89 protein-coding genes and 2 tRNA genes (1 of these 91 running past the window's edge) are annotated in these 115,343 nt (G+C 34.1%); 59 read left to right on the top strand and 32 right to left on the bottom strand.

Annotated features, from left to right (window positions below):
• The 4 genes in view from ACWGOQ_RS04100 to ACWGOQ_RS04085 are tightly spaced (at most 28 nt apart) and all read left to right on the top strand, a layout consistent with a single transcriptional unit that may run on beyond the window.
• Positions 1 to 3,319, top strand: partial view of a VCBS repeat-containing protein gene (locus ACWGOQ_RS04100; RefSeq protein WP_452056389.1) — the 3' portion only. 2 nt of this gene lie to the left of the window's left edge; 3,319 of the gene's 3,321 nt are visible here — the last part of the coding sequence; the start codon is cut by the window's left edge — 1 of its three bases falls inside, at position 1; it ends in the stop codon at positions 3,317 to 3,319.
• On the top strand, positions 3,316 to 6,654 hold the full coding sequence (locus ACWGOQ_RS04095; protein WP_452056390.1) for a VCBS repeat-containing protein: 3,339 nt from the start codon (positions 3,316 to 3,318) through the stop codon (positions 6,652 to 6,654). The genes ACWGOQ_RS04100 and ACWGOQ_RS04095 overlap by 4 nt, the downstream gene beginning before the upstream one ends.
• A gap of 28 nt (positions 6,655 to 6,682) precedes the next feature.
• Positions 6,683 to 8,026, top strand: a complete 1,344-nt coding sequence (locus ACWGOQ_RS04090; protein WP_452056488.1) for a vanadium-dependent haloperoxidase — start codon at positions 6,683 to 6,685, stop codon at positions 8,024 to 8,026.
• 1 nt (position 8,027) lies between these two features.
• The gene (locus ACWGOQ_RS04085) at positions 8,028 to 8,930 is read left to right on the top strand and encodes a GyrI-like domain-containing protein (protein WP_452056391.1); all 903 of its coding nucleotides are present in this window, start codon (positions 8,028 to 8,030) and stop codon (positions 8,928 to 8,930) included.
• Positions 8,931 to 8,957: 27 nt separating this feature from the next.
• Here the strand turns inward: ACWGOQ_RS04085 and ACWGOQ_RS04080 are convergent, their stop codons facing one another.
• On the bottom strand, positions 8,958 to 9,875 hold the full coding sequence (locus tag ACWGOQ_RS04080; protein ID WP_452056392.1) for a phosphatase PAP2 family protein: 918 nt from the start codon (positions 9,873 to 9,875) through the stop codon (positions 8,958 to 8,960).
• A gap of 381 nt (positions 9,876 to 10,256) precedes the next feature.
• Between ACWGOQ_RS04080 and ACWGOQ_RS04075 the strand changes: the two genes are divergently transcribed.
• The 3 genes from ACWGOQ_RS04075 (at position 10,257) to ACWGOQ_RS04065 (ending at position 13,082) form a co-directional block, all read left to right on the top strand.
• Positions 10,257 to 10,733: an Hsp20/alpha crystallin family protein gene (locus tag ACWGOQ_RS04075; protein ID WP_452056393.1), complete on the top strand. Its 477-nt coding sequence runs from the start codon at positions 10,257 to 10,259 to the stop codon at positions 10,731 to 10,733.
• Positions 10,734 to 10,966: 233 nt separating this feature from the next.
• Complete coding sequence (locus ACWGOQ_RS04070; RefSeq protein WP_452056394.1) at positions 10,967 to 11,473, top strand: hypothetical protein; 507 nt, start codon at positions 10,967 to 10,969, stop codon at positions 11,471 to 11,473.
• Between the two features lie 511 nt (positions 11,474 to 11,984).
• Positions 11,985 to 13,082 (top strand): BamA/TamA family outer membrane protein, encoded by a 1,098-nt coding sequence (locus tag ACWGOQ_RS04065; protein ID WP_452056395.1) that lies wholly within the window; start codon positions 11,985 to 11,987, stop codon positions 13,080 to 13,082.
• A gap of 161 nt (positions 13,083 to 13,243) precedes the next feature.
• On the opposite strand, the gene ACWGOQ_RS04060 is transcribed toward ACWGOQ_RS04065, so the two are convergent.
• Both ACWGOQ_RS04060 and ACWGOQ_RS04055 read right to left on the bottom strand, forming a co-directional pair.
• The gene (locus tag ACWGOQ_RS04060; protein ID WP_452056396.1) at positions 13,244 to 14,890 is read right to left on the bottom strand and encodes a glycosyl hydrolase family 18 protein; all 1,647 of its coding nucleotides are present in this window, start codon (positions 14,888 to 14,890) and stop codon (positions 13,244 to 13,246) included.
• A 365-nt stretch (positions 14,891 to 15,255) separates the two neighbouring features.
• Positions 15,256 to 15,328 (bottom strand) — tRNA-Phe (locus ACWGOQ_RS04055).
• Between the two features lie 191 nt (positions 15,329 to 15,519).
• Between ACWGOQ_RS04055 and ACWGOQ_RS04050 the strand changes: the two genes are divergently transcribed.
• The 7 genes from ACWGOQ_RS04050 to ACWGOQ_RS04020 all read left to right on the top strand — a co-directional run bounded on the left by ACWGOQ_RS04050 (position 15,520) and on the right by ACWGOQ_RS04020 (position 23,383).
• Complete coding sequence (locus ACWGOQ_RS04050; RefSeq protein WP_452056397.1) at positions 15,520 to 16,251, top strand: type III pantothenate kinase; 732 nt, start codon at positions 15,520 to 15,522, stop codon at positions 16,249 to 16,251.
• Entirely contained in the window at positions 16,248 to 17,495 is a 1,248-nt protein-coding gene (gene bamG, locus ACWGOQ_RS04045; RefSeq protein ID WP_452056398.1) for a BamG family beta-barrel-assembly machinery protein, read from the top strand. The genes ACWGOQ_RS04050 and bamG overlap by 4 nt, the downstream gene beginning before the upstream one ends.
• Positions 17,496 to 17,511: 16 nt before the next feature.
• The gene (locus tag ACWGOQ_RS04040; RefSeq protein ID WP_452056399.1) at positions 17,512 to 18,885 is read left to right on the top strand and encodes a tetratricopeptide repeat protein; all 1,374 of its coding nucleotides are present in this window, start codon (positions 17,512 to 17,514) and stop codon (positions 18,883 to 18,885) included.
• Positions 18,885 to 19,442 (top strand): LPS export ABC transporter periplasmic protein LptC, encoded by a 558-nt coding sequence (gene lptC / locus ACWGOQ_RS04035; protein ID WP_452056400.1) that lies wholly within the window; start codon positions 18,885 to 18,887, stop codon positions 19,440 to 19,442. Before ACWGOQ_RS04040 ends, lptC begins: the two co-directional genes overlap by 1 nt.
• Positions 19,443 to 19,554: 112 nt before the next feature.
• On the top strand, positions 19,555 to 19,749 hold the full coding sequence (locus ACWGOQ_RS04030) for a hypothetical protein (protein ID WP_452056401.1): 195 nt from the start codon (positions 19,555 to 19,557) through the stop codon (positions 19,747 to 19,749).
• Positions 19,749 to 21,017, top strand: coding sequence for a hemolysin family protein (locus ACWGOQ_RS04025; RefSeq protein WP_452056402.1), 1,269 nt, complete (start codon positions 19,749 to 19,751; stop codon positions 21,015 to 21,017). Before ACWGOQ_RS04030 ends, ACWGOQ_RS04025 begins: the two co-directional genes overlap by 1 nt.
• A gap of 290 nt (positions 21,018 to 21,307) precedes the next feature.
• Positions 21,308 to 23,383 (top strand): peptidylprolyl isomerase, encoded by a 2,076-nt coding sequence (locus ACWGOQ_RS04020; RefSeq protein WP_452056403.1) that lies wholly within the window; start codon positions 21,308 to 21,310, stop codon positions 23,381 to 23,383.
• A 90-nt stretch (positions 23,384 to 23,473) separates the two neighbouring features.
• Here ACWGOQ_RS04020 and galE read toward each other — a convergent pair whose 3' ends face one another.
• The 3 genes from galE to ACWGOQ_RS04005 all read right to left on the bottom strand — a co-directional run bounded on the left by galE (position 23,474) and on the right by ACWGOQ_RS04005 (position 28,688).
• On the bottom strand, positions 23,474 to 24,493 hold the full coding sequence (gene galE / locus ACWGOQ_RS04015) for a UDP-glucose 4-epimerase GalE (protein WP_452056404.1): 1,020 nt from the start codon (positions 24,491 to 24,493) through the stop codon (positions 23,474 to 23,476).
• A gap of 126 nt (positions 24,494 to 24,619) precedes the next feature.
• The gene (glpK, locus tag ACWGOQ_RS04010) at positions 24,620 to 27,799 is read right to left on the bottom strand and encodes a glycerol kinase GlpK (RefSeq protein ID WP_452056405.1); all 3,180 of its coding nucleotides are present in this window, start codon (positions 27,797 to 27,799) and stop codon (positions 24,620 to 24,622) included.
• A 430-nt stretch (positions 27,800 to 28,229) separates the two neighbouring features.
• Entirely contained in the window at positions 28,230 to 28,688 is a 459-nt protein-coding gene (locus ACWGOQ_RS04005) for an XrtF-associated fRMsr-like GAF protein (RefSeq protein WP_452056406.1), read from the bottom strand.
• A 138-nt stretch (positions 28,689 to 28,826) separates the two neighbouring features.
• On the opposite strand from ACWGOQ_RS04005, the gene ACWGOQ_RS04000 reads away from it, so the two are divergent.
• The 7 genes from ACWGOQ_RS04000 to ACWGOQ_RS03970 all read left to right on the top strand — a co-directional run bounded on the left by ACWGOQ_RS04000 (position 28,827) and on the right by ACWGOQ_RS03970 (position 38,443).
• Positions 28,827 to 29,243 carry an HYC_CC_PP family protein gene (locus ACWGOQ_RS04000; protein ID WP_452056407.1) on the top strand — a complete coding sequence of 139 codons (417 nt, stop codon included), beginning with the start codon at positions 28,827 to 28,829 and terminating at the stop codon, positions 29,241 to 29,243.
• Between the two features lie 116 nt (positions 29,244 to 29,359).
• On the top strand, positions 29,360 to 33,040 hold the full coding sequence (locus tag ACWGOQ_RS03995; protein ID WP_452056408.1) for an efflux RND transporter permease subunit: 3,681 nt from the start codon (positions 29,360 to 29,362) through the stop codon (positions 33,038 to 33,040).
• Positions 33,041 to 33,060: 20 nt separating this feature from the next.
• Complete coding sequence (locus ACWGOQ_RS03990) at positions 33,061 to 34,329, top strand: TolC family protein (protein WP_452056409.1); 1,269 nt, start codon at positions 33,061 to 33,063, stop codon at positions 34,327 to 34,329.
• 38 nt (positions 34,330 to 34,367) lie between these two features.
• Positions 34,368 to 34,931: a DUF3347 domain-containing protein gene (locus tag ACWGOQ_RS03985; protein WP_452056410.1), complete on the top strand. Its 564-nt coding sequence runs from the start codon at positions 34,368 to 34,370 to the stop codon at positions 34,929 to 34,931.
• Complete coding sequence (locus ACWGOQ_RS03980) at positions 34,928 to 35,662, top strand: heavy-metal-associated domain-containing protein (protein WP_452056411.1); 735 nt, start codon at positions 34,928 to 34,930, stop codon at positions 35,660 to 35,662. Before ACWGOQ_RS03985 ends, ACWGOQ_RS03980 begins: the two co-directional genes overlap by 4 nt.
• 70 nt (positions 35,663 to 35,732) lie before the next feature.
• Positions 35,733 to 37,454 carry an efflux RND transporter periplasmic adaptor subunit gene (locus ACWGOQ_RS03975; protein WP_452056412.1) on the top strand — a complete coding sequence of 574 codons (1,722 nt, stop codon included), beginning with the start codon at positions 35,733 to 35,735 and terminating at the stop codon, positions 37,452 to 37,454.
• A gap of 230 nt (positions 37,455 to 37,684) precedes the next feature.
• On the top strand, positions 37,685 to 38,443 hold the full coding sequence (locus ACWGOQ_RS03970) for a M15 family metallopeptidase (protein ID WP_452056413.1): 759 nt from the start codon (positions 37,685 to 37,687) through the stop codon (positions 38,441 to 38,443).
• A 143-nt stretch (positions 38,444 to 38,586) separates the two neighbouring features.
• Here the strand turns inward: ACWGOQ_RS03970 and aceB are convergent, their stop codons facing one another.
• A complete protein-coding gene (gene aceB, locus ACWGOQ_RS03965; RefSeq protein ID WP_452056414.1) occupies positions 38,587 to 40,185 on the bottom strand; it encodes a malate synthase A in 1,599 nt (532 codons plus the stop codon).
• A 119-nt stretch (positions 40,186 to 40,304) separates the two neighbouring features.
• On the opposite strand from aceB, the gene ACWGOQ_RS03960 reads away from it, so the two are divergent.
• Positions 40,305 to 41,786, top strand: coding sequence for a helix-turn-helix domain-containing protein (locus tag ACWGOQ_RS03960; protein ID WP_452056489.1), 1,482 nt, complete (start codon positions 40,305 to 40,307; stop codon positions 41,784 to 41,786).
• Here ACWGOQ_RS03960 and ACWGOQ_RS03955 read toward each other — a convergent pair.
• Positions 41,783 to 44,185 carry a hypothetical protein gene (locus ACWGOQ_RS03955; RefSeq protein ID WP_452056415.1) on the bottom strand — a complete coding sequence of 801 codons (2,403 nt, stop codon included), beginning with the start codon at positions 44,183 to 44,185 and terminating at the stop codon, positions 41,783 to 41,785. The genes ACWGOQ_RS03960 and ACWGOQ_RS03955 overlap by 4 nt on opposite strands.
• Before the next feature lie 107 nt (positions 44,186 to 44,292).
• Here ACWGOQ_RS03955 and ACWGOQ_RS03950 point away from each other — a divergent pair, with 107 nt between their 5' ends.
• Positions 44,293 to 44,442: a hypothetical protein gene (locus ACWGOQ_RS03950; RefSeq protein WP_452056416.1), complete on the top strand. Its 150-nt coding sequence runs from the start codon at positions 44,293 to 44,295 to the stop codon at positions 44,440 to 44,442.
• A gap of 24 nt (positions 44,443 to 44,466) precedes the next feature.
• Here the strand turns inward: ACWGOQ_RS03950 and ACWGOQ_RS03945 are convergent, their stop codons facing one another.
• Positions 44,467 to 45,237 (bottom strand): hypothetical protein, encoded by a 771-nt coding sequence (locus ACWGOQ_RS03945; RefSeq protein ID WP_452056417.1) that lies wholly within the window; start codon positions 45,235 to 45,237, stop codon positions 44,467 to 44,469.
• Positions 45,238 to 45,424: 187 nt separating this feature from the next.
• Here ACWGOQ_RS03945 and ACWGOQ_RS03940 point away from each other — a divergent pair, with 187 nt between their 5' ends.
• Positions 45,425 to 45,592 carry a lmo0937 family membrane protein gene (locus tag ACWGOQ_RS03940; RefSeq protein ID WP_452056418.1) on the top strand — a complete coding sequence of 56 codons (168 nt, stop codon included), beginning with the start codon at positions 45,425 to 45,427 and terminating at the stop codon, positions 45,590 to 45,592.
• Between the two features lie 147 nt (positions 45,593 to 45,739).
• Here the strand turns inward: ACWGOQ_RS03940 and ACWGOQ_RS03935 are convergent, their stop codons facing one another.
• The 8 genes from ACWGOQ_RS03935 to miaB form a co-directional block, all read right to left on the bottom strand.
• Entirely contained in the window at positions 45,740 to 46,774 is a 1,035-nt protein-coding gene (locus ACWGOQ_RS03935) for an AraC family transcriptional regulator (RefSeq protein ID WP_452056419.1), read from the bottom strand.
• Between the two features lie 422 nt (positions 46,775 to 47,196).
• Complete coding sequence (gene groL, locus ACWGOQ_RS03930) at positions 47,197 to 48,834, bottom strand: chaperonin GroEL (protein ID WP_452056420.1); 1,638 nt, start codon at positions 48,832 to 48,834, stop codon at positions 47,197 to 47,199.
• 82 nt (positions 48,835 to 48,916) lie between these two features.
• Positions 48,917 to 49,192 carry a co-chaperone GroES gene (locus tag ACWGOQ_RS03925; protein WP_027395001.1) on the bottom strand — a complete coding sequence of 92 codons (276 nt, stop codon included), beginning with the start codon at positions 49,190 to 49,192 and terminating at the stop codon, positions 48,917 to 48,919.
• 149 nt (positions 49,193 to 49,341) lie between these two features.
• On the bottom strand, positions 49,342 to 49,677 hold the full coding sequence (gene secG / locus ACWGOQ_RS03920) for a preprotein translocase subunit SecG (RefSeq protein WP_452056421.1): 336 nt from the start codon (positions 49,675 to 49,677) through the stop codon (positions 49,342 to 49,344).
• Positions 49,678 to 49,686: 9 nt separating this feature from the next.
• Positions 49,687 to 50,643 (bottom strand): DUF8458 domain-containing protein, encoded by a 957-nt coding sequence (locus tag ACWGOQ_RS03915; RefSeq protein WP_458202351.1) that lies wholly within the window; start codon positions 50,641 to 50,643, stop codon positions 49,687 to 49,689.
• Positions 50,644 to 50,656: 13 nt separating this feature from the next.
• On the bottom strand, positions 50,657 to 51,160 hold the full coding sequence (locus tag ACWGOQ_RS03910) for an LptE family protein (protein WP_452056423.1): 504 nt from the start codon (positions 51,158 to 51,160) through the stop codon (positions 50,657 to 50,659).
• A 37-nt stretch (positions 51,161 to 51,197) separates the two neighbouring features.
• Entirely contained in the window at positions 51,198 to 52,463 is a 1,266-nt protein-coding gene (locus tag ACWGOQ_RS03905; protein WP_452056424.1) for a sigma-54 interaction domain-containing protein, read from the bottom strand.
• A 39-nt stretch (positions 52,464 to 52,502) separates the two neighbouring features.
• A complete protein-coding gene (gene miaB / locus ACWGOQ_RS03900; RefSeq protein WP_452056425.1) occupies positions 52,503 to 53,948 on the bottom strand; it encodes a tRNA (N6-isopentenyl adenosine(37)-C2)-methylthiotransferase MiaB in 1,446 nt (481 codons plus the stop codon).
• A gap of 137 nt (positions 53,949 to 54,085) precedes the next feature.
• Between miaB and ACWGOQ_RS03895 the strand changes: the two genes are divergently transcribed.
• From ACWGOQ_RS03895 to ACWGOQ_RS03860, 8 genes are all read left to right on the top strand, one after another.
• On the top strand, positions 54,086 to 54,871 hold the full coding sequence (locus ACWGOQ_RS03895) for a hypothetical protein (protein WP_452056426.1): 786 nt from the start codon (positions 54,086 to 54,088) through the stop codon (positions 54,869 to 54,871).
• A 197-nt stretch (positions 54,872 to 55,068) separates the two neighbouring features.
• Entirely contained in the window at positions 55,069 to 57,576 is a 2,508-nt protein-coding gene (gene topA / locus ACWGOQ_RS03890; RefSeq protein ID WP_452056427.1) for a type I DNA topoisomerase, read from the top strand.
• A 9-nt stretch (positions 57,577 to 57,585) separates the two neighbouring features.
• The gene (locus ACWGOQ_RS03885; RefSeq protein WP_452056428.1) at positions 57,586 to 58,749 is read left to right on the top strand and encodes a formimidoylglutamase; all 1,164 of its coding nucleotides are present in this window, start codon (positions 57,586 to 57,588) and stop codon (positions 58,747 to 58,749) included.
• A gap of 110 nt (positions 58,750 to 58,859) precedes the next feature.
• Complete coding sequence (gene porK / locus ACWGOQ_RS03880) at positions 58,860 to 60,227, top strand: T9SS ring complex lipoprotein PorK/GldK (RefSeq protein WP_452056429.1); 1,368 nt, start codon at positions 58,860 to 58,862, stop codon at positions 60,225 to 60,227.
• A gap of 98 nt (positions 60,228 to 60,325) precedes the next feature.
• Positions 60,326 to 60,952, top strand: a complete 627-nt coding sequence (gene porL / locus ACWGOQ_RS03875; protein ID WP_452056430.1) for a type IX secretion system motor protein PorL/GldL — start codon at positions 60,326 to 60,328, stop codon at positions 60,950 to 60,952.
• A 42-nt stretch (positions 60,953 to 60,994) separates the two neighbouring features.
• The gene (porM, locus tag ACWGOQ_RS03870; RefSeq protein WP_452056431.1) at positions 60,995 to 62,542 is read left to right on the top strand and encodes a type IX secretion system motor protein PorM/GldM; all 1,548 of its coding nucleotides are present in this window, start codon (positions 60,995 to 60,997) and stop codon (positions 62,540 to 62,542) included.
• 15 nt (positions 62,543 to 62,557) lie between these two features.
• Positions 62,558 to 63,448 carry a type IX secretion system ring subunit PorN/GldN gene (porN, locus tag ACWGOQ_RS03865; protein ID WP_452056432.1) on the top strand — a complete coding sequence of 297 codons (891 nt, stop codon included), beginning with the start codon at positions 62,558 to 62,560 and terminating at the stop codon, positions 63,446 to 63,448.
• Positions 63,449 to 63,516: 68 nt separating this feature from the next.
• Positions 63,517 to 64,563, top strand: coding sequence for an NAD(P)/FAD-dependent oxidoreductase (locus ACWGOQ_RS03860; RefSeq protein WP_452056433.1), 1,047 nt, complete (start codon positions 63,517 to 63,519; stop codon positions 64,561 to 64,563).
• A gap of 4 nt (positions 64,564 to 64,567) precedes the next feature.
• Here the strand turns inward: ACWGOQ_RS03860 and ACWGOQ_RS03855 are convergent, their stop codons facing one another.
• A complete protein-coding gene (locus ACWGOQ_RS03855; RefSeq protein WP_452056434.1) occupies positions 64,568 to 64,942 on the bottom strand; it encodes a DUF983 domain-containing protein in 375 nt (124 codons plus the stop codon).
• 56 nt (positions 64,943 to 64,998) lie between these two features.
• On the opposite strand from ACWGOQ_RS03855, the gene ACWGOQ_RS03850 reads away from it, so the two are divergent.
• The 15 genes from ACWGOQ_RS03850 (at position 64,999) to ACWGOQ_RS03780 (ending at position 83,690) form a co-directional block, all read left to right on the top strand.
• Positions 64,999 to 66,915, top strand: a complete 1,917-nt coding sequence (locus tag ACWGOQ_RS03850) for an ABC-F family ATP-binding cassette domain-containing protein (RefSeq protein ID WP_452056435.1) — start codon at positions 64,999 to 65,001, stop codon at positions 66,913 to 66,915.
• A 227-nt stretch (positions 66,916 to 67,142) separates the two neighbouring features.
• Positions 67,143 to 67,598, top strand: a complete 456-nt coding sequence (locus ACWGOQ_RS03845; RefSeq protein ID WP_452056436.1) for a MarR family winged helix-turn-helix transcriptional regulator — start codon at positions 67,143 to 67,145, stop codon at positions 67,596 to 67,598.
• Between the two features lie 159 nt (positions 67,599 to 67,757).
• Complete coding sequence (locus ACWGOQ_RS03840) at positions 67,758 to 68,924, top strand: efflux RND transporter periplasmic adaptor subunit (protein ID WP_452056437.1); 1,167 nt, start codon at positions 67,758 to 67,760, stop codon at positions 68,922 to 68,924.
• Positions 68,925 to 68,926: 2 nt separating this feature from the next.
• Positions 68,927 to 72,151 carry an efflux RND transporter permease subunit gene (locus ACWGOQ_RS03835; RefSeq protein ID WP_452056438.1) on the top strand — a complete coding sequence of 1,075 codons (3,225 nt, stop codon included), beginning with the start codon at positions 68,927 to 68,929 and terminating at the stop codon, positions 72,149 to 72,151.
• Entirely contained in the window at positions 72,123 to 73,493 is a 1,371-nt protein-coding gene (locus ACWGOQ_RS03830) for a TolC family protein (protein ID WP_452056439.1), read from the top strand. Before ACWGOQ_RS03835 ends, ACWGOQ_RS03830 begins: the two co-directional genes overlap by 29 nt.
• Positions 73,494 to 73,499: 6 nt before the next feature.
• Entirely contained in the window at positions 73,500 to 73,682 is a 183-nt protein-coding gene (locus ACWGOQ_RS03825) for a CPXCG motif-containing cysteine-rich protein (protein WP_452056440.1), read from the top strand.
• A 141-nt stretch (positions 73,683 to 73,823) separates the two neighbouring features.
• On the top strand, positions 73,824 to 75,074 hold the full coding sequence (locus ACWGOQ_RS03820) for a DoxX family protein (RefSeq protein ID WP_452056441.1): 1,251 nt from the start codon (positions 73,824 to 73,826) through the stop codon (positions 75,072 to 75,074).
• Positions 75,075 to 75,544: 470 nt separating this feature from the next.
• Positions 75,545 to 75,955, top strand: a complete 411-nt coding sequence (locus ACWGOQ_RS03815) for a response regulator (protein ID WP_452056442.1) — start codon at positions 75,545 to 75,547, stop codon at positions 75,953 to 75,955.
• A 129-nt stretch (positions 75,956 to 76,084) separates the two neighbouring features.
• Complete coding sequence (locus ACWGOQ_RS03810; protein WP_452056443.1) at positions 76,085 to 76,630, top strand: heme NO-binding domain-containing protein; 546 nt, start codon at positions 76,085 to 76,087, stop codon at positions 76,628 to 76,630.
• Complete coding sequence (locus tag ACWGOQ_RS03805) at positions 76,623 to 77,852, top strand: sensor histidine kinase (protein WP_452056444.1); 1,230 nt, start codon at positions 76,623 to 76,625, stop codon at positions 77,850 to 77,852. Before ACWGOQ_RS03810 ends, ACWGOQ_RS03805 begins: the two co-directional genes overlap by 8 nt.
• Before the next feature lie 4 nt (positions 77,853 to 77,856).
• On the top strand, positions 77,857 to 78,990 hold the full coding sequence (locus tag ACWGOQ_RS03800) for an FIST signal transduction protein (protein ID WP_452056445.1): 1,134 nt from the start codon (positions 77,857 to 77,859) through the stop codon (positions 78,988 to 78,990).
• The gene (locus ACWGOQ_RS03795; protein WP_452056446.1) at positions 78,990 to 80,048 is read left to right on the top strand and encodes a sensor histidine kinase; all 1,059 of its coding nucleotides are present in this window, start codon (positions 78,990 to 78,992) and stop codon (positions 80,046 to 80,048) included. The genes ACWGOQ_RS03800 and ACWGOQ_RS03795 overlap by 1 nt, the downstream gene beginning before the upstream one ends.
• Positions 80,048 to 80,368 carry an Hpt domain-containing protein gene (locus ACWGOQ_RS03790; protein ID WP_452056447.1) on the top strand — a complete coding sequence of 107 codons (321 nt, stop codon included), beginning with the start codon at positions 80,048 to 80,050 and terminating at the stop codon, positions 80,366 to 80,368. The genes ACWGOQ_RS03795 and ACWGOQ_RS03790 overlap by 1 nt, the downstream gene beginning before the upstream one ends.
• A gap of 12 nt (positions 80,369 to 80,380) precedes the next feature.
• Entirely contained in the window at positions 80,381 to 81,097 is a 717-nt protein-coding gene (locus tag ACWGOQ_RS03785; RefSeq protein WP_452056448.1) for a LytR/AlgR family response regulator transcription factor, read from the top strand.
• A gap of 151 nt (positions 81,098 to 81,248) precedes the next feature.
• On the top strand, positions 81,249 to 83,690 hold the full coding sequence (locus ACWGOQ_RS03780; RefSeq protein ID WP_452056449.1) for a DUF4114 domain-containing protein: 2,442 nt from the start codon (positions 81,249 to 81,251) through the stop codon (positions 83,688 to 83,690).
• 56 nt (positions 83,691 to 83,746) lie between these two features.
• Here the strand turns inward: ACWGOQ_RS03780 and ACWGOQ_RS03775 are convergent, their stop codons facing one another.
• Positions 83,747 to 85,840 carry a tetratricopeptide repeat protein gene (locus tag ACWGOQ_RS03775; protein ID WP_452056450.1) on the bottom strand — a complete coding sequence of 698 codons (2,094 nt, stop codon included), beginning with the start codon at positions 85,838 to 85,840 and terminating at the stop codon, positions 83,747 to 83,749.
• Positions 85,841 to 86,020: 180 nt separating this feature from the next.
• Between ACWGOQ_RS03775 and ACWGOQ_RS03770 the strand changes: the two genes are divergently transcribed.
• From ACWGOQ_RS03770 to ACWGOQ_RS03760, 3 genes are all read left to right on the top strand, one after another.
• The gene (locus ACWGOQ_RS03770; protein WP_452056451.1) at positions 86,021 to 86,317 is read left to right on the top strand and encodes an STAS domain-containing protein; all 297 of its coding nucleotides are present in this window, start codon (positions 86,021 to 86,023) and stop codon (positions 86,315 to 86,317) included.
• 48 nt (positions 86,318 to 86,365) lie between these two features.
• Positions 86,366 to 87,616 (top strand): MATE family efflux transporter, encoded by a 1,251-nt coding sequence (locus ACWGOQ_RS03765; RefSeq protein WP_452056452.1) that lies wholly within the window; start codon positions 86,366 to 86,368, stop codon positions 87,614 to 87,616.
• Between the two features lie 116 nt (positions 87,617 to 87,732).
• Positions 87,733 to 88,950 carry a glycosyltransferase gene (locus ACWGOQ_RS03760; RefSeq protein WP_452056453.1) on the top strand — a complete coding sequence of 406 codons (1,218 nt, stop codon included), beginning with the start codon at positions 87,733 to 87,735 and terminating at the stop codon, positions 88,948 to 88,950.
• Between the two features lie 86 nt (positions 88,951 to 89,036).
• Here the strand turns inward: ACWGOQ_RS03760 and ACWGOQ_RS03755 are convergent, their stop codons facing one another.
• Genes ACWGOQ_RS03755 through ACWGOQ_RS03745 form a run of 3 tightly spaced genes read right to left on the bottom strand, consistent with a single transcriptional unit; the run spans position 89,037 to position 94,899 of the window.
• Positions 89,037 to 90,578: a cellulase family glycosylhydrolase gene (locus ACWGOQ_RS03755; protein WP_452056454.1), complete on the bottom strand. Its 1,542-nt coding sequence runs from the start codon at positions 90,576 to 90,578 to the stop codon at positions 89,037 to 89,039.
• The gene (locus ACWGOQ_RS03750) at positions 90,575 to 91,807 is read right to left on the bottom strand and encodes a hypothetical protein (protein WP_452056455.1); all 1,233 of its coding nucleotides are present in this window, start codon (positions 91,805 to 91,807) and stop codon (positions 90,575 to 90,577) included. Before ACWGOQ_RS03750 ends, ACWGOQ_RS03755 begins: the two co-directional genes overlap by 4 nt.
• Complete coding sequence (locus ACWGOQ_RS03745; protein ID WP_452056456.1) at positions 91,807 to 94,899, bottom strand: putative glycosyltransferase family protein; 3,093 nt, start codon at positions 94,897 to 94,899, stop codon at positions 91,807 to 91,809. The genes ACWGOQ_RS03750 and ACWGOQ_RS03745 overlap by 1 nt, the downstream gene beginning before the upstream one ends.
• A gap of 202 nt (positions 94,900 to 95,101) precedes the next feature.
• Between ACWGOQ_RS03745 and ACWGOQ_RS03740 the strand changes: the two genes are divergently transcribed.
• A complete protein-coding gene (locus tag ACWGOQ_RS03740) occupies positions 95,102 to 95,923 on the top strand; it encodes a dolichyl-phosphate beta-glucosyltransferase (RefSeq protein ID WP_452056457.1) in 822 nt (273 codons plus the stop codon).
• Positions 95,924 to 95,962: 39 nt separating this feature from the next.
• Positions 95,963 to 96,934, top strand: coding sequence for a type I phosphomannose isomerase catalytic subunit (locus ACWGOQ_RS03735; RefSeq protein WP_452056458.1), 972 nt, complete (start codon positions 95,963 to 95,965; stop codon positions 96,932 to 96,934).
• 403 nt (positions 96,935 to 97,337) lie between these two features.
• Here the strand turns inward: ACWGOQ_RS03735 and ACWGOQ_RS03730 are convergent, their stop codons facing one another.
• The 7 genes from ACWGOQ_RS03730 to leuC all read right to left on the bottom strand — a co-directional run bounded on the left by ACWGOQ_RS03730 (position 97,338) and on the right by leuC (position 106,420).
• Positions 97,338 to 98,237, bottom strand: coding sequence for a succinylglutamate desuccinylase (locus tag ACWGOQ_RS03730; protein WP_452056459.1), 900 nt, complete (start codon positions 98,235 to 98,237; stop codon positions 97,338 to 97,340).
• A gap of 23 nt (positions 98,238 to 98,260) precedes the next feature.
• Positions 98,261 to 99,313, bottom strand: a complete 1,053-nt coding sequence (locus tag ACWGOQ_RS03725) for an ATP-grasp domain-containing protein (RefSeq protein WP_452056460.1) — start codon at positions 99,311 to 99,313, stop codon at positions 98,261 to 98,263.
• Between the two features lie 2 nt (positions 99,314 to 99,315).
• The gene (locus tag ACWGOQ_RS03720; protein WP_452056461.1) at positions 99,316 to 101,148 is read right to left on the bottom strand and encodes a peptidase MATCAP family protein; all 1,833 of its coding nucleotides are present in this window, start codon (positions 101,146 to 101,148) and stop codon (positions 99,316 to 99,318) included.
• Between the two features lie 190 nt (positions 101,149 to 101,338).
• Positions 101,339 to 102,400 (bottom strand): 3-isopropylmalate dehydrogenase, encoded by a 1,062-nt coding sequence (gene leuB / locus ACWGOQ_RS03715; protein WP_452056462.1) that lies wholly within the window; start codon positions 102,398 to 102,400, stop codon positions 101,339 to 101,341.
• 140 nt (positions 102,401 to 102,540) lie between these two features.
• Positions 102,541 to 104,064, bottom strand: a complete 1,524-nt coding sequence (locus ACWGOQ_RS03710) for a hydroxymethylglutaryl-CoA lyase-like TIM-barrel protein (protein ID WP_452056463.1) — start codon at positions 104,062 to 104,064, stop codon at positions 102,541 to 102,543.
• 247 nt (positions 104,065 to 104,311) lie between these two features.
• On the bottom strand, positions 104,312 to 104,908 hold the full coding sequence (gene leuD, locus ACWGOQ_RS03705) for a 3-isopropylmalate dehydratase small subunit (RefSeq protein ID WP_452056464.1): 597 nt from the start codon (positions 104,906 to 104,908) through the stop codon (positions 104,312 to 104,314).
• Between the two features lie 99 nt (positions 104,909 to 105,007).
• Complete coding sequence (gene leuC / locus ACWGOQ_RS03700; RefSeq protein ID WP_452056465.1) at positions 105,008 to 106,420, bottom strand: 3-isopropylmalate dehydratase large subunit; 1,413 nt, start codon at positions 106,418 to 106,420, stop codon at positions 105,008 to 105,010.
• Positions 106,421 to 106,812: 392 nt separating this feature from the next.
• Between leuC and ACWGOQ_RS03695 the strand changes: the two genes are divergently transcribed.
• The 7 genes from ACWGOQ_RS03695 to ACWGOQ_RS03665 all read left to right on the top strand — a co-directional run bounded on the left by ACWGOQ_RS03695 (position 106,813) and on the right by ACWGOQ_RS03665 (position 111,224).
• Positions 106,813 to 106,885 (top strand) — tRNA-Met (locus tag ACWGOQ_RS03695).
• Positions 106,886 to 107,490: 605 nt separating this feature from the next.
• A complete protein-coding gene (locus ACWGOQ_RS03690; protein WP_452056466.1) occupies positions 107,491 to 107,835 on the top strand; it encodes a hypothetical protein in 345 nt (114 codons plus the stop codon).
• Positions 107,836 to 108,001: 166 nt separating this feature from the next.
• Positions 108,002 to 108,541, top strand: coding sequence for a helix-turn-helix domain-containing protein (locus tag ACWGOQ_RS03685; RefSeq protein ID WP_452056490.1), 540 nt, complete (start codon positions 108,002 to 108,004; stop codon positions 108,539 to 108,541).
• 538 nt (positions 108,542 to 109,079) lie between these two features.
• Positions 109,080 to 109,430 carry a cupin domain-containing protein gene (locus ACWGOQ_RS03680; RefSeq protein WP_452056467.1) on the top strand — a complete coding sequence of 117 codons (351 nt, stop codon included), beginning with the start codon at positions 109,080 to 109,082 and terminating at the stop codon, positions 109,428 to 109,430.
• Positions 109,431 to 109,665: 235 nt separating this feature from the next.
• Complete coding sequence (locus ACWGOQ_RS03675; RefSeq protein ID WP_452056468.1) at positions 109,666 to 110,697, top strand: beta-1,6-N-acetylglucosaminyltransferase; 1,032 nt, start codon at positions 109,666 to 109,668, stop codon at positions 110,695 to 110,697.
• An 8-nt stretch (positions 110,698 to 110,705) separates the two neighbouring features.
• Positions 110,706 to 110,900: a hypothetical protein gene (locus ACWGOQ_RS03670; protein WP_452056469.1), complete on the top strand. Its 195-nt coding sequence runs from the start codon at positions 110,706 to 110,708 to the stop codon at positions 110,898 to 110,900.
• A gap of 21 nt (positions 110,901 to 110,921) precedes the next feature.
• Positions 110,922 to 111,224 carry a co-chaperone GroES gene (locus ACWGOQ_RS03665; protein ID WP_452056470.1) on the top strand — a complete coding sequence of 101 codons (303 nt, stop codon included), beginning with the start codon at positions 110,922 to 110,924 and terminating at the stop codon, positions 111,222 to 111,224.
• A 76-nt stretch (positions 111,225 to 111,300) separates the two neighbouring features.
• Here the strand turns inward: ACWGOQ_RS03665 and ACWGOQ_RS03660 are convergent, their stop codons facing one another.
• From ACWGOQ_RS03660 to ACWGOQ_RS03650, 3 genes are read right to left on the bottom strand one after another with little or no spacing between them, the layout of a single operon-like run.
• On the bottom strand, positions 111,301 to 113,094 hold the full coding sequence (locus tag ACWGOQ_RS03660) for an alanine racemase (RefSeq protein WP_452056471.1): 1,794 nt from the start codon (positions 113,092 to 113,094) through the stop codon (positions 111,301 to 111,303).
• A complete protein-coding gene (locus tag ACWGOQ_RS03655) occupies positions 113,076 to 114,167 on the bottom strand; it encodes an N-acetyltransferase DgcN family protein (RefSeq protein WP_452056472.1) in 1,092 nt (363 codons plus the stop codon). The genes ACWGOQ_RS03660 and ACWGOQ_RS03655 overlap by 19 nt, the downstream gene beginning before the upstream one ends.
• Positions 114,168 to 114,210: 43 nt before the next feature.
• A complete protein-coding gene (locus ACWGOQ_RS03650) occupies positions 114,211 to 114,393 on the bottom strand; it encodes a hypothetical protein (RefSeq protein ID WP_452056473.1) in 183 nt (60 codons plus the stop codon).
• Positions 114,394 to 115,343 lie beyond the last annotated feature (950 nt).

The raw sequence follows: 115,343 nt of genomic DNA, 5'->3' as shown, positions 1-115,343 counted from the left end.
GAATAAGTTCTTATATATCACTTTTATTATATTCGTGTCTTTTTCTTGCACAAAAGAGAAACGGGAAGAAAAAACTATAGAACAACAGCCTACATTATTTACCAAACAGTATCCTGAAAAAACAAATATCAACTTCGTTAATCAGGTCGATAACGAAAAAGACTTCAATATTTTCACCTACAGAAATTTCTATAATGGTGGTGGAGTAGCTATAGGTGATATAAATAATGATGGTCTGCCAGATATTTATTTGACTGCAAACAAGAAAAAAAATAAGCTGTATCTTAACAGAGGGGATTTTACTTTTGAAGATATTTCTAAAAGTTCCAATACGACCGGAAAAAACTCTTGGTCCACCGGTGTCGTAATGGTAGATATCAATGCAGACGGATTATTGGATATCTATGTTTGTAATGCGGGTAATGCAAAAGGAGACGATCAAAAAAACGAACTCTTCATCAATAACGGTCCTTCAGCAGACTCTGGAATAATAACGTTCACAGAAAAAGCTGCGGCATATAATCTAGCAGACAGCGGTTTCACAACGCACGCTGCGTTTTTTGATTATGATAACGATGGTGATTTAGACGTATATATTCTCAATAATAGTTTTATTCCGGTGAGTAGCTTGGGATACGTAAATAAACGTACACTAAGAGCAAAGGATTGGGATATTCCCGAGATCTTAAAAGGAGGAGGTGATAAATTGTTAAGAAATGATAACGGAGTTTTTACAGATGTTAGCGAAGCTGCGGGAATATTCGGCAGCTTGATTGGTTTTGGATTAGGAGTTACCATAGGAGATGTCAATAAGGATTTGCTACCCGATATATATGTGTCTAATGATTTTTATGAAAGAGATTACTTATATATTAATCAAGGCGATGGAACATTTAATGAAGAAATTAAAAATTGGGTAAAGCATTTAAGTATCTCCTCAATGGGAGCTGATATGGCAGATATTAATAATGATGGCTATCCAGAGATTTTTGTGACTGACATGTTACCAGAAGATGATCAACGACTTAAGGAAACTGGCTCTTTTGAAAGCTATGATGTTTATCAATTAAAGAAAAGCAGGGATTTTTATAATCAATATATGCAGAATTCACTTCAGCTCAATAATGGTGATCATACATTTTCAGAAATTGCCTTCTTTAGTGGTGTAGCCAAAACCGACTGGAGCTGGGGAGCATTGTTATTTGATATGGATAATGATGGTTACCGTGATATTTTTGTTAGCAACGGAATTTACCACGATCTTACCGATCAGGATTTCATGAACTTTTTTGCCAATGACATCATACAAAAGATGACATTAACCGGTAAAAAAGAAGAAGTAGATTCGATTATTAATAAAATGCCATCTACACCTATTGCAAACTATGCGTTTAAAAATAATGGTGATCTAAGCTTTTCGGACACAACAAAACATTGGGGATTTGATGAGCCTACATTTTCTAATGGATCGGCCTATGGAGATTTGGATAACGATGGCGATTTAGATTTGGTAGTCAATAACTTCAATATGCCAGTTGCTGTTTATAAAAATAATAGCGAAAATAAAGGGCATAACTATTTAAAAATTAAAATTAGAGGTGGCAACAAAAATACTTTCGGAATCGGAAGTGTTGTTGAAGTGTATTTTGATGATAAAATAATGAGGCAAGAGTTGATACCATCAAGAGGTTTTCAATCATCAATCGATTATATTATGACATTAGGCCTTGGCAATATAGATAAAGTAGACTCTCTGCGTGTTATACATCCAGGTGGGAGATCTCAATTGATTCAGGATGTAGCAATTAACAAGCAACTCGAACTCAGTTATAAAAATGCTAATTCGGATCATCAATATCTTAAAGAAAAAAGTAACAACTATTTTGAAGAAATCTCTCATACATTATTTGAACATAAAGAAGACCCTTATGTAGATTTTGATTATGAAGGATTGATCTATAAAATGCAATCCAGAGAAGGACCTGCTATGGCAATTGCTGATGTTAATGGTGATGGTAATGACGATGTTTTTATTGGCGGGGCCTACAAGCAAACAGGAAAACTATACACACAAGGTGATTCAGGAAAATTGAAACTCACTTCTTTTGAAACTGAGGATTTTTTCGAAGATGTTACAGCGGTTTTCGAAGATATTGACGGAGATAATGATCTGGATTTGGTAATAGGATCTGGAGGAAATTTTAGAGGAGCGAGAGCCGGTGTGAGAAGTTATCTAAATGATGGTAAAGGAAATTTTTCAAGAGGAAAAGTTATCAAACCAACAAATACGAATATTTCGGTATTGGCAGCCCATGATTATGATCAGGATGGAGATGTGGACATTTTTGCAGGAAGTCATAGTATTATAGGAACCTACGGAGTTTCTCCACAGAGCTATTTCCTAGAGAATGATGGTCGTGGTAACTTTACAGAAGTTACAGCAAAGAAAGCTGAGGGTGTTAAAACCATTGGGATGATTACTGATGCAACCTGGAGCGATATCAATGCTGATGGTAGAAAAGACCTTATTATTGTAGGCGAGTGGATGCCTCCAAGAGTATTTATCAATGATGGAAACAAATTAGAATTGATTTCAACTAATCTAGACAAAATTTCAGGTTGGTTTAATACGGTAGAAGCAAGAGATTTAGATAATGATGGCGATGTGGATTTGGTTCTGGGTAATAGGGGGTTGAACTCTGTATACCAATGTAGTGAAGAATCTCCTTCTAAATTGTATATAAACGATTTTGATAATAATGGCACAGTAGAACAGATCATTACTCAAACTATAAATGGTAAAGATGTTCCAGTACAACTAAAGAAAGAAATAACCGCACAAATTAGTGCGCTAAAGAAACAAAACCTTAAGTTTTCTGAATATGCTACAAAGTCCATTGACGAATTGTTTTCTAAGGAAGTATTGGATAATACAACTATTAAAACGGTTAATAACTTTGCAAACTTAGTAGCGTTTAATAATGGCGATACTACTTTTGAGATAAAAGAGCTTCCGACAGCGGCACAATTATCGTGTATCTGTGATATTGAAACAGAAGATGTAAATAACGATGGTCACCTAGATCTTATCGTAGCAGGTAATAATTATAATCTTAAGCCACAATTCTCTAGATTGGACGCCAGTCGTGGAAATATTTTGTTAGGAGATGGAAAAGGAAACTATAAAGACCAAAAATTTTCTGGATTTTTTGTAGAAGACGAAGTGAGAACAATGAAATGGATGAAAAATAAAACAGGAGAACAATATTTACTAGTAGGAATTAATAATGAAACTCCTAAGATTTTTAAGTTAAAATGATTAGTGCCAGTCCAAAGATACAAACGAGTCTTACAAATTTTCGAAATCGAACGGGTTTCTTTCTAGCGATAAAAATACTATGCGCCGTTATTTTATTCGGATTAACCTCCTGTTCTCAACAACAAATACAACAAGGAGAAGTATTCGATAAAATAACATCAGAGGTTACCAATGTTACCTTTCAAAATACGCTAAAACCCACTGAAGAATTAAATATTTTAGATTATCTATATTACTACAATGGCGCAGGAGTTGCGGTAGGAGATATTAATAAAGATGATTTAGTAGACGTATTTTTTACCTCTAATCAAGGCAAAAACAAACTATATCTTAATAAAGGAAATTTTCAATTCGAAGATATCACTGATAAAGCAGGATTAGCAGGAAATTCTGATTGGAATACCGGAACAGTAATGGCTGATGTTAATGGTGATGGGTATTTAGATATTTATGTTTGCGCTGTAGTCGGCCTGCAGGGGTTACAAGGAAAGAACGAACTATTCATTAATAATGGTGATAATACATTTACAGAAAAAGCGTCGGAGTATGGATTGGATTATAAAAACTATTCGACAGCCGCAGCATTCTTTGATTATGATAATGATGGAGATTTGGATATGTATTTATTGAACCACGCTATCCATACACAGCATTCTTTTGGTAGCGCATCACTTAGAAATAAAAGGAATCCCGAAAGTGGTGATAAACTGCTCCGAAATGATGATAATATATTTATAGACATCAGTGCTGAAGCTGGAATTTATGGTGGTGGTAATGGTTATGGTTTGGGATTGGCAACAGCAGATTTTAATAATGACGGGTATACGGATATTTATGTGAGTAATGATTTTCATGAAGATGACTATTATTATCTCAATAATGGAGACGGTACTTTTAGCGAATCGCTAAAACAACATTTTGGGCACACCAGTCGCTTTTCAATGGGTAATGATGTAGCAGATGTTAATCACGATGGATATCCAGATATTATGACCTTGGATATGACCCCAGAGGATGAAACTATTCTTAAAGCTTCGGCAGGAGATGAAACAGTAGACATGCTGCAAATGCGTATTAGCCGGTTAGGATATCATTATCAATACGCCAGAAATATGCTCCAAATCAATCAGGGAGATTATTTTACTGAAACCGCCTTGTTAAGTGGTGTCGCAGCAACAGATTGGAGTTGGTCTGCTTTATTTGCAGATTACGATCAAGACGGAGAACAAGATGTGTTTATATCTAACGGAATTCCAAAAAGACCTAATGATTTAGATTATATAAAATACATCTCTAACGAAAAAATTCAGGAAAAACTAAATAGTTCAAAGCTAGTTGATAATGAGGCATTAAATATAATGCCATCGGGCCAGGTACAGAATTGTATTTTTAAAGGAAATAAAGGAATAAGTTTTGTTGATAAATCTTCCAGTTGGCTTCCTATAGAAAACACCGCCTCAACAGGCAGCGCATATGCTGATTTTGACAACGATGGAGATTTAGATGTCGTAACCAATAATATCAATGCACCAGCCTCTTTTTATCACAATAAGACAAATCAGAAAACTAAATTTTTAAAACTTAAATTTGATTTTAAAGATAAAAACAAACTAGGAATAGGGACCAAAGTAATCTCTTATCATCAAGGAACTGTACAATACAGACAATTGTTTACTTCTAAAGGTTTTCAATCGTCTTCTGAACCTATAATTCATTTTGGATATGATACCATCAAAACGATAGATTCACTAAAAATTATCTGGCCGGATAACACCATTCAGATGGCAGAGAATATAGCAACCGATCAGACATTAACAATTAGATTGCTACATAAAAGGGGGGGCGTTAATTATGAAACATTATTTCCGAAAAAGAAAGGTTGGTTTAAAAAGGTAGATAGCATTCCCGGATTGCAGTACGTTCATAAAGAGAATAACTACACAGATTTTAATCGACAAAAGTTGATCCCTTACAAAATTTCTGATCGGGGACCAGCTACTGCAATTGGAGACTTAAACGGTGATGGGAAAGATGATGTTTTCTTTGGTAGCTCAAAGCTTGACACCTCTAAAATATACATTCAAACGGGTACTGGATTTGAAGAACTTCCGTCTGAAATTCTTTCATTGGATAAAAAGAAAGAAGATGTTGTAGCAGTTATTGAAGATTTAAATAATGATGGTAAAAACGATTTGCTGGTGTCTTCCTCTGGAGGAGAGTTCTATGGGGAATCAAGTGAATTGCTAGATAGATTATATGTAAATTCTGAAAAGGGTTTGGTAAAAAGTGATTTTCCTGAATTATACGAACACGAATCAGTAATCAAACCATTTGATATTGATAATGATGGAGATGTAGACCTTTTTATTGGTGGGTATACCGTTTCTAATGATTTTGGTAATATTCCGAATTCGTATCTCCTTCTCAATAATAAAGGAAATTTCAGTAAAAAAGAAAATTTGGATCTACAGCAAGTCGGAATGGTTACAGACGCTATTTGGAGTGATTTTAATAGTGATGGATTAAAAGATTTAATTGTGATAGGAGAATGGATGTCTCCCCGTTTTTTCGTAAATAAAAATGGTAATTTAGTGGATGTATCCAAAGAAGTTTCTACAGAAAAATTAAAAGGTCTTTGGCAATCCATCATAGATTTTGATATCGATAATGATGGCGATATAGATTATTTATTGGGTAATTTTGGATTAAACTCTAAGTTTTCAGCTTCATCGGATTTTCCGCTAAAATTATATTATGACGATTTTGATGGTAATAATAAAACGGAAACAATTTTAGCATTACCAAAAAATGAGAAATACTATACCGCCATGGGATTAGATGAACTTTCGGGGCAGTTAAATTTTCTAAAGAAAAATTTTACCACCTATAATGATTTTGCAGGTAAAACGGTAGAAGAAGTTTTTGGTCAAAAAACATTAGAAAATGCAACGTTGTTAGAGGTGCACCAATTGGCTTCAGGATATTTAAAAAATGAAAGTGGAAAATTTACATTTGTTCCTTTTAGCAACTCGCTTCAATTGGCTCCAATTCTGGCGATGTTAAAATATGACTTTAATAGAAACGGAAAGGAAGAAGTTTTGATGGCAGGTAATTATTTTGGAGTAGCTCCATATCATGGAAGATTCGATGGGTTTGGGGGAGCAATATTAGAAAGTAACAATTCTGTGATTGAAGCTCACGAGTTAGATATTAATCTAAGTCAGAAGTCGGTTAGAGGATTAAATATTATTAATTTTGTAAATAAGGATTATTTACTAATCACATTAAACAATGGAAAAGCAGAAATCTATGAAATGCTTCAATATATTAATTAAAACAACCTTTGCAGCACAGCATAAGCAAATGTTTTTATTTGCTTTGTTTTTAGTGCTTTTAAATGCCTGTCAAAAAGAAGTAAAAGAAATTGAAGTCTCTGCTGAGGATTACCATCAGGCAGTAGATAAAATAACAGAAGTAATGGTGCATGATATTTTTTCTCCACCTGTAGCAAGCAGAATATATAACTATGCTAATATTGCCGCATACGAAGTAATACGGCAAGAAGGAGAACATTACAAAACGTTATCAAGTCAATTGCGCGATCTAAGAGCTGTTGCTCCTGCGGATACTACCAAAAACATTAATTATAAACTTTCAGCACTGGTTGCATATTTAGAAGTAGGAAAATCATTACTTTTTTCCGAAGCTCGCGTAGAAACGTATCGGGATAGCCTATACAAATCATGGAAGTTGCAAAATGCAGAAACATTTAATGATTCTAAAGCATATGGGTTAGAAGTAGCAGAACATGTTAAAAATTGGTATGCTTCAGATAATTACGCACAAACCAGGACGATGCCTAAGTTTTCCGTAAACACCGAAGATCCTTCTAGGTGGCAACCGACTCCACCGGATTATATGGATGGTATAGAACCTCATTGGAAAGAAATAAGACCATCAATCATTGATTCTTCTTCACAGTTTAAACCAGTCAAATATCCTGATTTCTCCTTAGAAAAGGGTACGCCATTCTACAAAGAACTAATGGAAACTTATGAAGTGGGTCAGAAAATTAAAGAAGAAGGTGAAGATTCAGAAAAACTACAAATTGCACAATTTTGGGATTGTAATCCTTACGTATCAACACACAAAGGTCATTTAATGTTTGCAACTAAAAAAATCACACCTGGTGCCCATTGGATTGGAATATGCAAAATTGCCTGTAAAAAAACGAATGCAGATTTTGCAAAAACTGTTTTTGCGTATACTAAGACATCAATAGCTATTGCTGATGCATTTATTAGTTGTTGGGATGAAAAATATAGAAGTAATCTAATTCGTCCAGAAACTTTAATTAATCAACATATTGATGAAAATTGGACACCAGTGTTACAAACACCCCCATTTCCAGAATATACAAGCGGACACTCTGTAGTATCTGGTGCTGCGTCTACAGTTCTTACCGATATTTTTGGGGGTAAATTTGCCTTTGACGATGACACCGAATTACAGTTTGGATTACCTATTCGATCTTTTGAATCCTTTAATCAAGCTGCAGATGAAGCCGCTGTAAGCAGATTATATGGAGGTATTCATTACAGGGCTGCTATAGATCTGGGGTTAGATCAGGGACGTTCTTTAGGAAGTTTTGTAGTAAATAAATTAAAAATGAACACATCAAATTCTGGAGTAGTAAGTTCTAATTAAGATGAAGAGAATTATAATTTTGATCTTGATACTAGTATCAGGATTATCCATCTGGTATTTCTATATTAGAAAATATGATTATCAAGTAACCTTTACATCAAAAGGTTCTCGAGGAAGCGTTTATCATCAGGTATTGGGTTGGGAATCTTGGGGAGAGAATCCAAAAGTAAAAAATATTACCACGATGGATACGATTCTATTCGAAAGTGTAAAACAACAGGTAAAATTAAATGATACAATTCTTGATTTAGAATGGAGGTTAGAAAGTATAAACGATTCCGTAACGAAAGTTAAAGTTGGTGTGACTTCAGGAAAACACGCTATGGCGAATCGATTAGGGATTCTTACCGGTGAAACTCCATTTACTAGGTCGCTAAAAAAAGAATTAAAAGATTTCGGAAAAGGAGTTAATAATTTCGCAAAGAATTTTAGCATACAAATAGAAGGAATAGCTGAAATACCACCCTTAGAATATCTTTATGTTACATCCGCATCCAAAAGCTATAGAAAAGCAGCAACAATGATGCAGACAAATACACAATTATACCCAAAAATATTAGAAAATGGAGCAGAGGTGGATGGTCCACCTTTTGTAAAAATAAAGGAATGGAATATTGTAGATGATAACATTAAGTTTGATTTTGGTTTTCCAATTAGATACAACGATTCTTTACCGATAAACGCTAAAATAAAATATGATAAATTACCTAAGCAGAAGGCTCTAAAAGCCATTTTTTATGGTAATTATCGATATAGTCATCAAGCTTGGTTCGCGTTAATGGAGTACGCAGAAAAGAGAAACATTCCTGTAGAGAAAAACCCTCTAGAAATATTCTATAATAATCCTATGCAAGAAGGGAACGCTTCACAATGGAAAGCAGAAATCTTTATGCCTTTGAAATAGTGAATTTTCCAAGAAATTTTGATACTATCAAAAGCTACCCACAACCCCTAATTGACCCGCTCCAAGTTTTAAATCCCATTTGATTTTAAATTTTTTACTGTCATAAACATACCTTTCCTTTTTGTTGAGGTAGTTGTCAATACCATCTACGATAACAACGCTTAAAGCTACCCCAAGCACAACATCAGTTAACCAATGTGCTCCACTCCATAGACGAGAAATAGGACTTATTAACCCCACTGCATAAAGCCCTCCTTTTATATAAGGATTCTCAAATTGTTTAGATATAGCATAGGCTGTGGTAAAAGATAAAATGGAATGGCCGGATGGAAAAGAATGATACCCAGCTTTACTGGAGTTAAAACGGAAACTTAAACTACCTTCTCCAGTTGTAGGCCTTGCTCGACCCGCAAGTGTTTTGCTAACGGTCTGAAGAATTCCACCCGCCGTTGCAGAAGCAATTAATAAAACTCCTGTTTTTCTAATTTTTTTATTTTTTGTAATCAAACCCAACGCATAAACACCAGTTGTTAACCCATAATTAAAAAGAGGTTTTCCAAAACGGAAACCACTTTCCTTAATTAAATGAGGAACTCCTTCGCTCTGGTTCGTAAAATAATCATTGGCACGTTCATCGATTGCAAGCAAAATAGTACTTCCAGCAACAATACCGCCCAATGTTGCCCAATCTTTACCTTTCCATCTAAAAGGCTGCGTGTACGCGTTTTTCACGCCTCCAAATGCCGAAACACCATCATATTTTAGCATTTGCCATCGCGTCATTTTATTAGTTGATGTCTCTGCCTTATCTTCTACAATTTCTTCCTTGGTCTTATCCAGTAATTTTTCTTCTGGCTTACTATCGGATTTTTCTTGTGATTGAATGGGGTTCCAAAAAAAGAATAGTAATAATGAGAAAATTCGTAGTATGCTACAATGTTTCATAGGCGGTATTTGGAAGGCAAAAATAGTAACTTATTAGCAAATAATAGTTAAATTATAAAGACCATCAGATAGTAAATATCGTTAATGTTGAACTAAAAAAACCGAGTTACTGTTGGTATAGGGGTGTGGAGAATGTTTTTATAGACTATTAATTATGATCGTGGCTTTATACACGATTCCATATTAAACAGAAGGAAAAAATGTCATTGGTGTATTGTCAAGTTGACATTAAAACCTAAAGTTTTTAAAATTTAATTAAGGATAAATCTTAAGATTTATCTAAAATTTATTGTATCAAATATTAAAATTGTGACTGGCATTCGATTTGTAACTTGTTAACTGAATTTTTGAATTAATGTCTAACTTAAAAATTTTGTAGTTATGAATACTTTAGTAACAACAAACAACGGAAGTACGGCAAATAATAATTCGAACAGCCTTACTTTCAAAACTTGGCCCTCTTGGATTGATGAACTATTTAACAGAGACTTACCATCAGTATTTACTTCTAATTTTAATACGGGACTAACACTTCCTAAAGTGAATATTAGAGAAACTAAAAACGCCTATTTTGTGGATATGGCGGTACCAGGATTAAAAAAATCAGATTTTCATATAGATCTGGATAATCAAATACTTTCTATCTCCACTGAAACGAAAGATAGTGATGGATCTAATGGTGATCAATACACACGTAGAGAATTTGGATATGCTTCGTTTAAACGATCATTTTCGATACCGGAAACAATCATGGAGGATAAAATAGAAGCCGCATACTCTGATGGTGTGCTTAGTATTCATTTGCCAAAGAAGGAAGAAGCCATTCAAAAACCTCCAAGAAGTATTAAAATTTCTTAATGTGTTTAGAGAGGCCAGTTATACTGGCCTCTTTTTATACCATGGTCTATAAAAACGGTCTGAAAATCCAATACTATTACCATTAGTTAGTTTGAGCTTGTCGAAGACAGTATGAGGGTCAGGGTTTTAAAAAATTTGACAAGTTTAATTTGACACTTTCTTGGGCTTTTCAACCTTTAGAAGACATTGAAATCCGATTACGTAAGCATAAAATAAATCTAAAAGTAACAATTATGAAAAAGTATGCAATATGGATGCTTGCAGCTTTTTTAGGTGTGAGCTGCAATAGCCAGAAAAAAAATCAAGATAAAATAGGAAATAACGAAAAAATTCAAGGTGAATTTCCAAAAGGAAGCTGGGAAGTGAACAAGGAGTTCGACGAAGAAGGAAACTTGATACGCTATGATTCTGTTTACTCATGGTCTTCAACCAATGATCTAAAGGATTTAGCTTCTATGGATCGCGATAGTGTTCTAAAATCTTTGAAGTCTAGATTTTATCATAATTTTTCGGGATTCAATTTAGAAAATGAAGAATTCGGAAATTTATTTCAAAAAGATTCTCTTTTTACAAATCAATTTTTCAGGGATGATTTCTTTTCCAATGATTTTGGTAGGGATTTTATGGACCTAGACCATATGCGTGAGCGTATGGACGCTATGCAAAAACAGTTTATTGACAGATACAAACAACAAATGGATCCGTTGATAGAAAAAGAAAAGGATGATAATCGACAATAGACGATTTTATTGATAGTACTGATAATAAAAAATGCACAACGTAATGTCGGTATGGGCCTATTTTTATTTTGAAATACATGGTTGTCAAAACATTTTTGATAGTTTTGAAATGTACTTAGACTGAAGTTAATACTTTAGTTCTAAGTAGTTTCATTAGTATACGAATTGTAATGAAGTTATTAATTTTAAATATATCAAATAGCTAATTTTCAAAATACAATCCGTGACAAAGATTATTTGCTAACTCAGGTTCTTTGGAATTGATATACAAGCTCAAAATAAGATATTCTATGGTGAACGTTTACATAAGGTGTTCGGTTACTTTTTTAAGGTGTGTTATGGGTTGAAAATAGGATTATAAATTTTGATAGAGGTCAAAATATTCCTTTTAAGTTACGTATAGGATCTTTTTTGTTTTTAATATTGAAAAATTTTTCTTTTGGTTAAAAATCTCGTTAAAAGCAAACTGTACTTTATTCTTGTATTAGCTTTACTATTTCCTTGTTTTCATATGATATCTCAGGACTTTCAGGAAGTGAAAGAGTTTTTTACGTTTTATCCCAATAAAAAAGCGGTACAAAAAGATTCTGCATTGTATTTATCCAAATTTATTGCAGCACCAATAGTAAGTTTTTCCCCTGAAACGAATTTTGGTTTTGGAACTGGAGCCAAATATTTATTTAAATTTAAAGGAAGCGGATCAGAAACTAGAGTTTCGAATATGCCGTTAAGTTTGAGATATACATTAAACAATCAATTTATCATATTTTCAGGATTTGAAATTTTTACAAATCAAGAAAAATGGGTAATCGAAGGCAATCTCCTGTTTCAAAATTATCCAAGGTTATATTTTGGAACAGGGAGAAATGCTAGTAAGGATAATGAGGAAGAATACAGTTATTACCAAATACTTGTTGAGCCTATTTTTCTTAAACAATTATTTGCTAGATATTTATTTATCGGAGCGGGATTTAGATACAATCAAATTTTTGACACCGAAATGAAAGAAGGAGGGTTGCTGGATATCAACAGACCAGAAGGTTTTGATGGCTCAAAAGCGATTGGTGTAGAAGGAGCTGTACTTTATGATAGTCGTAATAATGTCCTTAATGCCAATAACGGCTGGTATCTAGAATTTACCTATGGGCAATATGATGAAGCCATTGGAAGTACTCAAGATTTTGAATTGACACGATTTGATTTACGACATTATTTCAAACCTTTTACTAATAATACTGATGTTTTTGCTTTTCAAGCTTTAGGATATTTTTCCAGAGGCAATGTGCCTTTTAATGAATTAGCATTATTTGGAAATGATCAAATACTAAGAGGATATAGAGAAGGACGTTATGTAGATCGTGATTTACTTGCTACTCAAATAGAGTATCGCAAGCAATTTGGTAAATCTCGATTCGGAGCTATTGCATTCGCAGGTACTGGAGATGTTTATCAAAACGTAAGAGAATTCCAATTCAAAACTTTAAAATATAATTTTGGTGCTGGTTTGCGATTTATGGTGGATCGAGCAGAAAATCTTAACATAAGGTTAGATTGGGGTTTCGGGAAATCCTCGAACTATATTTATCTCGGAATCGCAGAAGCTTTCTAATAAATTGTAAGAATTAAAATACTATAAACAAAACCCCTGCACTGAATATGCAGAGGTTTGATTAATTTTTAGATTTTTCGAAAGTTTTTTGAATCATCTACTAATCAATAATTATTAAAAGCCCATTACCTAACTATTGCTGGGATAAACCTCTCGAATATTTAATGAACGACTAGTGTTTCTTCAGTTACACCCTTAGTGGTAAAAATAGAAATGATATAAGTACCCTTATCTAAGTACAAATCGTTTACCTGAACCGAATCATCTCCTTTTTTTGAACCTTTTGGACGGAAAGATTGCACAATCCTACCTTTCATATCTATAATATTCACTTTAGTTAACGATACATCTACCGATATCATCTGAATGTTTAAGGAACCATTGGTAAATGGATTTGGTGTTAATAAGATTTTAGATCTTTTGAAGTTTTTAGTACTTCCAAAGTTAGCAGTTTTGCAACTCGCAGATGTCGGCTCCCAGAACCAGTGACTAATCACAGGGTCATATCCCGGATTGTTATGCTCACAAATATAATTTTGACCGTTATAAGTAACAATATCCCCAACATAATAGTTTGTACCTGCTACCCAAGATACACAAGAACTTCCGCCACTGTTACCACCACAAGATTGAGAAGTAGGATCCCAGAACCAGGTGCTAATCGTTGGATCATATCCTGGATTATTGTGTTCACATATATAATTCTGTCCATTATAAGTAACAATATCACCAACGTAATAGTTTGTGCCCGCAGACCAGGCACTACAAGATCCACCTCCATTGCCGCCTCCGCCACTTCCGCCTCCACCACTGTTTAGAGTAGCATCGATTACGTTAAGAAGAGAGTTTGAAGGATTTGGGTGATCTTGATCTATAGCCCAAACCATGACACCGCCTATATTTTCGTTTATGGCTAATTTTACTTTATCTCTTATAAGTCTTTTGGCATTATATCCATATCCATTAGATTGATCACAGGTATTGCCATTAGGATATACTTTATTTGGAGCACTAAGATCTGCATTAACAATATCTTTATAGGCAAGTGAACTACCACTAGAATTCCATCCATAAAAGGGAAGACCTAAATTTAACTTGGTATTTGAAACACCCCTTCCTTTCCAATAATTTATACCACTGACAGCAAAATTATAAGTAGAATGATTGATTCTTGGATCATTATCATATGCCATAATATTGACATCATTTAGATACTGAAAAGCGGAGTATGAAAAATGCTGACCCCTGAATGCTGAAGCAGGAACCGCAGAAGAAAGTTCAAGATTTTTAGTGGGATGACTATTCATCTTATTGCGTAGCGCTGATAACAAACTAACATATAGATTTTGGCTACTCCCACTGGGATATTCCCAATCTACATCAATACCATCCATGTTGTGCTTTACGACCATATTGTAAAGATTGTTGACAAAGTTAGTCAGAGTATTTCCTTGAGATACAGTATCGAATGCTTCTGGATTTGCATCAGCAGCACAAGGACCTGATTGATTGGCATAACTGCAAGGGAACCATCCACCAACAGCAAGGATAGCTTTTGCACCATTGGATTGTGCAATAGAAACCATATTGCTCAGATAGTTCTCATCAATAGAATTGAGCTTACCATCCAAGTCTGGATGAATAGTAACAAATGAATACACTACGTGCGTTAATTTTGATGCCTGATCTGGAGTAATTTGAGCTTTCCAACTTTGCAGGTAGCCCACTCTTCTCTTTTGCGATTGAACAGGAGAATAAAAGGCACAGAAACATAAAAAGAATAGAATACTTTTGTAAATTTTTGTCATGACGTTTTAATTTGTGTTAGGATTTGAGTTACATAAGAGTATTTTCAAGATGCTATCTAATATAGCATTTGATGGTTTAAACCAAATAACTTTTAGCTTAACCGCTTGATAATGATGCTGAACAACTTAATTTTACAAACGAACACAATACTATTAACAAAATGATCTCTTGTCTTCTGCTATGAATGAATAAACTTTTAACAAAATAGAGCCTTGAAAAAATATAAGTTAAATACCAAACTATGAAGGATTATCAATTAAGAATGAAAAGTGAAAATACCAATTTATAAAATCCACATGTTTTCAGAATCAGATTTCAAAACGAAAACAACAAAAAACCCGAACGAAAGTTCGGGTTTTTAAGGTGGTGCCTCCAGGAATCGAACCAGGGACACAAGGATTTTCAGTCCTTTGCTCTACCAACTGAGCTAAGGCACCTCGCTGTAAGCGGATGCAAATATAGAACGCTTTTTTTAATCATCAAAAGAAAAAATTAAAAAAATCGTTTCGTATTTTTGCTCCCTTGTAAAAAGTTATGTAAAATTAATTGTAATCTAACAAGTTACGATTGATTAAAATAATTCGTATAGAATCTTTTTAATTCGCTTAAAAGTAATAAATAAGAATAGATGAATCTAATTATTGATGTTGGTAACACTTCTATAAAGCTGGGAGTTTTTGAGGATAATGTGATTATCCATAAAGAAACACTGAGACCCGAAAGTTTTTTAAGCATCATTAAAAGAATTAAAAAAGAGTATCCTCTAATAAAAAGCGGAATTCTGTCTTCTGTTTCTAATATGGATGAAGAAAATGTTGTTTTAGTACAAGAATTGTTTACTATTCTTGTACTAGATCATACCCTAAAAATGCCGTTCAAAAACTTTTATACAACACCTACAACGCTTGGGGTTGATAGATTAGCGTTGGTAGCTGCTGCTGTCGATCAGTTTTTTGGTAAAGATGTTTTGATTATAGATACTGGTACTTGCATTACATATGATTTTAAGAATAAACAAGAACAATATCTAGGGGGAGCCATTGCACCAGGGCTTACATTAAGATATACCAGTTTAAATAACTTTACTTCAAAATTACCTTTACTAGATCCAGAGTTACCAAAAAATCATATCGGAGATTGTACAAATCAAGCGATACACTCTGGTGTTATTAATGGTGTTTTGTATGAAATTGAAGGTACAATTGCTGAATATTGCAACACTTATCCTGATTTAACAGTTATTTTAACCGGAGGAGATGCACATTTTTTGTCTAAAAGATTAAAAAATAGCATATTTGCCACCTCTAATTTTTTATTGGAGGGACTAAATTACATTTTAGCTTTTAATAATAGTCAATGATAAAGAAGATTTTAGTAGTCATTCTGGTAATAGTTACCAGCGTATCTTATGCTCAGGAAGGAACCTCTTCTCCCTACTCTTTTTACGGAGTAGGATTACAGAAGTTTAAAGGAACAGTAGAAAACAGATCGATGGGGGGATTGGGTATACTTACGGATAGTATTCACTTAAATCTTCAGAATCCAGCGTCGTATGGAGAATTGCGTTTAACGACTTATACCTTGGGAGCAAATTACAATGGTTTAAATTTGGATAATGCTGCAGGTGATGATTCATATAAAGATAATGCCTCTTTAGATTATCTTGCAATTGCTATTCCAGCTGGTAAATTTGGTTTTGGATTTGGAGTTATTCCAGTCAGTACTGTAGGGTATCAAACGAATTCTTTTAACGATGATGGCTCTGAGAATCAGTTCTTTGGAACAGGAGGTCTTAATAAAGTGTTTGTGGCAGCAGGGTTTAAAGTTAACGAGAATTTAAGTGTTGGTTTGGATATTAATTATAACTTTGGAAATATTGAAAATAAGGCTCTTTTAAGAAGAGCAGAATTGGAATTCGATACTAGAGAGATTAATAATTCTGATTTGTCAGGGGTTAGTTTATCCTTCGGTATTGCGTATAAAAAAATGCTTACAGAGAGGTTAGAATTAACTACATCAATTGTATCAACTCCATCATTTCAACTTAAATCAGAAAACACGCTCGAATTGGCAACGGTTCAGGTAGCTGCTTCTGGTGCAGAACTGATTATAGAACGACAAGATGTACAAGTGGAAGACAGAGATTTAGATCTTCCTGCAGAAGTAAAATTTGGAGGAGGAATTGGAGAGCCTAAAAAATGGTTTATTGGAGCAGAATATACATATCTCAATGCCAGTGATTTTGATAATAGATCATTTACTTCTGATAATGTCGTATATGATAATGCATCAAAAATTAGGTTAGGAGGATATTTTATACCTAAATATAACTCACTTACAAGCTATCTTAATAGGATTGTATATAGAGGAGGAATCAGGTATGAAGAGACAGGTCTGAATATCAATGGTCAGGCAATTAATGAGTTTGGCATATCTTTTGGAGTAGGATTACCAGTCGGCAATTTATTTTCTAATGCTAATGTAGGTTTTGAGTTTGGTACACGTGGTACAACAGATGCAGGATTAGTAAAAGAAGAATTTTTTAATTTGTCATTAAGTTTATCATTAAATGATAGATGGTTTAGAAAAGTGAAATTTAATTAACTACAATTATACAGCTATGAATACTAAAGTTTTATATACAATAGCAGCAGGATTAGTTTTAAGCACTACAAATATTAGTGCTCAGGCTACAGACTGTGCCACAACGGCTTCTATTGCCTATGAGCACGCTAAAGTAAAAAATTATGAGGCTGCAGAGGAGCCCTTATGGAAAGTAAGAAAAGAATGTCCAACATATAGTCTTGCTACCTATCAATTTGGTCAAAAACTATTGGAGTCTAAGTTAGACAAGGCATCTACAGATGCTGAAAAAACTCAGGTATCAAATGAATTGATAAAATTGTTAAAAGAGAGATTTCAGTATTTTCCTTCAAAAACAAAAATAGGAGATATGCATTCTGACATAGGTCAGATTATGTACGACAATAAAATTGGAACAACAGAATCTCAGTTTGCAGAATTTCATAAAGCCTATACAGAAGATAAAGGAAATTTTAACGGAGCAAAAAAATTGTATACGTACTTTTACTTGTTAGTAGAGTTACAAGATGCTGGTAAAAAAGACCTTCAGGATGTATTTGATTTATATGATGACATTACTGAAAAAATTGAAGAAGAAGAGAGTGAAAAAGCAAAAACAATTAGCACGCTTACCGAAAAAGAGGAGTCTGGAGCTACATTGACTTCTAAGGAGAAAAGAAGTCTTAAAAACGCTGGTATCAACCTTAGAGCCTATAGTAAGGTAAAAGCGGGAATTAATCAAAAAATTGGTGAAAGAGCCGATTGTAAAAATTTAATCCCTTTATATAACGGTCAATTCGAATCAAAGAAAACAGATGTTAATTGGCTTAAAGGAGCAGCGAGTAGAATGTCAGCAAAAGAATGTACAGAAGACCCGCTGTTCTTCAAGCTGGTAGAAGCGTTACATACAGCTGAGCCTTCTGCAAAATCTGCATATTATTTAGGTATTCTTGCTATGAAAGATAAGAAAACATCTAAGGCTTTAGAATACTTTAATCAATCAGCACAACTAGAAACAAAAGCAAGTGATAAGGCGAAGGTGTATTTTAGAATAGGTGAAGTAATGAAAAAACAAGGAAACTTTAGCAAAGCCAGATCTTATTATAAAAAAGCATTGGCTAATAAACCATCTTATGGAGTTGCATACTTGAGAATAGCTGATATGATTGCTGATAGTGCAAATAGCTGTGGAACCGATGTATTTAGCAAAAGAGCCGTGTATTGGTTGGCAGAAAGTTATGCAAGAAGAGCTGGAAAAATTGATCCAAGTTTAAAGAAAAATGCTAACGCTATGGCGGCCAATTACAAAGCGAAAGCACCGTCTAAAACAGATATTTTTAATAATCCAGGCGTTACTTCAGTAAGAATAGGATGTTGGATTGGTGAAACGGTAAAAGTACCGAAGTTATAATGCAAAAAAAGAAATTATATATATTGATAAATTATGTCACAGTTTTTGCTGTGACATTGTTTTTTTCGTGTCAATCTAATTCTTCCCAAACAAATAATTACATCACAACGGACGATGCTCCAATGGCTGAAGGGTATGAGCTTAATCTAAAATATACGGACTCTGGTAGGCTTACAGCAATTCTTAAAACACCAAGGATAAAAGACTATACGAATAAAAATTTTGGATATCAGGAATTCCCTGATGGTATTGTTTTGGATATCATTGACAAGGATGGTAAAGTTAGTGTCGTTAAAGCAGATTATGCTATATTTTATAAACAAACAGGTCTTATCGACATGAGAGGCAATGTGGATGTGAAAACAGCAGACAGTACGCACCTAGAAGCACGTCAACTATATTGGGATCAAAGTATTAATTGGGTGTTCACCGATCAACCTTACAAGAGTGTTCTCTCCGATGGTACTGTAAACGAGGCAGACGGTTTTGATGCCAATCAGGATTTTACTATATTGAATTCTCGCGTCAATGAAGGGGTCATGTTTATTGAAGAATAATGGTGCTTAATGAAGCGAAATGAGCATCAATAAATTTTTATGAGAGAACACAGTTTTTACCGGTATTCTCATTTTTGTTAGTAACTTACTATGAATCTTTAAAATAAAATGTGTGAAAATTTTTAGGTTTTTTGAACTTGCCTATCTTGCGATTATGTGCTTTTTCTTGTATCAGTCATATGAGGAATGGGGTAAAGAAGATAGTAGAAGTATTTTGTATTTATGCTTTGCCGGAGTTGCAGTTTTTATGTATTTCTTTAAAAGAAATTTCAGGAAAAAATTTGATGCTAATAAGAAAGATAATTAATGGAACTACCAATCATCATAATTGTCCTTTCTGTTGTGTTTTCTGCCTTTTTTTCTGGGATGGAGATTGCTTATATCTCTTCCAATAAAATCCATATTGAAATTGAAAAAAAGCAAGATGGTTTTCTTGCCAATATTCTATCCAGATTAACAAAAAGACCTTCTAAATTTATAGCTACCATGTTAGTAGGCAACAATATTGCCTTGGTGGTTTACGGGTTTTACATGGGAGATGTATTAATGGGTATTATAGAGGGATACTATCCAAATATGGTGGGCAGTATAAATTTATTATTACAAACAATTATTTCTACTTTGGTTATATTACTAACTGCAGAGTTTCTTCCAAAGGTATTTTTTCAAATTTATGCTAATACACTGCTCAAATTTTTTTCTTTTCCAGCATATGTATTTTATGTGATTTTCTGGCCTATTTCATTTTTTGTTATTTGGGTGTCAGATTTTGTGCTCAAAAAATTCCTTAAAACCGAAGGAGATGAAGTTCAGTTGGCTTTTACCAAAACCGAACTTGGGGATTATATCAATGAACAAATGGAAACTGTCGAGGAGCACGATGAGATTGATAGTGAAATTCAGATTTTTCAGAATGCACTTGATTTTTCGGAAGTAAAATCTCGTGAGGTAATGGTTCCGCGTACCGAAATTATAGCTATAGACAAATCTCAGTCCTTAGAAGAAGTCAGTCAACTTTTTATCGAAACTGGACTTTCAAAAATATTAGTTTACAAAGGAACTATCGATGATATTATTGGGTATGTACATTCCTTTGAATTGTTTAAAAAACCAAAAACCATTAGATCAATTTTACTTCCAGTAGTATTTGTTCCAGAAACGATGTATGTAAAAGATGTCCTTAGTCTTTTGACAAAAAAGCATAAAAGTATCGCAGTGGTTCTCGATGAATACGGAGGAACTAGTGGTATTATTACTGTTGAAGATATAGTAGAAGAACTTTTTGGTGAAATAGAGGATGAACATGATTCTGTGGACCTTATCGAAGAGAAGCTAGGTGAAAATAACTATCGATTTTCTGCCAGAATGGAAGTGGATTATATTAATGAAGTATATAAGTTAGATCTTCCAGAAAGTGAATATTATGAGACACTCGGAGGAATGATTGTAAATCATACAGAAGAAATACCCCAACAAGGAGATGTCGTGAACATTAATTCCATTAGTATCGATATTATTGAGACCTCAAACACAAAAATAGAGATCGTAGAGCTAAAGATTTTACCTGAAGAATAATATTTGGGAGGTGTATTTATTTTGAAACATATTCTATTAATTTTTTCTATTTAAATCGGAGTCCTGAAAATATAGTACCCACTATCTCTAATTCATTTTTCAAGTATATATTATGTTTTAGATCAACTAGATAACAATTCGTATTGGGTTCGTTTATGTACTAATTTAGTCCTCTGAATATCTTCATAAATAAAAAGAAAAAAAAGTTGTAAAGACTTTCTGTCTTTAATTGGTAATATTCTAATAAAATGGTATTTTCGCCCACTATATTTGAATAAATTAAACATATAATGGCAGTTTTAAATAAAATCAGACAAAGATCCGTTTTCTTAATTGTGATTATCGCATTGGCGCTTTTCTCTTTTGTATTAGCGGATTTGATTCGAAATGGAGGAGCTATTTCTCAAAAAGCAGCAAATACAATTGCTACCATAAATGGGGAAGAAATTGATAGAACTGATTTTGCAAGAAAAGTAGAAGCAGCGTCAAGAAATTTTGGGTCTAATGGATCTAATCTTCAAACAGTAAACTATGTTTGGAATCAGGAAGTGAGACAAATAGTTTTTGATGGGCAATTCGAAGAACTAGGAATTAGAGCAGGCGCAGATGAGGTTACTCAGTTATTAGAAGAGGGATTAGCTAATAATCCAACTTTTCAGAATGAAGCAGGCGTGTTTGATAGAGCTAAAATGCAGGAGTATGTAGCTAGTATTAAAGGAAATCCTGCAGCGTATCAACAATGGCAAGATTATAAAATTTCTTTAGGGAAAGGTGCTTTAGAGCAAACGTACCTAAATATGATTAAAGCAGGGGTTGGAGCAACGCTAAAAGAAGGTGAATTAGCCTATAAAATGGAGAATGATGTTGTAGATATTAAATATGTTCAACTTCCGTTTTCTTCAATTGAAGATACCGAAGTGAAAGTATCTGATGCAGAAATCCAGTCTTACATAAATAAACATCCTGAATTATATCAGGCAGAAGCTTCTAGAAATATGAGATTTGTATTCTTTAAAGAAGAACCTAGTCAAGAAGATGAAGATCAATTAATAGCCGAAGTAACTAAAGATGTTGAATCACTGAAAACGACTGAAAATATCGAAGAGTTTATAAATATTGATAAAGGTTCTGCGCTAAAGTATGATGATCGTTTTGTGTTTAAAAAAGATTTACCAGCTACTGTTGCTGATACTTTATACAATGTGCCTGTGGGTGAAGTATACGGACCTTATAAAGACGGAAAGTATGTTAAGATATCTAAAGTTGTCGCACAAAAACAATTACACGACTCGTTAAAAGCAAGTCATATTTTGATTTCTTGGAAAGGTCTAGGTACTGCTGGAGATACTGAGCGAACAAAAGAAGAAGCTAAAACGCTTGCTGATAGCTTACTAAATGAGATTAAAGTTGATAAAACTAAATTTTTAACATTGGCTAAAGATTATTCTGCTGATACTTCTAATAAAGACAAAGGTGGAGATCTTGGTTATTTCCCACCAGGAAGAATGGTACCAGCATTCAATGATTATATTGTAAATAACAATGTAGGAGATATGGGAGTAGTAGAAACTTCTTTCGGCTTTCATATCATTACTATAGAGGATAAAAAGAACGAGCAAAAAGCTATAAAGGTTGGAACTATTGCCAGAGAGATTGAGGCTAGTGAAGAAACAATCAACGCTATCTTTACTGAAACCACGAAATTTCAAATTGCTACCAAGGATGGAGACTTTGCAGAGAAAGCTAAAGAAAGCGAATATGTAGTGCGTCCTGTTAACAAGATTAGTGAGTTAGCAGAAAACATTCCTGGATTAGGAGTACAAAGACCCATTGTTCAATGGGCATTTAATGAAGAAACTAAAGTAGGTGATGTAAAACGTTTTGATGTAACCGATGGATATGCTGTTGTACAATTAACAGCAAAAGCTTCTAAAGGTATGCAAAAGGTCGAGGATGCCAGTGCTTCTGTAAAACCAATTTTGATAAAGGAGAAAAAGGCAGAAAAGCTTAAAAAGAAAATTTCTGGAAGCACGTTGGAGGATATTGCCAAAAACCAATCGCAAACTGTAAAAACAGCTACCGCTTTAAACATGAAAACACCAACGATTAGTGGTGCTGGAACAGAACCAAAAGTGGTTGGAGCAGCTTTTGCTTTAGAAACAGGCGAAATTTCTGAACCTGTTGTAGGTAATAATGGTGTGTACGTTGTAGCGGTTACAAAGAAAACTCCTGCTAGTGGCTTAGACACCTATATGAGTTATGCTGCACAAGAGTCTAAAACGCGGGCTAGTGCTGTTAATACTAGAGTCTTTAATGCACTTAAGGAAGCTGCAGAGATAGAAGATAAAAGAGCTAATTTCTATTAAGAGATAGTCGAATAACATTAGAATACATAAAAAAACCTGAAGGACGTTCTTCAGGTTTTTTTTATGTATGTTAATTTAGTATTCTTTTTACTACTTATTTCTTACTTTTTGCTCCCATTTCCAGGCAGAAGATAAGGCTTCGTCAAGACTACTTTTTGCTTTCCAACCTAATTCATTATTAGCTTTGTCAGTATTTGCATACGCTGATGTAATATCACCCTCTCTCCTGTCTACAACTGTATAATTCAATTTTTGATTTGATACTTTTTCAAAAGATTGTATAACTTCTAATACAGAACTTCCGGTTCCTGTGCCAACATTATACACTTCATAGTTAGAAGTATTATTATTGTTCAGTAGGCGCTGTAAAGCAACTACATGAGCTTTTGCAAGGTCAACTACGTGAATATAATCGCGGATACACGTTCCATCTTCAGTAGGATAGTTATCACCAAAAACAGAAAGTTGTTCTCTGAGCCCAATACCTGTTTGTGTAATAAAAGGAACTAAATTTTGAGGGACTCCGATAGGAAGTTCGCCAATTTCAGCAGAAGGATGCGCTCCAATTGGATTAAAATAGCGTAATGCTATAGCATTTATATTGGACTGTACCTTACAGGTATCCCGTATAATTTCTTCACCAATTTGCTTGGTGTTTCCATATGGAGATTCTGCTATTTTTACAGGAGCATTTTCCGTTATCGGAAGTTTATCCGCCTGTCCATAAACAGTGCAAGAAGAGCTAAATATAAAATTTGTTTTATCTTTTTTCTGTAGCTCTTGTAGGATGTATACAAGAACACTTATGTTATTTTCGTAATATAAAAGTGGTTTTTCAACACTTTCACCTACTGCTTTTGAGGCTGCAAAATGGATGACTCCTTCGATATCATCATGACGAGCAAAAAAATCTGCTACTTTGTCCTTTTTTCTTAGATCGAAGTTTTCAAAAATGGGCTGTTTATCTGTAATAGCCTCAATGCCTTTAAGGACTTCTTTGGAGGAATTAGAGCAGTTGTCAATAATAACTACGTCGTATCCCTCTTTTTGTAATTCTACAGTAGTGTGGGACCCTATAAATCCTAATCCACCAGTTACTAATATTTTCATTTTTTTGTTTTCAAGAGTATTGCATATCTACAATAGGCAGAAACACTGAAGACAAATTTATACAATTGATCAGTAATCTAAAAGATATAAATGAAATGACTGAAGGGAAACCAGATAATGTTGAACTTAAATAATTTCAGAATCATAATATGTAGAAGCATCTCGCAACAATAAATCTAAATATTCATTTTCATTTTGAAGACGCTTTTCATCCCACCCCAAATATTTTATTAGATCTTCCTGGACAATAGAGCGATATTGCCATACACTTTGGATATCAAAATATAACCTTCCTGTTCTTCTCACAAAAAAGTCAGCAAGGCTATTGATCATTTCGTGATGCACTCCATACCAAACCTCTGCTCGTATTAATTTTGTTTCAAGAGAATCATTCAAAAAATAATCAATTTTGTTAATAATAATGTCAGCTTGTTTTCCATAAGTAGTAGCTAAATATGTCCCGTAATATTTATCTTCGATTCCAATATCTTTAAGTTGTTGATTTACTTCTTCTAAATATTGATCTACCTCAGTAGTGTTTTTTAGAGGTTCACTGGTAAGTGGGATGTTTTGTGTAAAGGATTTTGAAAACTGCTCACGTCTATTGGTACTCATTGTCTTTAAAACGGTATCAATAACGCGCTGTGCCATTCTGCGATATCCTGTGAGCTTACCACCAGCAATAGAAATTAAACCTGTTTTAGAAACAAAGATTTCATCCTTTCTGGATAATTCTGAAGGGTCTTTTCCATCTTCGTGGATCAAAGGTCTAAGTCCTGCCCAGTTAGATTCGATATCTTTTATAGACAGATGTACTGTTGGGAACATGTTATTTACTGCGTCTAATAAGTATGTTGCATCATCTTTTGTTGCCACCACCCGATTAAGGTTGGCGTTATAATTCGTATCTGTTGTTCCTACATAAGTGGCTCGCCCTCTAGGAATGGCAAAAATCATTCTTCCATCGGGGACATCAAAATAAATAGATTGGCTCAATGGAAATTTTTCTCTGGAAAACACAATATGAACACCTTTGGTAAGGTGTAGATGCTTGCTGTTCATAGAAGCATCTTTTTCTCTTAGTAAATCAACCCAGGGCCCGGCTGCCGACACATAATTTCTGGATTTTATAACAAATTGTTTATTTTGATTATGATCTAAGCATTTCAGGTTTTTTATTTTTCCTTCATCGTCATAATTAAAAGACGTCATTTCGCAATAATTTATGATGTCTGCTCCGTAAGAAGCTGCTTTTTTAAGAAGTTCTATAGTGAGTCTGGCATCATCTGTTCTGTATTCTGCATAGTATCCTCCACCAGTAAGTCTATTTTTATTCAGTAATGGTTCTTTGCTTGCCGTTTCTTCAATGCTTAGCATTTTTCGTTTATCATCTCCTTCTACATTGGCCAGAAAATCATATACTTTTAATCCAATGGCAGTCATTATCTTGCCATAAGTACCACCCTCGATTAGAGGCAATAACATCTTTTCGGGTACGACCAGATGTGGAGCAAGCTTATGAACCATTGCCCGTTCACTTCCGGATTCTTTTACCAATCCAATTTCCATCTGTTTAAGATATCGTAACCCACCGTGAATGAGTTTTGTTGATTTATTACTGGTTCCCGATGCAAAATCATTTTTTTCGACTAGGCAAACTTTTAGTCCTCTTGAGGCTGCGTCTAAAGCAATTCCTGCACCGGTTACGCCACCTCCAATAATAATGAGATCATATTTGGTGGTTTGAACTCGTTGTAATTGTCGTTCACGATCTAAGATAGAAAACCTGATAGGACCTTCTTCTTTTACCGAAAGCATATTTTTGTTTACCGTTTTAGTAAGCTCCACTGCTTTCCGCCATCCTCTATAGTATCGGTTTCGTTGATGTTCAGTAATTTGGGGTTTAAAAGTTGCATCTGTGACTCTTATTTTCGAAATGTCTTTTTTGGTCCAAATCCCGGCTTTTATTCCTGCCAGAAACGCAGCGCCAAGTGCTGTTACTTCTAACATTTTGGGGCGATCAACTTCAACATTGAGAATATCTGCCTGAAATTGCATTAAATAGTTGTTGGCAGATGCTCCACCGTCTACTTTAAGCTCTTTCATTAGTTTTCCGCTATCTTCTATCATAGCGTCTAACACATCTCTGGTTTGATATGCCAGAGCTTCGACCGTTGCTTTTATAATTTCATTTTTACCAGAATCTAACGTTAACCCATAAATGGCTCCTTTCGCATTCATATCCCAATATGGCGCACCGAGACCGGCAAACGCAGGAACTACATACAAATCTTCAGAAGATGGAGTTGATTTACAAATCTCTTCAGTTTCTGAGGCCTTTGTGATCACCTGTAGTTTATCCCGAAGCCATTGTATCGAAGCGCCTCCAACAAAAATACTGCCTTCCAAGGCATATTTAATAGGGTCATCCGGGAGACTACAACATAGAGTGGTTAACAAACCATATTTTGATTGATGTGCTTTTTTTCCAGTGTTTAATAACATGAAACAACCAGTTCCATAAGTGTTTTTGGCAATCCCGGACTTGTAGCCACCTTGGCCAAATAATGAAGCTTGCTGATCGCCTGCTACGCCGAATATTGAGATGTTATTCCCCTGATATGAAACACTTCCAAAATCTGATGAAGAATATTGGACTTCAGGAAGTACACTTTCGGGAATGTTTAATTCTGCTAATATCCTCTTATCCCATTGTAGCTGTATGATGTTGTATAAGAGGGTTCTGGAGGCGTTAGAGTGGTCTGTGACGTGTCTTTGTCCTTCGGTAAATTTCCAGATAAGCCACGTGTCAATTGTACCAAACAAAAGATCTCCTCTTTCTGCTTTTTCTCGGGCACCAGCTACATTATCTAAAATCCATTTTAATTTAGTTCCAGAGAAATAAGAGTCTATTCGCAATCCGGTACTTTTAGAAATGTAATCTTCTAAGCCTTTTTGTTTTAGGCTTTCACAAATTTTGGATGTTCTTTTGTCTAACCAAACAATTGCATTGTAAATGGGCTCGCCAGTCGTTTTATCCCATACCACGGTGGTTTCTCTTTGATTGGTAATTCCAATTCCTGCAATTTCATCAACAGCAATTTCAGAGGTAGACAATACCTCTTCAAAAACTTCTTTTTGGTGCCTGAAAATTTCCAGAGGATCGTGTTCTACCCATCCTGATGAAGGATAATGCTGAGTCAATTCTTTTTGAGAAATACCACAAATACTACCCTTATTGTCAAAAATAATTGCTCTGGTGCTCGTGGTTCCCTGATCAAATGCTATAATATACTTCTCCTTCATCAGAATATGATTGGCTTTATTTATTTATGAGATTTCTCTATAATTAACTTGAATAATACATTATTTATTTGAAGTACTGTTATTTGAATATAAATATCATAAATATTAGGCCGACAGGAAAGGTATTTTTCAATTTAAAACAATACAATCGTTTGTATTATTGTTTATCTACTTAATCGTGGTTTCTATTAATTTTATTTAAAAGAAAGTGTAACTATTTCATGGTTTTTAAAAATTGAACATAGTTGTTTCACTAGAAAAATACTTGCTAAAAAACATATTTAAAACAAAAAAGGAATGGTAACGAAATGCAACTGAACAGCGAATGGATATCCAATTAGCAATTGGATGATTGTCAGAGAATATCACATTTCAGGAAATTAAGGTTCTTGGAGAACAAGTTTCTAAAAGCAGATCGAAGAAAATATCTTTACTCTAAAATCTTGGCAACTTCTTTGTTTACATATTCCAGAAACCTTTCGTCTTTTTCGGTAAAAGGATTCGGAGTTTCAGAATCAATATCAATTTGCCCAATGTTTTCTCCATTTTTAAATAACGGAATAACAATTTCAGATTTAACGGTATAACTACAGGCTATATAATTATCCTGAGCCTGAACATCAGGAACGATAAAATTTTCATTGGATACAGCAACTTGTCCACAAATTCCTTTGCCAAACGGAATAGTGGTATGATCGGTCTCCTCACCTACGTAAGTGCGTAGTTTTAGTTCTTCTTTATTACCATTTTTGAAATAAAAACCAACCCAATCATAATAATCTATATTTTCATTAAGTAGTTGACAAATTTGATGTAACCTATCGGTAACAGAATTACCTTCATTGTTAAGTATGTCAATAACCTTTGGCTTTAAATTTTCAAATAGCATTCCTTACAATTTTCCGGCAAAAGTATTTAAAAATTTTAAATACATTGGTTTTTTGGAATGGTATTGTTTTGTTAAAAATTCTAAGGGAAGTTCAAAAAAACCGTGATTGTTTAAATATTACGTATTTTTGTTCCTAGAATGAAAAGAGGTTTCCATAAAATAGCGTCGTTGTTACTAGCTTTTTTAGTACTGCTTTCTACTATATCTTTTACTGTAGAAAAACATTACTGTGGCAGGTTCCTAGTGGATGTTGCAGTATTTTCTAAAGCAAAAGATTGTGGGATGAAGATGATGGATCATACTGATAGTCACGAGATAGAATTAAAGAAAACTTCTTGTTGCAAGGATAAGATTACTGTGATAGAAGGCCAGGATGAGCTTAAGGTTTCTTTTGATCAAATAGATTTAGTGCAGCAACTATTCGTTGTATCTTTTTTCAATTCATATAAAAATCTCTTTTTGATACAAGGAGAGAAAAGAAATAGCTACAAAAAGTATGATCCACCAGAACTTGCTCAGGATATACGTATTCTTCACGAAACTTTTTTAATTTGATGTAGTTGATTTTTTAAGCCAGACACACTTGCAATTGTAATTGTTGTCTTATAGGTTCTTTCTTTCATTTTTCTTGAATCTAAGTAGCTTATTACTAATTTAGCTAAATCACTAGTATGCTAAACAAAAGCATTAAATTTTTAATAGAAAATAAACTTGTAGCAATACTGCTATTGCTAATTTTTGTGTCGTGTGGCCTTGTTTATTCTCCTTTTCAATCAGATTATAGTTTTTTACCCAGTAATCCGGTTGCAGTAGATGCGATTCCGGATATTGGGGAGAATCAACAAATTGTATTTACAAAATGGACGGGAAAATCTCCTCAAGACATCGAAGATCAGATTACGTATCCATTAACGACTACTTTGTTGGGGATTCCTGGCGTTAAAACTATCCGTAGTTCTTCCATGTTTGGTTTTTCTAGTATTTATATCATTTTTGAAGAGGATATCGAATTCTATTGGAGTAGAAGCCGGATTTTGGAAAAACTTGGTTCTTTACCCAGTGGTTTACTGCCAAACGGAGTGAAACCGATGTTAGGTCCAGATGCTACAGGCTTAGGTCAAATATTCTGGTATACCTTAGAAGGTAGGGATCAAAATGGAAAAGTAACGGGTGGCTGGGATTTACAAGAGTTGAGAAATATACAGGATTTCTATGTAAAATACGCCTTGTCTTCGGCAAATGGAGTTTCTGAGGTAGCATCCATAGGAGGATACATTCAGGAATATCAGGTAGATATCAATCCAGAACTCTTGAAGCAATATCATATCGGATTGCATCAGGTAGTAGAAGCGGTGAAAGAAACAAATCGGGATATTGGTGCTCAAACACTAGAGATTAATCAGGTGGAATACCTTGTTCGTGGTTTGGGATATGTGAAATCAATCGCAGATATAGAAAACGCCATTGTAGTTTCTGAAGGTTATACGGCTATAAAAGTAAAAGATATTGCTAAGGTTTCTCTTGGACCCAAAGCCAGAAGAGGAATTCTCGATAAAGAAGGTGCAGAGGTTGTAGGAGGTGTAGTTGTTGCTAGATATGGAGCAAATCCATTAGAAGTTATTACCAATATAAAAAATAAAATAGGAGAACTAAGTACAGGATTACCCTCTAAAGTGCTTGAAGATGGAAGAACATCCCAATTAACCATTGTTCCTTTTTATGATAGAACTGATTTGATTCAGGAAACTCTGGGAACCTTAAAAGAAGCATTAACTCTGGAGGTACTGATTACGATACTGGTAATTATCATTATGGTTTTTAACTTAAGAGCTTCGATTTTAATTTCAGGATTATTACCGGTTGCAGTTTTGATGGTTTTTATAGCCATGAAAATATTTGGAGTTGATGCAAATATAGTAGCATTATCAGGTATTGCTATTGCGATAGGAACTATGGTAGATGTGGGGGTTATACTATCAGAAAATATCATACGTCATATAGAAGAAAACAAAAGTAAGCTGTCAATAAATACAGTTGTTTATAATGCTACCAGTGAAATTTCAGGAGCGCTAGTAACGGCTGTATTAACGACAATTATAAGCTTTATTCCGGTATTTACAATGATCGGTGCGGAAGGAAAGCTTTTTCGTCCATTGGCATTTACCAAGACGATGGCACTTGCTTCATCAATTCTTATTGCACTATTTATAATTCCACCTTTTGCAGCACTTTTATTTAGAAAACGGACTATTAAAAAAACTGCTAGTTATGTGATTGGTTTGGTATTGATTATATCTGGATTGTTAGCGGTTTTTTATGGTACTTTTTTAGGTTTGATTCTTATTGCATTCGGCATAACGAGATTATTATTAATTACTGAAAAACTTTCTGGAAAGAAATCTAATCTGGTTCATACTATAGTTTCAGCAATAGCTGTAGTTTTTCTTCTTGCAACATATTGGAGACCTTTAGGAGTAGATAACAATATTTTTTGGAATCTGATCTTCGTTGGTATCATTTGCTTCGGGTTGTTAGGAGTGTTTGTTTTATTTAGGAAGTATTATGCAAGAATCTTGGTTTGGGCACTACGCAACAAATTATTGTTTTTATCATTGCCAGTTTTGATGATTGTAGCCGGAGTATTAATTTTTCAGAATACGGGAAAAGAATTTATGCCATCCCTTAATGAAGGATCATTTCTTTTAATGCCCACATCGTTACCACACGCTGGAGTGGAAGAAAATAAACGAGTGCTCCAACAGCTAGATATGGCCGTAGCAACGATACCAGAGGTAGAAACGGTAGTTGGTAAAGCAGGTAGGACAGAATCGGCATTGGATCCGGCTCCACTATCGATGTATGAGAATATTATTCTGTATAAACCAGAATACGCTTTAGGTGTTAATGGCGATCGTCAGCGTTTTAAAGTAAACGGAGAAGGGTTATTCGAGTTAAAAGACGGTACATTTGTTACTAGTGCAAGTGTAGAGAAAAAATTATTAATTCCTGACGAAGATGGAGAGTACTATAGAAATTGGCGTTCTCATATCAAATCACCAGATGATATTTGGAAAGAAATCGTAAAAGTAACGAAGCTTCCGGGTGTTACCTCTGCCCCAAAACTGCAGCCAATTGAAACCAGATTAATTATGCTTCAAACTGGAATGAGGGCTCCAATGGGTATCAAAGTAAAAGGGCAAGATCTGGCATCGATTGAGGCTTTTGGAATTCAACTGGAACAGATTTTAAAACAAGTAGAGGGAGTAAAAGAAGAAGCAGTTTTTGCCGATAGGATCGTAGGCAAGCCCTATTTATTAATTGATATAGACCGAGATCGTATTGCTCGTTATGGAATTTCGATCGAAAATGTTCAACAAGTATTAGAGGTAGCATTAGGAGGAAAAGAGCTTACACAAACTATCGAAGGAAGAGAACGGTATGGTATCAGAGTACGTTATCCTCGTGAATTACGATCTAACCCAGATGTTATTAAGGATATTTATATTCCTGTGGGAAAAGATAATCTGATCCCTTTAAACGAATTAGTCACAATACGATATGAGCAAGGACCGCAAGTAATAAAAAGTGAAGATACATTTCTTGTGGGATATGTATTATTTGATAAACAAGACAGTTTTGCAGAAGTAAATGTAGTAGAAAATGCGCAGAAATTGATTAAAGATAAGATCAAGAGTGGAGAAGTAATTGTTCCTAAAGGAGTGAATTATCAATTTACAGGCTCTTACGAAAATCAATTACGAGCAGAAAAAACATTGTCATTAGTTGTACCGTTAGCTTTGATCATCATCTTTTTGATATTGTATTTTCAGTTTAGGTCAATAGCGACATCGCTGATGGTTTTTACAGGAATTGCGGTAGCTTTTGCCGGAGGATTTCTTATGATTTGGCTATATGGACAAGATTGGTTTTTAAACATTGATTTATTTGGTGAAAATTTAAGAGCGTTTTTCCAAATAAAGACAGTGTATCTAAGTGTAGCGGTATGGGTTGGATTTATTGCATTATTTGGAATTGCAACGGATGATGGTGTAATTATGGCAACATATTTGACCCAAACCTTTAAAAGAAATAAGCCAAAAACAGTAAAAGAAATCAGAACCTCTGTCATAGAAGCAGGCGAAAAAAGAATACGCCCTTGTTTGATGACCACCGCAACAACTATATTGGCACTCCTTCCGGTTTTAACATCTACAGGAAGAGGAAGTGATATTATGATTCCCATGGCCATACCAAGTTTTGGAGGGATGCTAATTGCGTTGATTACTTTGTTTGTAGTTCCTGTTTTGTTTAGTTGGAGAGAAGAATTTTTATTAAGAAAAGGAAAGAACTGAAAGTGAAAACATTTTATAATATGAAGAAAGATATCGTTTGTTTTGAAAATTTTATAAACCTAGATTTCAGCAAGAGTATGAAAAGAGCTTTTTTTATTTCTTCACTTTTTATTTTTAATTTAATAAGTGGGCAAACACTTCAGGGATATATTAAAGAAGCACAACAAAATAATCCAGAGATTAAGGCTTTTCGGTATGCATTGGATGCAAGTATAGAAAAAGTAAATGAAGCTGGAAGCTTGCCAAATACCAAAATAGGAACCGGATATTTTATCAGTGAACCTGAAACCAGAACCGGAGCACAAAAAGCTAAGTTTACAGCACAACAAAATATTCCGTGGTTTGGAACAATTAAAGCAAGAAAAGAAGCTGCTTCTTTAGAAAGTGATGTGTATAAAAATAAACTAGAGATTACCAAAAGAAAGATCACTTTACAAGTAGAACAGATATATTATAAGCTATATAAGCTAAAAGCAACACAAAATGTATTGGAGGAACAAGACGAATTGTTAGATACTTATATCGAAATAGCGCTAAAAGGAGTAGAAAATAACTTAGCTTCAACCGTTGATGTTTTAAAATTAAACATTGCTAAAAACAATCTTCAAAATCAGAAAGAAATCCTAAAAGGAGAGATTCTTACTGCCGAAACAGTTATGAATCAGTTATTACATAGAGATGGTTTCGATCCTTTGGTTGTCCCAGATAATTTATTTATCCCAGAAGAGGAACCAACCATGATGCTGGATGATATTGTCTACCATCCAGAATTACTTACCTATGACCATCTAAGCGATCTGCTGGAGAAAAAAGAAGTAGTAAACATGAAAGAAGCATTGCCATCTATAGGTTTTGGGTTAGATTATGTGATCGTTCAGGAGCGTCCTGATATTAGCTTCTCAGATAACGGTAAAGATATCGTGATGCCAATGCTTTCCTTTACTATTCCGGTTTTTTCTAAAAAACATAACTCTCGATCTCAACAATATGAATTTCAGAAAGAAGAGGTGCTTCAAAAAAGAGAATCTTCTCAGAATCATTTAGAAAACCTAATGGAAGAGGCCATCAATAATAGGATTACAGCTCGAATTAATTACGATACACAACAAAAAAATCTAGAACAGGCAAAGCAAGCAGAAAAAGTGCTATTATCCGAGTACCAAACGGCACAATTGGATTTTGAAGAAATATTAGATATCCAACAAATGTTATTGGATTTTGAGAACAAAAAAATACAGGCGATATCCATGTATTTTATGCAAACCGCAGTCCTTAATTATTTACGTTAATAACTAGTAAAATGTATAACCTTATAAAAAGTAATAAAATGAAGAAAACAATTTTAAACATCACCGTTTTAGTAATAATCTTTTCACTAATATCCTGTGGAAAAGATAAAAAAGAGGAAACAAAAACAGTTACTAAAAAAAAGGAGGTGACCATTGCTGCTACGGTAGATCTGAATGAAACAGATACCAGAAGTGATGTTGTTTTTACAGATGAAAATATTGACAAAATATATAGTCAGTATCTCATGATTAAGAAAGCGCTGGTCAATTCTAATGCTACGCTCGTACAACAGGAGGCTAAAAAACTAGCTGACCTACTTCAGGATCCCAAAGAAAATAAGCAACTTAAAGCTACGGCAGAATTGATTTCCCTAACGCAAGACATTAAAAAGCAACGAGACTTTTTTGTTACATTAACTGAAGAGACTGAAAAATTGATTAGCAATGCAGATATTACTTCTGGAGAAGTGTATAAACAATTTTGCCCAATGGCTTTTGAAGGAAATGGAGGATATTGGTTGTCTGACTCCAAAGAAGTTCGTAATCCGTACTACGGAAATAAGATGTTGAAATGTGGTAGTGTGAATCAAACGATACAATGAAAAATAAATATCATATAGAAGGAATGACTTGCGAAGGGTGTAGATCCAGTGTAGAAAATATTCTGAATTCAATTCCCGATGTGACAAGTGCTACGGTAAATCTCGAAAGCAAAGAAACTATTATTACCTCTAAGAAACAATTAGAGGTCGAAGTTTTTGAAAACGCATTACCAGAAAAATATTCAATTAGTACCAAAGTTAATAATACTAATGTTTTTTCGGAATCTGATACAGAAGTTTCTCAGGAAAAAAATGAACTACAGCAACTGTTTCCACTATTTCTGATTTTTGGCTATATAACGGTCGCATCTCTATTACTTAATTTTGATCCTTGGCAAACTGGGGATTTCATGTTAGATTTTATGGGGTTGTTTTATGTGGTATTTAGTTTTTTTAAAATCCTTGACCTAAAAGGCTTCCCTGAATCTTTTAGGATGTATGATCCATTAGCTAAGAGATTGCCTGCTTATGGATGGGCGTATCCTTTTATAGAAGTAGGATTGGGACTTATGTTTTTAATGCGTTTTAGAATTGAAATAGCGTTAGTTATAACCGTTCTGGTGTTAGGTATAACAACTATTGGTGTCACAAAAGTACTGATTGATAAAAAAAGTATTCAGTGTGCCTGTTTGGGAACTGCCCTTCAATTACCTATGACTAAAGCTACGTTTATAGAAAACACCATTATGCTTATTATGGCAATATGGATGCTTATAAAAATATTCTTATAAGAAAAATAGAAGGAGATGGTTAAAAGAAGGAGGTCAACAATCATTAGAAAGATTTTAAAAGATAACTGAGATGAAAAAAAACAGTATTTATATAGGTGTTGCAGTATTGGCTGGATTGTTGTTGGGGTATCTCATTTTCGGAAATAATTCTGAAGAAGTAGCTATAAAAGATTACCATCCGTCAGCTGAGGTCTCAGCCCAAATTTGGACCTGTTCTATGCACCCTCAGATTAAGCAATCAGAGTCTGGGGATTGTCCAATATGTGGTATGGATTTGATACCTGCACAGACTACTTCAGATGGTCTTGGACCTGATCAATTTAGCATGACAGAAAATGCGATGGCATTAGCAAATATACAAACGTCAATGGTTGGCAAAATGGGTTTAGATACTGGTGCATTAAAACTATCAGGTAGGATTAAGGAAAATGAAGAAGCAAATACAGCTCAAGTTACTCATTTTTCCGGCCGGATAGAACAACTTTTAATAAACTCAGAGGGAGAACAAGTGTATAAAGGACAGAGGATTGCTGTTATTTATTCTCCAGAATTAGTTGCTGCACAACAAGAACTATTAACAGCATTAGCTCTTAAAAAAGAACAACCGGCGTTATACAAAGCAGTCAGAAACAAATTAAAACTAAGGAAACTTTCAGAAGAACAAATCAATCAGATAGAATCTTCAGGTAAAATTAAAGAAACTTTTCCTATTCATTCCCAAGTTACAGGAGTAGTTTCAGAAAAAATGGTTAATGAGGGAAATCATATAGATAGAGGTCAAGTATTATTTAAAACTACAAATCTTAGTACAGTTTGGGCGTCTTTTGATGCCTATGAAAATCAAATCCCTTTATTAAAAAAAGGTCAAAAGATTACTATCAAAACCAATGCGTATCCTAATATGGTTTTTGATGCGGTAATTTCATTTATAGACCCGGTCCTTAATACAAAAACCAGAACAATAACTGTGCGTGCAGTATTGCAAAATAATAACTCAATTTTTAAACCAGGAATGTTTGTAGAAGGAATGGTTTGTGTCACGGGTCAAATCATTGACTCAGCCGTAACAATTCCGAAAAGTGCTGTTCTATGGACTGGAAAACGATCAGTAGTATATGTGAAGTCAGTGTCTGATCAACCTGTTTTTGAGATGAGAGCGGTAACACTCGGAAATGCTAATAACGATTCTTATCAGATTCTCGATGGACTGAGTAAAGGCGAAGAAATTGTTACTAACGGAACTTTTTCTGTAGACGCTGCAGCACAGTTGCAGGGTAAAAAATCCATGATGAATGATAATCGAGTCACGGATATATCTGGAACTAAAGAAAAAAATAAGGGAACAATACTGCACAATAGTTTTCAGGAAAAACTTAGAGCGGCTTTATCAACGTATTTTCTTTTGAAAGACGCCTTGGTAGCAAGTAATGCTAATGATGCATCCAGGTTTTCTGAAAAAATGCTAAATAAGTTGAAAGACATAAATACTAATGAATTAAAACAAAAAGAATTAAAACATGTACATACGATTCTCGAAATGTTAGAAGGGATTACTAAAACCAATAATATATCAAATCAGCGAGATTATTTTGTAAATTTGAATACAGGGTTAGCAATATTGGTTCGGAGTATGAACCTTCTGCAAGATGATATTTATATTCAAAAATGTCCAATGGTAGATAATAATAACGGAGCCATTTGGTTGAGCAAAGAAAAAGAGGTTAGAAATCCATATTATGGAGATCAAATGCTTACTTGTGGTAGCGTAATTGATACTTTAAAGAAAATATGAAGTTTATTTAGAGGTATTCCACCGCTCAGTTTTTGTTAAAAAAAAGCGTTTTGTTTTAATAGTAGGCCAAAACAATGTATCTTTAAATTAGGGAAATATTGGATTACAGTTTTTATTGGATTGCAATTATTGATATTGTATGGTGTGTTTTTTCGTAAAATTTACTAACCATATGACTTCGTTGGTATGGAAAATTTGTTGTAATAAATGTGATCAAAAACGAAAGGGATATGGTAAAAAAATTACTGTTTTTTACATTTTTAGCCTTACTTTTTTCTTGTAAGGAAACTTCAGTAACAACAATGACCAGTGCTAGTACGTTGGCGTTGTTAGAAAAATCTAAAGCGATTCAGCTACGCGCAGAGAAGGTAGAAAAGCATATGCGCGAATGGCAGGACTCTTTGGACCGTCACGACAATAAAAAAATCATACAAGATCAGGTAAAAGATGATGAATTCGTAGATATAGGAACGCTTTCGAATAACTTTGTCTTGGATATGAAATATGCCACTGCGGATAATTTTTTGAAAAAAGCAGTGTATTCCTGTGCGAAATGTTATGTTCGAGGAGTAGTAGCAAAAGCATTAATTGAAGCAAATAGGGATTTTATGAAAAGAGGATATAGGATTAAATTATTCGACTGTTATCGTCCTCATAGTGTACAGAAAAAAATGTGGAAAATCTTTCCTAACCCAGGATACGTTGCCGATCCTAAAGGAGGATCCATTCATAACAAAGGTGCTGCAGTAGATATTACGCTCACCAATTTACAAGGAGATCAATTGGATATGGGAACTACTTTTGACCATTTTGGTAAAGAAGCGCATCATTCGTATAAGGAGTTGTCTGATGATGTGATAGCCAATCGTACACTACTTAGAGAGGTTATGGAAAAACATGGCTTTTCTATCATAAAAACCGAATGGTGGCATTATAATTTTAAGAATAAGAAGTTTAAGATTTCTGATTTTAGATGGGAATGTAGTTAATAGTAAGTTCTTTTTTTTTATTGTATATAAAACAGCATCCGTTATGAAACGGATGCTGTAAGAGCACAATTATAAAATCGGAAAAAATTAAAATTGTTCAACTTCGGTAGTATCTTTCAGATTGTATTGCATTACTGAAAGATTTATAAATATTTATATGCTTGCGTAGTTAAAAATTCTTCGAATTGGTCTGAAGTAACAAGCTTGTAAAAAATCTGAATAGCATTCTGATAATTTTCACTCTCATAAAGAGTTTTACCGGCCTGCTTTTCAATGATTTTTAATTCATCTTCAAAGAGCATATGAAACATATTAGAATTCAGTCGTAAACCGTTATCCAGTTTTACTTCGTTCTTAAGCCACTGCCATATCTGTGTTCTACTTATTTCTGCTGTTGCTGCATCTTCCATAAGGTCATACAGCGCCACTGCGCCATTTCCTCCTAACCATGTGGCTATATAATGGATTCCTACGTTGATGTTTTCACGGATTCCTTTTTCGGTGATGGTTCCCTGAGGAATTTCCAAAAGATCTTGCTCTGTAACGACCACATCCTCTCTTTTTACATCTAATTGATTAGCTCCGTGCATGTACATATCAAAAACGCCCATTGCTAAAGGTACTAATCCCGGGTGTGCTACCCAAGTACCATCATGACCATTTTTAACTTCACGTTCTTTGTCTGCCTTTACTTTAGCAAAGGCTAGTTTATTACGTTTTTCATCACCTTTGATCGGAATCTGAGCAGCCATTCCGCCAATCGCAAGGATATTTCTCTTATGGCATCGCTGGATCACACGTTTGCTGTAAGCATCCATAAAAGGACTTGTCATCGTCACCTGAGCACGATCCGGAACAACAAAGTCTTTGTGATTTCTTAGTTTTTTGATATAACTAAAGATATAATCCCATCTTCCGCAATTAAGACCAACAATGTGTTCTTTTAGTGCATAGATGATCTCATCTAGCTGAAAGCTAGCAGTAATAGTTTCTACCAGTACAGTCACTTTAACAGTACCGCGCTCTATCCCTAAATATTCTTCAGAGAAATCAATTATATCATTCCACCAGATAGCCTCCGTAAAGTGCTCCAATTTTGGTATATAATAATATGGACCTGTTCCGTTTGCTTTTAATTGTTCATTGTTGAGGAATAGGTATAAAGCAAAATCAAATATGGATGCGCTAATCTCTTTGCCATCAACTAACAAATGCTTTTCATTGAGATGTAGACCTCTTGGACGTACAATTAAGGTAGCTATTTCTTCATTTAATTGATACGTTTTATCCTTCTTAGGATTATAGAACGAAATAGTTTTGTTGACAGCATCCATAAGGTTTTTTTGTCCTTGCAGGCAGTTTTCCCATAAAGGAGCGTTACTATCTTCAAAATCCGCCATGAATGTTTTCGAACCAGAGTTTAATGCATTAATCACCATTTTTCTGTCGACCGGACCTGTAATCTCTACCCGGCGATCTTGCAAATCTGAGGGTATTGGAGCAGCGGACCATTCTGTATTGCGAATTTCTTTTGTGTTTTCTGGAAATGCCGGAGAGGTTTCCAGGTCAAACAACTGTTGCTGTTGTTCTCTGTTTCGTAAAAGTGTTAATCGTCTTTGGTCAAAACGATTATGCAAAGCTTCTAGAAATGCTAAAGCACCATCCGTAAGAATCTCCGGATGATAATTTTTCACCTCTTTTGTAAAGCTAATTTTCTGACTTAGGTTTGTTTGAGTTTCCATAACTGTATCGTTTGAGTGAACAATATTAAAAAAAAGTTTTTGAAAAAACAAGCGAACGTTCGCTGAATGTGAAAATTTTGTTTTTGAAAATATTCGCAGAAATTGCTATTTTTGACTTTATGGCAATAGAAGAGGAATATATTAGGTTAATTTTTGGTTTAAAAATCAAGCAAATACGAACAGATAAAGACTTGTCTCTCTTTGGTTTATCCAAATTGAGCGGATTGTCTAAGTCGTATTTAAATGAAATAGAAAAAGGAAAAAAATATCCAAAAACAGATAAAATAATAAAGCTTGCAGAAACCTTCGAGGTTCCGTATGATAGTTTAGTTTCTTTGAAGTTGGATAAAAATCTGGCACCTATTGGTGAAATTTTACAATCCGGGATTTTAGATGAAATTCCACTCGAATTGTTTGGGATACAGCAAAGTGACCTGATCGATATTATTGCGAATGCTCCTTCAAAGGTCAACGCATTCATTAGTACCATTATAGAAATTGCCCAGCATTACAATATGAGTAGAGAAGGGTTTTATCTGGCGTCCTTACGATCGTACCAAGAAGCACATAATAACTTCTTCAAAGATCTTGAAGATACGGCAGTGCGTTTTGCTAATTCATATCAGTTAGATTTATCTGGTAAAATTACTGCTGTAGAATTAGAGGAAATTTTGATTGAAGAATACGGATATACCATTAATACTGCAGGAATACCTAACCACGAAGAGTTGGATAATTTGAGATCGGTATTTGTTCCTGCTACAAAGACGCTGCTGTTATCCGATAGAGTAGACGAACCTCAGAAAACATTTATCTATGCAAAAGAATTAGGGTATCAGTATATGGAAATTAAAGAAAGACCATATACTTTTTCCTGGATTCGATATGATAATTTTGAAGAGGTACTACATAACTTCTATGCTTCTTATTTTGCGGGTGCTTTGATTATTCCAAGGAATCATTTAAAAGAACATCTCAAAAATCTTTTTACAACAAAACGATTTTCCGAAAAATCTTTTCATAAAATAATGAAGCTGTATAATGCTTCTCCAGAATCCTTTTACCAACGTCTAACTAATATTTTGCCTAAGGATTTTGGAATGCAGAATGTTTTCTTTTTAAGGTTTACTCATAGAAAAGGAATGGAACGATTTAATTTAGTGAAGGAATTGCATATCACGCATCAACAACAACCTCATGCAAATGAGATTAATGAGCATTATTGTAGAAGATGGATGGCAATCAAGACATTACAGCGAACTGCTAATGAAGACTTACAATATGCTTTTGACATTCAAATTTCGGATTATGCGGACTCTGACCAACAGTATTTGGTATTTACATCGGCGACCAAAGATCCTTTTAGAAAAGAGTATTATCGTAGTATTGGTATTGGATTTTTAATATCATCTTCTTTGGAGAAAAAAATAAGTTTTGTAAATGACACCAAAATACCAAAGATAAAAGTTGGAGTAACTTGCGAATCGTGTTCTATTACCGATTGCGAGGTAAGAAAAGCGCCGCCAAAACGATTATTAGCAAGAGAAAAATACAAACGAACTTCAGAATTAGTAGCACATATTGTGAAGGAGTACTCCTAAGGTATCGTAGGGATTGATAAAACTTTAACTTCAGAAATAAGATTACCGTCCTGGTCCATACCTTCTATAAATATTCTTGCTTCTTGCATCAAAGCATTTTTGAATGAGAATTCATATTCGTCATTAGTATTTCTTTGAATGTTAGGAACCCATCCTAATATACCATATTGTTTAAAGAACAAGCTGTCATACGATTGATATTTTGGCATGTAAAACTTCTTTGGAGCCTGAAATCCGTTGGTAACTACAAAGGAATTTACTGGGCTTCGGTTGTTCGCATTTGGACTCCAATAAACTAATATTAAGGGTGAGGTACCAGCTCTATCTCTGATGTAGATTTTAGAAGCATCCTTTAGTCGGATTTGGTTGGCTAACTCTGGATGCGTTAAAGCACCATTTACTATAAAAGGATAGGTTTTAAACCCACCTCTATATTCTCGTCCAAATACAGCATCAAAAAGACCAGTAAAAGTTCTTTCAGTAGAAAAGCTAGTATTTACTCTAATTACATTAAAATGTTTTGTATTGAGATAATTCATTAGGTTAGATGTTAATCTCATATCTTCTGGAACGTATGAGGCATCCTGATTTAGCCAATACAATCCTTTATTTGCGTATTTTTTTCCTGTAACTACTACGGTTTCTAATTGTTCTGTTGACTTAAATAATTTTTGATTAGGATCTATTTCAGCACTATTGATTTCACTAAAATAATTCTGAACTGGTGTTGAAGCTATAGTGAATGCTTTTTCATTATAGGTAGAAGGTTTAAATGATTTGATACTTGCTTTTACATTGGCGTTAGAGACTTTGTTTTTGTCGTTTATTAGCGCAAAATGTACTTTAGTGGAATCCTGAAAAACTAAGTTTTCAAGCTCAAAAATTCTAAGAGGCATGTCTTGTCGTGAAGAGATGATTTCTGTAAACTGATTTTTTCGTGAGTTCACTAAAAGTTTGCCGTTTACTGTATTTGTTATATTAATAGCACCTTTTAAGGTGATACCTTCTTCATGTCTTATAGGAGGCAAGTTATGTCCATTAAAAATACTTTTCCAATCATACTTACTCCATCCTTGTGTTAATAATAAAACATCCAGTTCGTGTTTTTTTCTTTTAGTACTATTTTGAAAATAATACCCGGAATTTTCTACGTATCCCTTTACAAAAGGCTGAAGATAGATTGAGTTTATAATGCATCCGCTATTGTCATTCGCAATTGTTTCGGTAGGCAAGATGGAAACACTTATTGACGTATGATCAATTTTATTATTTTCTGATTTTAGCCTAAAAGAAGTATGAACACTATCTTTTTTGCTATTAATCTTCACTATTTCAGAAGTAATGGATTTATAAGGAATATCATTAAATATAAGTCTTTCAGATATTGGATTGTATTTTTCATCAAATAGGGAAATTGTATTGGTTCCATAGTTTAGGTTTTCTAAAGGCGCTGCTAGTTTTATATCTTTTGCTTCGCCAGTGAATGATGCTGATAATCCGATTGTTTTTTGGTATTGATGGATAAGTATATGAAATTCTTTATTTCGTATTGTTGGGAGTGTGTTTCCGTTGGTGATGAGTTCAACTATAAGTAATGGTTTAGTTGGATGAAAAGAAGATTTTAGTAAAACACCTCTTTTTTGGGCATTAGGAACATCCGTTATGATTTCGGTATCACCAATATTTGAAATCACGTAGTAGTTTTCATCTGGCAGTGGGGTAAATGAGAATTTACCCATCCCGAACCTGTTAAGATAGACTGTTGTCACAGGGTTTTTAGAACCTTGTTTGTATAACTTAGAATTCACTTCCTGAACTCCAGCTCCTTGTTGGTTGATTATTTTGATGCCACAAGTATTGATAGTACCTTCTAATAAATTTCCACCCTCCGGTAATATTTGAATGTCATAATATTTTTGTGGCTGATCGGGGGTCTCCGTTATATTGGGTTGTGAATTGTTCTGAATATTGATTTTTTTATAAAAACGTTCATCTTCTTTAAAATTATTTTGATGTGCAGTAGAGGCCATTAAAATATAATCTCCAGAGAAAAGGTCTTTAGGTAATGTAAATGCTCCGTCAGCAACACCTTTTTCTGTAAGATAAAGTTTGTGGTCAATTTTATCACCAAGTTCATTGTAAAGTGTCAGATATAAGTTCTTAGTTGCAGTAAAGGGCTTATGATGTAGGTTGCTTATAATATATGCCTTAAACCATATTTCTTCGTTAGTAGTATAAGTTGTTTTATTAGTATGAAGGTGGATTATTTCGCGTTCTATGTTGAAGTATTGATTTTTTTTAACTAAAACTTGTTCAATGGTGTTGGGTTTTATCTGTCCGAGGCCAATTATAGTATAAAAGCAAAAGAAGAGTACAAGAGTAATTTTTGATTTGTGCATGATGAATATTTTCTATTAATATACTAAAAAAAAACTTGATTATTAAGGGTTTATGAGACTGTTTCTTTATTCCTATATCCTAGGAATATTCAATTTTTATACAAGATGTGAAGATAGCAAAGCTAAAAGTTGTAGTAACTTGTGAATTACATCTTATTACCGATTGCGAAGTAAGAAAAGCGCCGCTAAAACGATTATTAGCAAGAAAAAAATACAAAAGAACTTCAGAATTAGTGGCACATATTGTGAAGGAGTAGTGTTCATAATGTGCAATATAAATATTACCTAAATACGTTACTTAGTTTATCCAAATACTGAGCGGTAGTCTCTTTTAAATACAACCCTATTGCAATAGCAGTTTTGTCTAATAGATTCATTTTAAAAAAAGAATAATCAAACTGATGAATCTGTCCGCTCGTCAAAGAAGTTCTTTTTTGGATTAAAATTTCACATTCAGAACTGGAGATATTATGAATACCACCTGCGTCAATGTAGTCACATAATCTTTTTTCTGTATTGGTTAATGCTTCTTCTAAAATTGATAAGCTCGTTGCCGCATCTGCAAGAATCTTTCGTTGCGTGTTGATATGATCAATAGCTGTTTCTTTTTCTGATTGGACCTGTTTGTCAGTTTTTTCAATAGAATAATAATCCTTGTCTATATCGCGATTAAACTGTTTGAGGGTCTCCAGATGTATTTTTGCTAAATCTTTCATAGAAGTTATAACTGCTTCAAATTTGGTTTGCAACATAACATAATACTTACGTTCTCCGGCTAACGTTCCTTGGTTGTATTTATCTTTGGTAACTAAGAAAATATCAACCAATCCTTTTTCAACTTCATGATCAATGGCGCTTGTTTTAGTAAGTAACTGAGAAAATGGCACTGCTTTTATGGTGAACTGTTTTATTAATGCTAATATCTCATCTAACGATTCTCTCCCTTCTTTTTCAAAAAGACCATCATCTAAAGGTTCAGGGTCGGGTATAGGTTCCGTTGGTTTGTTCCATTTCCTGTCATCTTCAAACAAGTCATCATACAGGCTAGGCATACTGTTACTAAAAGTTAAAGTTGATGTATTTTTTATAAAATCAAAGATACTGTTTTTGAAAAAAATATTTCGATAATGAAGCATTATACTGATATGTCAATAGCATTTGAGGCACTTTAAAATGGAAAAGAGCACCGTAATCAGAGATTTTTAAAATATTTTGGAATACTAATTTAAATCACTTATTATGAAAAGTATTCTTTGGCTTGTTGCTGTAATTTGTATCGTTGGATGGTTGTTAGGGCTTTTAGGGATCATCCCAGGACTTGGTACAAGTAGTTTAATTCACGTTTTATTGGTGATCGCTATCATCGTAATTCTTTATAACATAATTACTGGAAGAAAGCCTCTATAGTTATATGGCAGAAAGATTGATTTTTCGCGATTAATCGATGACAGTTTTTTAATCCTTTATAAATAAGGCTCTTAAGTAAGAAATAACTATTTATAAAATATTGGAGAATAAATACGTAAATCCTGTTTGTTAATCTTCAAATGGGATTTATGTTTTCTTCATTAATGATTTAATAAAGTATTTTCGGTATTCAGAAGGAGCGGTTCCATATTCTTCTCTAAAAATTTTTGAAAGATAACTCTTGCTGGAAATTCCTGCTAAATCAACGATTTCAGACATAGAGTAATCCGTATTTAAAACTAAATCTTTTATAAGATTAAGCCTTGTTTTTTTTATATATTGTTTTACCGAAGTACCATAAAGGTTTTGAAAACCTTCTTGTAATTTATTTGGATTTAATCCAACTTCTGAGGCTATATCGGTAATTTTGTCTGACTCGGAGATTTTATTTCTAATTATTTCTGAAGCCAGTTCTATTTGTTTTACTTCTGTTTTTCTCAATATTTTCCTTCCAGAACTTTCTTTTAAGTCATCTTCATATTGTAAAATCTGCTCAGTTAACATTTGGTATGATTTACCTTCTAAAAAGAGTTTTTTTAAAAAATCTTGACCCTCAAAAGCCTGCATTTCTCTGAATAGATCTGCTAATTTTAGGCTATAAAAACCATCGTGATAAAACATTTTTTTTGCTTCAATATCATTAAAAAGATTTTGAAGTTGTTCATCCATTGTGATCAAATCGCATTGAACTTTCTTCTGAAATTCTTTTCTTGTAATTTCCAAACTGTTAACTATAGAATGTGTATTTGGCTGAAATATAAGTATATGTCCGTTAAAAAGGTCACTGGCTACAATGGCTTCTTGATATTTATTGATTTGGTGTTCTTCGGTATATCCTTCAAAACGATGTTTCAGTGAGCCTTCCAAACAATATAGAAATTTAAGGGGATGGACTTCGTTGATAGTAAAATGAAACTCTATTTTTTCTTTAAATAAACAGTCGTATAATATAATACCCATGCCACTGTCAAAGTTGATTCCTCTGATACTTCCTTTTCCTATATGTTCTGGAACGGTAAGAAAATACTCTTCACAAGTTGTATTAAATGAAGTGTCAAATGCTTCAGAAATATCTGCGATTACATCTTTAATAGGTAATGATTTTACTTCAATAATGATCATAAGTATAGAAATAATGAGTATATAGTTAGTATATTCTAAAGTACTATTTAAAATTTATAATGGTAAATAATTACCTCTAAAATTGTTATAGAAATTTTATCTCGTGATAGCAGAATGCTCTTATACGGATAGTGAACTACTGAACTTTTTTATAAATAATAATAAAATAACAACAGATAGCAGTGAATCGGGCAAATTGTAAATAACTACGCTCCTTTGATAATTAATGAAGATATAGTTTCTTTATTAAAAATTATTAAAAAAGGGTTATAGGTAAAAAAAGTATGTACTCTTTAAATTAGGCAGAATTTAGGATGAAATTCCTGATAGAAACAAACCCCGTTTCAAAGTCTTGAAACGGGGTTTACTTACTTTACATAGAATCGCTAATTTTTTATCTATAACGATATGAGATTTTGCCATTACATCATTCCTGGCATTCCTCCGCCCATTGGTGGCATTCCTCCACCAGCAGGAGCATCCTCTTTAATATCTATAAGGGCGCACTCAGTAGTTAAGATCATTCCTGATACAGAAGCAGCATTTTCTAAAGCGATACGAGTTACTTTCTTAGGGTCAATGATACCAGCTTTCAACATATCAACATATGTTTCGGACTTTGCATCGTATCCAAAATTACCTTTACCTTCTAGTACTTTAGAGATTACTACAGAACCTTCTCCTCCAGCATTTTCTACAATGGTTCTTAGTGGAGCTTCGATAGCACGGTTTACAATCTGTACGCCTGTTGCTTCATCTGCATTTTCGGTCTTTATTTTTTCCAGAACAGACTTCGCTCTTACCAAAGCCACACCACCACCGGCAACGATACCTTCTTCTACCGCTGCACGGGTTGCATGAAGAGCATCATCTACACGGTCTTTCTTTTCTTTCATTTCTACTTCAGAAGCAGCACCAACATACAATACAGCAACACCTCCAGCTAGCTTAGCTAAACGTTCCTGCAATTTTTCTCTGTCATAATCAGAAGTAGTAGTTTCGATCTGAGATTTGATCTGATTCACTCTGTTTTTGATTAAATCCTCTGCTCCTGCACCATTCACTACAGTTGTGTTATCTTTATCAATAGCCACTTTTTCTGCAGTACCAAGGTGCTCAATAGTTGTGTTTTCTAAAGTAAATCCACGTTCTTCTGAAATCACAGTACCTCCTGTTAAAATGGCGATATCCTCTAACATTGCTTTACGTCTGTCTCCAAAACCAGGAGCTTTTACTGCTGCGATTTTTAAAGCACCACGCAGTTTATTTACAACCAAAGTTGCTAATGCTTCTCCATCAACATCTTCGGCAATAATTAAAAGGGGTTTTCCTGTCTGAGCAACTGGCTCAAGAACAGGTAATAAATCCTTCATTGCAGAGATTTTCTTATCAAATAAAAGAATATATGGATTCTCCAGATCAGCAGTCATTTTTTCACTATTCGTAACAAAATATGGAGAAAGATAACCTCTATCAAACTGCATTCCTTCTACTACATCAACGTGTGTTTCTGTTCCTTTCGCTTCTTCGACAGTAATAACGCCTTCTTTTCCTACTTTTCCGAAAGCTTTGGCAATAAGATCACCAATCTGTTCATCATTGTTAGAAGAAATTGCAGCAACTTGCTTAATTTTCTCAGATGAATCTCCTACTTCTTTTGTTTGTTTGGCAAGATCATCGGTTATTGCTTTTACCGCCTTATCGATACCGCGCTTAAGATCCATTGGATTAGCACCCGCTGCTACATTTTTAAGACCTTCTTTTACGATAGCCTGCGCTAATACAGTAGCGGTAGTAGTACCATCTCCTGCAAGATCATTTGTCTTAGAAGCTACTTCTTTTACCATTTGTGCTCCCATGTTTTCAAGAGCATCTTCTAATTCTACCTCTTTAGCTACAGAAACACCATCTTTAGTTACTTGTGGGGCTCCAAATGATTTACTGATAATTACGTTTCGACCTTTTGGTCCAAGCGTTACTTTTACTGCGTTTGCTAATGCATCTACACCACGTTTGATTCCATCACGTGCTTCTATGTCAAATTTTATGTCTTTAGCCATAATATTTTATAATTTTTTAAATTTTAATAGTACTGTTGTTTCAGCATTATTAAAAGTTTTGATTTGTGTTTTGATTCAATTTTTAAACGATTGCAAGGATGTCATCCTCACGCATAATTAAATAGTCATTTCCATCTAATTTTAATTCAGTACCAGAATACTTTCCGTAAAGTACAGTGTCACCAACTTTAACAGTCATTTCGTGATCCTTCTTGCCACTGCCTACAGCAGCAACTTTACCTTTTTGTTGTTTTTCTTGTGCTGAATCAGGGATGTACAATCCTGATGCCGTTTGCGTTTCCGCTGGAAGTGGTTCGATGACCACACGATCTGAAAGAGGTTTAATATTTACTCCCATTATGATTAGTTTTATATTTTAAAGTTAAAATGAAATATTTATAACTATGCATTTCAGAAATTATGCCAGTAGTGTGATACTGACAAATTGAAACAAAAAATGCCGACTGTCTGACAAGTCGGCATTTTATCCTAGTTTTATAAACTATATTATTCTTCTGATGTGTCATCTGTAGTAGTAGACGGTGCGACCGGTGTATCAATCACTTCTACTTCATTAGTATCTACCGTTGGATCTTGGTTTGTTGCTCCATCCATTAAATCTACGTTTGATAAAAGAATAAGCGCTAATAATAGTGTTGCTAGTGCCCACGTACTTTTATCTAAAAAATCAGTGGTTTTTTTTACACCACCTACCTGTTGTGTTCCGCCGCCGCCAAAAGAAGATGATAAACCTCCTCCTTTAGGGTTTTGAACCATGATTACTACGACTAGTAAAAATGATACTAGTACGATTAGTATTAAAAAGATTGAAAACGTCGTCATTATATATTGTTATTTATTTTCTTGTATTTTTTTTATCGCTCGAATTTGGTCTGCAAAGAAACCACTTTTTTCGGGATTTTTCAAAATTAATATTTTATATGCCTGAATTGCATTTTTATACTTTTTTTGAGCAACATATACTCTAGCCAAAGTCTCTGTCATTAGTTCATCTGGAGCAACCGTATGTTCATTGGCAAGGTTACGTGCAGGAACATTTTTTTCTGCGGGCTTGATCTTTGGATTACTGGCGATAAACTCATCGATTAAATTAAATTTATGCTCTTGATCTGATGTTTTATCTATCTGTTTGTCTCCCTTAGTTTCTTTTTTTTCTTGCTCAAGATCTATTTTTTTCTCAAGATCCCGATTGATTGGTTGAATAGAAGTGAGTTTTAACCATTCTGTAAAAGAGTGAGATTCTTTTTTGCTAAAATCTAATGGCTTATTCAGTTGTAACTCCTCTTCAGAATGTTCAGAAGTACTTTCTTCTGTAAAATTGCTTTTTTCCGATTGTTCAATTATGGTTTTTGCAACCGTTATGTTTCTGGTTTCATCTACTTCTTTTGATGAAAATAACGCTGGATCAAGTACTTCTTCTGCTTCTTCTATTTTCATCGATACTGCATCATCAATAGAAATCCTTGAAAGTACTTTAATTTCTTGGGCATCAATAACATTAATATCTGCCTTGTTTTTCTTTTCTGTAGCGGATTCGTTAGTGTTTTTATCAAAAAATTTAGAAGTAATAAAATCAAATAAAATTCCTCGATCTGCTGTATACGCTGCAGTTGTTTTTAATTCTTGATTATATCTAAAGCTCTCGTCCTCTTTTAATCCTTTTAATACGATTGCTCTGGCTGATTGAAAATATGGGTATTCCTGAATGATTTTTTCGATATTATCTATTTGCTCCTTATTCATTAAGGAAGGATCTTGGAACAGATATGTAAGTTCTTTTGTGTTCAAAAAAATTAATTTATTACCATTTTGCCAAAGTAGCATTTAGTATGTCTTGAGTAATCCTGTCATATATTATTTGTATTGCCTCATCCCGAACTGCAGTTTCTGCTTGTGAAGCGGGATAGTCAAAAAAGAAAGAAAAACGCTGTTCTAAATCTTCCTTAGGATTTTTAATGTCATAAAACCGAACATTTACCGCAATGGTTAATCGGTTTTGAGCTGCGGTATTAGAGGATGTTGCATTGGTAGGTGCTACGTAATATTGAACAATTTCTCCTTCATATGAAATATCACCATTAGAGGTTACTAAGTTCAGATTGGTTTGATTGAGAATTAAATCTTGCAGTTGATTGGTGAATCTTTGGTCAATCCCAGGAATAATAATTGAAGCCTGATTCCGAAAGAAGCCAACCTGAAATGTCGTAGCGGTAGTGTTAATTCCACTAAAAGAATATGCACCACATCCTTGAAGTAGTATTAATCCAACGATTGCCACAAATATGTATTTTAATGTACGTATCAATTTTCTAACTTTTTAATTTTCTAAAGTCTTCACCTTTTTAAAGGTCATACTGCTTTATTTTTCTGTACAACGTTCGCTCGCTAATTCCTAATTCCTCGGCAGCTGCTTTACGCTTTCCACGATGACGTTCCAGAGATTTTTTAATTAATTCTAATTCTTTGTCGTGTAATGATAGTGTTTCTTCTTCTTCAATTTCTTCAGCAAAATGATACTTATCATCCTCTTTCTTGGTCGCTTCTGCAGGAGGAGTGATTTGTAAAACTCCAGTTGTTGGTTCCGTGGGCTCTTCAAAAGGTATCTCTTCTTCATCTTTATCGTCTCGATAAATCTTTCTAATTAACCCTTCATGTTCTTCCTGTACTTGTTGAGAGTTTCCATTTTGCATCAACTCCATAGTTAACTTTTTGAGATCGTTGAGATCGTTTTTCATATCAAAAAGTACTTTATACAAAATCTCTCTTTCATTACTGAAATCACCATCTTTTTTATTAGAAGAAACGACAGCAGGCAGATTATTACCTATATCCGGTAAATATCCTCTTAAGGTATTCATAGAGATAGTTCTGTTTTGTTCAAGGACTGATATTTGCTCTGCAATGTTGCGTAATTGTCTGATATTACCACTCCAACGATATTTTTCTAACAATTGGGCAGCACCTTCTTCTAGTCTAATAGTTGGCATCTTATATTTGGTAGCAAAGTCTGAAGCGAATTTTCTGAATAGCAGGTGTATATCTTGTTCACGATCTCTTAACGGTGGTAATAGAATTTCAACCGTGCTTAAACGATAATAGAGATCCTCACGAAATCTTTCTTTTTTAATGGCTTCAAACATATTTACATTTGTTGCTGCCACAATCCGGACGTCTGTTTTTTGAACTTTTGAAGACCCTACTTTAATAAATTCTCCGTTTTCCAGTACCCTTAGAAGTCTTACCTGAGTAGTTAACGGTAATTCTCCTACTTCATCCAAAAATATAGTTCCTCCATCAGCTACTTCAAAATATCCACTTCTTGTAGAAGTCGCGCCTGTAAATGCTCCTTTTTCGTGGCCAAACAGTTCGCTATCGATAGTTCCTTCAGGGATAGCACCGCAATTTACCGCGATATATTTACCGTGTTTACGATGAGATAATGAATGAATAATTTTAGGAATACTTTCCTTACCAACACCACTTTCTCCAGTAACCAGAACCGAGATATCTGTAGGAGCTACCTGGATAGCTTTTTCTATAGCACGGTTTAGTTTAGGGTCATTTCCTATAATTCCGAATCTTTGTTTTGTAGCTTGAACTGATTCCATTTAATAAAACTATATTAGTTGGTTTTGATGTATTAAAATTTAATTGTTATCAGAATATCCTACCGCTTCTCCAAGTAAAGTAGCACTTGTGCAATCATCAATACGCACCATTACAAAATCTCCTATAGCATAATTTTCTTTTGGAAAGACTGCTACAATATTTTGAGTGTTTCTTCCGCTCCAGTGTACATCTGATTTTTTAGACTCCTTTTCTATCAGTATTTCTACGGTTTTACCAATAAAGGCTTCATGTCTCAAAGTGCTGTGCGTACGTTGTGCAGTGATAATCTCATTAAGTCTTCTCTTTTTAATAGCTTCAGGTACATCGTCTTTTAATTTACGAGCAGCCAATGTTCCAGGTCTTTCAGAGTAAGCAAACATAAAACCGTATTCGTATTTTACATATTCCATAAGAGATAATGTATCCTGATGATCTTCTTCTGTTTCTGTTGGAAACCCTGTAATGATATCTTGAGAAATCGCACAATCCGGAATCATTTTTTTGATGTTATTGATTAATTCAAAATACTCCTGTCTTGTATGTAGTCGATTCATTTCCTTAAGAATGCGATCACTACCACTTTGTATTGGTAGGTGGATATATTTACATATGTTTTTATGCTTTGCCATTACTTCAATCACATCCAGTGTCATATCCTGTGGGTTAGAAGTGGTAAAACGTAGCCTTACTTTGGGGTGCTTTTGAGCTACCATATCCAGTAATTTAGCAAAATTAACTGCAGTAGCTTTTTGGAAGTCACTTGCTTTTTCAAAATCTTTTTTCAATCCACCCCCGTACCATAAATAGCTGTCAACATTTTGACCAAGAAGTGTGATTTCTTTAAAGTTCTTTAAAGCTAAATCATCTATTTCTTCCATAATACTTTGTGGATCACGACTACGTTCTCTTCCTCTGGTAAATGGTACAACACAAAAAGTACACATGTTATCACAACCTCTGGTAATAGATACAAAAGCCGATACACCATTACTTTGCAGGCGAACGGGAGAAATATCTCCATAAGTTTCCTCTTTAGATAGGAGTACATTAACTGCATTGCGACCTGCATCTATCTCTTCAATTAGGTTTGGAAGATCTTTATAGGCGTCTGGTCCTACAACGAGATCAACTATTTTTTCTTCTTCTAGAAATTTACTTTTTAAACGTTCTGCCATACAACCCAAAACACCTACTTTCATTCCGGGATTAATTCTCTTTACGGCATTATATTTTTCTAAACGTTTTCTAACGGTTAACTCTGCTTTTTCACGAATAGAACAAGTGTTTACCAAAACCAAGTCTGCATCTTCCAGATTCTGAGTCGTATCAAAACCTTCTTTAGCCAAAATGGATGCTACAATTTCACTATCACTAAAATTCATTTGGCATCCATAACTCTCAATAAAGAGCTTTCTTGTATTTCCTTCTTTTTTATCTAGAGATAATGGCTGTCCCTGAATGTTTTCGTTAATAATCTTCTCCATGTATAATAATATCCGTATCTATTCAATTCAAATAATGTGCAAAGATACTCTTTAAAACGATATATGACAAAGTGACAGGGTTATATTTGTTTAAATATATATATTTGACGATACTAATCGACTAAATTACTTTCTGTATGGATGCCAATCAGCTCTTCGAAAAAATAGAAAAAAGCAATCCAATTGATTTTGGAAACATATTTAATAAAAGCATCGAACTTTTTAAAAAAGTTTGGTTGCAGGGGTTTATTCATTTATTAATTTCAATGGTGATTATTGTTCCGTTAATTTTTGTAATGTATATTCCGATCATTGCTTTGGCAAGTATAGGTGGTTTTGAAAGTGACTATGGGGGACAGGTGTACTATCAGGATGAGATTTCTGTTGGTATGATTGTCTTATTTGTTATTTTGGTGATTGTAGTTTCTTTGGTAGGTTCCGCATTTCAATTGGGTATAACTGCTCATTTTTATAGAGTTTGCAAACAGGTAGATTTGCAACTGCCTGAGGCTACTAATTATTTGATGTTTTTTAAAGGAAAGTATTTGGGAAAAATATTTACACTAGCTATAGCTACTTTTGGTATTGCTTTATTAGCTACATTGCTATGTTATCTTCCAATTTTTTATGTGATGGTGCCTTTGCAATTGCTTGGTGTGATTTTTGCCTTTAATCCCGATGTTAGCACGTCAGATTTGATTAAATCTAGTTTTAAGTTTGGAAATAAAATTTGGTTAATTGCGTTTGGGTTAATTATCATTTCATCCATATTAGCACAATTTGTAGGCATGATATTATGTTTTGTTGGAGTGTTTTTTACAGCTTCATTTGTCTATTTGCCCATATATTATATGTACAAAGATGGGATTGGTTTTCATGATGACAATAAACCAGAAAGCTGGAACGCCATTGTTGAACAATAAGTAAAAAAACCTGCTCCTTTGCAGGTTTTTTTAGTATAATTTTTATGAAAAAATTTTGATCTCAAAAAATTGATATACTTTTGTTCTCAGAATTGAGCCCTAGTGGCTGGGTTGTCATCAACCAAAAGAATGTTTGCTAGCTATTGTGTCTGTCAACTAGTAATCATGAATTATCAACAGATGAAAAAAAAGGATTTATGGCTAAGAATTTAGTGATCGTAGAGTCACCAGCTAAGGCAAAAACAATAGAAAAATTTCTGGGCAAAGAGTATAAGGTGGCCTCTAGTTTTGGGCACATTGCGGATTTACCGGCCAAAGAACTAGGGGTAGATGTAGAAGAAGGCTTTAAACCGAAATATATTGTTTCTAAGGATAAGAAGGATGTAGTAAAAAAGCTGAAAGACTTAGCCAAAAAAGCCGAAATGGTTTGGTTAGCAAGTGATGAGGATCGAGAAGGAGAAGCAATAGCATGGCATCTGGCCGAAGAGTTAAAACTAAAAAAAGAAAAAACACGTAGAATTGTTTTTCACGAGATTACTAAAAAAGCGATACTTAAGGCTATTGAAAATCCTAGGAGCATTGATTATAATCTAGTAAACGCACAACAAGCCAGACGGGTTCTGGATAGACTGGTAGGTTATGAACTATCCCCTGTTTTGTGGAGAAAAGTAAAAGGAGGTTTGTCTGCCGGTAGGGTACAATCTGTGTCTGTGCGTTTAATTGTAGAAAGAGAACGTGAAATACTTGGTTTTAAACAAGTTGCTTCATATAGAATCGATGCCGAATTTGCTAATAAAGAAGGAAAATCGTTTAAAGCAAAACTTCCTAAAAATTTTACAACTAAAGAAAAGGCAGAAGCATTTTTAAAGAAGAATCTTGGAGCTGGGTTTAACATAGCAGACCTTACTACCAAACCAGCTAAGAAATCACCTGCACCTCCATTTACAACATCGACCTTGCAACAAGAAGCATCACGGAAATTGTATTTTTCTGTAAGTAAAACGATGACTATGGCTCAACGGCTATATGAGGCTGGACTGATTACCTATATGAGGACAGATAGTGTAAACTTATCTACAGAAGCTCAGAATGGCGCAAAAGCTGAAATTATTTCTGCCTATGGAGAAGAATATAGCAATCCTAAACAGTACAAAGGTAAAGCCAAAGGAGCTCAAGAAGCTCACGAAGCGATTAGACCAACAGATTTCTCAATGCATACAGTTCCGGTTGATTATGATCAACAACGTTTGTATGAATTGATTTGGAAAAGAGCAATAGCATCGCAGATGAGTGATGCCAAATTAGAACGGACAAATGTAAAAATAGGTGCTAATTCGCATAGCGAACAATTTGTAGCAAATGGAGAGGTGATAAAGTTTGAAGGGTTTCTAAAAGTATATCTGGAAGGAAATGATGATGAAGACGAAGAGCAAAGCGGAATTTTACCAGCTATGAAGGTCGGAGAGAATTTGTTTAACAATTATGTAACTGCTACCGAAAGATTTACAAGACCTCCAAGTCGTTATTCTGAGGCAGCGTTGGTGAAAAAATTGGAAGAGTTAGGTATTGGTCGTCCATCCACGTATGCGCCAACAATTTCTACCATTCAAAATAGAAATTATGTAGAGAAAGGATCAAAAGAAGGTGAAGAACGAAAGTATGTTCAGATTACACTTTCCGGTGATGCTGTTAAGGAAAAAAACTTAAAAGAAAAAGTAGGTAGTGATAAAGGTAAATTAATACCTACCGATGTTGGAATGGTAGTTAATGACTTTTTGGTAAATCACTTTTCATCTATTTTGGATTACAATTTTACAGCTAAGGTAGAACAAGATTTTGATGAAATTGCAGATGGTCAGGAAGATTGGACTCACGTTATGAAACAATTCTACGAAGAATTTCATCCCAGAGTAGAGGATGTTGCTCAGAATGCTGAACGAGAAGTTGGAGAAAGAATTTTGGGGGAAGATCCTGATTCAGGAAAACCAGTAAGTGTTCGTCTAGGGAAGTTTGGGCCTATGGTACAAATTGGTACTGCAGAAGACGAGGATAAACCCAGATTTGCAAGTTTGGCACCAGGGCAAACATTAAGTAGTATTACTTTTGAAGAAGCAATGGATCTGTTTCAATTACCTAAAGAGCTTGGTACGTATAAGGGAGAAACGATTGTGGTAAACAATGGTCGTTTTGGCCCTTACGTGCGTTTTGGTGATAAGTTTGTTTCATTGGATAAGGGAGAAGACCCATTGAATACCTCGCTCGATAGAGCGAAAGAATTAATTGATGCTAAAGAAAAAGCAGACGCGCCTATCTATACCTATGAAAATTTACCAGTACAAAAAGGAACCGGTCGATTTGGTCCGTTCATAAAATGGAATGGTATGTTTATCAATGTGAATAAGAAATATGATTTTGATAATCTTTCTGATCAGGATATTATTCAGCTGATTGAAGATAAGAAACAAAAGGAGATTGATAAGGTGATTCATAATTGGGAGGATGAAGGAATCAGGGTTGAAAAAGCAAGATGGGGGAGAAGTAACATTATAAAGGGTAAAACCAAAATAGAATTACCTAAAACTGTAGATGCTACAAAACTTACTTTAGAAAAGGTAAAAGATCTTATCGAAAAGAATGCTCCTAAAAAGAAGACCGCTACCAAGAAAAAATCCGCTGCCAAAAAAAAGACTACTAAAAAGAAATAGGTATACCATATGTCTTTAGAATTTCTTTCACCAGTTAGTGATAAAGTAGCTGCGCATATTGCATTGCTTTCAGATCAATCACTGGGTAAACAAATTAAAACACATACATCTGATGACGGAGTTCCTGATTTAGATAAAGTTGCTATTGCAATTATTGGAGTTAGGGAGAACAGAAATGATATCAATTTTCTTGGAGAAGAAGTGCGTTTTGATACCATACGTAAATCATTATACGATCTTTTTCCTGGTAATTGGGATACAAGGATTGTTGATCTTGGAGATATTATTCCTGGTGATGAGGTAGGTGACACATATTTTCTGATGAAGGAGATTTTATCTACGCTACTTCAAAAAAATGTCATTCCGCTAATAATTGGTGGAAGTCAGGACTTGGTGTATGGCCAGTACCGTGCCTTTGATATTTTAGAAAGGATGGTTAACCTAGTCAATGTAGATAGCAAATTTGATTTAGGAAATACTTCGCAACCGATAACAAATACTTCTTTTGTAGGTAAAATTATTGTAGAACAACCCTATAACCTTTTCAATTATAGTAATATAGGATATCAAACGTATTATAATGCTCAAGAAGAAATAGATCTTATTGAAAAATTATATTTTGATGCGTATCGATTAGGAGAGGTAACATCTGATCTTACGATTGTAGAACCAATTATGCGAGACGCTGATATAGTAACGATCGATCTTGGAGCAATGAGTTCTACTTGCCTTAATTATCAATATGCTTCGCCAAATGGTTTTAATGGAAGAGAGATTTGTGCAATTGCAAGATACGCTGGTATAAGTGACAAGGTGAAGAGTTTTGGGATTTATGAATTTAAAAATTTCAAACAAGAAGAAACAACCTCGCTCCTAATTGCTCAGATACTTTGGTATTTTATTGAAGGAGTTAATTATCGATCTAATGAATTGAATATCAAAAATCAATCAGGAACACTTCACTATAACGTACCGGTAGAAGAAGAAATTTTATCCTTTTATAAAAGTCATAAAACAGAAAGATGGTGGATAGAAATACCTTTTATTTCATCCGGGAATAATAAATTGAAAAGACACACGTTATTACCTTGCACATACAACGATTATGAGCGTGCTTGTAATCAAGAAATACCTGAAAGATGGTATAAGGCAAAACGAAAAAACGAAGTTTAACATTTTTATTAGGGAGATTTAAGGTTTTTTTTGGAAAAAAATTGTTTTTCTGGAAATAAATAAATAGGTTTACCAACTTAAATCTCGAAGATCTTAACCTAAAACACGTTATGAAGAAATTTGTATCACTCTTTGCTATTGTAGCAATGCTATATAGTTGTGGCGGAGGAAACCGCGGAGAACTAGTTGGAGTAAAGGGTAAAAAATGGCATCCGGAAAAACCTTACGGAATGGCTCTCATCCCCGGAGGTTCATTTATTATGGGTAAATCCGATGATGACAAGGCAGCATTAGCTAATGCGCCGACAAAAACAGTAACCGTTCGATCTTTCTACATGGACGAGACTGAAGTTACTAATAGTGAATATAGACAATTTGTTCGTTGGGTTCGTGATTCTACCGTTAGAATGAAGTTAGCTATCATGGCTGATGATTTAGGTAAAACTCCCGGAGATGATGGAATCGGAGAATTTGCATTTCTTGATGCAAATACCGAGGATATGTCTGTTTATGAGAAATATGTTTATGACAATTATAGTGGAACCGGAACAACTGGCTACGAAGGTCGTAAGCTCAATAAGGACATAGATATTGAATGGGACACAGAAGATTATCCTGATGAGTTCTACACAGAAGTGATGGATTCTCTATATATCCCATTAGAAGAATCATACAATGGAAGACGTACTTTTGATGTACAGAATTTTAAATTCAGATTTACCTGGATGGATATTCAAGCAGCGGCTCGAGCGAAAAAAGGAAGAAGAAAAGATTTTGTTAAAGAAACAGTAATTGAGGTGTATCCTGATACTACTGTTTGGATCAAAGATTTTAACTATTCTTATAATGAGCCAATGCATAACGATTACTTTTGGCATAGTTCATACGATGATTACCCAGTAGTGGGTGTTTCCTGGGAACAGGCAAAAGCTTTTTGTACCTGGAGAACTATCGAAAAGAATTCTTACCAGAAAAAGCGTAATAAGGAGTTTGTGAATTATTTTAGACTTCCGACAGAGGCTGAGTGGGAGTATGCCGCCAGAGGTGGATTAGAGTCAGGAACATACCCTTGGGGTGGACCTTATGCGCTAAATGATAGAGGTTGTTTCCTAGCTAACTTTAAGCCTTTGAGAGGTAATTATGCAGCTGATAACTTTTTGTATACAGTAGAAGCAAAAACATTTGAGCCTAATGATTATAACTTATATAATATGGCAGGTAATGTTTCAGAGTGGGTGCAGTCTTCATACGATCCTGCAGCCTATGAATATGTGTCATCGATGAACCCAAATGTTAACGATGATCAAAATAAGAGAAAAGTTGTGCGTGGAGGGTCTTGGAAAGACGTTGCTTATTTCCTACAGGTAAGTACCAGAGATTATGAATACGCAGATTCAGCTAGAAGTTATATCGGATTTAGAACGGTACAGGATTATATGGGTACTGACGTTACTGGAGAAGATAATACTAGAAATTAGAATAAGTCCCAAAATTTATCTATCAAAACCCTAATTACTAACCCTTTTTTAATTTAAGATTTTTTAAAAAAAAATTTAAAAAACTAAACACATTTATTATGGCAAATTCAAAATCAAGCAAGAAATTAATGAACATGGTATACGGTCTGGGAGCAGCTGTAGTTATCCTTGGAGCGTTATTTAAAATTATGCACTGGCCTTTCGGTAATGAGATGCTGATCATCGGTCTGATTACAGAGGCCTTGGTATTTACCGTTTCTGCATTCGAACCTGTTGATGATGATTTAGATTGGTCTTTAGTATATCCAGAATTAGCTGGAGGAAACAAAAAAGACAAGAAAGAAATCCAGACCCCAGATGGAATGTTATCAAAGAAACTAGATGAAATGCTTAAAGAAGCAAGAGTTGATTCCAGTCTTATGAGCAGCTTGGGAGAAAGTATCCGTAACTTCGAAGGAGCAGCAAAAGGAATCTCTCCTACAATAGATTCTATTCAGGGTCAGAAAAAATATAGTGAAGAGATGGCAAAAGCTGCTGCTTCATTAGAATCGTTAAATAGCCTTTATAAAGTGCAATTAGAATCTTCTGCATCTCAGGCAGAAGCGAATCAGGCAATTGCTGATAATGCACAAAAACTTAAAGATCAAATGGAAAGTCTTGCCAGTAATTTGTCTTCTCTTAATGGAGTCTATGGTGGTATGTTAAGTGCTATGAACAGAAACTAGTATTTAACTGATTTTAAAAAATAACTACCAAAATATAGAAATATGGCAGGAGGAAAATTATCACCAAGGCAGAAGATGATCAATCTTATGTACTTGGTATTTATAGCGATGATGGCATTAAATATGTCAAAAGAAGTACTATCGGCTTTCGGTTTAATGAATGAAAAATTGACATCGGCAAATCAAATTGCTACAGAAAGAAATGGATCTTTCATGGCCGGTCTAGCTGAGAAAGCAAGTGAACAACCAGAAAAATATACACCATTAAAGGAGAAAGCAGAAACTATCAGTGCGTTGTCTAATGAGTTCAATGACTATGTAGCGCAGATCAAAGCTGAAATTATTGCTACCGCTGATGATCCGACCGATTATGAAACTATGGATAAACCAGACGCACTGGATACCAAGTTTTTTGAAGGTGGTAATCTTACACCAGCAGCAAACGATTTTGTCGAAAAGATTAACACCTACCGAGAAGGAGTAGTTGAGGCTATCCGAAGTGTGAAAGAGGTGGATGCTGAAGTTGCAAACGATGTAGAAAAAACATTTGCTACAGAAGAAGTAAGAAACCGTGATAATCGACCAGTGGATTGGTTGAAATATAATTTTGAAGGCTTTCCTTTGGTAGCTTCTCTTACGAAACTTACTCAAATGCAAGCTGATGTTAAAACTACAGAAAGTAAAGTGTTGTCTGCGTTATTGGCAGGGCAACAGGCGTCAGAATTATCGTTTAGTAATTATGAAGCAATAGTAGTTCCAGACAAAACAGCTTTCTTTAGTGGAGAACCATTTAAGGGGCGTATTGTATTGGGTCGATTTGATGCAACATTAAAGCCAACAAAAGTTGTAGTTAATGGAAAAGATCAAGAAAAAGTTGAAAATGGTCAGATTATGCTTGAGTTCCCAGCAGGTAACGTTGGTGAGCGAGAGGTAAAAGGAGAATTGCAATTTAAAGAAGGAGATTCTACAGTAACCATTCCAATCAAAAGTTCCTACGCTGTGATACCGAAACCAAATTCAGCAGTAATTTCTGCAGATAAGATGAATGTAGTCTACAGAGGTGTGCAGAACCCAATGACAATTTCTATACCTGGTGTTCCTGCGGTTAATGCAAGTGCTCCTGGACTTAGAAAGTTAGGTGGAGCAGGTAAATATATGATGAATGTTACCACAGTAAAGTCCCGAGAAGTTAGTATCAAAGTAAGTGGTAAGCTACCAAATGGAGCTACTGTAAGCGATAGTAAGAAATTTAGAATTAAAGATATACCGAGACCAGTAGGAACTGTAAGAGGTGAAGATGGAAGTATTAAAATGTCAAAAAGTGGCTTAAATAAAGCTTCGATCGGTGCAATTTTACCTGACTTTGATTTTGATATTAAGTTAAAAGTAACAGGCTTTAAGTTTAAAGTAGAAGGTCAGCCAACTGTTAATGTGAGAGGTGGTAGATTGGATTCTAGAGCAAAGTCTGCGCTTAGAAAAGCGAAACGTGGATCTTCGGTTCAGGTTATAGATATCAAAGCACAGTTAACAACCAACGCTGGATATAAATTAAAGAAAATATCTCCGGTTATCGTTGAGTTAACGAACTAAAATAAACTAATGATTATGAATTTGAAAAATTTGTTATTAACCGTTTTTAGTCTATTTGTAACGTTATTTTCGTTTGGTCAGGCTAACATTTTGAATGCTGACAGTCCTGAGGATATCGGAAAGAAGACAATTGAGCAGATTCAATTGGATAATGACCTTCCGTTAGAATACGGTTACGTTGATGAACGTGACGTGCTTTGGGCCAAAACAACGTGGGAGACGATTGATCTCGATGAACGTATTAATTTTCCATTATATTATCCAATTGATACGGTTAATATAGGTGCAGATAGACGTGCATTGTATGATGTATTGTTGTCAAATGTTAAAAATGGTAACATCAAAAAGATTTACGCAGATTCATATTTTACAGAAACACGTACATTGAAAGATTTGGATGGTACCTTGTCAAAAATAGACACGCTGGATTTAGGATATGAACAGTATAATGCCGGAGAAACCGTAGATCCTCAATATATTGAAGTTACCACCATTGGAGCTGCAGACATATCAGAGTATCAAATCAGAGGATACTGGTATTTTGATAAGCGTCAGGGAGAACTGCGATACAGATTATTAGGCCTTGCTCCTGTTGCACCAGATGTAAACTTTCTTAATGATGATGAGCCGGATATGGTTCCGTTATTCTGGGTGTGGTATCCCGATGTAAGAGAGATACTTCATAATGCAAAAGCGTTTAATAGAAAAAACACTTCTATGCCTTTTACCTATGATCATGTTCTTAATGCCAGACGATTTAATTCTGTTATATATAAAGAAGATAACATTCAGGGTGACCGGGAAGTTAATGATTATATAATCGACAACGCTTTGATGCAATTGCTGGAAAGCGAAAGAATTAAAGAGAGTATCCGAAACTTTGAAATGGATATGTGGAGTTATTAAAAGCTCTTGTTTCTAAATAATATATAAACGCCCAACGAATCCGCTGGGCGTTTTGTTATTTTTGATATATGATAGATTATATAATTGTAGGTTTTGGATTAGCAGGATTGGCTTTTGTAGAGAAATTAGAGAAAAACAATAAATCATATATCGTTTATGAAAATTTTTCTCAGAAATCTTCTAGAGTTGCTGGAGGATTATACAATCCGGTTATATTAAAACGATTTACGCTTGCTTGGTTTGCTTCAGAACAACTAGCGTTAGCCGTTCCTTTTTATAAAAATATACAAGAAAAACTAACAACATCGCTGTTGTTCGAGCTTCCGGTTTTAAGAAGGTTTAATAGTGTGGAGGAACAAAATCAATGGTTTGAAGCTTGTGATAGGCCAGTTTTGGATAGATTTTTATCTCCGCATTTAATACGAAATGAAAATGACGCCTTAGATATTTCTTTTCATTATGGAAAAGTAAACTATACCGGCAGGATCGATGTAAAAAAAATGTTGTCTACGTATTTAAAAAATATAGAGAAAGAGAAGAAGCTGAGAAAAGAATCTTTTGATTATGATCATCTGGTGGTCGCAGACGATATTATAGAATATAAAGGTGTAAAAGCCAGAAATATTATTTTTACTGAAGGTTATGGGATCAAAAAAAATCCTTTTTTCAACTATTTACCAGTCCTCGGAAATAAGGGAGAATATATAACGATTAGATCAAAGCAATTAGAGCTGCAAGAGGCTGTGAAATCCTCTATTTTTATTATTCCATTAGGAAAGGATTTATATAAAGTAGGAGCGACTTATAATAATAACGATAAAACTCAGGAGACTACAAAATCTGCCAGAGAGGAGCTACAAGATAAGTTAGAACGGTTTTTAAAAGTACCGTACCAAATAGTTAATCAGGAAGCAGGAATAAGACCCACGACCAAGGATAGAAGACCTTTGATAGGCACACATCCTTTGTATAAAAATATGCATATTATAAATGGGTTAGGAAGCAGAGGTATATTAATCGGACCCTATGCGGCAGGTAAGCTTTATGATCTTATTGAAAACAAAAAGCTCTTAGATAAAGAAATTGATATCAAACGTTTTGAAAAACTACGGTAAATTCTTATTCTTTTCTGTAATGCATAAAAATATTAATCCAGATGTTTCTTGATAATCTAAGGATTATTGGGAAAAATATCAAGAGCGTAGCCACTATAGTGAAAAATGTATTCAGCAGGTTCATTTTTAGAAAAAGATTACCGATTACAAAGGCTGCTACTGCAAAAGCGATACCGACACCATAACTTACATACATTGCTCCATAAAAAAAGGAAGGTTCTATCTTATACTTAGTATGACAATGACTACACCTTTCATGCATTTGGAAAACTTTACCTAATTTATAAGGGTTCGATTCCTTATACATGCTTTCATTCTGACAAACAGGACAGCTGCCTGTCAAGATGCTATAAATTTTGGTTCCTTTTATGTAGCTCATAGTACTTTTATTCTATCGTAAAATTAGCCATCTTTGCAGAAAATATTCAAAAACTGATGTTAAACATACACAACCTTTCAATTTCGTTTGGAGGAGAATATCTTTTCGAAGAAATAGCCTTTAGGTTAAATGCAGGAGACCGAGTAGGGCTGGTAGGAAAGAACGGAGCAGGAAAATCGACCATGCTTAAGATTTTGTCTAAAGAGCAAGAGCCAGATTCTGGTCAGATTGCTATGGATAAAGAGGTAAAGATAGGATTTCTAAAACAAGATATAGATTTTGTTCTAGGGAGGACAGTGCTAGAAGAGTCCTATGAAGCCTTTATTGAAATCAAGAAGATTGAGCGGGAAATTGATGAAATTAACACACAGTTGGCAGAACGTACGGATTATGAAAGTGATGGTTATAACCAACTAATAACAGATTTAAGCGATTACACCCATCAATATGAGATCCTTGGCGGTTATAATTATCAGGGAGAAACAGAGCGCGTATTGCAAGGCTTAGGATTTGGTAGAGAAGATTTTGATAAACTAACCGATACTTTTTCTGGAGGTTGGCGTATGAGAATAGAACTAGCAAAATTATTATTACAAAACAATGATATTCTTTTATTAGATGAACCAACAAACCACTTGGATATTGAATCTATTATATGGTTAGAACATTTTTTAAAAAACTATGCCGGAGTTGTAGTGATCGTTTCTCATGATAAAATGTTTTTAGACAACGTAACAAATAGAACAATTGAAATATCATTAGGCCGCATCTATGACTATAATAAGCCATATTCGCAGTATTTAGTTCTTCGGAAAGAAATAAGGGATCAACAATTAGCGGCACAGAAAAATCAATCGAAACAGATTGAACAAACCGAAAAGCTTATTGAAAAATTTAGAGCGAAAGCTTCAAAAGCCTCTATGGCACAATCACTTATCAAAAAATTGGACAAAGTAGAACGTATTGAAGTTGATGAAGATGATAATGCAGTAATGAATATTAGTTTCCCGGTCAGTATACAACCCGGTAAAGTGGTAATCGAAGCCGAGGAAGTTGGTAAAACCTATGGGAAGAAAGATATTTTAAAAGATATTAATTTATTAGTTGAACGTGGTTCTAAAACCGCTTTCGTAGGGCAGAACGGACAAGGTAAATCTACTTTAGCTAAAATTATAATAGATGAAATATCATATACTGGTGCTTTAAAACTTGGTCATAATGTACAGATAGGATATTTTGCACAGAATCAATCAGAGTATTTGGATGGCGAATTAACAATTCATGAAACAATGATTGAAGCTGCAAATGAAAAAACCAGAAGTAAAGTTCGGGATATGCTGGGCGCTTTTTTATTTAGAGGTGATGAAGTCGATAAGAAAGTGAAGGTGCTTTCTGGAGGGGAACGTAATCGGTTAGCATTGTGCAAATTACTTCTAGAGCCTTTTAATGTATTAGTGATGGATGAGCCAACAAACCATTTGGATATTAAATCTAAAAATATTCTGAAAGAATCATTGAAAAGCTTTGAAGGAACATTGATTTTAGTGTCACACGATAGAGATTTTCTACAAGGATTGACCAATACAGTATATGAGTTCAAAAACAAGCAAATCAGAGAATATCTAGGTGATATAGACTATTACTTAGAACAGAGAAAAGTGGATGACCTTCGTGATATCGAGAAAAAAGATATACAGGCTAAACCTGCTTTAGAAACAAAGGAAACTGCAAAACAAACCTACGAGGATCAAAAAAAGCTAAAATCACTTAATAATAAATTAAGCAATGTCGAGTCATCGATTAACAAAATAGAAAAAGAGATCAAGAAAATTGATGTAGAACTAGCAATCAACTATGATCAAACTATTTCTGAACCAAATTTTTTCGAAAAATACCAAGCAAAAAAGGACAAATTGACTTCTTTAATGGAAAAGTGGGAAGGTTTACAAGAAGAAATCGATACATTATCATAAAACTTTTTGAATGTATAATATTTAAAAGATTATTTGAAAATAAAGGAACAAATTGCGACTCTTTTATTACAATGTGTTTTGTTTTAAAGATACTTGAATAAGAGAATGTTACCTTAAGGTTAAGATCAGATAAATTGTATGTAGTATAATAATTTTTTACTGTTTGTATCATGCACAACTCGATATTTATAGATATTTTTGTATTTGTTAATTAAATTATGCGATGTATGAATGATACGAAGGCCATCGATTTAAATGCCCATGCGTTATCTTGGATCGGAAAGATTCATTATGATTTTGGGTTTTTGGTTCAGAAAGCGTTTAGTGAAAATGGATTGGATTTATCCAAAGAACAATGGAGCGTTCTTAAGCGTTTACGAGTAAAGGATGGACAACCACAAAATGATCTGGCTTTTATTACCCATAGAGATAAAACTTCCATGACCAGATTGGTGAACACTATGGAAAGTAAAAACCTTGTGGTTAGAAAAAGTGATAAGAATGATCGAAGAGTAAATAGAATTTTTCTTACTGATTATGGAAAAGAGGTTATAGAAAAAGTTACTCCTATTATGTATGATTTAATACCAGCCGTACAAGAAAGCTTAAGTGACGAAGAAATCGAAAATTTGATTGGTACACTCAAAAAAATCAAAGCAAAAATCGCCGAAATAGCAGATTAAGAAGAATAGTTTATATATTTTTAAAAGACATCTATAATTATAGATGTCTTTTTTGATTTAATACACTGGTTTTTTATGAGTTCTTTAACTGCGACACACGCCAGTAGTTGATAGTTTTGCTTAGCTTTTTATATTAAAAGTTCAAACAAACTATTGAGAATGAGAAATGTAATACTTTCTATCCTTGGATTACTCCTAATCGCAGGAGCTATATTTGGAGCAAAAAAGCTTATTGACAGCAAAACAAGAATAAAACCAAAGTCTGCAAAGGTGGTCAAAACCGTTTTTGTAGATACTATAAAAAATGGTACAGTACCGATTACAATCACTGCAAACGGTAACCTAGAGGCTAAAAGAAAATTAGAATTATTTTCTGAAGTACAAGGCGTTTTTAGAGGAGGTTCTAAGCTTTTTAGAACCGGACAACAATATCAAAAAGGACAAACCTTAATACGGATTGATGCCTCAGAGTATTACGCATCTGTACAATCTGCTAAAAGTAATTTATACAATTTGATTACTTCAATAATGCCTGATTTACGGCTGGATTATCCCGATATTTATGATAAATGGCAAAATTATCTTACCAATTTTGACATCAATAAAGCAACACCAGAACTTCCGGAGACTGCTTCAGAAAAGGAAAAATATTTTATTACCGGGCGCAATATTTATACAACATATTACAATGTAAAAAACCTCGAACAACGCTTGTCTAAATATATAATTTCGGCTCCATTTTCCGGAGTACTCACAGAAGCGTTGGTTACAGAAGGAACACTGATTCGACAAGGACAAAAACTTGGAGAGTTTATTGATACCAGTATATATGAGATCCAAGTGGCAGTAGGAAAAGAATATTCAGACTTATTAAAGATAGGAGAATCTGTAATGCTTACCGATCTTAACAAGTCCAGAACGTATACAGGAATTGTAACCCGCATAAATGGAAGGGTAGACCAAGCCACCCAGACCATAACAACGTTTATTGAAGTTAAAGATGCTTCGCTGAAAGAAGGAATGTATCTGGAAGCCAACCTTAATGCTAGAAAAGCTGAGAACGCTATAGAAGTTGATCGTAGCCTGCTTCAAGATGGGAACAAAGTTTTTATAGTAAGAGATAGTGTTTTAGATATGATCGATGTGCAACCTGTTTACTTTTCTGACAAGAAGGTTGTTCTGAAAGGAGTTCCTGATGGAGATGTGATCCTTAGCAAACCTGTTCCCGGAGCATATGCCGGTATGTTAGTCAAGATATATGAAGGCAAAGGAAGAAAGTCATCGGCTCCTGAAGGTAACGTGATTAGTACAAATTCAAAACAGTAATTATGCGTAAGATTATTTCTTATTTTATCCGATACCATGTTGCTGTTGATGTTATAGTGATTGCTTTTATTGTATTCGGAGTATTTGGAGCACTCTCACTTAAATCATCATTTTTTCCGCTTACCGATTCTAAAAATATAAGTATTAATGTTATTTACCCAGGTGCGTCTCCTTTAGAGGTAGAAGAAGGAATAATCCTAAAGGTAGAAGATAATCTAAAAGGTTTAGCAGGTGTAGAACGTGTGACCTCGACCTCGAGAGAGAATAGCGGTAGTATTAATGTCGAAATTGAAAAAGGGAAAGATATTGATTTTATGCTACTTGAAGTTAAAAATGCAGTGGATCGAGTACCCACCTTTCCTACCGGAATGGAACCTATTGTTGTTTCTAAATTGGAAGCAATTAGGCAAACAATAAATTTTTCTGTAAGCGGTAATGAGATACCTCTTAATACTTTGAAGCAAATAGCACGACAAGTCGAAAATGATCTTCGAGCCATCGACGGTATCTCTCAGATTGGTATCAGTGGATACCCTGACGAAGAGATCGAGATAGCAGTAAATGAAAATAATTTGCTGGCGTATCGACTAAGCTTCAGTGAGGTGGCTCAGGCAGTAAGCCAGGCTAATATTTTGACGACAGGAGGAACGATTAAAACAAATGCAGAGGAATACCTGATTCGTGCAAATAATAGATCGTATTATGCTGACGAACTGGCCAACCTTGTTATACGAGCAGATCCATCAGGCCGTACTATTAGATTAAAAAATGTGGCAGAAATCAGAGACCGTTTTTCAGAATCACCGAATGCTTCTTATTTTAACGGAAATCTGTCGGTTAATATAGAAATAACCAGTACCAATACCGAAGACCTGATTTCTTCCGCAGAAAAAACGAAAGAGTACATTACAGAATTCAATCAAAAGTATAATAATGTACAGCTAAACGTAATTAGCGATCGTTCGATCACCCTAGTACAACGAACCAAATTGCTTACAGAAAATGCTATTATAGGGATGTTGTTAGTACTTTTGTTCTTATCCTTGTTCCTGAACACACGTTTAGCATTCTGGGTAGCTTTTGGATTGCCAATAGCCTTTTTAGGAATGTTTGTTTTTGCAGGATATTTTAATGTAACCATCAATGTGTTATCGCTTTTTGGGATGATCATTGTGATTGGTATTTTGGTAGATGATGGAATTGTAATTGCCGAAAATATCTATCAGCACTACGAAAAAGGAAAAACGCCAATCCAGGCAGCAATTGATGGTACAATGGAAGTAATTCCTCCAATAATTTCTGCAATATTGACTACGATCATTGCATTTGGTATCTTCTTATTTTTAGACGGTCGTATTGGTGATTTCTTTGGAGAAGTGTCTGTAATAGTTATTCTTACACTAACAGTCTCATTAGTAGAAGCATTGATTATTCTTCCTGCGCATTTGGCGCATTCCAAAGCATTAAGAGCTGAAGAAACAAAGCCCAAAAAAGGGATTGCAAAGTTGTTTTCTAAACTCCGTTACGTAAATACATTTGGTGATAAAATTATGAGATGGCTACGCGATAACATCTACAGTCCTACACTTAATTTTACGTTGAAAAATAAATTTTTCACCTTTTCCATTTTTATGGTGATACTCATATTCACTATTGGAAGTATCGGAGGAGGAATTGTTAGAACTTCATTTTTTCCGCGTATTGCAAGTGATGTAATTTCTGTGGACTTGGGAATGCCAAATGGAACTAATGAAAAGATAACAGACTCTATTATTTCTATGATAGAAGAAAAAGCCTGGATCGTAAATAAAGAACTGAGCGAAGAGTTTTTGACAGGCGAAGATTATGAAGGTAAAGAATTATTCGAAAATATTATCCGTAATGTAACTTCATCTTCTAACGCTTCACTACGGATCAATATGCTACCAGGAGAGGAACGGCCAAACGAAGTGAATTCTGGTTTGGTAGCAAACCGTATTCGAGAAAAAGTAGGCCCCGTTTTTGGAACTGAACGATTGATTTTTGGATCTGGAGGAAACTTTGGCGGAAGTCCTGTTTCGGTTTCTTTGCTAGGAAGCAACATTCAAGAATTAAAAGCAGCAAAAGAAGAATTTAAAACTGTTTTAGAAAATGATTCCAGATTAAAAGATGTTGCAGATAACGATCCTGCCGGAATAAAAGAAATCCGAGTAGAACTCAAAGAAAATGCCTATGCATTGGGTCTTAATCTTAGAGATGTTATGGCGCAGGTTAGAGGAGGGTTTTTTGGAGTGCAGGCGCAACGTTTTCAAAGAGGTCAGGATGAGATCCGAGTTTGGGTTCGTTACGACAGAGAAAACCGTTCGTCCATCTTAGATTTGGATAATATGAGAATTTCGACTTCAACAGGAGAGCGAGTTCCGTTAAGTGAAATTGTTACTTACTCCATAGAACGAGGAGATGTTGCTGTCAATCATCTCGATGGAAGGCGAGAAGTCCAGATATCTGCTGACCTGAAAGATCCTGAGGCGACCAGTCCTACAGATATTTTAGATGAAATCAGAACAGCAATTATGCCAGAAATTATAGCTAAATATCCTACGGTAACACCATCTTACGAAGGTCAGAACCGAGAAGCTGGCAAATTTCTTGGATCGCTTGGTCCTGTTGGACTTACGGCACTAGCATTGATATATATTACCATCGCATTTACCTTCAGAAGTTATAGTCAGCCACTATTACTGTTATTATTAATTCCTTTGAGCCTTCCTGCGGTAGCATTAGGTCATTGGATACACGGTTTTCCTATTAATATTTTATCCTTATTAGGAATAATAGCCCTAATTGGTATTATGGTAAATGACGGATTAGTACTGATCGGTAAATTTAATAGCAACTTACGATCAGGAATGACTTTTGATAAGGCAATTTTTGAAGCCGGAAAATCTCGTTTTAGAGCTATATTTCTTACATCCCTAACTACGATTGCAGGATTGGCACCGTTGATTTTTGAGGAGAGCCGCCAAGCAAAATTTTTGATTCCTATGGCAATTTCCATAGCATACGGGATAGGATTTGCAACGGTTCTCACTTTATTAGTATTGCCACTGTTTTTATCATTTAGCAATAAGATAAAAGTAGGAACCAAGTGGTTAGCAACCGGAAATAAAATTACAAAAGAAGAAGTAGAACGTGCTATCAAAGAACAAAAAGAGGAAAATGAAGAGCAACTTGAATTACAAGAATAAATGTAAAGCAGCTTTATTATTGCTTTCGTTTATGATCGGTGGCAATGCTTTTGCCCAAAAATTAACGAAGCAAGAGGCGATCCGTTTGACATTAGAAAATAACTACGGAATTCTAATAGCGACAAATACTATTGAAACGGCAAAAAATAATAAAGGAGTACTAAACTCAGGATATTTACCAACTCTTGTAGGAAATGCAGGAGCAAACTATCAAGACGCATCCTCTACCACTTCATTTCAAGGAGCAATTAACCCGAATACAGGGCTACCACGAGAGGATATTGAAATAGATGGAGCCGAAACACAGCGATACAATGCTTCGCTCAATCTTAACTACACTTTATTTGATGGTTTAGGGCGCTACTATAATTATAAGCGATTAAAAGAGCAGTACAATCTTACAAGTTTACAGGCTAGAGAAACTATAGAAAATACACTACTACAATTGTTTACTGTGTATTATGAAGTTGCGCGACTTACAGAAAACCAACAAATTCTGGAAGAAACAGTGCGTATTTCTAAAGAACGTGTTACCAGGTCAACCTACCAGTTTGAATATGGGCAAAACACAAAATTAAATGTGTTGAACGCAGAAGTAGATGTAGCCAATGACAGTATTAATTTATTGAATATTAAACAGCAATTGGTCAATACGAAACGAGATCTAAACGTTATCGTCGATAACGAATTAGAAAAGCAATTTACGGTAGATACTACCGTTAACTTTATCACAAGATTACAAATAGATAGTTATTTAGAAAAATCGATAGAAAATAATGTCACGCTGTTGCAAAACGAAAGTAATATCAGGATTAGCGACTACGATGTAAAGGTTAGTAAATCAGGATATTTGCCAACAATAGGTTTGACAGGATCCTATGGGTGGAATGAAAGCAGAAATCCACCTTCAGCGTTCTTTCCTGGAAATATTGGCGATACCTATACATTAGCAGGTGGTATTAGCTTAAGTTGGAATCTTTTTGACGGTGGCGGGACGATCACAAGAGTAAAAAATGCAAAAATAGCCTTAGACAATCAGGAATTGGCTAAAATTCAGGTAGAACAACAAGTAAAAAGAGATATTGCCAATGCTTTTGGGAATTACAAGAATCGCCTCAAAGTTTATGAAATACAACAACAAAATGTTTTGACCAATCAAAACAATTTTGAACGTTCCAAAGAGCGATTTAACTTGGGGCAGATAACTTCTATAGAATTCAGGCAGGCTCAGATTAATCTAATACAAGCGCAAACCAATAAGACCTTAGCGAAGTATGATGCTAAGTTAGCAGAACTACAGCTGCTGCAATTAACTGGCCAGTTGTTGAATATTGATTTTTAGTTTTATATGTTTGAACATTTTTTTCAATGTCCTTATTGTTGGGAAGATATATCCATGTTACTGGACACTTCTGTTTCTTATCAAGAATATGTAGAAGATTGTGAGGTATGTTGCAACCCGATTATGATCAGAACAACATTCGAAGATCAAGAGCTGATTGCTTTTGAAGCGTTAAATATCGAGCAGTAGTTGGATGACGCATCATCAGATCAAAACTATCACTACCCAAAAGCTACAAAATCAATGATTATTATATTATAGTTGTAACGTATTGCCCGTTATCTGCACTAATAAGTTATAACAATCTTCACGGGGACTATATAATTGTCTATGAACATATTGACTCAAGAATATAAAGAACACTGGAATTTACTGAGTAAAATTATATTCAGAATACTTTGTTCTTATTTTGTTTTCTACATGCTTCTTATGGTATTAAGTCCACTTTTTGAAACACCATTTAGATGGATTGGTAAGGAAATTTTTAAAATTAATTATAAATATGAGGTGAATGGTTATGGTAGTGGAGATCATACTTATGCATATTTAACATTGTTTGTAAATATAGTTTTAACTTTTATAACAGTAATTATCTGGAGTATACTGGATAGAAGCCGTAAGGGATATAACAAACTTTTATATTGGTTTTTAGTTTTTCTTCGTTTGGTCTTAGTAGCTGCAATGCTTCTTTATGGTTTTGTGAAGGTTTTTAAGCTTCAATTTCCATCAGCTTCATTAACTCGTTTACTTGACCCTTTGGGAGATTTTTCGCCGATGGGATTGGCCTGGACCTACATGGGGTATTCAAAGGGTTTTAATGTGTTTGTTGGTTTTATGGAGGTGCTAGGTGGTTTGTTATTAATACCTAGACGTACGCAAACCCTTGGTGCTTTTATAATTATTGGTGTTATGACCCAAGTGGCTATGATGAATTTTTGCTATGATATTCCCGTGAAACTATTTTCGGTTCATTTAGTCTTAATGGCTTTGGTTATTTTTATAACTGATCATAGGTTTTTAAATGTACTTGTAAGAAATAGAGCCGTAGAAAAATATGAGTATTACCACCCTGTTAAAAACACAAAGTATCACAAAGTCATTTTTTGGATGAAATCTATAGGTCTATTTATACTTATTAGTTTCATATCATTCAATTTTCACACAACAGAAAGTCATAGAGGTAACAACAGAAAAAAACCATTACTTTATGGTATATGGGAGGCTTCACATTTTATTAAAAACGGTGATACACTTCAGCCTCTAATTACGGATGCTTACAGATGGCGTTATCTTATTGTTGATTTTAAAGACAAAGCAACTGTAAAAACTATGGATGATTTAAAACACTCCTATAGATTTATAATAGATTCAACGTCCCAAAAAATTATGATATATAAAAAAGATACTGAATCTGAAGCGTGCAATTTCGATTACAAAAATCCGAATTCTGAATCTCTTCAACTAGATGGAGTTATTGAATCTGACACTATTCGCATACTGTTTTCTAGAAAAAATCATGAAAAATTTAATTTAAACTCACGTGGTTTTAACTGGATTAACGAGCGCCCTTACAATCAATAAATGGATCCAGAATCGAAATTGTATTATACTAGACCAACGTTATTTAATTTGTTAATTATAGGAAAACTTGTAGTATAATTAGAGAAACACGTTATATAACAGTGTCTAAAAAAAATGCTGTAATCAAAAATAAGGGCTCCCGATCGGCATAAAAACATGTAAAGCTATATTAGCTCAAGTATTATTTTTTTTGACACCAATCCAAATGTGTTTTGGTCCAAAGAAAACAAACACTAGAAACCTTTCGATATTGGAGTCTAGAGCAACCTTATTATAAAATCTTTTAGGTATTATTATATTGTTTTCAAAAAAGATGAATACACATTCGGCAAAGTAAGGTTTTTATTTATCTACAATAAATTACCATTCGTCGACACTTCATCATTGTTTTATCGAAAATAGGCAAAATTGTAACGATAAAATAAAGATTTTTACATGGTATTAATGATGCGTATTGTAAAGAGTAACCTATGAGAGTTTTAAAGTTTTTATTAATTGAAGATGACGAGATAGAGCGACTAAAATTTGTTCGAGTTTTAGATAAGAACAACTATTCCTATAAGTTATTGGAAGCACAAAATGGGGAAGAGGCTTTGGACATTTTGGAGAATAAAAACGAGACTCCCGATGTAATTCTTTTGGATTTAAATATGCCTAGGATGAGTGGATTGGAATTTCTCAAAATTTTAAAATCAAACGAACGGCTACAATATATTCCTGTCGTTATTCTGAGTACTTCAAATAATCATAAAGACCTTAAAAAAAGCTACGAAGAAGGAGCTGCAGGTTATATCGTAAAACCATTAAAGTACGATGATTATGCGGAAAAAATAAAATCTTTAGTAGAATATTGGGGAAAAAATGAACTTTTTATTATGTAAAAAGTAATAAAACATGTAAATTCACCTACCCCGAATATTATGTTTTATGACCTATAACAATTATCATTTCACACAATTATTTCTTATAGTAAACGCTATTTTATTATGTGTAACCTATAATCAAAAATTATGAAAGGTATTGTTTTTACAGAGTTTTTGGAGCTTGTAGAAGATAAATTTGGTTTGCAAATGGTTGATCAGATTATACAGGAATCCAATCTTCCTTCTAAGGGAATTTACACTTCGATAGGTACGTATCAGTTTTCAGAAATGTTAAGTTTAATTTCAAACTTAAGTAATCGTACAAAAATTAACGTCGATGATTTACTACTAATCTATGGAGAACATTTTTTTGATGTGCTGGTAAAGAATTATGGTCCATTATTAAATCAATACGATAATCCATTAGAATTACTGGGATCTATTGAAAATCATATTCACGTAGAGGTAAGAAAAATATATCCAGAAGCAGAGCTACCCACATTCGAGATCTTGAAAAAAACAGACAAAGAGCTCACTATGATTTATAAATCTAGCAGAGCAATGTACAGTTTTGGTCTAGGTCTTATGAGAAAAACATTTCTTCACTTTAATCAAAAAGCCAGAATTGATTTTAAAAAAATAAAAGAGGATGGAACCGAAGTTAAATTCATGATCCAAATGCTTGATGAATAAGATTGATCCTGATATATTAGAAAGAGCGCTACAAAGAGAGAAGGCAGCAAGAAAGGAAGCTGAGAAAATTCTTGAAGAAAAATCAAGAAAGCTTTATGATCTTACAATAGAATTACGAACTGCGAATCATAAGCTGGAAAAACTTTTTTATGAAAAAAAGAATGAACTACAGGGTGTTTTTGATAATCTTGTAGATGCATATGTGCTTATAGATATTCAAGGGAATATCTTGGATATGAATACTTCTGCTATAGATCTTTTTGGGTATGACATTACTGATGAAAAAATAAATGTGGTTTCTCTTATTTATAATGAAGACTATCAATATGCAATGTCCTCCTTCCAGAAATTGGTGACAACAGGATCGTTTTCTGATTATAAAGCTAGAGTATATACAAAGAATAAGGGTGTTAGAACGGTTCATATCAATGCAAGTATCGTAAAGGATAGCGAAGGTAAAACTATAGGAGCGCAAGGCATTGTCAGAGATATTACGTTACAGTTAGAACAAGAAAATCAGAGAGAACAATTATTACAAAATTTGGAAACCAGCAATAAAGAACTCAATGATTTTGCCCATGTAGTCTCCCACGATTTAAAATCCCCATTGCGCGGGATGAACGCATTAATCAATTGGTTAAAAGAAGACTATAAAGAGATACTTGACTTAAGTGCACAAAAATCTTTTGATTCACTCCTTCAGAAGATCGAAAAGATGGATAATTTAATTGAGGGCATTTTAGAATATTCCAGTATTGATAAACAACAAATACAGAAAAAGAATATTGATCTTAGTGAAGTTCTAGCAGATATTATTTCAATGATTCATGTGCCAAAACATTTTACAATTTCTATAAAGAATCATTTACCATTTATAGAAGGAGATCAATATAGGTTACAACAGCTATTTCAAAACCTGATCAGCAATGCCATAAAATATAATGATAAAATACAAGGAGCACTTGAGATTTTTTGTCACGATAAAGGAAGGTATTGGGAGTTTGAATTAGCAGATAATGGTCCGGGAATTCCTAAAGCGTATCATAGTAAAATATTTGAGGTATTCCAGACTGTTAATGCAACAAAAGAATCAACTGGTGTAGGATTGTCCATCGTAAAAAAAATAGTGGACCTTTATGATGGCTCTGTTCGCGTTTCTTCAGAAAAAGGTAAAGGAACTACATTTTATATAACCTTAAAAAAACAATTAAAATCCGACTAAAATCATGAAAACTCAACAGTATAGCAAAAAAAAAGGTGGATTATGGCGATCGGTTATGACCTATACAGATAGTTTAAATAAGCCGTTAGTACTGGTTTTTGGAAATAGATATTTACTAGAGGATCCTAAAATTTTTGATGAAGTTAAAGATTTATATCCCGATGGCGAAATTATAATTGGTTCTTCTGCTGGGGAAATTTTAGGGGAAAATGTTGCAGATTCTTCTGTGGTACTTACTGCGATAGAGTTTGAGAAGAGTCAGTATGTGGTGGTAAGAGAGAATATTTTGGAACATAATAAAGACGCATTTGTCACCGGTCAGAAGCTATGTAAAAAATTAACAGAAAATAACTTAAAGCATGTTTTTATTATAAGTGAAGGTAGTTTTGTAAACGGGTCAGCTTTAATTAATGGCTTGGAGTCGGTGTACAAGAGTGTAATATTTACCGGAGGTCTATGTGGTGATGATGCTAGGTTTGAGAAAACCTTGGTAGGGTACAATGCTGTACCAAAGGAAGGTGAAATTGTAGCCGTTGGTTTTTATGGCGATGAGTTGGATATTACGAGTGCACAGTTTGGAGGATGGACTCCTTTCGGTCCAGAGAGAATAGTAACGAAATCAGATAATAACGTTTTATATGAATTGGATGATCAGCCGGCTTTAGATCTTTATAAAAAGTATTTGGGAGAAAAAGCTTCAGAATTGCCGCAGTCTGCGCTATTATATCCACTGAGTGTTAAATCGCAAGGGAAAAAAGAAGCATTTGTTAGAACCATTCTTTCTATCGATGAAAAAGACAATTCTATGATACTGGCCGGCGATGTGTCAAAAGGTGCAACAGTACAACTTATGATGGCAAATATTGATAAGATTGCCGAAGGAGCTTCGCAAGCAGCGGTACAAGGTATGGAAAAGCGTAAGAAATCTCCGGACTTGGCCATTCTTGTAAGCTGTATTGGCCGAAAACTGGTCATGGACCAAAGAGTTGAAGAAGAAATAGAAGAAGTAATAGAAATTATTGGAGATAAGGCAACCGTAACTGGATTTTATTCATACGGAGAACTAGCTCCCTTTAGAAACAGTTCAAAATGTGAACTCCATAATCAGACGATGACATTAACCCTTATAAGTGAGTAATGATGAATCCTCTCCTAAAACGACAAATAAGGAAGAACCTCCCAGATCATCTAAAAGGTAATCCCGATTTAGAAATTTTTTTGGATGCAATAAATAAGTCATACGCTACTTATGAGGAACAGTTTGTCATGTTACAAAGAGCGATGTCTATTAGCTCAAAGGAGCTATTCGATGCAAATGTAAAATTAAGGGAAGAGGCAGACCAACAAAGATTGGTAATAACAAGTCTAAATGATGCAACAAAGGCCTTGCGATCGATTAGTTACAAAAAGGAAACAGCAAATACTGGAGAACATAAGGAACTTACAGGTTTAGAACTGGCATCATTAATAGAACAACAAGCTACGCAAATTTCTAATTTTGAAAAACAAAGGGCAAAAATCCTCAAAGACTTGGAGAAGAGTAATGAAGAGTTGAGCAATTATGCACAGATTGTTTCTCACGATCTAAAATCTCCATTAAGAAATGTAAGCGCATTGGTTTCATGGATTAAAGAAGATAGTGCAGATATGAATGGTACCGTTCTAAGCCACATAGACCATATTCAGGGCAACTTAGAGAAAATGGAAAACCTTATTGGTGGCATTCTGGAATATTCGCTTATAGACAAAAAAGAACAATCAGAAGTTGTGGTGGATTTAAATATTGTTATTAAAGATACAATAGACTCAATCCACGCACCAGATTCTATAGGTTTTACTGTAGATACAGTATTTCCTACACTTAAAAAAGACCCTTACAGACTTCGGCAACTTTTTCAAAATCTGATCAGTAATGCTGTTCAGAGCATACAAACTAAACAAGGAGAAATTCATGTTGGTGCAGAAGATAAAGAAGAGTATTGGCAATTCTATGTTAAAGACAATGGGAGTGGAATAGAAGATAGATACTACAAAAAAATATTTGAAATTTTTCAAAGTGTTGATAAGGAAAAGAAATCTACAGGAATTGGTCTGTCTATTGTTAAAAAAGTCATCGACTTATATGAAGGAGAAATTTGGCTGAATTCAGAGGTAGGTGTAGGAACCACCTTTTATTTTACTTTAAAAAAAGACTAGTGATCGAAAAACCGAATTTAAAATATATAGATGAATTGTCTGCTGGATCAATTGAATTTAGACAAAAACTTATAACCATTGTAAAAAGAGAGTTCCCTAAAGAGAAAGAAATTTTTCTAAAAAACTATACATCGCAGGAGTATACAGCTGCGGCAGAGAATGTACACAAGTTAAAACATAAAATAGGGATGTTGGGATTTGAAAAAGGGTATCAAACCACAATAAATTTTGAAGAAGAACTGTTGGAAGGGGAGTATTCCCTTTTCTCAGAATTTATGCTTATTTTAGATTCGATAGAAAACTTTCTTGTTACTATTTAAATTTATGCTATTATGAATTGTATTATTATTGATGATGAAGAAACTGCTAGAGTGATTATTGAACAGTTATGTTCTCAAGTAGATGGAATAGAGATTCTTGACCAGTTTCCTAATGCAATTCAGGCCATTAAATATTTAAATCAAAATGAAGTAGACCTTATTTTTCTTGATATCCACATGCCGGATTTTACGGGTTTCGATTTTATTCAGACTCTTAAAAACCCTCCTAAAATAATACTAACGACATCGGACAAGAATTTTGCTCTAGAAGCTTTTGAGTATGATTGCATTGTGGATTATATGGTAAAGCCAGTTACGATTCCTCGTTTTCTTAAGGCAATTCAAAAAGCTCAAAACTCTCCATTAAAAAGCAACGTAAAAAAAGAGATTTCTACCAAAGATGCAAAAATAAAGGGAGATAATGATTTGTATATTAATATTGATAGAAGACTTATAAAGTTAGACATATCAAGTATTTATTTGATCGAAGCTAAAGGTGATTATATTACTGTGAAAACAGATAATAAAAATTATGTGGTTCATTCAACTATGAAAAAAATAGAAGAGAAACTGCCAGATGATATGTTCTTAAAAGTCCATAGATCGTATATAATAAATACTAAAAAAATCATTGATATTGAGGATAATAGTGTATTAATTGCCAAAGACGTTATTCCGGTAAGTCGATCAAACCGTCCTGAGTTGATGAGAAGGTTGAATCTTTTATAAGATCATGTCAAAAGATTATAGCATTCTTTAGCATTATAGATCTCTCCTTTTTAACCATTCACCGAAACAAACTGAGTATTCATCGCTTTTTGAGATTTTGAGGATTAAATCTAAACTATTTTTGATCTAATAATAACCAAATCTTGGAAACATGAAACGAACATTACTATTACAGTTATTTTTAATGACCAGTCTTATCGTATGGTCGCAGAATTATAATTATTTAGGAACTTATAATGAAGAAGGTGTGCCCGATTATCTACTAGAAGATGATGTTGTAACCCAAGCATTGTTAGACAGTATTGCAGCTGCCTTGCCAGAAGGTTTCCCAGTTCCCGATTATAACCCTCATTATATTTCTTCTGGTTATGATACAGATATCATTTTAGAAGAGAACGCAGATGTTTGGGTAACATTTGTAGGAGAAGGTGCTGGTTATAAGAATGTTTTAGGTTTCTACACATATGACCCTAACAATCCTCCTGCTGCAATTCCTACTCCAGAAGAGATTACGATTGTATTCCCTAATGTATCAAAAACTTACAGCGGTGGCGGATTAGAACCAGGTAATAAAGTGAAAATAGGAACCTTTGCTGCAAATACAGGGATAGGCTGGGTATTGCTAGCAGATGCATGGTCAAACGGGTCTGTAGGGTATGGAAACTGGCAACTATTTTCAAACCCTGATTATAATCCTGAAGCAGATGAATCTCTAAGGTACCATAATGTACTTTTATCGGACCCAGAAAATGAAAGAATAATTTTGGGGTTTGAAGATATAAGACGTGACTATGGATCTTGTGATAACGATTTTAACGATGCGCTATTTTATGTTACTGCAAATCCATTTACAGCTATAAAATCTCAAAATCTTCCAGACATAACAAGTGCAACTGATGTGACCTCTGCTAATGATGGAGGATTAGAAAGTAATGGTGATTTGGCAAGTTTAATAGCGCAACGTAATTTTAATAGAACAAAATCCAATATATTTTTTAATACAAAAAAATCACAAAAGAAGTTTCAGCCAGATACTGTATCAAATAAGTCTAACAATAATGAAGATTTAAGTTTTTATTTCCCAACTACTGGCGTAGCAGGTTCGGAATCAACATATGTATCTAGTCCAGAAGATTTACTTGGTATTACCAATGCAAACACAGTATTCTCTGTAGACTACTACCAAAATGAAAAAAGAGTAGCTGCAGGATTAGCAACTACTACAACAGGAAGGATCTATGATCATTCTAAGACAATATGTGATCGTCTTAACGGGTCTAGATTATTGGATTTGAGAACAGTGAAAATTAGAAATCATACGATTATAAGTACACGTATAGAAAGAGCTACTGGAGAGATCGAATATGCGTTAACGTTCTCTATCAAAGAAGGTGCTTTAGAAAATGAAATTTATAGCCTTTGGAACATTGATAGTTACCCTGAAGGAGATTATACGAATTTCCAGATTTGGGGAGGTTCTGTATCACAAGTAGCAAATATCGCAAATCATATTTTAGATACTTTTATTTCTGATAAACCAATGAGAAGTCATGAAGTTTCTAACAGAATACCGACAACTTTTGTGGAAAAAGGTAGATATGATAATGGAAAATTAGTATTAGATATTGTAAATAAATCTGGGGCTTCTTGGATGAATTTTGATGGAAACATTAGAAGAACTGAGCAGTCCTCTGAAATGGCATTAAGTGAAACAGTTGCTTTATCAGGAGCATATAGAGAACAAATCAAAGTAGAAACGGGATTCTTGTTTGACATAGGATTTTCGATTAATGGAGAAGAGGCTACTCAAATTGATGCATTATACTTAGCAGATGGTCCTTGGGGAATTGACTATAGAGAAGAAGCGGTAGTTCTAGATACTTTTGAAGTCTTAGAACAAATCGAAGCAGGTTCTGATGAGCAATATACAATAGAAAGAGGAGTTGCTGTAAGCGGGGACGTAAAAGAAACAATGAATGTTTTCAGAAATGTTTTAGCAGGTGATCTTACACTAAGTGTAGAAAACTATAATGCATTACAATTTAAAATGAGTACTACTAACGATATTGAAGTTATCTTAGTGACCAAGGATCTTACTGATTGGCACGATAGGTTAAGATTTACATTAGAAGCCAATTCTGATAAGACATTATATAACATAGCTTTCGCAGACTTCAAAAATGCAGCAGATGTATCCATTGATGTAACAGATATCAAAAGTGTTGTGTTCTCGTTACAAGGAGATTATCAAAATTTTCTATCCTTTGATGTTGAGATAACAGAATTGGTTTTTGCCAGTAATACAGTGTTAAACACTGAAGAGTATGAGGTTCAGGAAAAAGTGGCGAAGGTAATGAATTACCCGAATCCATTTCAGGCAACAACATTTATAAGAGTGCCAGAGACATTGCAAGGAACCTTAATGATTACTGTTGTTGATATGCTAGGAAGAATCGTGAGAAACGAAGAATTACAAATGATTACTAATAATGAAGCGAAGTTTGATGCTAAAGATTTAAGTAGTGGAGTCTATAAATATATAGTATCGGGTTCTGATAAGAAAAAATATTGGGGGAGTTTTATGAAGGAATAATATTCTGATAAACTTATGATTTGGGTCGATAGCGAGGATAACATTTGATATACTCGCTATTTTTCTTGAGATGTACCTAAATTCAGGTTTAGTTTTTCGATCTTTTTATTAAAAAGAGGCTTTTCTAAGAAGTACCATTTTAGTTTAAAACCAATTTCGGTAAACTCAAAACCAGCCGCAGTAGCAGATGCTATGTTACTGTATTTACCATAAATATTTGCAGTAAATCTCTTTGAAAAATTATAACCAAATTTACCTTCTGTTCTAAAGGTAGCGGATGCAGGGTCATCTTCTACATATTGGCGACCTACTGCAGCGCTAAAACGATAAAACCAATCATTACTTTGATTGTTTTGTATTTCAGCAAAAAACTCTACTAAATTAAATGACGAAGGACTAAAATAAATAGCAGGCACTTGATCTTTAAAAGAAATATATTGATAGTTTAAACCAATTTTTAATGTAGGACGGTTTAATACATTGTAGTATAACGAAGTAAATAGTAAGTTTCTACTATTTTCATCAGATTGTGAGGTATATATAGCTTGCGTATACCATCCCAGATTAAAATTGGTTCCTAGGTTATAATTAAGAGAATAATTATTCATAACTATTTCTCTATCGATAAGATCTGCGTTAAAATTTTGAAGTTCTCTTTTGTAACCAATATCTAAACTCTGAAGTTTAAAAGGTTTTGTACTCAAAATAATTTCACCAATAATTCCGGTATAACTATTAGTGACAGCATTAGCACTATTAAACCCTAGATTCGTCTTAATGCCGATCTTACCAGTAAACATATAATCTAATCCAATCGCTGCCTCGTGGGATTCTGCCTTTACATTTGTTTCTGTATTTTCGGTAGATCTAAAAGAATAACTACTCTTTACTTTTAGCTTGGTAGACAAGGGAATTTCGGCATTAAAATTGGTGTTGATTGCCTCATTATTACCATTATCAAAAGTATATGCCGTTTTGTTCTCAATAAATGGAGTATGAGAAATTTTTAAGTCAGAAATTAATTTTTCTGCATCCGGTTGTTTCGGGTAAAAAGAAAGTGTTTTAAAAGCAAATTCATAAGCTTTCATATCCAAGCCAGAAGCTCTGTAAGCATTCGCAATACCGAGATTGCCATCAAATGAACTTTTATCAGAATCTAGAATTGTAGTATATTCATTAACACTCATCTTAAAGTCACTAGTATACATTCCGTAAGTTGCTTGTAAACTCGCTATTTTAGAATTATCCGGGTATTTATTTTTAAGTTCATCGATAGAGGTTTTGGCATCCTTAAATTTTCTATTCCAGAATAAGGCTTGCACATACCTTTCATAAGAATTTAGAAGAATTTTATTGCCTGATGCTAATCTTTTAGCTTTTGTCAAAGATTGTGTGGCTAAATCAAGTGCCTTTTTTTCTTTATGCATTTTATGAGCTACTAATGATAATCCTTGTAATGAGATGATACTATCTTTGGGACTTTTTGCCGTCTTAAAATACATTTCTTCTGCGCTAGCATATTGATTAATCACTAGATAGATATTAGCTTTGTTTAATAGAGTGTCTTTATCATCAGGAAAATCTTGTAAGTTTTTATCTAAAAGCGCTAATGCTTTTTTATATTGTCTGTCTTGGGATAAAGTAAAAGCATAGCCCAAGCGTATATATTTTCTAGAAATAAGAGCATTACCATTGCCAGGTTGTATGACCAAAGCTTTATTTACTGTTTCTAAGGCAAGTGGATATTTTTTTAGATTAGAAAGTGTATTTGCATATCCAAGTACAGCAGCAAAACTATCTGGTTTTTCTTGTACAATCCCTTGATAGTAAGTTTCGGCCTTTTCAAAATCGTTATTCCATAAGAGGGATTCGGCGTAATTCAATTTTATTTCAAAATCATCGGGGTATTTTGTTTTCAGCTCAGTAAAAATAGTTACTGCTTTTTCTGATTCACCGAGAAGACCTATTGCCCTACCATAACATAATTTTGCTGTTCGATTATCAGGATATTGTTCGAGTATGTTTTCGAAAAAATCCTTGGCTTTACTATACGCACCATTTTCGAGATGATTAAACCCTTCTTTCATATCCTGTCCGAAAGAAATATGGAAAAGAAAAAGGAATAAAATGAATAATATTTTTTTGTTCATAGACGAATTTTACAGTAACAAGATAAGTATATCTTTCTAAATAAGCCATGCTTTAAAATATTTATAACGCTACAATTTCCCCATTCATCTAAGGTAAAATGCAATTGATCGAAAAACACAAAAAACATGATCAAATCATCTTGATATTTGCAATGTTATTAATCTTTAAAAGAATTTGTTATGGCATTGAAAATTACAAATAAACAAGGTGTGTATGAATTAATAGGAAATGTGCAAGGTGAAAATGCGTTATCGCTTCAAGGTCATTTTGAACTATTATTGAACTCTACAGAAAAAGTGATTTTATCATTAGAAAAAGTAAAACATATCGATACTTCGGGTATCCAGGCATTGACAAATTTATATAGGGGAGCCATAAAAAACAATAAGATTTTTTATTTAATTGGATCTGAAAATAATATGATTAATGCCGCTTTTGGCAAGGTTAATTACATGCTTAGAAACGATTTTCTTTAATCCAAAAACAAAGGATTTGAAATTATAGAAACATAATATTTTTTAGAAATGACTACGACGATATCTATCCCAAAACTTACTTCAGAACAGAAATTTATGATGAGTGTTATCATCGTGAATGCAGGTAACTACCTCTATAATTTGCTCTTAGGGAGGATTTTGGGACCAGAAATGTTTGCAGATGCAGCATTGTTGATTACCTTTTTATTAGTACTATCGTTCGTTGCTATGACATTTCAATTGGCGACGGCTAAATTCTCTGTCTTATTTGAAAATGCTACGTTCAAAAGTTTTATTAGTAAATCATATAGATATGCTGGAGCAACAGGCTTATTCATTGGAGCTTCGATGGTCATTTTTTCTAAAGAATTACAAGCGCTATTCAATACGGATTCTTCTACGATGTTTACCATTTTTGGTTTGGGAATTCCTGTCTATTTTGTGATGAGTGTCAATCGTGGCTTTTTTCAAGGTAAAAAGAAGTTCGATAAACTAGCTTTAACATACCAAGGAGAAATGTTTAGTAGATTAGTTATCACGTTGTTGTTGATTTTTACAATGTCGCAAGTAAATGCATCAATATTAGTAGTCATTGGTATTGTTATCTCTTTCTTTTTTGGTTTGCTCCCTTTTAAACGTGGTAATTTTTCACTCCGTGAGAAGAACACATTGACTAAAGAACAGACAAATAAAATTAGTAAATTTTTCGTTCTAACCGCCTTTTATGAGTTGACACAAATTATCATCAACAATAGTGATATACTAATGGTAAAGCATTATTTTACTGAGTATGATGCAGGTTTATATGCCTCTTTAGCACTAATCGGGAGAGTCGTATATTTTGTGACCTGGATGTTTGTGATGCTTTTACTTCCAGCGGTGATAGAAAAGAAAAAGCTAGGTGAGGCCACTGCTCCTATCTTGGTAAAATACGTTGGATATGTAGTAATATTAGCCTCTGTAGTAGTTTTGGGTTGCTACCTTTTTCCAGAACTAGCAATTCATATCTTATTCGGAGATGCATATTTGTCCATGGCACCATTACTATGGAAATACGCAATAGCTACTGCTCTTTTTGCAGTGTCTAATATATTTGCGTACTACTTTTTATCACTGGATCAATATCTACCAGTAGTCATTTCTGGATTGTTAGGAATATCTCAAATTGTACTGATTATTTTCTTTCATGACTCGTTATTAGAGGTTGTAAAGGTGCAGATCGTAGCGATGGCTATTTTATTGATGGTACAATTAGCCTATTTTTTTTATGAAAAGCAGGGAAAGGTAAGCCAAATATAGATGTTTACCATTCGTCGACGGCAAATGGTAAACGAACGAATAAAGATTAAAAATAGTCCGCTACTATCGGATATTTGTCTTATAAAAATAACCCGAATTAATCTAAATCTATAATTATGAAATTAGCAATCGTAACAGCGTATCCACCAAGTAAAGTAACGTTAAATGAATATGCTTTTCATCTAGTGAAGCACTTTAGACAACAAATGGAAATTACAGAATTAATTTTGCTCACTGATTCGACAGAAACAGAAGCCGCTATAGAGTTCGAAGAAGCTGGATGTAAAGTTGTTGTCAAGCAATGCTGGAAGTTTAATAGCTACAAAAACATTGTTTCGGTAATGAAAGCGGTTAAGCAAACAAAGCCAGATTCTATATTGTTTAACCTTCAATTCATGAAGTTTGGGGATAAAAAAATTGCTGCTGCTTTGGGGTTGCTTTTACCATTTTTATGTAAGATTCAACAAATACCAACCATTGTTTTACTGCATAACATTATGGAGCAAGTAGACTTAGATAAAGCAGGTTTTACAAATAGTGCTATTTTAAAAAAGATATTTAACGGAATAGGTACGCTGCTAACACGATTTGTACTATCTGCAGATCGAGTTGCCGTTACCATTAGCAAGTATGTTGATATTCTCGAAGAGAAATATAAGGCTAAAAATGTTATTTTAATTCCTCACGGAACCTTTGAGATACCAGAAGAGCCATCTTACGATTTACCAAACGGCCCTCTCAAAATAATGACGTTCGGAAAGTTCGGAACCTATAAAAAAGTAGAGATATTAATTGATGCGGTTAAAAAAGTACGAAAAACTACCGGTGTAGCGCTAGAAGTCGTGATTGCAGGAACAGATAACCCCAACACTCCGGGATATTTAGAAAACGTAAAAAAGCAATATAAAAATACACCGCAAGTAAGTTTTACGGGATATGTAGAAGAGGAAGATGTTCCAACAATTTTTAGCGAAAGCGCTATGGTTGTATTTCCATACACCTCTACCACCGGAAGTTCTGGCGTATTGCATCAAGCAGGTAGTTACGGCAAGGCTGTGGTAATGCCAGATTTAGGTGACCTAAGTATATTAGTTAAGGAAGAAGGGTATAGAGGAGAATTTTTTGATCCACAGAGTACAGATAGTTTAGCAAGTGCAATAGAAAAAATAGTAGTAGATACCAATTACAGGAATGAATTGGCAAAGGCTAACTATGATGCGGCTACAGCTTTTCCAATGAATAGAATTACTGAAATGTATATCGAAGCATTTAAACAAATTAAGAATGACAAGCTTTCTAAAACTGATAAAAGTTTTAAACGAGTTACTGCATGAAAAACTGTTAATATTGTTAACAGAGTTGCCCCAGACTGACCATCGTCATCATTTTAAAACACCTTTTGAAGTATCTAAAAGGTGTTTTAGTATGTTATAAATTCGAATGATTTTTTCTTATTGCCTGCAGAGTCAATAAATCCAAAATGTTTTTGAGCATTTTTGCGCCAAGGCAATCTACCTACAACTCCTGTAGGAATATTATCAAAATCATATAAAGTCCATGATATAAAATGAAGTTGGTTTTGCTTTATAATTTTCTGAAATTTCTCATGATAAGAAGCTTGATCTTTTTCAGAATTACCAAACGGTGCCCATAGCCCATTATTAGAAGATAAGCCAAATTCTTGTAATACTAATGGTTTATTAATGGAGGATATCGTATTAAAAGACTCAGAAAAATTTTCTAAATCTCTATAATAATGAAAAGAGATAATATCTAATTCATCACTTAGTAAACTGGCGGATTCTATGGATGACCAACCAATCGTTATAGGATGTATACTGTCTAAAGATCTTACTTGATGAGTCATTCCCGTTAACCAAGCAAGCACTGTTTCTTTTCTTCGACTCTCAAAATCTAAATTAGGCTCATTTTTAATATCCCAAGCTAAGAGTGCCTTGTGATCTTTTATAGCACTAACAATTTGCTCTGCGTGTCTATGTGTAAAAGTCCAATCATCAATAGCATAATTTCCATAAAAATCAAAAAGAGTAACAACTGCTTTTAGTTTAGTATCTTCCGTAAGGTCTAATACTTGTTTTAGCTTTTTAAGTTTTTCTGCTTTTACGAACTCTTTACCAAACTCTTCATATGGCACAAAAATTCTAATAGTATTAAGCCCTGCATTTTTAATGATTGCTAAATCTTTTTTAATGGTAGTGATTTCAAAATCATCACCAAACATATTCCAAGGATTTTTTTGGGGGTAATAATTGATTCCTTTTATTTGATAGGTACTACTATCAATTATAATTTTTTTGCCTTTTATATATGGGGATTTCTTTTGTAATACGGTATCTGGTTGTGATAGCGGTTTTTTAACTATATGGCGAACTCTCCAAAATCCATCTTCTAATAACATGGCAATTTTGTAATCAGAAATATCTTTGGTTGCAAACTGTAATTCATTTTCTTTAAAAAACTGAGTATATGATGTTACGTTTTGATCTTCAAAAACTACTAATTGTCCATCGGCACTATAAAAATCCAAAGCTAGGTTATGATTTAGTGTGGTGCTAACTACTTTTACCTTATTTTCGATATTAAACTCAATACCTTTTATCAAATTTTCACGAGCACTTTCTGTATAGAAATCAAAAATCCCTAATGAATCATAAGTTGTATATCCTACGTTTCTAACATACCAGGAATTAATATAATCTTTTTGGATATCTCCCATGGTTTGTTTCTCAATTGGTCTTGCAGGGTTTATAGTGTCTTTCCAATTGACCTTAGGAATATAAGCCTGCTTGTTTTTTACACCAATATGAAGCATCATAGAACGATCAGCCCCTGTATTGAGAAAAGATAATGTTTGACTTATACCAAAAAGAATAAGTCCATTTATGAATATAAATGAAATAATAATGAAAGATCTGTATATCATTTTATTTTGTTTCTTCATTCTAATACTATATGATCGTATTTTTTAGTAATTCCCATACCCGTTACTTCTAGCGTGTACTCTCCATTAGGGAAGAAATCCTCAGATAAATGGAATTCTATAAATCCTTTAGAAGAAAACTTAGTAAATGTTTCTATCAACATTTCGTCTCTATATACATCTAAAGAAATCATGGCGCCATCTGGTACAATTTGATTCATAAAGCTTAAGATAGCTCCCACTTTAATATTTCTTTGCCCTTCAGTAAAAGCTGTTGTATAGTCTTTTATTGCAGGTTTAAATTCTAAAGTAAGGTCGTCACTTTCTGCCATTTCAGGAATAAAAGCTTGTGCGGTCCATAAGGATGCTTTTGCCGGGTGTATCATATATCCTCTTGCCACCCCCTTAATTGTAGTTCCAGAAACTCTTAACAATTCGTTGTGATTGGTTAGAATACTGAATTCTACAATACGTCCATCACTTATAGTATTTCCATATTCATCTTTGATCTCAGAAGTGAAAAATTCCACAATTTGATTTCCATCAGCATACTCGTGTTTTTTTGAAACCTTTAATTCAAAATCTTGGGCTTGAGAAGGAAAAACATCAAGCGTAAATTCTTTTGAAGCTAAATTACCTGTGTTCGCACTAACAAGAATTCTTCCTGACTTTTGATAAGAATATATATTTTTCCAAGCAATGAAATCATCTATAAATAGATCAGAATCTTTTTCTAGATCTAAAAACTGATGCTTGATTGTAACTAATGTACTATCCTGAATTGGGTTGTCATATTCATCAGCAGGTATTAAAGTAAACATGCCATAATCTTTTCCTCCTGCGGTAATACTCGTAGGACCTAAATAAGATTCTAAGGGTTGTTTTACTACTTTAGATGCTTTGATATATAAACTTTCTGAGTAGATTGCTTGCAGATTATGAACCAGCTTGTAGTTAATCACTCCTCTTTTTTTAGATAAAAAAGGAGGAATTTTAAAAACTAAAGTGTCTTCTTTTACTTGAGCGTTAAGAATTGATATCCCGTACGAACTTTTTACAATAAGAGAAATGTCTGCAGAGGCTTTTGCTATAAATTTCAGTAGAATTTCTTCTCCCGCGATATATGTGTTTGTATTATTTAATGATACAACCGTAGTTTTTCCGATATTCTTAAGGATTGGGTTACTTCTGGTAAACCCAACAATGAGTATCACTAACAATAATAAATATGTATACGTTCTTAGCTTCATTAATTAGGAGCTCCTATATAATTGTTAACTTCTATTTTTATAAAACAATAACCAGTTCCGTTTACTGGTATAAAGGAATAATCCTTTTGATTTCTTTTTCTATTGGGAGTTACCTTATGACTAATATCTTTATTAGGCAAACCGTTAATGTAGATATTCTCCATATCCTGACTGATAGATTTTAAGTTGCTGATTTCTTTTAATGTATAGGTAAAAGGTCTTTTACGCTGAGGTCTTATTCCTTCTCTTACATAAGAATGATCTACCCAAATAAGTTCTTTTTTGTCATTATAATACGATATAATCAACTGAGGGATGGTAATTTCTTGTAAACCAGAATTAAATAAAATACCGTGTACTTTATTTTTATCAACTATAACTTCAGAAAGAGCAAGTCCTTTATATAAATCTGTTGTTGCTACGTTACCAGCACATTGTAAATTAAAAGTTATTGGAGAATCCGTGAGGTTTATAGCGGTAAATTCATCTGGATTAAAGGTTTCAGGTTTTTGTTCACCTTTGTTCATCCAAGCAATCCCTTCAAAATTAATCCTAAAACTTGTAATTTCTTTGGGTACCAGTTTATGTTTCATCTGGTCTTTTGCATTATACGTAGCTAACTCTTGATTTTTGAAATTATAAAGTGTAGCTTTTATTACAACATCAGCGGGTACGTTATCAATATTTTGTATTTCTCCAACCACTGTATATACAGTATCATTCTTGATAAGATTTGCATGTAGAACTTCTAAAACAGGTTGCTTTAAAACATCTTCATGAAAGGTTTGTTCTGAGGATATTCTTCTTCTTCCATGATTATAAAACTGAGTTTTGTTTTGCGAGAATAATTGATCAGGTGGAATATCAAGGTCGTAATTAGGTGGTTTTACAAACCATTCTCTTCTATGTTTTACTAGCTCTAAGTAAAATACTCTGTCTATTCTTTCTAATGGGGTAATCCAATAAGTGACTGCTTTAGCCTTTGCAGTACTATCAGTTTGATCGAGAATACTGACATTAATTTCATCCATTTTGGCGTATGAACTTAATAAACCATCGGTTACTGCGATCTCTAACATATATTGATCTTCTTCTTTATCACTTTCGGGATCAATATAACTATATGCTCTTTTAAATTCTTTGAAATCAAGTGCATCATAATAAGCTTTTACTACATTTTCTGGACTTATTTGTGTAGCATTTTTGATGTAAAAAATATACCCCCCATAACTTATAATTAATAAAAGTAAGACAGTCCAGATATGTTCTAAACGAATCATATAATTTTTAAAGCCGTTGTATTGTATTCCGTACTTAAAAAAATCAGGGTGGTTTTGATCTCGGGTTTTAAGAGCTTGAATCCAAATTACCTGAATATTAATAATAAACGCTAGTAAAACTGTTATAATTGGGATCAGACCCCACACTAGTTTTAATGGCAAGGCAACATCATCTTTGGGAATAATGTTAGGAATAGGTGGCACGTTTAATTTTTCCCAAACCATGATACCATTTTCTAATTGTCTTAATCGTTGCCACCCGCAGAAATATAGAATAGGATCGTAAAATTTATCATTAGAAAACACGTATTTCAAATTGTATTTTTCTGGCACTGTAAGAAACTGTTGCAACGAACCAATTCCTTCTACACCTCTAAACTTTGAATTTTCTAATCTTTCGACTGCTCTAGAGGTTAATTCAGGAAGTCTTCTCGCGGAATGGTAATTACCATCTACCGTCATTGCATTAGTTTGGGCAGATAACCAAGCCATCTGATCTCCAAAACCTAACGGAAGATAACGCCAATGATCGTGCTGATCCTGTTTCAGAAAATTTAAAATAGGTAGCATCTTTATTTTCTGAGGTTGAGAAGGTCTAAAATACCCTAAACTCATAGTGAAAATACATACAAACACGTAAGCTCCGGCTAAGGCACCTCCTAATACCCTATGATAAACACTACCAAATTTTTTCTGTAGTTTATTCTTTATATCTCCTTCTACAAAGCGGAAACAAAACTCTCCAAAAATAGGAAGGGACATGATAGAACCCCATAAGGTAAACCTATCTAATGTTAGAATATTAAAAGCATTATCACCCAATATCATTTTAGGAATAGCAGTGGTTCCTCCTGTACCTAGTATAGTTAGTAAAGTTAAGGATAGACCAAAGAACAAATATCGCTTACTATAGTATCGATAAAATATATAAGGGAAAATAAATAAAAGAACACCCCAAGGGATCAAAAAGAAAACGAGCCCAGAAGAGGTTACTTCCAAGAAGTTGTCTCTGGATCCATGTGGAATCGGTACTTGGGTGATAGGATTATTCTTGGTATTGATCCAATATGGTAAGATACAAAAAACAATGAGGATAAGAGATCCCATACCAAAACCAACAATCCGCCAAAATAGTTTGAAGAATGTGCTGAGAAAATTTTTAAACCGAATTACTTTATAGGAGCCAACCTGATCTTTAGTACTGTCCATAATCACCATTCCGATTAGTGGAAAAATAAAGAAAACCATCCCAAAAATGGGAGTGACATGATGAGAAGTCACAGTAACCGCCAGCAAACTAAAAGCTCGTATTAAATATTTATACTTACCCGTTTTGATCCACAAATAAATCTCTGGTAATGCGTGCATGAGCACCGACATCCCAACGATACTGGGTAATTGACCAAATATATGTAAAGTTTCTACAAAAGAAGAAGAAAAAACTGCCACGAGCGCAGCATACCCGGCAATATTTCTCTTACCAGTCATGAGTAATGAAAACCTGAATACTCCAGTTATAAATAAGATAATAGCAATAATAGCAACTGTAAACAGCCCGAATTTAAGACCTCCGATCAAAGAGAATAAGCCAATGCTTTGATGTACTAACGGAGGATAACCCATTACGGTAAACCCGGTATACCAGCTGTAATTCCAAGGCTCGAACCAGCTAGAAGCATAATGATCCGCAAAAAAGAGATGGATCAAAGCATCATAGGTAGTTTCTAGTGTAAAAAAAATACTAGAACCGTGGAATAAGAGTCCAATGAGCAATGCACTGATTAAATACTTATTTGTAATTCTTTTCTCCATTCAAAATATAGCGGAAACCTCCCTTAAAATTTATAATATAAAATTTCTGTGGATTAAATATACAATAAAGCTTTGGGTTTCGACGAATGGTACATCTTTCGATAAATACCATTCGCCGAAAGCTTTTTTTCAACGATCGAATTACTCTCATTTCAGACTGGTTCCCACGGTACTTTTGAACTGTAACCCAAAATAATCTATTATGAAAACAGGAATTATCATACCGTGCTACAATGAAGAAAAAAGATTAAATACGAATGCATTCGTAGAATTTATCAATCAAGAAAATGAATATCATTTATGTTTTGTAAATGATGGAAGTAAAGACAATACGATAGAAGTATTAAAGAAAATCCAATCGATAAACCCCTCAAAAGTGAGTGTTGTTGATGTCAAAAAGAATGCAGGTAAAGCGGCAGCCGTAAGAGCAGGATCCAGATATTTGTATAATTATGGTAGCATCGATTATATAGGATTTATCGATGCAGATCTTTCTACAGATTTCGAGGATTTTGAAGGACTTGTAAAAACGTTGAAAACAAACAATGAGTTAAACTTTGTTTTTGGTTCTAGAGCAAAAAATGCATCTGATGCCATTCAAAAAGATAAAATAAGAGCGCTAATATCAAAGGTGATCAATATGTTAATCGTTTTAATTCTTGGATTAGCTATAGAGGATACTCAGTGTGGGGCAAAAGTTTATAGAGCAGAATTGGTTCCTGTGCTATTTGCAGAAAGTTTTTTGAGCAGATGGCTTTTTGATGTAGAGATGTTTATCAGAATGAAAAAACACTATGGTAAAGCACAAATCACCAGAACTATTTTCGAACAACCTTTAAAAAGATGGGTTCATATGGAGGACTCCAAATTAGGAATGAAGGATTCATTAGAAATTCCATACAGATTGTTGTCCATTTGGCTTAATTACAGCATTTTATCAGTAATAACAACAAACGAAAACCCTGTGGTAAATGAGCCACTAGTGGAAATTTATAGCGATGTATTACCAGCTATGGCTGCATAATTTAACCTATTTGTCTATCTAATAACCTAAATCCCAGAAATGATGATTAATTATCCTATTAAATTTGAGCCTATCCTGAAAGAAAAAATATGGGGAGGAAATAAATTAAAAAATGTGCTAAATAAGAAAACTACTAAAAAAAGTGTTGGAGAAAGTTGGGAGATTTCAGATGTAAATCAAAATGTATCCGTAGTATCTAATGGCATCGCAAAGGGTACAAGCTTAAGAGAGCTTATTGATTATTATCAGTGCTCATTGCTGGGCAAGAAGAATTATCAGGCATTTGGAAAAAAGTTTCCGTTACTGATCAAATTTATTGATGCCGATAAAGACCTTTCGATACAGGTTCATCCTAATGATGGGATGGCTAAAAGGAAACATGGCTCTTTCGGAAAGACAGAGATGTGGTATGTAATGCAAGCTGATAAAGATGCGAACCTTATTGTTGGTTTCGAAGAAGAAGTTTCTAAACAAGAATATTTAGATCATTTAAACAACGATAATTTAGAAAAAATTTTACATTACGAAAAAGTAAAGCCCGGGGATTCTTTCTTTATTGAAGCAGGTAAAGTTCATGCAATAGGGGCAGGAGTGATGCTTGCAGAAATTCAACAAACTTCAGATATCACTTATAGATTATACGATTGGAATCGAAAAGATACAGACGGAAATACCAGAGAGTTACATACTGTAGAAGCATTAGAGGCTATACAATTTAATAATAACAGAGATTTTAAAAAACCGTACCAAAGATTAACAAATAATACATCTAATATTGCAGCCTGCCCGTATTTTACTACCAATTTCGCAGTAGTTTCTGGGAAACTCCAGAAAAATTATCAGGCATTAGATTCTTTCGTGGTGTATATGTGTACTAAGGGGAAAGGAAAAGTAACAGCCAATAATCATACTGAAACAATAAAAGAAGGAGAAACTATTTTACTACCAGCAATGATTGATAAAGTGAAAATAACCTCAGATTATTGCGAACTTTTAGAGGTATTTGTTTAAAATTAAAATAAGGGTAATTTTGATGGGAGATACAAGAATGGCAGAGTTTAGTAATCGAAGGGAAAATCTGATGGATTTTTTACTCAAGCTAACAAATTTTTTTCATATCTAATGATTTGAATCAATTATTTATTTTAGCTCACCTCTTAGATATGATAGGAAGTTCAAAATAGGTGGATTAATGAGAAAGCATAGTACTTAACTTGAACGCAGATTATATATTGGAACGTCATAATGAAGCTTTGACACCTAATAAATAGTGAAATATCAGTATTTGAAGTGGCTCACAGATGTAATAAATTTTCCAATGCATAATGTGGGTTGAACGGACTTCTTGGAGGTTAGTGCAGCTAGAATTGAAAGAATTTAAAACTACTTCTATAAAATCTAATTCAAAGAAAATTTAAGATACACTTCGGATAATAAAGAAGCCATCATTTCCTTTACTTTGATATAAAGGCATAAAAATATACGCGTCCCATTCAGAAAAGATTTTTTTACCATTATGAATTGCTAAAAGTTCACCTTTAGTAACTGGCTGAAAATTATCAAATCCAGGTTGCATTGCAAAAGAATCCCCCTCTTTAATTTCGTGTCTGTATTCGATTTCAAAGGTTTTTTGCTGGTCTTTATATTTTCTAATTTTTTCAACGGCCTCTGGAAAAATTGATAATTTTTCAAAATCTAAATTACAACTTGCTTCAATAACAGACCAAATCATTCCTTCATGATGCAAAACAGCATTTTTACTATCGTGTTGCCCTCCTTCAAATACAAATCCTGTATAACCGGTACGACTGAGGTAATGATCGATACAACCTGAAACAATGTCCGAAAATCCTTTTATAATGTGAGTAGAAAATTGATGAGCCCAAATAATATTTTCACCTGTATCTTGTACAGAAATATAAGGTAAGCTATCTGATGATGTGGTATGACAATCCAAAAAGTAAGTATTTGAATAATCAGCTACCGGGTACTGCCTTAATGTGTCGATAATATCAAACATTTGATTTTTTTCAACCGAATCTTTGATGTTTTTCTGTACGTTTTGTACGGTCCATGTCCTGTTTAGATCTTCATCGATATATCTTTGTTTTTTTGCCAATGCAGGTTTGTTACCGTAAACACCAATAACTGTACCTTGTATCTCAGGACATTCTTTATGAAGAACGACCATTACGTTTTCAAAAGCTTGTACTCCGCTGGGCTCATTTCCATGAACGCCTGCACTGATAACAAGGAGCGGTCCGGGGTTTCCAGTAGAATAACTTCCGATAATCCGTTTTAGTTTTGTTTTCAAGATTATAAATTTAAAGTTAAAATTTATTCCATAGTAGCTAGTTCCGCATTAGACAAGGTGTTAGGAGCTTGTTTTTGATATTCCACTTTACGCTCTAACGTTTCTATTATAGTTTCGGTAAAATCCGGTAAGCCTATGTCCTCTGTACATTCAAGTCCGCCGGGACTCATACAATTAATTTCAATCAATTTATCATCAACTACATCTAAACCTACTACAAAAAAGCCGTCTTTAATTAATTTGGGAGCGGTCAATTCTACTATTCTTTCAATTTCAGGAGTTAGTTCTGCTTTTGCGGCAACGCCTCCCAGAGATAAATTACTTCTAAATTCTTTTTCATCTTTGCTTTTTCTTCTTATCAAAGCGTATTCTCCATCTTTTTCCATTAATTTTCCATTCATCAGAAATACACGAACATCGCCTTCACTTACTTTTGGGAGGAACTCTTGTGCTATTACATAACCCTGACCAATTAAATTATTTGCAATTTGGTTGAAATTATGACGTTCTTTTTCGATCAAATAGATGTTTTGTCCTCCGGATCCCTCTAGAGGTTTCAAGACGATTTTTTTATTGGATTTTTCCCAAAATTCTAGAATGGAATCTTTATCACGGGTGATAATACTTTCTGGCTTGATGGTTTTAGGAAGTTCTTCAAAATACATTTTGTCTATAAAAGAATGTGCCATAGCGTTGGCGTCATTCACTACCAGAGTACCTTGTTGCTGAATAATCCGCGCAAATGCCAGTCCGGAATGTTCTGCCCAATGACGGTCAGCTCCTTCTTCAGTTGGATTATTACGGATAAAAAAGACATCCAATTCTTTAGAACTAATTACATTCCAAAGAGTATTAGAATCTTTAATTTGCTTTAAAAAATCAGCGGCTGATTCATATTTCATGGATTTTGGTAGTTGTTTACACGTTATCCGTATGGGAGCGCCATGTACGAAGTGAAAGCCTCCTACCTCCATCAAATATACCAGATGACCTCGTTCGTATGCTTTTTTAGCAAGGACTAACGTCGTTCCAAGGGTTTCTTTTTGAAGATTACTGATCACAAAACATATGTTCATAATTATATCATTTTATATAAGGGAATTCCTTTTTTAAATTTTTGTATTCTTTGTTTATAACGGTCATTTTGCAAATACCGTGGATAAATTTTGGGTGGACTTAATAATCCGCGTTCGGTGAGATTTTTGATCACATCCAAATGTTTGAGCGCAAATTTTCCAGATAATAGATGGTCGATTTGCCCTCCATTTTTTAAGAATTTTTGCAGTTGGTGCAGTCCTTTTAAGTACACAACATCTTTTAGAAAACCTCCGCCCTGAAACATTCTTACGGTAATATCAAAAGCACGCTCGTCTGAAAAGTCATATTTGTTATAGAGCAGATGAAACATTTCTGTAAAATTAGCTCCATTTAGCAACGCTTCTCCTGCGACGATCCTTCCTGCTAATGTTCTCAGGCGATTAGTGCATAACGAACCTGTAAGATATTCTGCTAAAACGGCAATCCCCTCTTGGAGTTCGTCATAACCGGCCAAGCCATAAGCCATCTGCTTTAATGGTTGTTGAGACCCATTGTAATGAGTCAACATATGTGTACCTATCTCATGTTGTAATAATGCTGTCGCTTCTTTTGGAGATAATTTATAAGCAGAAGGAAGGAAGAGCTCTCCGTTGCAAACCATCATAATATTCAGGTCTTCCTGTATATGCACTTTTCCTTTATAATTGGGTGCGGATTGCCGAAAATAGTCAAATTCTCCTCTGGCCATTTTTCGAAACTCTTTTGCACTAATCAAATCATTAATGATAGATTCCTCGTTCTCTTTAACATTCTGCAAAATCAGCTCTGCTTCCTTCAAAAGTTCAGTAGAAACTGTTTTATATAACCGTATGCTGCTATAAAAAAAGTTTTTAGACCCTCTTTCTTTTAGCATGGTCAACTCTTGATCAATTTCCTCTCTTTTTTCATCGTAAATAAATGCCAAAACAGGATCGTCAATCTCATCAATAGCTAGATTGTATAATCTTCTTTTTAAAATATCCGGATCATGAGGTAATAAACGATAGTGGTATTGCCCTATATCTTTATATCCGTTTTTGAAGAATGCTTCTTTCAGAGATTGATTGTTAATTGGCGAAACCAGTAGCAAGAATGAATATTTATCTTGGATACTTCTTATTTTTTTATCAATTTCCAATACTTTTTCCTGAATACTGCGATTTCCTAATCCGTGATAACTGGCAATCTTTGAAGTAGTTTGAATGCGAACGAAGTCAAAGACTGATTTCTGAATCAAATCAGCAAACTGATCTCTGAATTTCTTGAAATATACGGGATATAAGTTGCCATCAAGATTTTTGTAGATGGGTGGAATTTCTATGGAAATCCAGGTGCCTCCCATTTGCCTAAAATCATTAGGAGGGAAAACGGTTTTCTCTCGAGATGCTAACACGGGTTGTTTTTCCAGACGTGTAGTAAAGGGTTTTCTTAGATGCTTGCTTTCTATTTTTTTAAAACCGGAAACGAGGGTTTTTAGAGTGTTTGGGAGTTTTTTACTAGAGCTGTAGATGATAAACTCTTCTTCGTTTTTTTCACCACCAAAAATTTCAAAAATCAGAAAAGCACCGAAGCGTTGTGACATTTGCTGAATTAACTTTTCTAGAAATTCGTGAATTTGTGCGTCGTTTTCTCCGTCTATAATTAGAAAAGATGCTCCCGTTTTAACCAGCTTTTCAATTTCGGAATCATTCGTGTTTTTTTGATAAATCAATAAATAAGGTATATCATGCTCAAGTAATAATTGCCCATTGTTAGGAAGTTTTTTGATTGTTCTTCCCCCAGGATTTAATGTATTAAACAGGGATTCTAAGGATGGAGTATCTTCTACGTTCAAAGGGAATAGTGATTTTTAGTATTTTGAGCAGTATAAATAATTTGCAAAGAAGTTATTAGCTGTTATCAATAAAAACTTATCTCAAATAAAATACGTACCAATTGAAGTAAGATATGGGGACATAAAAAAGCGAGGAGTCTAAAGAATGTTTTTTGACTCCTTGCTTTACAATATGAATTAAATTCTGTGTTTAATTAACGTTTGCTACTAACCAATCACCAACTTCGCTGGTTTTATAAGCCTTACCACCATCTGCAAGGTCTTCTGTTACCACTGCTTCATCCAATGATTTATCCACTACCTTTCGGATGGCTTCAGCTTCTTCGTGGAGTCCAAAAGCAGTTTCGAACATCATAGCTGCAGATAATACAGTTGCTAAAGGATTAGCAATGTCTTTTCCTGCTGCCTGAGGATAGGAACCATGAATAGGTTCAAACAAAGCTGTCTTTTCTCCCAAAGATGCAGAAGGCATTAATCCCATCGATCCTGAAATGACAGACGCTTCATCTGTAAGAATATCTCCAAAAAGATTCTCAGTAATCAAAACATCATAAGAGTTGGGCCATTGTACTAATCGCATCGCTACTGCATCTACAAACTCATAACTTACCTCGACTTCGGGATAGTCTTTCTCCATTGCCTGTACTGTTTCTCTCCATAAACGAGAAGATTCCAATACATTGGCTTTATCCACACAGCATAATTTTTTTCTACGTGTCATCGCCATCTCGAACCCTTTTTTGGCTAAACGCGTAACTTCTGCACGCGTATAGGTGCATGTATCATAGGCAGTATTTCCGTTGTCTTCTCTACCTCTTTTTCCAAAATAAATACCACTAGTTAGTTCGCGAAGAAAGACTAGATCTGTTCCTTCGATTCGTTCTTGTTTTAATGGTGATTTGTCGATTAACGAAGCAAAAGTAAACGTTGGTCTCACATTAGCAAACAACCCTAATTTCTGACGCATTTTTAATAACCCTTGTTCTGGGCGTACTTTTGCAGATGGATCGTTGTCAAATTTTGGATGACCGATGGCACCAAATAATACGGCATCTGCTTTGACACAAATTTCATGAGTTTCATCGGGATAGGGTTCACCAACAGCATCAATAGCAGCTGCACCTGTTAAGGCAGCTGTCCAATTAATTTGATGATCATACTTTTTTGCGATAGCATCACAAACTTTTACTGCTTGATCGATAACTTCTGGTCCAATTCCGTCTCCGGCAAGTAGTGCTATATTTAATTCCATTTTCTATTCTAAATTATTCTGTTTTATACTTTGAGTCTTGAGCGAAGCCGAAAGGCAATTTCCAAAGGCTGATAATTTGGTTGATATATTCTGATTCACTATTACAATTCAATTTCACTCAATGTGCTAGCTATATTTTTTTACATTTCAATAATATTCAACATTTTTTCTGTTGCTTTGATGGCAGAAACTGTTTGATCAGAATCTAATCCTCTGGTTACAAATTCTTTTATTTCTGTTTTCCAAGTGATTACAGTTTCACATAAGGCATCAGAGTTGCTTCCCGGAGGAATCCGAACTGCATAATCTACTAAAATTGGCAATGTCTTGTTTTTTTTCTTGTAAACTTTTCCTAAAGCATTCATAAATGCATCGTATTGTCCGTCACCTTGTGCATGTTCCTCGATCACCTCATCATCCATCTTGATGGCAAGTGTTGCGGATGGTTTTAACCCTTTTGCATGGTTTAGGACATAGGATTTGATCTTTACTTTGTCCTTATACAATTTGCTATCTAGTACATCTGAAATTATGTATGGTAGATCTTCTTGAGTTACGACTTCTTTTTTGTCTCCCAGTTTAATGATTTTTTGGGTAACTTTTTTGATATCTTCCGAGCTGAGTTTCAGACCTAATTCCTGAAGATTTTTTTCAATATTAGCTTTACCGGAAGTTTTTCCTAACGCATACTTACGTTTTCGTCCAAAACGTTCGGGCATAAGGTCATTAAAATATAGATTATGTTTGTTGTCACCATCTGCATGTATTCCAGCTGTCTGAGTAAAAACATTATCACCTACCACCGGTTTATTGGCAGGAATTTTAAATCCGGAAAAGGTTTCGACCAGTTTACTCACTTTATATAATGCATATTCTTTTACATTGATCCTCACTTCTGGTAAGTAATCATTGATAACCGCAACTACACTAGCTAGCGGAGCATTACCGGCACGTTCTCCCATACCGTTCATGGTTAAGTGCAAACCATTGACGCCAGCTTTTACTCCTTCGATTGCATTAGCAACTCCAAGATCATAATCATTGTGCGCATGAAAGTCAAAATGTAAATCAGGATATTTGAGTCGCAACCCAGATAAATACGCATATGTTTCTGAAGGGATCAGTACTCCCAAGGTATCTGGTAACAGCACTCTTTTTACCGTTTGTGTAGAAAGGAAATCTAGGAATTGATATACATACTCTGGCGAGTTGCGCATACCATTACTCCAATCTTCTAAATAAACATTTGTAACGATTCCCTCTTGAGTAGCTTGTTTAAAAGTCGATGCAATATCACCAAAGTGCTGTTCGGGAGTTTTTTTTAACTGATAGGTGAGGTGGTTTAAAGAACCTTTGGTGAGCAGATTCTGGACTTTGGCTCCGGTATCTTTCATCCATTGTATGGACTTACCACTGTCTACAAAAGTTAGTATTTCTACCTGATCAATATATCCGTTTTCATCAGCCCAGTTAATGATGTTTTTAACGGCTTCAAATTCGCCTTTAGAAACCCTTGCAGACGCCACTTCGATGCGATCTACACCTAATTCTTCAATAAGTAGTTGTGCAATTGTAAGTTTTTCTGAAGCAGAAAAGGATATCCCTGAGGTTTGTTCACCATCCCTAAGCGTGGTATCCATGATTTCTATTGATCGTACATTCATGAAACTTGTTTTTGTGTTAGCTCTTTGACTTTGCTTAAAGTACAGGTTCTTTCTTTGCTTCAGGAATAGCACTTTGCCTCTGCGCAGGACAAGTGACATCTCTTTTATCATCCTGAGCAGTCACATTGAGCTTGTCGAAATGTTGTCGAAAGAAGTCAAAAAGATACTATAGCAAACTTGTCTTTTCAGGCAGGTAACCCGCTCGCCTGTCCAATCTAGCAATGATGGAAACACCCAAATTATATAATTAAAAAGGACGTGTTGTTGCAAATTCCTGAATTTCTGATTTCATTTTGGTTAGATAATCAATATCGTCATATCCGTTTAGCATGTTATCCTTTTTATAACTATTAATATCGAAAGATTCTGACTCACCAGAAGCTTTGATTGTAATGGATTGTTGAGGTAAATGAACTTCGATTTCCGTCTTGGGGTTAGCCTCAATAGCTTCGAATATTTTTTCCAAAAAATCTGGGCTTACCTGAACGGGTAAAACACCAATATTTAGACAGTTACCTCTAAAAATATCAGCAAAAAAACTAGATACTACACATCGGAATCCGTAGTCATATACTGCCCAGGCTGCGTGTTCGCGAGAAGATCCTGATCCAAAGTTTTTACCTCCTACCAGTATTTTACCGTGGTAAGTATCATTATTGAGTACAAAGTCTTCTCTAGGAGTGTCATCGCTATTGTATCTCCAGTCTCTAAAAAGGTTGTCACCAAAACCTTTACGCTCTGTAGCTTTAAGAAAACGTGCCGGAATAATCTGATCGGTATCTACATTTTCTATTGGTAATGGTACTGCGGTTGTGGTTAGTACGTTGAATTTGTCGTATGCCATTATTTTATTTATGAATTATGAATTGAGAATAATGAAATCAGCGTTAAAAATTTATTTGTATTTACAGGCTGAATGCAGTATTCCAATTTTAAATTATTTTTATACTAATACTTCTTCTTTTAAGAGTGTCCTAGGATCTGTCACTACTCCAGTAACAGCTGTTGCTGCTGCTACCAGCGGACTAGCTAATAATGTTCTCGATCCGGGTCCTTGTCTCCCTTCAAAATTTCGGTTGGACGTGCTTACTGCCAATTTTCCTGACGGAATTTTATCTGCATTCATTGCCAGACAGGCAGAACATCCTGGTTCTCTGAGTGTAAATCCAGCTTCAGTAATGACATCTAACAGTCCTTCTTCTTTAATCAATGCTTCTACTTCGTGAGATCCGGGAACTAGCCAAGCAGTGACGCTTTCTGCTTTCTTTTTTCCTTTTATAATAGAAGCAAAGGCTCTAAAATCTTCGATTCTACCATTGGTACAGCTTCCTAAAAACACATAGTCTACTGGTTTGCCAATCATGGCATCTCCTTCCTTGAAGTCCATATACCCTAGGGATTTTTTATAAGTGGCGACACCACCTTGCATTGTTTCTGCATCCGGAATATGATTTGTAATACCAATGCCCATACCCGGATTAGTACCATAGGTAATCATGGGTTCAATATCGGTACCAGAAAAGGTCATTTCTTTATCAAAGACAGCATCTTCGTCTGTATATAAGGTTTGCCAATAATCCATAGCAGTATCCCAGGCTTTTCCTTTAGGAGTTAAAGGTCTTCCTTTGATGTATTCAAAAGTTTTTTCGTCTGGAGCAATCATTCCTCCGCGAGCACCCATTTCTATACTTAGGTTACAAACAGTCATACGACCTTCCATCGTCATACTTCTAAATACATCACCGGCATACTCTACAAAATATCCTGTGGCTCCAGAGGTGGTTAACTTAGAAATGATATATAATGCAACGTCTTTTGGTGTCACTCCAAAACCTAGTTTACCATCAACATTGATTCGCATTTTTTTTGGTTTTGGTTGCATAATACATTGTGTAGACAATACCATTTCTACCTCTGAAGTACCGATGCCAAAAGCTATTGCACCAAAAGCTCCGTGTGTAGAAGTATGAGAATCTCCGCAAACAATGGTTGCTCCTGGTAATGTGATACCGTTTTCTGGGCCAACAACGTGTACAATACCGTTTTTTTGATGCCCAAGTCCCCAATGAGAAATACCCCACTCGGCAGCATTTTCTTCTAGTGCTTTTAGTTGATTAGCGGACAATGGATCTTCTACAGGTAGATGTTGATTGATGGTTGGCGTATTGTGATCTGCTGTTGCGAAAGTGCGTTCTGGATATAAAACGGTATTTCCTCTGTTTTTTAACCCTAAGAAAGCAACGGGACTGGTTACTTCATGAATGAAATGGCGATCAATAAAAAATACATCAGGTCCATTTTTTATATTTCTTACTACATGTGAATCCCACACTTTATCAAATAATGTCTTACTCATTTTTATGATCTTTATTATCCTATCATCGATGTAGTGTACATCGTGCTGTTAAAATGTTAAAAAGGAGGTAAATTTACGAGTTCCGGAAGATACCAGCTAATAAAACCGAAAAGCGGTGTGTAGTTTTGAGTATATCTCAGTATAAGTTGATTTTTTAGATAATTTGATAAAAAAATATTGATTTTAGTGAATACTATTTTTTTTATTGAAGAGTATATATTTTATAATCAGGGGATAAGAAAAAAAGTATATAAAAAGATTATTAAATTTTATGTATTATGCTTTGTAAAGCTAAAAAAGGTTGTATATTTGCCGTCCGTAAGGAATGATACGTATCTTGTTGAGTTCATAACTCAAAGTTTTAAAAAACAAGTAAGGTGCAAGTCATATATCGCGGGATAGAGCAGTAGGCAGCTCGTCGGGCTCATAACCCGAAGGTCACTGGTTCGAGTCCAGTTCCCGCTACTAGTAACCATCTCATTTTGAGGTGGTTATTTTGTTTGCGGAAGTTTTTCTTCTCAAAAATCTTCAATTTTTCAGACTTACGTACAGTATCTACGTACAGTTTTTATTAAAAAATATACTGAGAGAGATTTTTCTCTATAAATGTATTCACTTTCTGTAGTTATTTTTTAAATCGTAAATATTTGTGGTGTAGTGGGTTGTGTGTTGTTTAGGCTTTTAGCTTTATCTATGTTTTTATTATTTAAAACTGTGTCCTTCGGGTAGAATACCCGAGATAAGGCTATTATTTGTCTTATTAATGTAAACTTAGGCATTATTTAGGTAGTAGAATAAGACCTCGATTTTTACCAATATACTTAAAAAATTATATTGCTTAAAGTACCGTGTTTCGTTGTTCTGGAATTTACGTTACTAAAATTGATAGCAGTCTAAATATCAAGTTAACAAGTAGTTTTCGTAAGATCATATTAGCATCCTTTTCTTATCCAATATTAGTATATCCATGAAAAGAAGATCTAATGGATCAGGCTAAAAGAATAAAAGAGCGTATATTGCTTTTCTGGTCAGAAAGATCTAAAATAAATTCCTAACAAAAGATGAAAACAATGATGCAGATCACACTATTAATCTTAACATTGACCTCATTTGTTGTTTTTCCTTATCAAAAAATAGAAGGGATCGAAAAATTAGAAGGAATATACCAAGGCCGTATCGAGGACGGTTATTCATTTTGTGGTAAAACTGAATCAGGATCTGAGAGAATACTGGTTTTCAAAGAAATTCTGAATGTTATACTTGAAAAGCATCCATTACATATTGATAAACTTATTGGACAAAAATTCATAATCTCGTTTACTAAAGATATAGTTATTGAAGGAAAAGGGAGTAGAGAAGTGTGGACTATATTACGCTTACAGAAGCTTGTTCCTGGGCAACATCTTGGAGATTGATATGAAACTTTAATTTGCAATAGTAAAAGGTCTGACCCCTTTTTTATTCTAAAGGAAAAGCTTTCAATATTTTAATGATTCTAATAGAATTTATTCTTTTACGCGATCATATTTTAAATATAAAAACACCTTGTAAAACATGAGTGCCAAACTATACATCAAATACATGGTCAGTTTGCGATGCAAAATGATGGTTAAAGAAGAACTTAAAAAATTGGGGTTACAATACGTGGTGGTTGATTTGGGTATCATTCGGATATTAGAAGATATAACAACAAAACAGCGAAAACAGCTGAAAGAAAACCTGTTAAATTCAGGATTAGAATTGTTAGATGATAAGAAGAGTATTTTAATTGAAAAAATCAAAAATATCATTATAGAAATGATCCACTACACAGATGAATTGCCTTTAGTGAATTATTCAGATTATATCAGTAATAAGGCAGATTATAATTATACATATCTGGCTAATATATTTTCAGAAGTGAAGGGGATTACTATTCAGCAATTTATTATTATTCATAAAATTGAAAGAGTCAAAGAATTGCTTATTTATGACGAATTAAATCTTACAGAGATTGCTTATAAACTCCACTACAGCAGTGTTGCACATTTATCTAATCAATTCAAAAAAATCACAGGTTTAACCCCCACATTTTATAAAAAATTGAAAGAAAAACGTAAACAAAACCTAGAAGATTTATAATCAGATTAATGTCACATTAACCAAATTCTAAATAAATAACATTTTGGATTTATGGGAAATTGTTTTCTTAATTTAACGCTATTTGAACCAACTAAATTCCATTAGCACCGATATCCTAAAAGGATACTTTTTTAAGCTATATAGTTGTTTGTTTGATGGTTATGTTATACGTCCTTTTGAATAAGAAAATAAATGAAATTACTTATTAAACCATCGACATGGCTAAATAATGTGTGATATATGTAACCTAGGTTCGGACTAGTGTAACACATTAGATTTTTAAATGATCGTTTTTTGTATACATAGTAAAACTGTTCTTATATACAGTATGTTTTTAACAATTTTAAAAAGAAAATCATGTCAAAAGAAAAAGAAGGTAAAGCCAAGTCAGGTAAAAAAGCTCCAGTGAAAAGTTTGAAAGAAAAAAGGGCTGCAAAAGCTGCAAAAAGAAAGGAAAAAAGGAGTGGTGAATAAACGTTACGTAACAAATCACCATTATGTTGTTATAGTTTAGCATCAAACTTCTATTATATTCTCTATGAAAAATCAAGAATTAGAAAAATCCTTTACACATAAGTTAGTTGATATAGTTGAGTACGTACCTGGATCTGTAGTTATGAAAGCAATTCTGAAGAAAAAAACAGGAACTGTTACTGTATTATCATTCGATATGGGAGAAGCATTGCCTTCAAAAACATCTCCTTTTGACAATCTTATTCAGATCATAGATGGAGAAGCTGAGATTATTATTAATGAAGAATCAATTATCATTGAGACAGGTCACGCAATTATTATCCCTGCTCATGCAAGGAATATAGTAAAAGCTAGTAAGCGTCTTAAAATGGTGTCAACCATCATTAAGAGTGGGTATGAGGATGTGAGTATATAAAATAAATAGTAAGTATATATGGTTGGACAAGAAGGTAAATTCAAGCCAGGCGATACCGTTTACGCCAAAGTAAACCCTGAAGTTAAATTGATTGTGCGGTTATACTATCGTCGAATATACTATTGTACGTTTGCTGAAGATCCTAAGAAAAAGGAAGTGGTATTTTTTGAAAGAGAGCTTGTGCAATGATTGTTTAAAAAGATAAAAGTTAAGAATAAAATGACATGCACATAAAATGACAAAAGAATTACGCATAACAAAAAAGCAAAGCTTTCATTTCAATATCCCAAAAAAGAAACCGAAGATTACTTACTTCATATTGGCGCATCGTTTCCCTAAACAATTCAGACGATTATTTAAGGCAATTTATCACCCAGGGAATCACTACTTAATCCATATTGATCAAAAATCTGATGCTACTACTAAAAAGGGTATTAAAACTTTTTTAGAAGATTATTCTAATGCTTATATTTTAAAAAGTGAGAATGTAGTGTGTGGAGGATACAGTCGAGTACAGTCTGAAATTAATGGAATGAAGTATCTCTTAAAACGTTGCCTCAAATGGGATTTTTTTATTAATCTAAGCGGTCAGGATTTTCCTTTAAAATCTCAAGGTTTTATACTTGATTTTTTGAGTAAGAATATAGGTAAAAACTTCATGAAAATTACCAGTCAAGTTATAGATCGCCCTGATACGATGAATCGACTTGAAAACTATTTTCAAGAAACAGATCTTGGTTTTTCAGGTATACCTTACAAAAGATCTTTTATGAAAGATATAATCCCATATGTAGGAGGACAATGGATGATTTTGACCAGAACATGTTGTGAATTTATTTGCCATAGCCCCGAAGTAAAAAAGTTTGAAGAATTCTATCGCAATACACTGATCGCTGATAAATCATTTTTTCAAACAGTACTCGTGAATACTTCCTTCAAAGAAACAATCGTAAATGATGATAAAAGAGCTATTATATGGATGTCTGACGAAGGGGTAAAATTGAAACCAAAAACTTTGACAGAATTAGATATTGACTTTTTAATGCAAGGAGACAACTTATTCGGTAGAAAATTTGATGAAAGTGTTGATGCAATGATTCTGGGTTTTTTGGAAGAATATATAGAAGCTGATCAAATACTAAATAATAATATAGATTTTAATCTTATTCCAGCTCTTAATATGGATACAAAAAAAAGTGTCATATTAAGCCCAGAAACAATTATAAATCCGCCTACTCAATTAAGAAAACTTAATGGCAATAAATAAATAGTAAAATGGCTAAAACGAATATTACTAGAAGTTGGAGGGAGCAAAAGGTGATGCTTAAGCGAAGGTTTCCTTTTCTATCTGACCAAGATTTTGACTTTAAAGATGAGCAAAAAGAAATGATGCTTGATGGCCTTGCTGCTAAACTTAAAAAAACAAGAACTGAGCTAGAAGTACTTTTTGCTGAATTACAAACCTATTGAATTATACTTAACAAAATAATCATGCATAAATTTAAAATACAACCGCTTGCTGATAGGGTATTGGTAAAAGCAGACATCGCAGAAGAAAAATCAAAAGGAGGTATCATTATACCGGATACTGCTAAGGAGAAACCTCAAAAAGGAATTGTACTAGCTGTCGGAAAGGGAAAGAAAGATGAACCCATGACCGTAAAAATTGGTGATGCGGTATTATATGGCAAATATTCTGGCACAGAAATTATGGTTGAAGGAATTGATGCACTTATTATGAAAGAGTCAGATATCTTTGGCATTATTCGGCCAGTCAGTTTAGAACTCATATAAAAAGATGTAACAAGTATATGTTGAAACTAAGATGATGAGCTATGTATGAATATGAAGATTAACAAATCAGGATATCCTAAAGATAAAAGGGAGTTTTGTCAGGATATTGAAGAACAGTTGATTGCACATAAGACTCTTCTATAATACCATAGTGAGCATATTTCTTATTTTTTTCTACTGCCCAACCAATATTGCCATAGTCAAAATGCCAATATTCTTTATGATCACACACAAAATCTTCATTCTCGAAAAGTTTCATAAGTAGCTTACGGTTTTTCCTTGCTTCTTCACTAATGCCAGGATGTTTGGGGTAACATTTTTCATTTAAATCTATTTTTAGGCCATCGTTAGTTCCGAAATCCAAAACACATTTCTTTCGCAAATCATAAATCAAAGCATCAACCGCGCCTCCAGTTGAATGGGTAGATTGTTTTTTTGGGGCGATAAACCTTGATACTAGCTCATTAATTTCTTCTGTGGTTTTTTTGGGATGTTTCTTTTTCATAAAACTTGCTTTTTGCACCCATAGTTTTTGCTGATGCTCGAATGATCTCCAGACAGATCTAATAATTAGCTTTTTGCCCTGATTATCCAGAAGTTTACTAATCCGCCCTATTTTTTCGTAGATCTCTTTTCTAACTAAATAACGATAGTTTTTTTGAATGGATTTTTCAAATATTAAATTAAAATCTGAATCTTGAAGACTCATCAATGGACTTAGATCATCTTTGATAGTCATCATTGCCGCTTTCTTTTTGTGCAACCTGTCTTTCTCTTCTAATACTGCACAATAATCTCTTGCGCTTATTGGAGTCTTGATGTTTTTAAAAATATAGGATGAATTCATAGCGGTAACTAATGCTCCATATTTTAATGTAAATGACACCTCGTCTCCAACATTTAATTCTGCTTTTTTGGCATTGATTATAATGTGATCGCCACCAGCTCCCAGGATTTCAATATCTAATTTTGGGGTTAGTCCAGCAACCATTACATCCTGAACACCTATTGCCAAAATAGCTCGCCTTATCATACCTTGGTCTTTAAATTTTGGTTTGTTACCAAAAGCGTCAAGACCAATTTCGCCATCTGGTACGGATGATTTGTTTTTCAGTTCGATAACCTCGGCTGTCAACATAAAGGCGTCTTGATAAAGTTTTGGAATCGGCCTTCCTGTTAAAGGTTCATAGCCTAAGAATATGGATTCTCCTAATCTCAGATTATTAATCCTACCAATATCTTTTGTAGTGTTGAACCAATTATAATTAGCTGAGTTCCCTCCTGAGATGATAGATAGCTTTATGTTGAACTTCTTCTCAATACTATTAGCAATAGCGGATAGTATATCCATTTTTTCTGCTGTGGGTTTAACTCCGGAAAAACAGGCAAGATTTGTGCCTATTCCGGTGAGTTCAACTCCTCGAAGGCTAAGTATTTTTTCAATGGTGTTTTCGAGTTGAGATGGTAGTATTCCTTCGCGCAAATCTCCTAATTCTACCATGACTATGATTTTATGGATTTTACTATGTAGGATGGCAAATTCTGAAAGTTTTTTTATTACAGATAGCTCTGAGTTTAAACTCATATCAGTATCTAATACTACTGATTCTGTCTGACTGATCATAGGTGTTCTAATCAATAAAAAAGTGGCTTTCACACCAGCAAGGCGCATTTTTCTGATATTTGATATTCTGGAGTCAGCAAGAATTTTAATTCCGCTCTTCACCAAAATATTGGCAATATGAGGATCTGCACAAACTCCTTTAGTAACAGCAATGATATCTATGCCTTTTGATCGAAAAAGGGAACTTAAACCCTTAGCGTTATGAACAATTTTACTAAGATTAATATCTATTCTTGGGGTTGGCATAGTAGTGGGTTGATACGGATTAAATCAGGGAATATTTCGCAAAGTTTTTTTATCAACTTATCGCAATCATTTTTTAAGACATCAGTAACAGGTAATTGATATTTTTTTTCATAAGCTTTTGTTGTACTTTCAATTTCATTGTCATTCATTCCTTCGTGATTAATTGTGATTGCAATTACTTTGGCTCCGGAAAAAACTTCTAACATTTTTATTTCACTCTCAAGTGTTGGCATTGGAATTTTTGGAAAATCACACCTAGTACGTCTTTTTGGTGGATGTTGGAGAATAATAGCCTTAGGCATAGCACCTCTAATGATTGCACTCGAAGAGGTAAATGCCGGATGGCTTAGTGCTCCCTGTCCTTCTACCACAATAATATCGGGTTGTTCCTTGAGTGCTTCCAGAACAGCATTTTCAACTTCTCCGGTCGCAAAACCAGAGCTTAGTACATCTATAGCAATACCGTATTTGGAGCCTTGGAGTATTCCTGTCTGACCTGTAGTTATGAAGATCGCGTTTAAACCTTCTTTCTTTAGGGCTTCTACTAGCTTAAGTGCTGTAGTTCGCTTACCAACCGCACAATCCGTGCCAGATACTGTTATGACAGGAGTTTGAACGTCTCTGATTTGCCCTGTAAAATTATGAAGGTTTTCTTTTGAAGGTGGTTTTCTCACATCAAAAATAGATACATTGTATTTATTTGCAAGCTCTATACAAACTGCATCATCCGAAAGAAACTCTGGTAGTCCGTTTACAATATGCATTCCAGATTTAATGGCTGTGTAAATAACTTTTTTCTCTTCATTATTAAGTAATGGTTCAAGGGGAGCAATCCCGTAGATGAAGTATTCTGGAACGCTGTCTAATATCTCAATGGCTTTATTAAAATTTTGGAATATTGGTATCTCATTTTTAATTCCGTCCAGATACTCTCCAGCATCAAGACCTGATTTGGTGCTATCTATAATCCCAACGATTTTATACTTCCCAGAATGCCTGACAAGACCATTTGCGACTTTACCATCTAATTTGCCAAATTCATTCTCGCAATAAACTATTGCTGATGTTTTCATATGTAAGTGATGTAAGATTAAGGAAATTGACTTCAGAAAGGATTTAACTTCCTACTAATGCTTTTGCAGACAGACCCAATTCCCACCTGTCAGGATCATTTTGAAATCCGCAATAGTATATTCCATCAATATATCGCTTTATTATCAGCGAAATACTGGGATTTATTTTAGTGAACACTGTATCACCTATTTTGTATTTTGGAATTACATTTTTATTCAGTTTCATAAGGAATGTTTAGAAGTGTACTTTTTCATTTCTTTTAATCCCCAGAGAATTAGTTTATGAATAAATAACCTCTGAGGACATAAAGAATCAGCAAAATTCAAAGACAATGATAAAAATCCTATAACGAATGGCTTTAAACGATATTTTATTTATCCCTGTCTTTAAAAACAGTGTTAATAAGTTAATCTATAGTGTTACAAATGATGTTTCATTCTATTTATTCTCTAAAAAAATGCTAAAAGAATCATCCAATAGCTATTCTTTTGACATTCTTGTTCTTTATGAAATGAATTTTACTCAACTATAAACAAAAAAAAGGCGGAGTTTTTAATTTCTGCCTTTTTTACCTGAAAATGTTTTGTAGTATATATCAAAAACTACGCTTCCATTATCATTTAGGTAATTCTAGATTGTTTAGGTTTGAAATAATTATGTATTTTATTTAAAATGTCCATTATAAAGGTCTTTATAATTAACTGATATAATGTTATACAATAAGAATTGAATGTTATATAAATCATAGGTTTTAGGTTTTTACTGAAAATCTATTCTAAACATTTAGCTGCATACAAGTAATTTTTTGAATATGATAATAATTTAATAAATTATTAAAAGGAAAAAACTAAAAACTGTACGTAACACTTACGTACAGTTTTTACGTATCTATTTGTGCCTATTTGCTGGTGTTTGCGTACGTAACATTTTTTAATCGTCTGATTATGAGTTGTGTAAAACTAGCTTTCGCAGGCTCATAACCCGAAGGTCACTGGTTCGAGTCCAGTTCCCGCTACAACGAATAACCTCTTCATTTTGAAGGGGTTGTTTTTGTTTATGGATATTTTTATGACCAAAAAAGGGATCAAGGGGGATCAAGGGATCAAGTCCAAAAGTTGTGGGATTAAGTATTTAGGCGAAAATAGTTGTTAGTCTAAATAAGAAGAACTCTACAT

Source organism: Aquimarina ulvae (assembly GCF_053613295.3).
This window is presented reverse-complemented; position numbering and strand designations above follow the sequence as displayed.

Coding starts and splice junctions, on each gene's coding strand:
- ACWGOQ_RS03975 (WP_452056412.1), top strand. CDS start 35,733: ATGAAAAAAAACAGTATTTATATAGGTGTTGCAGTATTGGCTGGATTG.
- ACWGOQ_RS04050 (WP_452056397.1), top strand. CDS start 15,520: ATGAATCTAATTATTGATGTTGGTAACACTTCTATAAAGCTGGGAGTT.
- ACWGOQ_RS03815 (WP_452056442.1), top strand. CDS start 75,545: ATGAGAGTTTTAAAGTTTTTATTAATTGAAGATGACGAGATAGAGCGA.
- porL (WP_452056430.1), top strand. CDS start 60,326: ATGGCAAATTCAAAATCAAGCAAGAAATTAATGAACATGGTATACGGT.
- ACWGOQ_RS03850 (WP_452056435.1), top strand. CDS start 64,999: ATGTTAAACATACACAACCTTTCAATTTCGTTTGGAGGAGAATATCTT.
- ACWGOQ_RS03805 (WP_452056444.1), top strand. CDS start 76,623: ATGAATAAGATTGATCCTGATATATTAGAAAGAGCGCTACAAAGAGAG.
- groL (WP_452056420.1), bottom strand. CDS start 48,834: ATGGCTAAAGACATAAAATTTGACATAGAAGCACGTGATGGAATCAAA.
- ACWGOQ_RS03785 (WP_452056448.1), top strand. CDS start 80,381: ATGAATTGTATTATTATTGATGATGAAGAAACTGCTAGAGTGATTATT.
- ACWGOQ_RS03825 (WP_452056440.1), top strand. CDS start 73,500: ATGTTTGAACATTTTTTTCAATGTCCTTATTGTTGGGAAGATATATCC.
- ACWGOQ_RS03800 (WP_452056445.1), top strand. CDS start 77,857: ATGAAAACTCAACAGTATAGCAAAAAAAAAGGTGGATTATGGCGATCG.
- ACWGOQ_RS03660 (WP_452056471.1), bottom strand. CDS start 113,094: ATGCCAACCCCAAGAATAGATATTAATCTTAGTAAAATTGTTCATAAC.
- ACWGOQ_RS04040 (WP_452056399.1), top strand. CDS start 17,512: ATGAATACTAAAGTTTTATATACAATAGCAGCAGGATTAGTTTTAAGC.
- ACWGOQ_RS03650 (WP_452056473.1), bottom strand. CDS start 114,393: ATGAAACTGAATAAAAATGTAATTCCAAAATACAAAATAGGTGATACA.
- ACWGOQ_RS03795 (WP_452056446.1), top strand. CDS start 78,990: ATGATGAATCCTCTCCTAAAACGACAAATAAGGAAGAACCTCCCAGAT.
- leuB (WP_452056462.1), bottom strand. CDS start 102,400: ATGGAATTAAATATAGCACTACTTGCCGGAGACGGAATTGGACCAGAA.
- ACWGOQ_RS03940 (WP_452056418.1), top strand. CDS start 45,425: ATGAAAAGTATTCTTTGGCTTGTTGCTGTAATTTGTATCGTTGGATGG.
- ACWGOQ_RS03810 (WP_452056443.1), top strand. CDS start 76,085: ATGAAAGGTATTGTTTTTACAGAGTTTTTGGAGCTTGTAGAAGATAAA.
- ACWGOQ_RS03685 (WP_452056490.1), top strand. CDS start 108,002: ATGGTCAGTTTGCGATGCAAAATGATGGTTAAAGAAGAACTTAAAAAA.
- ACWGOQ_RS03690 (WP_452056466.1), top strand. CDS start 107,491: ATGATGCAGATCACACTATTAATCTTAACATTGACCTCATTTGTTGTT.
- ACWGOQ_RS03895 (WP_452056426.1), top strand. CDS start 54,086: ATGGATGCCAATCAGCTCTTCGAAAAAATAGAAAAAAGCAATCCAATT.
- bamG (WP_452056398.1), top strand. CDS start 16,248: ATGATAAAGAAGATTTTAGTAGTCATTCTGGTAATAGTTACCAGCGTA.
- leuD (WP_452056464.1), bottom strand. CDS start 104,908: ATGGCATACGACAAATTCAACGTACTAACCACAACCGCAGTACCATTA.
- ACWGOQ_RS04020 (WP_452056403.1), top strand. CDS start 21,308: ATGGCAGTTTTAAATAAAATCAGACAAAGATCCGTTTTCTTAATTGTG.
- ACWGOQ_RS03755 (WP_452056454.1), bottom strand. CDS start 90,578: ATGAAGAAACAAAATAAAATGATATACAGATCTTTCATTATTATTTCA.
- ACWGOQ_RS03655 (WP_452056472.1), bottom strand. CDS start 114,167: ATGAAAACATCAGCAATAGTTTATTGCGAGAATGAATTTGGCAAATTA.
- ACWGOQ_RS04095 (WP_452056390.1), top strand. CDS start 3,316: ATGATTAGTGCCAGTCCAAAGATACAAACGAGTCTTACAAATTTTCGA.
- ACWGOQ_RS03945 (WP_452056417.1), bottom strand. CDS start 45,237: ATGCCTAGCCTGTATGATGACTTGTTTGAAGATGACAGGAAATGGAAC.
- ACWGOQ_RS03885 (WP_452056428.1), top strand. CDS start 57,586: ATGTCTTTAGAATTTCTTTCACCAGTTAGTGATAAAGTAGCTGCGCAT.
- secG (WP_452056421.1), bottom strand. CDS start 49,677: ATGACGACGTTTTCAATCTTTTTAATACTAATCGTACTAGTATCATTT.
- ACWGOQ_RS03970 (WP_452056413.1), top strand. CDS start 37,685: ATGGTAAAAAAATTACTGTTTTTTACATTTTTAGCCTTACTTTTTTCT.
- ACWGOQ_RS03990 (WP_452056409.1), top strand. CDS start 33,061: ATGAAGAAAGATATCGTTTGTTTTGAAAATTTTATAAACCTAGATTTC.
- ACWGOQ_RS03710 (WP_452056463.1), bottom strand. CDS start 104,064: ATGAATGTACGATCAATAGAAATCATGGATACCACGCTTAGGGATGGT.
- ACWGOQ_RS04080 (WP_452056392.1), bottom strand. CDS start 9,875: ATGAAACATTGTAGCATACTACGAATTTTCTCATTATTACTATTCTTT.
- lptC (WP_452056400.1), top strand. CDS start 18,885: ATGCAAAAAAAGAAATTATATATATTGATAAATTATGTCACAGTTTTT.
- ACWGOQ_RS03980 (WP_452056411.1), top strand. CDS start 34,928: ATGAAAAATAAATATCATATAGAAGGAATGACTTGCGAAGGGTGTAGA.
- ACWGOQ_RS04025 (WP_452056402.1), top strand. CDS start 19,749: ATGGAACTACCAATCATCATAATTGTCCTTTCTGTTGTGTTTTCTGCC.
- glpK (WP_452056405.1), bottom strand. CDS start 27,799: ATGAAGGAGAAGTATATTATAGCATTTGATCAGGGAACCACGAGCACC.
- miaB (WP_452056425.1), bottom strand. CDS start 53,948: ATGGAGAAGATTATTAACGAAAACATTCAGGGACAGCCATTATCTCTA.
- ACWGOQ_RS03855 (WP_452056434.1), bottom strand. CDS start 64,942: ATGAGCTACATAAAAGGAACCAAAATTTATAGCATCTTGACAGGCAGC.
- ACWGOQ_RS03960 (WP_452056489.1), top strand. CDS start 40,305: ATGGCAATAGAAGAGGAATATATTAGGTTAATTTTTGGTTTAAAAATC.
- leuC (WP_452056465.1), bottom strand. CDS start 106,420: ATGAGTAAGACATTATTTGATAAAGTGTGGGATTCACATGTAGTAAGA.
- ACWGOQ_RS04085 (WP_452056391.1), top strand. CDS start 8,028: ATGAAGAGAATTATAATTTTGATCTTGATACTAGTATCAGGATTATCC.
- ACWGOQ_RS04070 (WP_452056394.1), top strand. CDS start 10,967: ATGAAAAAGTATGCAATATGGATGCTTGCAGCTTTTTTAGGTGTGAGC.
- ACWGOQ_RS03905 (WP_452056424.1), bottom strand. CDS start 52,463: ATGGAATCAGTTCAAGCTACAAAACAAAGATTCGGAATTATAGGAAAT.
- ACWGOQ_RS04005 (WP_452056406.1), bottom strand. CDS start 28,688: ATGCTATTTGAAAATTTAAAGCCAAAGGTTATTGACATACTTAACAAT.
- ACWGOQ_RS03985 (WP_452056410.1), top strand. CDS start 34,368: ATGAAGAAAACAATTTTAAACATCACCGTTTTAGTAATAATCTTTTCA.
- ACWGOQ_RS04060 (WP_452056396.1), bottom strand. CDS start 14,890: ATGACAAAAATTTACAAAAGTATTCTATTCTTTTTATGTTTCTGTGCC.
- ACWGOQ_RS03665 (WP_452056470.1), top strand. CDS start 110,922: ATGCATAAATTTAAAATACAACCGCTTGCTGATAGGGTATTGGTAAAA.
- ACWGOQ_RS03680 (WP_452056467.1), top strand. CDS start 109,080: ATGAAAAATCAAGAATTAGAAAAATCCTTTACACATAAGTTAGTTGAT.
- ACWGOQ_RS03835 (WP_452056438.1), top strand. CDS start 68,927: ATGCGTAAGATTATTTCTTATTTTATCCGATACCATGTTGCTGTTGAT.
- ACWGOQ_RS03845 (WP_452056436.1), top strand. CDS start 67,143: ATGAATGATACGAAGGCCATCGATTTAAATGCCCATGCGTTATCTTGG.
- ACWGOQ_RS04000 (WP_452056407.1), top strand. CDS start 28,827: ATGAAAAGAGGTTTCCATAAAATAGCGTCGTTGTTACTAGCTTTTTTA.
- ACWGOQ_RS03765 (WP_452056452.1), top strand. CDS start 86,366: ATGACTACGACGATATCTATCCCAAAACTTACTTCAGAACAGAAATTT.
- ACWGOQ_RS03670 (WP_452056469.1), top strand. CDS start 110,706: ATGGCTAAAACGAATATTACTAGAAGTTGGAGGGAGCAAAAGGTGATG.
- ACWGOQ_RS03820 (WP_452056441.1), top strand. CDS start 73,824: ATGAACATATTGACTCAAGAATATAAAGAACACTGGAATTTACTGAGT.
- ACWGOQ_RS03725 (WP_452056460.1), bottom strand. CDS start 99,313: ATGAACATATGTTTTGTGATCAGTAATCTTCAAAAAGAAACCCTTGGA.
- porN (WP_452056432.1), top strand. CDS start 62,558: ATGAATTTGAAAAATTTGTTATTAACCGTTTTTAGTCTATTTGTAACG.
- ACWGOQ_RS03830 (WP_452056439.1), top strand. CDS start 72,123: ATGAAGAGCAACTTGAATTACAAGAATAAATGTAAAGCAGCTTTATTA.
- ACWGOQ_RS03750 (WP_452056455.1), bottom strand. CDS start 91,807: ATGAAGCTAAGAACGTATACATATTTATTATTGTTAGTGATACTCATT.
- galE (WP_452056404.1), bottom strand. CDS start 24,493: ATGAAAATATTAGTAACTGGTGGATTAGGATTTATAGGGTCCCACACT.
- ACWGOQ_RS03955 (WP_452056415.1), bottom strand. CDS start 44,185: ATGCACAAATCAAAAATTACTCTTGTACTCTTCTTTTGCTTTTATACT.
- ACWGOQ_RS03770 (WP_452056451.1), top strand. CDS start 86,021: ATGGCATTGAAAATTACAAATAAACAAGGTGTGTATGAATTAATAGGA.
- ACWGOQ_RS03675 (WP_452056468.1), top strand. CDS start 109,666: ATGACAAAAGAATTACGCATAACAAAAAAGCAAAGCTTTCATTTCAAT.
- ACWGOQ_RS03840 (WP_452056437.1), top strand. CDS start 67,758: ATGAGAAATGTAATACTTTCTATCCTTGGATTACTCCTAATCGCAGGA.
- ACWGOQ_RS03860 (WP_452056433.1), top strand. CDS start 63,517: ATGATAGATTATATAATTGTAGGTTTTGGATTAGCAGGATTGGCTTTT.
- ACWGOQ_RS03995 (WP_452056408.1), top strand. CDS start 29,360: ATGCTAAACAAAAGCATTAAATTTTTAATAGAAAATAAACTTGTAGCA.
- porK (WP_452056429.1), top strand. CDS start 58,860: ATGAAGAAATTTGTATCACTCTTTGCTATTGTAGCAATGCTATATAGT.
- porM (WP_452056431.1), top strand. CDS start 60,995: ATGGCAGGAGGAAAATTATCACCAAGGCAGAAGATGATCAATCTTATG.
- ACWGOQ_RS04065 (WP_452056395.1), top strand. CDS start 11,985: ATGATATCTCAGGACTTTCAGGAAGTGAAAGAGTTTTTTACGTTTTAT.
- ACWGOQ_RS04090 (WP_452056488.1), top strand. CDS start 6,683: ATGTTTTTATTTGCTTTGTTTTTAGTGCTTTTAAATGCCTGTCAAAAA.
- ACWGOQ_RS03935 (WP_452056419.1), bottom strand. CDS start 46,774: ATGATCATTATTGAAGTAAAATCATTACCTATTAAAGATGTAATCGCA.
- topA (WP_452056427.1), top strand. CDS start 55,069: ATGGCTAAGAATTTAGTGATCGTAGAGTCACCAGCTAAGGCAAAAACA.
- ACWGOQ_RS04075 (WP_452056393.1), top strand. CDS start 10,257: ATGAATACTTTAGTAACAACAAACAACGGAAGTACGGCAAATAATAAT.
- ACWGOQ_RS03925 (WP_027395001.1), bottom strand. CDS start 49,192: ATGGGAGTAAATATTAAACCTCTTTCAGATCGTGTGGTCATCGAACCA.
- ACWGOQ_RS03745 (WP_452056456.1), bottom strand. CDS start 94,899: ATGGAGAAAAGAATTACAAATAAGTATTTAATCAGTGCATTGCTCATT.
- ACWGOQ_RS03735 (WP_452056458.1), top strand. CDS start 95,963: ATGATGATTAATTATCCTATTAAATTTGAGCCTATCCTGAAAGAAAAA.
- ACWGOQ_RS03775 (WP_452056450.1), bottom strand. CDS start 85,840: ATGAACAAAAAAATATTATTCATTTTATTCCTTTTTCTTTTCCATATT.
- ACWGOQ_RS03780 (WP_452056449.1), top strand. CDS start 81,249: ATGAAACGAACATTACTATTACAGTTATTTTTAATGACCAGTCTTATC.
- ACWGOQ_RS03760 (WP_452056453.1), top strand. CDS start 87,733: ATGAAATTAGCAATCGTAACAGCGTATCCACCAAGTAAAGTAACGTTA.
- aceB (WP_452056414.1), bottom strand. CDS start 40,185: ATGGAAACTCAAACAAACCTAAGTCAGAAAATTAGCTTTACAAAAGAG.
- ACWGOQ_RS03740 (WP_452056457.1), top strand. CDS start 95,102: ATGAAAACAGGAATTATCATACCGTGCTACAATGAAGAAAAAAGATTA.